Here is a 92121-nt window from a genome sequence, read left to right as displayed (position 1 = left end):
CGGTGGCCGTCGCGTCATAGGTGATCGCCGTGCCGGTGCTGGTCACGCTCGACTTGGCTGCGGTGCCGGTCGGGGCGGAGTAGGCAGCGGTGGTCGAGAGGGCCTTGCCGGTGCCGGTCTTGGTCAGATCAACTTCAACCGGGCTACCAACGGCGCCGCCGGAGACGGACAGCTTGCCGAGAGCAGGATCGTTCGGGTTGATCTTGTCGAGGGTCAGGGATTCGGTGTTGAACGACTTGTCCTGACGGGCCTGACGCAGGGTCGACTGCATCGATTCCAGGGTCTTGGTCATGGCCGACAGGCCATTGTCCGCAGCCTTCAGAGTCTGAATGCCGTTGGCCATGCCGTCGAGCAGGGCATTGAGATCGCCAGCGCGGTTGTTCAGGCCCTTGGCGGTGAACCAGTTGCTGGGATTGTCCAGAGCCGAGTTCACCTTGTTGCCGGTGGAGAGACGGTTCTGCGTCTCGGCCATCATGTTGGCAGTGCTCTTGAGCGAGCTGAGGTTGGCACGGACGGCTTTGGAGAGCGAGATGTCAGCCATTTGTAGAGATCCTTTTCTAGGAATACGCAAACTACGAGGCCTCGTCCTGAGGCATCCCGAATGTCATCCGTCAGGCTCTAAGGAAGGGTTAAATGGCGCGGCGAAAAGTGGATCAATTCTTCGGCGGCATTTATAAGTTCAGGCACAAAAAAACCCGGAAATCCGGGGTTTCTGTGAATGGTCGCAGGTTGGGCCAGGCACCAATCATTAACTGTCCAGACGAAGGCTGCCAAATTAATGTGCAGCCAAGCGGGTGCTCCGTCAGGCCAGAAGATCCTTCAGCCGGGCCTGGGACTCCTCGGGAATGGTGCTTGAGCCGATGCGCATGATCAGCTCTTCCATGCTTTGAGGCGTTGGGGGCAGGGCGCCGGAGATGACGGCCGCAGCGAACATGGAGGAGTTGTCCTTGTGCGGTTCTGCGGCGCCCTGCTGCGGAGCACCCTGGCCGGGCTGACTATTGTTGTTGTCGGCGCGCGAAGCGCGTGGCGTTGAGGCCACGCTTTCAGGCAGCATGGTGCGAACGCCCGCTGCACTGCGGTCGCGCAAGTCGCTGAGATGGGATGCGCCGGAATAGGCTGCAAAAGGCACTATTGGTGTGATCATGACGCGGTCCTTCCGTCAACGGAATGCCATATTGCAGCATTGGAACGCGTCTATTGCCTTTCGGTGTGGGCGGATCACATAGTTTTATTCAAATTCTATTGGTTCAGAGCGCCCGGTTTACTGCAATGCCGCGTGCGGAATTGCTGGGATCGCTGGCAACGGTGCCCGAGCGGCCATAGGCCTGGGCGCGGTTCTGCTGGCCGACAATGCGGGCGACGTCGGTCAGCAAGTCTTCCGTCACGTTGCGGGCGGTGGCGAGCACACGCAGGTTTTCCGCCATCTGGGTGGCTAGGCGTTCATGGCCGAGGCGCAGGCGCTCGACGGCCTGGGGCGCCTGTTGGGCCAGCCGGGCGCCCTGGCGCTGCACGGAGCGGGCAAAGCCGACATAGTCCTGCGCCAGCCGGGCCTTCTCCGGCGTCAGCGTGCTGGCCTGGCGCAGATGGCCGGCGCGCAGCAGCGTGGTCTCCTGGTTCATCACGTCGACCAGGGCGGCCAGAGTGGCCTCGGCCATTTCGCACAGCTCCTTGGCCGGCAGGCTGTCGAGGGCGGCGAGGCGGGCTGCTGCGGTCATTTATAGGCTCCGAAAGTCATCTGGATCTTGTTCTGGTTGTTGGCGGCTTCCTGCAGGGCCAGCATGTCGGGCAGCATCTGCTCGGCTATGCCCAGGCCGCCGTTCTCGGCCATGGTATTGGCCAGGGTTTCGGCCTGCATGGAGCGCCAGGTCTCCTCGCCAAAGCCGCCGCCCATCGAGGCGGAGTCTGTCTTGAGGCTGGAGAACATCTGCTTGGTGAGGGTATTGAGAAAGACGCCCTCGAAATCCTCGGCCTGTTTCTGCACCCGGGCGATCTGTGCCGGGGTGAGGCTGGAGCCGGGTTTGGTGTCCTGTGTCGGGTTGAGCTGCATCACAGCACCTCGATTTCGGCCTGGAGGGCGCCAGTGGCCTTGATGGCCTGGAGAATGGCGATCAGATCGCGCGGTGAGATGCCCAGGGCATTGAGGCCATCGACCAGCTGCTGCAGCGTCACGGACTCCTGCACCACGGCGAGGGCGCTTGAGGACAGATTGGCGTTGAGCGCGGTACTGGGCTGCACGGCCGTCTCGCCATTGCTGAGCGGGGCCGGCTGCACCACGGTGGGATTTTCAGCGATGGTCACCGTCAGATTGGACTGGGCGACGGCCACGCTGGAGACCCGCACATCCTTGCCCATGACGATGATGCCGGAGTTTTCGTCGATGACGATCTTGGCCGTCTGGTCGGTTTCGATCATCAGCTGTTCGATGTCGGTCAGCAGATCGACGATATTGCCGTTGAAGCCTGCCGGTAGCGTGAGGCGGACGGTGGCGGGATCTTCCGGCGTTGCCGTGGGGGCGCCGATGAAGTCATTGACCGCCAGGGCAATGCGCCGTGCGGTGGTGAGATCGGGATTGCGCAGGGCCAGGCGTAGCGAGGTCTGCGAGCCCAGGTGGAAGTCGATCTCGCGTTCGATCAGTGCGCCCGAGGAGATGCGGCCGGTGGTGGGGACGCCGGAGATGATGGTGGCGGCGTCGCCTTCGGCCTTGAAGCCATTAATAGAGACGGGGCCCTGGGCGATGGCATAGACTTCGCCATCGGCGCCGAGCAGCGGGGTGACGAGCAGCGTGCCGCCCTGGAGGCTGTCGCTGTCGCCGAGCGCAGCGACCGAAACGTCCATGCGCGAGCCCTGGGTGGCAAAGGGGGGCAGGTTGGCGGTGACCATGACGGCCGCGACATTGGCAGTGCGCACATTCTCGCCGGCGGTATTAACGCCCAGCCGCTCGAGCATGGATTGCAGCGACTGCTTGGTGAAGGGCGAGTTGTTGAGGCTATCGCCCGTGCCGTTGAGGCCGACCACAAGGCCATAGCCGACCAGCTGGTTTTCGCGAACACCTTCGAAGTCGACAATATCCTTGATGCGGGCCGCCGCGGCAAAGGCGTCGCCCACGGGCGCCAGCACCAGGGTGGCTCCCAGGGTCATCGCCAACAGCTGTCGCAACAATGGTCTGATCATGTTCGTCCCCGAATTCAGGCCGCACCATCCCCATGGCGCGACGTTCGGGCACTACATTGCGAAAAGCGTGCCAGTTCGCTCACGGCGCCTTATGAATTTGAATCTAATGGATTATTTCGCTGGTCAGGCCGGCTGAGCAGGTTTGGGTGGTGGGTGGTGAGCAATTCTTGCCGGGCGCATTAAGGCTTCGTTAACGGCTCTCGGCAGATTTTGCCCATAGGTCAAACCTGCGATTTGAGTCCCCCATTGCGCATAGACACGACCAAACGGACGTCGGGTGTCGGCAAGGCCAGTTCCACTGGTCGCGCAGGGTCAGGCGTGGCCTTTATTCCGGCCGGAGCCGAGGAGCCGGCGCGCGTTGCGCATGCGGCACCCGTGGCCGGGGCAACCGGCATTGATGCGATCCTGGCGCTGCAGAGTGTCGATGGTCCCCTCGAACGCAAGAAGCGGGCGGTGCGGCGGGGTCGCTCGCTGCTCGATACGCTCGACGAGATCAAGGCGGACCTGTTGGTCGGGCAGGTCAGTGCCGAGCGTCTCGATCGTCTGGCGGCCATGCTGGACGAAGTGCGCGAACAGGCGACAGAAGAGCTCGATGCCGTGCTCGATGACATCGATCTGCGGGTGCAGGTCGAGCTGGCCAAGTTTGGCAGATTTCCCAAGCGCTAGGCGGGTTTCATCAAACTGTTGCGGAGCCCGGTCTATGGCTGGGGTGCCGGTCCGCACATGCGTTAATCAGGAGTTACATGTGTGCTTGCGGGGGTGCGCTTAGGCGCATATATAACCGGCCGTAGGGGCGCATTGGAGTTGAGTCTGCTGATGTCTTCGGGTGCAGAAGTAATTGAATACCGGCCCAGTGACGACGAGCCGTTCATGAACCCGCGCCAGCGGGACTATTTCCGGGCCAAGCTGAACGCGTGGAAGGAGGATATCCTCCGCGAGAGCCGCGAGACCCTCGACAACCTTCAAGAAGAAAACCAGAACCATCCGGACATGGCCGACCGGGCCAGTTCCGAAAGCGATCGCTCGCTGGAGCTGCGGACCCGCGACCGCCAACGCAAGCTGATCGCCAAGATCGATGCAGCGCTCAAGCGCATCGAGGATGGCAGCTACGGCTATTGCGAAGAAACCGGCGATCCCATCGGTATCGCGCGGCTCGATGCCCGGCCGATCGCCACGCTCAGCCTGGAAGCCCAGGAACTGCATGAGCGCCGCGAGAAGGTCTATCGCGACGAATAGTCTGATTGACGATTTGCCGAACCAAAAAGGCCCGCAGCGATGCGGGCCTACGTTTTTTCTGGACCTGGGTATTGGCGATCAGAAGCCGAAGACGGTGGTGACGCTGGACTGGTTGTTGCCGAACTGGGTGCAGCTGCCATTGGTGTTTTCGCCGAACTGGAACAGGCCGCAATTGTTGTTGTTGCCATGCTGTTCGACCGTGCCCCGGTGGCCATTGCCTTCCTGGACGATCAGGCCGTGATTGCGCGAGCCGGACTGGTTGAAACCGGCAGCGTTGAAATGGCCGTTCTGGGAAACATTGGCGCCGGTGCTGGACAGGCCCTTGAAGATCGAGACCATCTGCAGGCCCATGCCGAGCGCCTGCTGCTGGTCGGGGTCAGCGGGAGAGAAGCTGAACGAGATCTGGCCGCCGGCCATGGCGGGGCTGGTCAGGCTTGCGGCGCCGATGACGAGGGCAGCAAGGGCGGCAGCGGCAGTCTTGGTGAACTTGGTGGTCATGGCGTCTCTCCTGTTGGGTTCTGTGGGGTGCTGAGGTGTTTCAGCCGATGACCAGAGACTAGAGGAGCGGTGCTGAACCGATCTGGAGCGCGGCATTCAGACTCCGTTCAGCCAGAAATTTCTTCGGCAAGGTTCAAGTCAGGCGGCGCCGGAACGGCAAGAAGGCCCCGTTGCGGCGGGGCCTGGTTGCGGGTGCTGTGGTGCGATCAGCGGATGATGGGCAGGGTGTCTGCGCAATAATGGGTCTTGCCATCCAGGGAGATGCTGAAGTCGGTCGTGTAGCGGGCGCCGGCATTGATACTGACGCTTCCGACGGTGGCGATCTTGTTGGCCTCGACGGTGAAATTGCCGCCCTGGCTGAGGTTGGTAGAGCCCCCGTTGCTGCGCGCCTGTACCGCCAGGCTGTAGTTGCCGGTCACGGCCTTGGGGCTCAGCACCTGGGCTTCGAGCGTCATCATGCCGTGGCTGGTATTGGTGATGACGCCGCACTGCAGGCCCTGGGCTGGGCTATTGGCCATGCCGCTGGTGGCGGCGAAGGCCGTGATGCCGATGCCGAGCAGCACGGGCAGGACAAGGGCGCTGGTGCGTATCAAAGGAATGGTCATCGTGGCCTCCTGAAACTGGGTGAGTGGTCTGACCGGCCGGGATTGAACCCGGCCCGGCCTGATGGGGACTGGCCAAAAGATCAGGGGCAGGCCTGAACGAAGGCAGTGATATTGCCCGAGCCGCCCTGGACGACATTGGCATTGCAGCCATTGCCCACCTGCACGCCGGCAGCGATGTTGCCATTGCCATCCTGAGTGATGATGGTGGTGTGGTTGTTGCCGAACTGGCCGACGCCGGCGGCATTGTTCCAGCCCTGCTGCCAGGTGTCGGCATAGTTGGCATTGCCCTGCTGGCCGATGGCGCCGACATTGTTGCCGCCCGACTGATGGCCCTTGGCGGTGTTCCAGTTGCCAGTCTGATGCACACCCAGCTTGTGGCCCCAGCCGGACTGGTTGCCGCCGGCGGCATTGCCGAAACCGAACTGGTGCACGAAGACGTCGTTGGCCATGGTCGGGGCGGCCGACAGTGCGATGATGGCGGCAATGGCGGTGGTGATGATGGTGCGCTTCATTTTGTCTCTCCTGTTGCGGGCGGCGCTCCCTCCGAGCGCTTGCTGCCGATGACATGAGAGATAGACCCCGCTGCCGGAACGGCGACTGAACCCAGAGTTCAGACTCCGTTCATCCGCTCGCCGGCCGCTCTGGGCCCAGTTCGATGCGCCGGGTGATGCCGATGGCGGCGAGAAAATCGGCGTCGTGGCTGACCACCAGCAGGGCGCCGTCGTAGCCGCGCAGGCCGGCCTCGACCTGCTCGATGGCGTGGATATCGAGGTGGTTGGTGGGCTCGTCCAGAATGAGCAGCTGCGGCGGGTGTTCGCCGCCAATGGTGCAGGCGAGGCCGGCGCGCAGCATTTCCCCGCCGCTCAGCGTGCCAACAATTTGCAACGCCGCATCGGCGCGGAACATGAAGCGGGCGAGGGCGGAGCGGCCGGTGGTCGCGCCGGCATCCGGATTGAGGCGGCGGAAATTGTCGTGAATGCTCTGGGTGGGATCGAGCAGGCTGACGGTCTGGTCGAGCATGGCATAAGGCACAAGGATGCGGGGCGTGCCGGCCATGGCAGGCAGAGCGCCGGTCAGCAGGCGCAGCAGCGTCGTCTTGCCCGAGCCATTGGGGCCGGTGATGGCGACGCGTTCGGGGCCCGTGATCAGCAGGGATAGATCGCGGATCACCGGCGCAGCGGGATCGGGGCCACCGATGAGGCTGTCGGCCTGGAGCACAGTGCGGCCGGCGGGCAGGCCTGTCGGGGTGAGGGCGACCGAGAGGGGCGTGAGGATTTCGACCTGGGCGCGGGCTTCGGCGGCGGCATTAGCGGCCTGGCGCAGACGGGTGGCGGTGCGGGCGGCTTCGCCACTGGTGTTTTCGGCATTTTCCTTGAGGCCGCCGAGCATGATCTTGGGCGTGCCGCCCTTGGCGCCCTTGCGCTTGCCGGCACCGTCCTTGCGGGCCTTTTTTTCGGTGACCGCCTGGATCTTGCGGTCGATCTCGGCGACGCGGCGTTCGCTGCTCGCCAGGGTCTGTTCGGCGGCGGCCAGTTCGAGCGCTTTCTGCTCGGCATAATGATCCCAATTGCCGCCATAGGTCTTGGCGCCCAGGGTGGTGAGCTCGACGATGGCATCCATTTCGCGCAGCAACGCGCGATCATGGCTCACGACGATGGCGGCGCCGCGCCAGTGATGCAGCAGGTCGACCACCGCCTGACGCCCTTCGGCGTCGAGATTGTTGGTCGGTTCATCGAGCAGGATGACGTCGGGCGCCGCCAGGATCAGCCGGGCGAGGCCAAGGCGGGTGCGCTGGCCGCCGCTGAGGGTTCCCAGCGGTCGATCCAGCGCCAGGGCCGGGAGGCCCACGGATTTGAGCGCGGACTCGATGCGGCCGGGCAGGGACCAGTCGGCGCTGCCGGCGTCATCGATACTGCCCAGGCCCTGATCGAGCCGGTCAAGGCGGGCCAGGTCATCGGCAATGCCGAGCTGGTCGGCGAGCGTTGTGTCGGACGAGACCTGCACGGATTGTTCCAGCATGCCAAGCGTTCCGGCCATGCTCACCGATCCGGCGGCAGGGGGGATAAGTCCGGCAATGACGCGCAGGAGGGTGGATTTGCCCGTGCCATTGCGCCCGATCAGCCCGGTGCGGCCGGGGCCGAAGGTCAGGTCGAGATCGGTGAAGAGCGGGTGGTTATCGGGCGTCGAACAGGTGAGCTGATGCAGTGTGACGGAGGCAGGCATGGACGGATTCCAGATGAGCGGTGCGGGTGAGGCAGGCGTTCATCTTGATTTCCATTGAGTACCGTCCGGTCTGTGCTGCGTATGCCCCGAAAATAGGCAAGGCGGCCGGGATGTCAAGTTAGGGGCCGGTAGCCACCCCCTCCCGCTGCGCAAGAGGGGGCGGCAGGGCCCGGATTACGCCAGATAGCGCTTCTTGAGATGGGCCTTGAAAAAGTCCGTGTTGAGCGGTTCGCCCGTGGCGCGGGTGATGAGGTCCGGGGTGGACCAGCGCGAGCCCTGGCTCCAGATATTGTCGGCGCGCCACTGGTTGACGCCGGTGAAATCGCCCTTGGCGATGTCGCTGCGCAGGCTGGGCTGGGCCTTCTCGAGCGTTGCCCATTGCTGGGCGGCGATCATGGCGCCCAGGGTGTAGCTGGGGAAATAGCCGAAGGCGCCGCCGGGCCAATGCACGTCCTGCATCGGGCCGTCCTTGGGATCGTTGATGGTGGAGATCCCCAGATATTCGGTCATCTTGGCGTCCCAGGCCTGGGGGATCTGGCTGGCCTCGAGCGTGCCGGCGACCAGATCCTGCTCCAGCTCGTAGCGCAGGATGACATGGAGCGGATAGGTGACCTCATCGGCATCGACGCGGATATAGCCGCGCTCGACGAAGTTCACCTCGTTGAGCACGTCGGCGACATCCCAGCCGGGGATGGCGTCGGCGCCCAGGTGCTGATGCACCAGGGGCAGGGCGAAGTGCCAGAACTCGGGGCTGCGGGCGAGCTGCATTTCGACGAACAGGCTCTGGCTCTCGTGAATGCCCATGCCGCGGGCCTTGCCGAGCGACCAATGCGACCAGTCCTTGGGCAGGCCCTGCTCATAGAGCGCGTGGCCGGTTTCGTGCAGCACGCCCATGAGGGAGGAGAGGAATTCGTCGGTGCGATAGCGCGTGGTCATGCGCACGTCGGTCGGCACGCCGCCGCAGAAGGGGTGATGCGAGACGGCGAGCGAGCCATGGGTGAAGTCAAAGCCGACGGCGCGCATGGCGGCGAGGCCGAGTTCGCGCTGCTTTTCAATCGGATAGGGGCCATTGAGGCTCTTGCGCGGGCGCTTGGCCAGCCGGGCCTCCTGCGCGGCCAGCGCCTCGGGCACGAAGCCCTTGAGGAAGCGCTTGAGGTCGGCAAAGACCGGATCGAGATCAGCGGTGCGGTTGCCGGGATCATATTGATCCATCAGCGCGTCATAGGGGGCGAGGCCCGTGGCGGCGGCGCGGAGCTGGGCTTCTTCGCGCACCAGGGCGACGACGCCTTCGAGGGCGGGCAGGAAGCTGTCCCAATCGCCCTTGGCGCGCAGTTCGCGCCAGAGCTGTTCGGAGCGCATGGTGGCCGCCGTCTTGCGCTCGACGAATTCGGTGGGCAGGCACGTGGCGCTGACATATTGCCGCTCGAATTCGGCCAGGGCCAGGCGCTGGTCCTCGGTTTCCGGCTTGGCCGCGGCGATCCAGTCGGCGATCTGCGGTGCGGTGGCCTGGGCGTGATACATGCCGGCCAGGTTGGACATGGCCTCGGCGCGCTTCTCGCCACCGCCAACGGCCATATGGGTGGCCTCGTCGGCGCCCAGGATGGACAGGGCATGTTCGAGCGCTTCGAGCTTGCGACCGAGATCGTCGAGTTTTTGGAAAGACACTGGCAGACTCCGCAAAGTGATGGCCCGAGATGTTCCACAGGCGGCGCCATGGGGCAAGCATGCGGATGCGCCGCCTGGGACGCGGTTCTCAGCAGATGGACGGACCCCGGGGCGGATTTCGCCTCTGGAGGGTTTGAATATGAGACGACAACCGCCCCGGGGTGCCGGTTTTTGGAGCCGAACGAGCGGCAGAGGTCGCTCGCCCCTACACTGGCAACTCGCCCGCAAACCTGTGCGGGAGGCAAAACCCACACCCGGCCCACCCCACCACTGTTCGCCTGCAGGCCGTCCACGCGGGGTGATGGGAGCCCGAATGTCTGGTCTCCGCCTCTACACAGCTCTGCCAGGGGCTCCGCTGGAGCGGGGATTGCCGCCCACAAAAAAGGGAGAGGCGCAGCCGGGGGGACTGCGCCTCGGGGGAGAGGTCGGATCTGTTCTGGAGCCGACCCGGGCCGATCTTCTGAGCGGCCGGGGAGCCACCGGGCACCATTGGGGGAATGTGCCCGGCGGAACGGGGAAGCCTAGAAGGGCAGGATGGCGTCGAGCACCTGCTGGCCGTAGCGCGGCTGCTGCACATCGGTGATCTGGCCGCGGCCACCGTAGGCAATGCGGGCCTCGGCGATCTTGGACGAGGGGATAGTGTTGTTGGCCTGGATATCGGAGGGGCGGACAATGCCGGCCACGACCAGGTCGCGCACTTCAAAGTTCACGCGCACTTCCTGATGGCCCTCGATGACCAGATTGCCATTGGGCAGCACCTGGGTGACGACGGCGGCCACCGAGGTCTGCAGGCTCTCCGAGCGGTTGACCGAACCCTTGCCGGTATTGGCCAGGCCCGACTTGAAGTCGACAGCCTCGCTGGCGTTGATGGCGCCGGCCGAGGCCGTGGTGACGGCGGCGCCCAGGATGCCGCCCATGCCGGCCGTATTGGTGGAGTTGCGGCTCGACTGCGTGTTGTTGGCGATCTTGGCGCTGTCGTTGACGGTGACGACCACGGTCAGGATATCGCCGATGCGATGGGCGCGCTCATCCTTGAAGAAGCCCTTGGCCGAGGTGCGGTAGAGCGAATTGGGCTGGTAGGTGTCGGCGATGGCCGCCGGCATGGGCATGTTGACGGGCTGGTAGCCGGCCGTGGTGGTGGGGTCGACAATCGGGCTTAGCGCGGGGGCTGAACCGACAGTGGCGAGGCGATCCATGGTGTTGCAACCAGCCAGGGTGGCGGTGAGCATCAGGAGGGTGGCAATCTTGGTGATATTCATAATCTTGGTTCCTGAAAGCTGTCAGAGGCCGGCGAGCGTGAGCGAATCCGGGGTCACTTCGACAGCACCGGGGGCAATGGCGGTGGCGCTGATGACCCGCCGGGACATGAGGTTGAGCACCTGGACCGGGGCGCCGATGGTGCCGCCGGTGACGGCCTGTCCCTTGACGGTGAGGGTCATGGGGCCGCTGCGGAAGTAGATGGTGACCAGATCATTCTTGGCCACGGTGTAGGGGATGGTGACATCGCTGGGCTTGAGCATCATGCCCTCGCGGCTCTGGCGGGTCAGCGCCTTGCCGATGATGTCGGAGAGCTGCGGCACGCCAGTGCTTTCGGCGTAGCGCAGGGGCACGGGGCGCAGCACCACGTCGGTGGCGGTGAGCACGGTGCCGGCGGGGAAATTGCCGGTGAGGTGGGGGGCATCGATCATCAGCTCGATGGTGCCCGAGACGTCGATGGGCAGATCCTGGCCGGCGATGGCGATGCGGGCGGAGAAGGCGCCGCTGCCGGGCAGGTAACGCAGGCTGGTGACGGCGGCGGGCTGTTCGACAGCCTCGGCATTGATGGGCCGGATGGGCGTGGTGAACATGGTGTTGGCACTCATGCCGGCGGTTATGATGCCGCGCTGCACCAGATCGGCATTGACCAGGCTGGCCAGCGCCGTCTCGTCGATGACGGTGGCGGCGCGGCGCACGCTGATGGCGTCCAGGCCCCGGGCGTCGAAATCGCTCAGGCCAATGCGGTTGGCCGCAGCGCGGATGTCCGACAGGCTCACCGTGCCGGCGGTACCGGGCTTGGGGGCGCGGAACAGGGCGTCCTCGGCGGCCAGGCCGGCATCATCGAACATGTCGCCAACGGTGACGACGGCGGCGTTGACGACGATGTCGCCCTTGAGCGCGGGCGCAGCGAAGGCCGTGGCGGTGAGGAAGAGGCCGGCGAGGGTGGCGATGGTGGACCGCAGGATCATTTAGGCTCTCCCTTAACGCAGCTGGCTGGTGGACTGCATCATCTGGTCGGCGCCGGAGATGACACGGGCGTTCATCTCGTAGGCGCGCTGCGCGGCAATCAGATCCGCGATTTCAGTGACCGAGTTGACGTTGGACATTTCCAGATAGCCCTGCAGCAGATTGCCGGTGCCATCGGTGTTGGGCACGCCGACCTGGGCGGGACCGCTGGCCGGGGTATCGATGAACATGTTGTCGCCCAGCGATTCCAGGCCCGCCTTGTTGACGAAGCGGGCGAGCTGGAGCTGGCCGATCTGGGTGGGCTGGGAGTCGGTGCCGATATTGGCCGAGACAATGCCGTCCTGCGAGATCGAGACCGAGTTGGCATCGCCGGGAATGGAGATGCCGGGGTTGATGGTGTAGCCGTTGGAATTGACCAGCATGCCGTCGGCCGAGCGCTGGAACGAACCGTCGCGGGTATAGGCGGTGCGGCCGTCGGGCAGCTGCACCATGAAGAAGCCTTCGCCGCGCACGGCGACGTCGAGCTCGCCATCGGTCATGTTGACGCTGCCCTGGCTCATCACGCGCGGGGTGGCCACGGTGCGCACGCCCGAGCCGATTTCCAGGCCTGCCGGAATATTGGTGCCCTGGGCCGAGCTCTGGGCGCCGGCGCGGGTGATCTGCTGATAGAGCAGGTCCTCGAACTCGGCGCGCTGGCGCTTGTAGCCCGTGGTGCGCATGTTGGCGATGTTGTTGGAAATGACTTCGACGTTGCGTTCCTGGGCGCTCATGCCGGTCGATGCGATGTAGAGAGCTTTCATGGCAGATCCTCAGGTCAGGCGTTGGCGTCGCCCAGACGCTGGATGGCCGATCGACGCAGATCGTCCTGGCGTTGGGTCATGGAGGCCATGGATTCATAGGCGCGGGTGACGCGGATCAGCTCGGTCACTTCCGAGACGCCGGACACGTTGGACTTCTCGATGAAGCCCTGCATGGCGCGGGTCTTGGTGGCGGTGACCGGGGTGCCGCCGGCGTAGAGATTGTTGCCCTCGCGGGTGAGGGCCTGCGGATTGGCGAATTCGACCATGCGCAGCCGGCCCTTGGCGCCAGCGCTGGAGCTGACCGAACCATCGGCGCCGATCAGGATGCCGGTTTCGCTGGGGCCGAAGGTGATCGGACCGCCCTGGCCCAGCACGGGATTGCCGTTGAGGTCGACCAGGGTGCCCGAGGCATTGAGCTGAAAGGCGCCGGACTTGGTGTAGCGCTCGCCAGCGGGGGTCTGAACGGCAAAGAAGCCGTCGCCATTGAGGGCGACGTCGAGCTCGCTGCCGGTCTGCACCACGGCGCCGCCGGTCATGTCGTGAATGGTGGCCCAATCCTGCACATAGGACAGGGGCTGGTCGGGGGTCTTGAAGTCGTTATCCCGGGCGACCGGCATGACATATTCTTCAAACAGGATGTTCTCAGCCTTGAAGCCCGTCGTGTTGATGTTGGCCATGTTATTGGCCACCACATCCATCTGGCGCTGCAGCGCGATCTGCCGGCTCAGGCTAATCAGTTGCGCATTTTCGATCATTGCTGATCCCCGGTGTTAACGTCCCCGAGACCGCCAGCTTCCCCAAGCGGTGGCCTCGCCGTTTACATTGCAGAAACCATGCCATGTCGAAAAATTGAATAAAATCAGACGGATAAACGTATGTGTGGGTGAATGTTGCCGGACCAGACTGTGCAGGGTCGGCAAAACTTACCCGGCAAATTGTGCCGCCTGACGGTGTTTTGTAACCAATCGTTAACCATCAGGCGCTTAGCTGGGTGAAGAGCCGGAATCGCCCGGAAACCTTGGGTTTGGCAGGTAGGCAATGGCCGCTCCAGCAGCAGCAACAGAAGCAGATGGCGAACACGGCGCGGAAGCCAAAAAGGGCATTCCGAAGCTGTTCATCATTATTGGCGCGGCAGCCATCGTGGTGCTGCTGGCCGGCGCAGGCCTGTTCTTCTTCATGTCGTCGGGCGCCAAGCCGGCCGATGCCGAACATGCCGCAGCAGCCGATGGTGAGCATGCCGCGACTGGCGAGCATGGCGGCACAGTGGAAGCCGCCCATACCTTTATCTTCAACCTGCCGCCGATGGTGATCAACCTCAACAATGAGGTCGATGGGCCGGCGTTCATGAAGCTGACCGTGGCGCTCGAAGTGGCCAATGAAGAGATGATGCTCGAGATCCAGCCGCGGCTGGTCAAGGTCATCGACGCCTTCCAGGTCTATCTGCGCGAGCTGCGCAAATCCGACCTCGAAGGTTCGGCCGGCATTTATCGCCTCAAGGAAGAACTGCTGCGGCGCGTGAACGTGGCGATCTATCCCTCGCAGGTGGAGTCGCTGCTGTTCAAGGAACTGCTGGTACAGTAATGGCGCAACCCACAGACCAGGACAAGCTGAGCGAAGACTGGGGGCTGGACGATTCCATCGTCCCGCTCGACACGGACGCGGAGCAGACCGAGGAAGAAAAGGCCGCTGAAGCCACCGCCGAGTGGGCGGCGATGCTGGAAGGCACCAGTGATGGTGCCGAGGGCGGCCCCGACCGCGTGCTGAACCAGGACGAGATCGACAGCCTGCTCGGCTTTGACGCCAGTGTGGGCAGCAATGTCGAGCTGACGGGTGTGCAGGCGCTGATCAATTCGGCGCTGGTGAGCTATGAACGCCTGCCGATGCTGGAAATCGTGTTCGACCGCCTGGTGCGGCTGACCACGACGAGCCTGCGCAATTTCACCAGCGACAATGTGGAAGTGACGCTGGACTCCATTTCGTCGGTGCGGTTCGGCGACTATGTCAATTCCATCCCGCTGCCGGCGATCCTGTCGGTGATCAAGGCGGAGGAATGGGAGAATTACGGCCTGCTGACGGTCGACTCCAGCCTGATCTATTCGATGATCGACGTGCTGCTGGGCGGGCGCCGCATCGGCGGCAATATCCGCGTCGAAGGCCGGCCCTATACCACGATCGAACTGGCGCTGGCGAGGCGGATGATCGAGGTGATCCTGGACGATACGCATCGGGCGTTCGAGCCGGTGACGCAGGTCAATTTCAAGCTCGAGCGCATGGAAACCAATCCGCGCTTTGCCGCCATTTCGCGGCCGGGCAATGCGGCCATCCTGATCGAATTGCGCATCGAGATGGATGATCGCGGCGGCAAGGTGGAGATCCTGCTGCCCTACGCCACGATCGAGCCGATCCGCGAACAGCTGCTGCAGATGTTCATGGGTGAAAAGTTCGGCCGTGACCCGATCTGGGAAGGCCATCTGGCGACCGAAATCTATGCCGCCGACGTGTCGGTGGAGGCCGTGCTGCATGAGCAGGACCTGCCGCTGTCGCGCATGCTGTCCATGAAGGCCGGTGACACGGTGATGTTCGAGCGTTCGCCCAGCGACCCGGTGCGGTTGCGCTGCGGCGGGGTCGAGCTGACCGAGGCCATCATGGGCCATATCGGCAACCACGTATCGGTGCGCATCACGCGCCACCTAAACCCGCCCAAGGTAACTATGGAAGCCTTCGAGGCCATTGATGAAGCAGCGGAAGGACGATGATGTTCGGTTTACCCCTGGGTCTTTTCGTGGAAAGTGCGGTCTCGGTGCTCCTGGCGCTGACGATCGGCTATTGCGTGGTGCTCAACCAGCGCCTGAAACGCCTGCATGCCGACAAGGATGAGCTGCGCCAGATGGTGGCAGACCTGGTGGGGGCCACCAATCTGGCCAATCAGGCCATCCGTGAGCTCAAGCAGACGGCGGTGGAAGCCGATCTGGCGCTCAATTCGCGGCTGGAAGAGGCCGAGCGCTTCGGCATCGAGCTGGCCAATCATGTGACTGCCGGCACCGTGCTGATGGAGCGCATTGCCAAGATCACCAGCGTGGCGCGCCACAGCCAGGCCATTGAGCCGGTGGAGCAGCCCAATAAAGTGCAGTCGGCGCTTGAGCAGCTGCAGACCCGGGTGCGTACCAGAGGGGCTGCTGCGTGAACAATATCCGCCTCCTGCCTGTCGTCGTTCTGGCGATTGCTGCGCTGCTGGTGTTCAAGACCATCGGTCTTGTCACCAATGGCGGCTATGTGCTGAGCGGCGTGCAGCAGGCGGTGGCGTCGGGCGCAGCGCCGGCCGGGGGCGGGGAGGGTGCCGCAGCCGAAGGTGGCGATTCCACCATGACCTTGCCGACCGAGCCGACCATCGAAGACACTACGCCGACCGTGGACGATCCGTCCCCGACGCTGAAGCCCGCAGCGGCCGAAGGCGGCGGGCATGGCGCCCCGACCGCAGCGGATCATTCGACCGAGCCGGCGGCGGCTGAAGGCGAAGCGCATGCTGCCCCTGCGGCTGGCGATGCAGGCATGGCGGCTGCAGCCACCGATGCGCTGCATGCGGCCAATTCCAATGGCGTCTATTGCGTGGAGTCCGACGCGACCATCAATGCCGATGGCACGGTGGTTCTGACCGGTGCCAGTGCTGAAGGCGAAGCCGGCGGCCATGGCGCAGCGCCGGCGGCCGAGGGCGAGGCGGCTGCTGCACCGGCGGAAGGCGAGGCTGCGGCTGCCGCCGAAGGCGAGCACGCGACCGAAGCCGCTGCGGGCGATCACGCGGCCGAGCCGGCTGCTGCGGGCAGCTTTGCCGCCTCGATGGCCGATTGTCTGCCCTCGGGCGATGCCGTGCCGGTGCAGATCGATGGCAAGGGTGGTACCATTCCGCTGGTGAGCATGGATGGTGCCTCCGCCACCGAAAAGGCGCTGCTGGAGCGGCTGGCGGCGCGCCGGCTTGAACTGGAGAAATATGAGGAAGACCTGGCCCTGCGCTCGCAGATCGTTGACGCTGCCGAAAAGCGCATCGAAGAGCGTAGCGCGACGCTGCAGGCGCTCGAGACGCAGATCTCCACGCTTGTGGACCAGCGCAAGGAGATGGAGTCGGGGCAATTTGCCGGCATCGTGGCCATGTATGAGACCATGAAGCCCAAGGACGCGGCCAATATCTTCAACAATCTGGACATGGAAGTGCTGCTGCGCGTGGCCAAGGCGATGAGCCCGCGCAAGATGGCGCCGATCCTGGCGGTAATGAGCACTGAGCGGGCGCAGGAGTTGACCGTCAAGATGGCCGACCTGGCCGATACACCAGTCGACCAGATGACGCCGGCCGACATGGCCGCCCTGCCGCAGATCGTTGGCCAATAAGGCCTTAGCGGTCGGAGTAAGGCGACGTTAAGCCAAATTCGCTTAGGGTGCACAGCAGTAGTGTTGTGTAACAAGTGCGTACCGCGGCCAGAACTGGCCCGTTGCTGCGCACTATGCGTCGGGCGGGCAGAAGCCGGTGAGGACTGCGAGACAAGCAGGCTGGGTCGGGGTGAGAAAGACCCTGGCGCTTTGGGCCGCGCTCCTGAGCCTGTGCCTGGCTGCCTGCGCGCTGGTGACGCCGGCCTATGCCGTGGAGCAGGGCCAGTTTGTTGCCACCCAGGAAAGCGGCTATGGCCGCATCATCCTGAGCTTTCCCGAGCGCGACAGCCTGCCCCCCTATGACATCAAGCTGGAAAACGGCGTGCTGTCGCTGGTGTTCCAGGATCAGATCTCGGTGCTGCTGCCCGATGTCGGCTCGACCATGCCGGACTATCTGTCGGCAGCGCGTGTGGATCCCGATGGCCGCGGGCTGCGCCTGGCGCTGCGCTCGGCCTTTACCTTCAACCGCATCGATGCGGGTGAGAAGCTCTATATCGACCTGCTGCCGCCGAGCTGGCAGGGCGAGCCGCCGGCCCTGCCGCAGGCCGTGATCGACGAGCTGGCCGAGCGGGCCCGCCTGGCAGCGATCCGCGCCGAGCAGGAGCGCAAGGCGGCCGGCGTGGCCGAGCTCAATCCCAAGGCCGACGTGCGCATCGGCCGCAATCCGACGTTCCTGCGCGTGCAGTTCGACTGGAACGTGCCCACCACCGCGGACTATGTGCAGCAGGATGACATGGGCATTATCGCCTTTGAGTGGCCCGTGGGCATCGACCTGCGCGACCTGGCGGTCGACCTGCCGCCCGAGCTGCTGAAGGTGGAGACCTCGGTGAACCCCGATGCGGCGCTGGTGACGCTCAAGCTGGCCAAGGGCATCAAGCCGCGGTTCTATGAGACGTCGCCGCGGCAATATGTGCTCGATGTCGACATCAAGGGCGAGGGCCTGCCCAGCTTTGACGCGGCGAGCCTGGCCGATGGGGTGGCCAAGACCGAAGAGGTCAGCCAGGGCAGCGAACCGCTGGTCGACATGCTGCGCCCCCAGCCGGCGAGCAAGACCATCACCCCCTTCATCAATGTGCTGGGCTCCACGGTGCGGGTGGTGTTTCCCTTCGAGCAGGATACGCCCGCGGCCGTGTTCCGTCGCGGCGACACGGTGTGGATGATGTTCGACACCGTCTCGGGCATTACCCCGCCCAAGCAGTCCAGCGAGCTCGACGCGGTGGCCAGCGAATTTGGCGTGGTCGCCTCAGGCGATACGCAGGTGGTGCGCGTGGAGCTGTCGCAGGACCGGCTGGCGACGCTGGGGTCGGAAGGCATGGCCTGGGTGCTGTCGTTGGGCGATATCATGCTGACCCCCACCGAGCCGATCAACCTGACCCGCCGGCGCGATATCGAGGGCAATCTCGAAATGGTGGCCAATGTGGCCCGGCCCGGGCGGGTGCATGATTTCCGCGACCCCAATGTGGGCGACATGCTCACCGTGGTGACCGCCTATCCGCCGGCGCGCGGGGTGATGCGCTCGCTGGATTATGTGGAATTCTCGGCGTTGCGCAGCGTGCATGGCCTGGTGATCCAGCCCAAGACCCCCGAGCTGACCGTGGCGCTGGAGGACGATCAGGCGCTGGTCACCATGCAGGGCGGCTTGACGGTTTCGGACTCCGACGGGCCGCGGCCGGCCAATGGCAATGGCGAGACCATGCGCGGCAGCTTCATCGACCTTGCCGCGCTCGAACAGCCCGACTTCGGCATCTTCGAGACCAAGAAAGAGGGCATGGAGGCTGAGGCCGCCGCCGCCGAGGGCAAGGCGCGCGACAAGGCGCGGCTGGACCTGGCGCAGTATTTTGTCGCCAATCACTTCGCGCAGGAGGCCATCGGGGTGCTCAAGGTGCTCGACACCGAGCTCAAGTCGCCCGACCTGACGCGGCAGGTGCGCATGACGCAGGCCATTGCCAGCACCATGGCGGCTCGCCCGAGCGATGCGCTCAAGATCCTCAACACCACGGCCATGGGGACCGAGATCGATGCGCTCGTGTGGCGCACGATTGCGCGGGCCGACGCCTATGACTTCAAGGGCGCCAAGGCCGATGCGCTGCAGGCGCAGTCGGTGATCGACAGCTATCCGGTTTGGGTGCGCAACAAGTTCAGCTTCGCGGCCATCCGGGCGGCGCTGGAGACCGACGACGCCAATATGGCCGAGAAACTGCTCGACCGGATCGACTTCGCCACGCTCAGCCTGGAGGACACCAGCTTCTATCATCTGTTCTCGGGCTGGGTGGACGAGCTCAACAAGCGCACCAGCGAGGCCATCGACACCTATGGGCAGGTGATCGCGTCCGATATCAGGCCGTCACGGGCCGAGGCCATCTACCGCACGCTGCGGCTCTTGGACGAAGAGGGCAAGCTCAACCTGGGCAAGGCGGCGGAGACGCTGTCGGCTGAATCGCTGCTGTGGCGCGGCAATCCGCTGGAAGCGGACATGCAGAAGCTGCTGGCGGAGCTCTATTTCCGCAATGGTGACTATCGGCCGGGCTTTGAGACCGTCAAGCAGGCGGTGGCCAATTACCCGGAGAGCCCGCCGATCAATGCGCTGCGCGACGAGGCCCAGGCCATGTTCAGCGAATTGTTCCTCAATGGCGTGGCGGATTCGCTGGGGCCGGTGGATGCGCTGGGGCTGTATTATGACTTCCGCCAGCTGACGCCGCCGGGGGCGCGCGGCGACGAAATGATCCGCAATCTGGCGCGCCGCCTGGTGCGGGTGGACCTGCTATCGCAGGCGGCGGAGCTTTTGAAATACCAGCTTGAGAACCGATTGCGCGGCGTGGCCAAGACGCAGATCGCGGCGGACCTGGCGGTGATCTATCTGGCGGACCGCAAGCCGCAGGAAGCGCTGCGCGTGCTTAATGCCACGCGGCTGCCCGATATTCCGGAATCCCTGGCGCGGCAGCGCAAGATCCTGGAGGCACGCGCGCTGATCGATGGCGGTCGCGATGCGCTGGCGCTGGACATGATCAAGGACATGGACGGGCGCGATGCGGACCTGTTGCGCATCGATGCGCATTGGAAGGCGCGGCGCTATACCGAGGCTGGCGAGATGATCGAGGCCATGCTGTCCGACCCCACTACGCCCCAGCCGCTCAGCCAGCCGTCGCGCATGCAGGTGATCCGGGCGGCGGTGGGCTATGTGCTGGCCAATGATACCATGAGCCTGGCGCGGCTGCGCGCCAAGTTTGGCGATGCCATGGTGACGGCGCCGGAATGGCCGATGTTCGACCTGGTGACGGGCAATATTGCGGTGACCAGCACCGAGTTCAAGACGGTGGCGGCGCAGGTATCGGGTATCGACGGGATCAGCGCCTTCCTGTCGTCCTATCGCGATACCTATGGTCCTGATGGCGCGCTGGCGCCGATGTCCGCCTCGGACGCCGCCGCCATCTAGCTGCTGACGAAACTGCGAACCAGTGAGCCGGCGACGAGATACCAGCCGTCGACCAGCACGAAGAAGATCAGCTTGAACGGCAGCGAGATCACCACCGGGGGCAGCATCATCATGCCCATGCTCATCAGCACCGAGGCCACGACCATGTCGATGACCACAAAGGGCAGAAAGAGCAGAAAGCCGATCTCGAAGGCCCTGCGCAGCTCGGAGATCATGAAGGCCGGTATGAGCAATTGCAGCGGAATGGCCTCGGGTTCGACGGGCGGCTCGGCGCCAGTGAGATCGTAGAACAGGCCCAGATCCTGCTCGCGCACATTGGCGCGCATGAACTCATGGAACGGGGCGCTGCCCAGCTCGAAGGCCTCGGTCATCTCGATATCGCCGGCCAGCAGCGGGGCAATGCCGGCATCATAGCTGGCCTGCAGGGTGGGCTGCATGACGAAGATGGTGAGAAACAGCGCCAGGGAGACCATCACCGAATTGGGCGGCGCGGTCTGTAGGCCAATGGCGGTACGCAGCAGGGAGAGCACCACCACGATGCGGGTGAAGCTGGTGACCATCACCAGGATGGAGGGCGCCAGCGACAGCAGCGTGATCAGACCGATGATCTGGACAGCGCGCTGGGTCAGCGTGGTGTCGTCGCCGAAATCGATCGAGACATCCTGGCCAAAGGCCAGGCTTGGGGTCAGGGCGAGGGCCAGCAGGGCCGCCAGCCCCAGCCAGGGCAGATAGCGGCGCGGACGCCGCGGGGGGGCGTCAGCTTCGATGGGCGTCCGTGTGGCCTGGGACAAGGTCTGTGCCTTCGATCTCGCGCTGTGCGCCGTCCTCTTTAGCTGAGTCGAGGGGCTGGCGAGCCGTGCCGGCGTCGTTTTCAGGGGAAACCGGCAATTCCATCTCGCTGACCGGACGGAGCAGGCCGGTGTGGCGCAGCGAGACATGGGCGCGCTGATTGGTGGGCAGGCCCTGCTTTTGCAGTTCGGCCAGCACGGTGCCGGGGGCGGCGGTGACCAGCGGCGGAGCCGCCACGACCGGGGTCGGCGCGGGGGCGGGCGCGGGCTGGGGAGCCACCGGCTTGGTGCCGGCGACCGGCTTGCGGCCGGGGACAGTGGGGATGGGGCGGCGGGTCGGCTGGGCAGCCGGCTGCTCGGCCAGGGCAATGCCGGTCTCGATCACGATATCGTGCGGGCCGCCGATCAGAATGAGATGTTCGACATCATCGCGGCGGATGATCAGCAGCTGGCGCTTGGGGTCGATGCTCATGGAGTCCACAATGGCCAGGCGCCGGTTGCGGCCGCGGCCGACCTTGCCCGAGGCATTGAACAGCAGCTTGAGCAGCCAGACGCCCAGCACGATGAGCACCAGAACGATGCCGAGGGCGAAGGCGGCCGAAATCCACGTATTGCCGGAACCGCTGATCAGGCCGGTGATGAACTGCATGTCTGCTCCAATTACGCTACTGGCCCGGAATCGGGCGGCACATTCTGCCTAGTAAGTCCCGCAATTGTGCAGAATGCGAGACCGATACCCACCTAGCGCCGCGCGGTTAACACTTGATTAACCATAGACCGGCAAGAATTGCCCATCGATACCCAGACTCGCGGGGCTTGGCCGATGGGCCTTCTGAACATGCCGGTGTTTACGGCGCTCGCAGACAAAATGCGCTGGCACCAGACTCGTCAAGGTCTGCTGGCGGAAAATGTCGCCAATGCCGAGACGCCGGGCTATCGCGGTCGCGACCTCAAGCAGTTCAACTTCGAAGAGGTGAACGGCGCGTTCTCCTCGGCGAGCGTCACCACCACGGCCACCCAGCCGATGCATTTCTCGGTGGGCGGGGAGGGCAGTTCGGCCTTCAATGCCCAGCGCATGGCCAATTTCGAGGTCACCCCGGAAGGCAATGGCGTGTCGCTCGAAGACGAGATGATGAAGGTGACCACCAATATGATGGACTATCAGGCGGCGACGAGCCTGTACCAGAAGTCCATCAAGATCCTCCGCACAGCGATGGGCAAGTCAGGCTAGGAGCCTAAACGGCAATGGACTTCAATTCTTCGCTTCGTATCGCTGCCACGGGCCTGCACGCGCAGACCGCGCGCATGCGCGTCATCGCCGAAAACCTGGCCAATGCCGATTCCGCCGGCAAGGCGCCGGGCGACGAGCCCTATCGCCGCCGCATCCCGACCTTTGAAACCAGCTTTGACGCCGAGGTCGGTGGCAAGGTGGTCGAGGTGGGCAAGCTGGCCTATGACATGAGCGCCTTCACCAGCCGCTATGAGCCGGGCCATCCGGCCGCCGATGCCAAGGGCTATGTGCAATATCCCAACGTCAACTCGCTGATCGAGACGATGGATATGCGCGAAGCCCAGCGCACTTATGAAGCCAATCTCAATGTCGTCACCGTCACGCGGCAGATGCTCGGGCGCACGCTCGACATTCTGCGCGGCTGATCGGGTCAGGAGCCAAAATGGCCATTAGCACACCCTTCAATGCCGCCGCGGCTGCCTATGGCAATGCCAGCAAGCTGATCAACCAGGCCGCTTCGCCCACCAAGGACCTGCTGGCCCAGGCCGGGCAGGGCGGCGGGCCGAATTTTGCCGACATGCTGGCCAAGCAGGTGCAGGGCGTGGTCGACACCGGCAAGACCAGCGACCAGATGTCGATCGACATGGTCAATGGCAAGGCCAATGTGGTGGACATGGTGACCGCGCTCAGCCAGACCGAAATCGCCATCGAAAGCATGGTCACTGTTCGGGATCGTGTGATCTCGGCCTATGAAGAGATCATGCGGATGCCGATCTAGGCGTAGAATGGTCGGGCGGCGATTCGTCCGCCTGCCACGGGAACTGACATGACCGGCGCCGAAGTCCTTGATATTGCCCGCGATGGCATCTGGGTGCTGATCGTGGTGTCAGCGCCCATGATGCTGGTGGGCCTGATCGTGGGCGTGATCATCGCGCTGTTCCAGGCGCTGACGCAGATCCAGGAACAGACCCTGGTGTTCGTGCCCAAGATCATCGCCATCTTCATCACCATGCTGCTGACGCTGCCGTTCCTGGGCGCCACCATGTCCGGCTTCATGACGCGGGTGATGGATATGATCGTGGTGGGTGGCTAGGCGTGACCTTCGCGCTGGACTGGCTGCCCAATACGGCCTTTGTCTATATCCTGCTGTTCGCGCGCATTGGCGCGATCCTGATGCTGATGCCGGCGCTGGGCGAGGACATGATCCCGGCGCGCATGCGGCTGAGCTTTGCGCTGGCCTTTACCCTGGTGGTCTATCCGCTGCTGTCGCCCGGCATTCCGCAGATGCCCGAAGACCTCATGGGCGTGATCGGCCTGGTGTTTCACGAGCTGGCCATTGGCATGATCCTGGGGGCCATCGCCCGGCTGACGGTGATGGCGACCCAGGTTGCCGGCGCGATCATCGCTTTCCAGGCAGGCCTGTCCAGCGCGATGACGGCCGATCCGACCCAGACGGGCGTCCAGGGGGCGGTGTTCGGCAGCTTCCTCAGTTTTCTGGGCATGGTGCTGATCTTTGCCACCGATTTGCACCACATGGCGCTGGCGGCGACCTATGACAGCTACATGGTGTTCCCGCTCGATGCGCCGCTGATGTTTGACGATGCAGCGCAGCTGGCGCTCAAGACGGTGGCCAGTGCCTTCACCATCGGGGTGCAGATGTCGGCGCCCTTCATCGTCTTCGGCCTGGTGTTCAACCTGGGCGCGGGCATTCTGGCCAAGCTGATGCCGGCCATGCAGGTGTTCTTCGTGCTGATGCCGGCCAATATCATGCTGGGGCTGGTGCTGTTCGCGCTGCTGCTGACCATGATGATGGGCTGGTATCTGACTGGCTTTGAGAACCATCTGGCGATGTGGAGGGGCTAGCCGATGTCTGACGACGCACCCGACCAGGAATCGAAAACAGAAGACCCTTCGCAAAAAAAGCTCGAGGACGCCCATTCAAAGGGCGATGTTGCCAAGAGCCCGGAGGTGGTGACCTGGTTCATGCTGGTGGGCTCGGCGGCAGTGTTTGCCCTGATGGCGCCCGGCGCTGCGGCGGGCCTTTCCACCTCCTTGCGTCTGCTGATGGCCAATGCCGACCAGTATGAACTGGGCGGGGCAGCCTTTGGCACATTCTTCAACAATCTGGCGCTGGCCCTGCTCGGCACGGTGATGCTGCCGCTGGTGGTGCTGACCTTCAGTGCCGTGGTTGGCAATCTGATGCAGCATCGGCCCCTGTTTTCGGGCGAGTCGCTAAAGCCGAAATTCTCCAAGATTTCACCGCTGGCCGGGGCCAAGCGCCTGTTCTCCTCGGAGTCGCTGGTCAACTTCATCAAGGGGATCGCCAAGATCCTGATCGTGGGCGTGGTGGTGGTCAGCACCGTCTGGCCCGAGCGCGACCGGCTCGACACCATGATGACGGCCGATCCGCTGATCATCCTGGCCGATTTCCAGGAGTTGGGCACCAAGATCTTCGTGGCGACGCTGATCGTGGTGACGCTGATCGCCTTTGCCGACTTCGTCTATGTCCGCCAGAAGTGGTGGAAGCGGCAGATGATGACGCTGCAGGAGACCAAGGACGAATACAAGCAGATGGAAGGCGACCCCCATATCAAGGGCAAGCTGCGCCAGCTGCGCCAGGAACGTTCGCGCAAGCGCATGATGGCGGCGGTGCCCGACGCCACCGTGGTGATCACCAACCCGACCCACTATGCGGTGGCGCTGAAATACGACAAGGCGATGGGCGCACCGCAATGCGTGGCCAAGGGTGCTGACGCGGTGGCGCTGCGCATCCGCGAAATGGCCAAGAAGCATGATGTGCCCATCGTGGAAAACCCGCCGCTGGCCCGTGCGCTGTTTGCCAGCGTCGAGGTCGACGAAACCATCCCCAATGAGCACTTCAAGGCCGTGGCCGAAGTCATCGGCTTCGTGATGCGCCTCAAGCGGGGCGCCGGCTGGAAGTCGAGCTAGGCCTGCGCCTCGGCCGGGATCGGAAAGATCCGGTCATAGGCCAGGTTAAAGACAAAGGCGTAGACCATGTAGAACAGGGCTACGGCGATATCCATGATCAGGGCCTGCCAGAGGCTGATGCCCAGATACCAGGCGATCAGCGGCATGAGCATGGCCACCAGGCCCAGCTCGAAGACAATGGCGTGGATGACGCGCTCGCGCATGGTTTTGGCGGTATTGCCGCGCAGGCGCAGCAACAGCCGGTCGAAGCCATAATTGTAGAGATAGTTCCAGCCCATGGCGACGAGTGAGCTGACCAGGCTGATGACGCCAATGTCATGCATGGGCATGGCAAAGACCAAGGCGCCCAGCGGCGTGATGAGGGCCAGGCCAATGATCTCGAAGGCGATGGTGTGACGAATGCGGTCGCGCGTGGTGCGCATGGAATGCTCCCGATGGTGAACCGGGACGTCCCGATGGTGCGATGCCCAAGCGTGGGGGAGGTCGTCCTCGCGCCCGCTTCCTATCGTTGAACTGGCCGGAAAAATCAAGCAGGGTGGTGGCGCCGGCGGGCAGGGCAGTCCGATCCGGGCTGTCCGAAACAGGGCGCGGAGGCGGCAGGATCATGCACCAGGGATCATGTTTGTGCGGGGCGGTGCGCTTCACCGTGCAAGGGGATCTGCCGGAGGCGTCGGCCTGCCATTGCAGCAAATGCCGCAAGCATACCGGCCATTACGAGGCCGGGGTGGATGTGCCGCGCAGCGCGGTGACGATCACGGGAGAAGAGGCCGTCACCTGGTATTTCTCCTCGGAAAAGGTGCGGCGCGGGTTCTGCTCGGTGTGTGGTTCGTCACTGTTCTTTGACCCGGTGCATCTCGATTGGATCGGGCTGATGCTGGGCAGCTTTGATACGCCGACGCAGACGCGCATTGGCCTCCATATCTTCGTGGCCGACAAGGGCGACTATTATGAGATCACCGATGGCATGCCGCAGAACCAGCAGTGAGAGCAAGCCATGACCGTCCGCCTGCGGCCGCACCATCTGCTGTGCATGCTGACCTATGTTGGCAAGGGCTATACGCCTGACTTCACGGCCAATTACGACGTGATCGTCGCGCGGCTGGGCGCGGGCGAAGATATCGAGATCGTGGCGGGGCCGGACGATATCTGCGCGCCGCTGCTGGCCGGGGCGGAGCATCACTGCCACAATGACAGCGTGGTGGAGCGCGACAGGCTGGCGGGCATCGACGTGGCCCAGGTGCTGGGGCTGGCCGAAGCGATCGGGCCGGGGGCGCGGCTGGTGATCGACAGCGCGCGGCTGGAGAGCATGCGGGGCGCCTTTGCCCGGGGCGCGACGCGCAGCGCCTGTGGCGGCTGCGAATGGTCCGACCTCTGCACCGGCGTCGCGGCGCAGGGTTTTGCCGCGGTGCGCCTGACGGTCTGAGCGAAGGGCGGGAAAGCCCCGTCGCGTGCGCGTGTTGAAAACGCTGTTCAGTCTCCCTTAGCCGGGGGGCATTTGCTAGACCTTGGTGCAGCGCCTGATTCGGCAGACAGATTGCTAGGGAGCAGACAGACAGATGGCACCGACGCCGCATGGCGAGACCAGCTACCCCGAGCCCATTGTGTCGAACAGCCGCGGCAGCGCCGGCCTGTGGCGCGTCGTCGCCCTGGGCCTGGTGCTGGTGGCCATCGCGGTGGGCTTTGCCCTGTTCAGCCAGGACATTCCGCTGGACCTGATCCTGACCTTTGTCGGCGTGCTGGCGGTGGTCGGCGTGTTCTGCCTGTTCGGGTTGGCGGCGGGGCTGTTCCGCTTTGCCAACGGCGAAGAGCGGCGCACGATTTCCAATGCCATGGTCGACAGCCTGCCCTTTGGCGCAGTTGTGGCGGATCGCGACGGCAAGATCTCCTATGTGAATGCGCAATATGGCAATTTCGCCGGGGCCATGACCAATGGCGTGCCGGTGGGCGTGCCGCGGCTGTTTGCCGGCCAGTCGGACGCCAGCGAGGCCATCTATCGGCTGTCGCGCGCCGGCAAGGACGGCCGGGCGGCCATCGAGGATATCCGTATCGTGGGCGGGCTGGGCGGCTCGCAGGCCGACAGCAACCGGGCCTTCTGGTATCGCGTGGGCGTGCGGCCGCTGCCGGAATCGGATGAGTCCAACAAGCCGCTGATGATGTGGTCAGTGGAAGACATCACCCGGGACCGCGACAATAATGAAAGCGCGTTCCGCGATTTGCAGCGCGCCATCGACTATCTCGACCATTCGCCGGCCGGCTTCTTTTCCGCCGATGCGCATGGCGCCATCCAATATCTCAATTCCACCCTGGCCGACTGGCTGGGCTATGACCTGGCCGAGTTCAACGCAGGGCAATTGCGCATGAGCGACATTGTGCGCGGCGACGGGGCGAGCCTGTTGATGCGCGGGCGCGGTGATGGCGAAATCCGCACCGAGATCATCGATATCGACCTGGTGCATCGCAATGGCACGAGCCTGCCGGTGCGGCTGCTGCATCGTGCGGCGCGGCTGGCCGATGGCGAATTGGGCGAAACGCGCACGCTGGTGCTCGACAAATCCAATGCGCCGGACACTGAGGAGGAGTTGCGCGCCGCCGAAGTGCGCTTCTCGCGCTTTTTCAACGACACGCCCTTTGCCATTGCCACGCTCGATGCAGCGGGGCGGATCATCCGCACCAATGCGCCATTCGGGCGGATCTTCCGCTGGTCAGGCGAAGCGCGCAGCATCGAGATGCAGCCGCTGAGCGATCTGATCGGCGAAGGCAGCCGCGAACGCTTCAGCCGGGCGCTGGCCGATGCGCTGGCGCACAAGTCGGAAGTCGATTCCGTCGATGCGCTGCTGAGCGCCGAGGGCGACCATGCGGTGCGCCTCTATCTCTCGAGCTCGGAAATGAGCGCCGGCTCGCCTGAGCAGGTCAATGTCTATGCGCTCGACATGACCGACCAGCGCAAGCTCGAAGCCCAGTTTGCCCAGAGCCAGAAGATGCAGGCCGTGGGCCAGCTGGCCGGCGGCGTGGCGCATGACTTCAACAATCTGCTCACGGCCATCATCGGCTTTTCGGACCTGCTGCTGCTCAAGCACAAGCCGGGCGACCCGTCGTTTGGCGAGCTGATGCAGATCAAGCAGAATGCCAATCGCGCGGCGGGCTTGACGCGTCAGCTGCTGGCCTTCTCGCGCCGCCAGACGTTGCGGCCGCAGGTGCTGGAGCTGCCGCTGATCGTGGACGATCTGACCGTGCTGCTCAAGCGCATGATCGGGGAGAAGAATTCGCTGACGGTGGAGCATGGCCGCAATATCTGGCCGGTGCGCGCCGATGTGGTGCAGCTCGAACAGGTGATCATCAATCTGGTGGTCAATGCGCGCGACGCCATGCCCAATGGCGGCTCGATCACGCTGCGCACCGCCAATGTCGAGCGCGCCGAGGCCGAGACCATGACCTTTGAGGGCATGGTGCCGGCCGATTATGTGCTGATCGAGGTGCAGGACACCGGCACGGGCATGAGCCCGGAGGTGATCGAGAAGATCTTCGAGCCCTTCTTCACCACCAAGGAGCTGGGCAAGGGCACCGGCCTGGGCCTGTCGACGGTCTATGGCATCGTCAAGCAGACCGAGGGCTATATCTACCCCGTCTCGATCGTGGGCGTCGGCACCACGTTCAAGATCTTCCTGCCCAAGCATGTGGCCAGCGCCGCCGAAGTGGCCGGCAAGGCCGCTGCCGCCGTGGCGCCGGTGCGCGACCTGACCGGGCATGAACGCATCCTCTTGGTGGAAGACGAGGAGAGTGTGCGCGCCTTCTCGGCCCAGGCGCTGCGCGCCACGGGCTATGAAGTGTTCGAGGCCGATGGCGGCGAAGAGGCGCTCGAGGTGCTCGAAGACCTCGACTACAAGATCGATTTGATGATCTCGGACGTGGTGATGCCGGAAATGGACGGGCCGAGCCTGCTCAAGCAGCTGCGCCAGACCATGCCGCATCTCAAGGTGATCTTTGTGTCCGGCTATGCCGAGGAAAGCGTGCGCCGCGACATCGAGGACGACCAGAGCGTGGATTTCCTGCCCAAGCCCTATTCGCTCGACCAGATCAATTCCAAGGTCAAGGAAGTGCTGCAGAAGCTGGGCAAGGACGAAACCGCGTGAACGAGCAAGGGCGGTTTCCCGGGCCGGGCGAAACCAATGTGCTCGGCGAGGCGCTGCAGCCCTGTTCGGACAATCCGCTGACCGGGTTTTTCCGCACCGGCTATTGCGCGGCGGGGCCGGACAGCGCGGCAGTGCATCTGGTGTGCATCCAGGCGAGCACGGAATTCCTGGCCTATTCCAAATCGGTCGGCAATGACCTCTCCACCCCGGCGCCGCAATTTGGCTTTCCGGGGCTGGTGGCGGGCGATCGCTGGTGCCTGGTCGCAGCGCGCTGGCTGCAGGCCTATCAGGCCGGCATGGCGCCGCGCGTCTATCTGCGGTCGACCAATGCGGCAGTGCTGGGCCTGGTGCCGCTGGGCGTGCTCAAGGGCTTTGCGCTGGACATGAACTAGCGGGTGCGCCTGCCGTCCCGTCGGACGGCGAACAATCCTAGCGGCGACCCTGGTGAATGATGCGGATCACGGCTGCCACGGCGCCCAGGATGGCTACCAGCAGGAAGGTCCATTGCACGACGGTCAGGAAGGTGCTCGGCGCCTCGGTGGCGCCGAAAAAGATCGTATAGCCCAGCCAGGCGGCCACCAGGGTGCAGATGAGCGCTGAGACGCGCGGATCGTTCATCGGTGGCTCCTTTGGGGTCGGCGGCTGGCGCTAGGCCGTGCCGCCAGGAATGGGCGTGCCGGGGGCAAGCAGGCCCTTGGCGGCGAGAGCGGTCCAGAGTTCGGCCGGAATGACATGATCCCACCAGGCCAGAATGCCGTCGAGCTCGGCGGGCGAGCGCGGGCCGGGCAGTACATTGCACACGGCCGGATGGGTCAGCGGGAACTGCAGGGCTGCGGCCGGCAGGGGCACGTTGAACTCGGCGCAGACGGCAGCGATGGCCTTGACCTTGTTGACGATGGCCTCGGGCGCCTTGGCATAGTTGAACTTGTCGCCGCCCACCAGAATGCCGGAATTGAACGGGCCGCCGACCACCACCGAGGCGCCGCGCTCAAGGCAGGTGGTCATGAAGGGGTCAAGCGAAGTCTGCTCGAGCAGGGTATAGCGCCCGGCGAGCAGGAACACGTCCCAATCGCCCAGGGCGAAGGCATCCATGAGCACTTCCCACTCGTTGACGCCCAGGCCGATGGCGCCAATGGTGCCCGCGTCTTTGAGCTCGCGCAGGGCCTTGTAGCCGCCGTTGGCCAGCTGGGCCCAGAGCGGCTTGTTGCCCTCGACGCCATGGGTGGCGGTGCCGATGTCGTGGACATAGAGAATATCGATGTGGCTGAGGCCGAGGCGCTGCAGGCTGTCCTCGAAGGAGCGCATCACGCCATCATAGGAATAGTCATAGCGCTGGTTGAAGGGCAGGGGATCGACCCAATTGCCCTTGTCCTGCTGGCTGGGATCAACGGGATCGAGCAGGCGCCCGACCTTGCTGGAGAGCAGGGCCTGGCTGCGGCGTTCGCGCAGCACATCGCCCACCAGATGCTCGGAACGGCCCAGGCCATATTGCGGGGCCGTATCGAGATAGGTGATGCCCTGATCGAGCGCATGGGCCACGGTGGCGCGGCCCTGCTCGGCGGGAACGGCCGAGAAAATGCCGGCCAGGGAGGCGGCACCCAGGCCCAGCGTGCTCACGGACAGGTCGGTCCGGCCGATCCGGCGGGTGGGGAAAGTTCGCGCAGTCATGTCAGGCCTCCAGGGTGCGGAATAACTGACATGTTAGTGCGCGAACTGCAAGCTCAGTAGAGATTGCCGATGATCAGCGGCTCTTCGCTGTCGATCTGCACCGGATTGCGCAGCGCGGCGCCGAACTGGGCTTCCTCAAGCTCGAAGATGTCGTCGGGCTGGGTGCTGATGCCATCGGCAAAGCTCAGCGTGGCCGTGCCGAAGCAATGGACATGCACATCGCCGGGGGTGCGGAACAGCTCATACTTGAAGTGGTGATATTCGAGGTTGTCGATGGTGTGGCTCATATTGTCCTCACCGGACAGGAACGGCTTTTCCCACAGCACCTTGCCGTCGCGATAGATGCGCGACATGCCTTCGATGTGGCGCGGCAGATCGCCCAGGCGCAGCTCTGGGCCAAAGGCACAGGCGCGCAGCTTGGAATGGGCGAGGTAGAGATAGTTCACCCGCTCGGTGACATGGTCGGAGAATTCATTGGCCAGGGCGAAGCCGAGCCGGCGCGGCTGGCCATTACCGTCGATGACATAGATGCCGGCGATTTCAGGCTCTTCGCCGGCGTCCAGGGCAAAGCCCGGGGAGGGAATGGGGTGGCCGGGGCGCACGACCGAATAGCCATTGCCCTTGTAGAACCACTCCGGCTGCACGCCCTTTTCGCCTGCGGCCGGCTTGCCGCCCTTGAGGCCCATCTGGAACATTTTCATGGAGTCCGTCAGGTCCGCATCGGTCTTGGTGCCATTGGACTTGTGCATGGCGTCGCGCGTGGCGGCGGAGCCAAGATGGGTCAGGCCCGTGCCGGTGACATAGAGATGGGCCGGATCGGGATGATCGATGGGCGAAAGCATGCGGCCTTCGGCCAGGATCGCCGCGCGATCAACCGTGGCGCCCAGGCCCTTGGCGGCGACGAGGGCAGAGAGGCCACCGTGACCGGTCATGGCCTCCAGCGCCAGGCCATAGACGCTGGCGGCATTGTTGACGGTGCGGGCGACGCCCGCCTCGACCGCTGCGACAGCGCGATCGCCATTGGCGTCAAAGAACTGGATCAGATTCATGGCGCGGCTCCTGCGCTGCACACCCCGGCGGGGCAAAATTGCACGCATAAAACGCAACCTGCCCCCGTGACGCAAGAGCAAAAATCATACTTATGCCGGAACAGCCGTCCTTGGCGGCGATTCTGTGTCCGGCCAGCGCCGATGACCGGCGATGTTCTCATTTTGTCCCTTGACAGGACTAGAACAAGATGAGAACAAATAGGGCACATTCTAGGCATGACCACCTGAGGCGATGGCGCGTTGCGCGCCCCCCAAGAGCGTGGAATAAGGAGACAACGAATGGCTAACGCGTCGCTTCGTGTTGTTGAAGGTGGATCGATGGATAAGGAAAAGGCTCTTGCTGCGGCGCTCAGCCAGATTGAGCGCAATTTCGGCAAGGGGTCGATCATGCGTCTGGGGGAGGCCTCCGCGATTGAAGTGGAGTCGATCTCCACCGGTTCGCTGGGCCTCGACATCGCGCTGGGCATCGGTGGCCTGCCCAAGGGCCGAATCGTCGAGATCTTCGGGCCGGAAAGCTCGGGCAAGACCACGCTGGCGCTGCATGTCATCGCCGAGGCCCAGAAGGCCGGCGGCATCTGCGCCTTTGTCGATGCCGAGCATGCGCTGGACCCGATCTATGCCCGCAAGCTGGGCGTCAATGTTGATGACCTGCTGATTTCGCAGCCCGATGCCGGCGAGCAGGCCCTCGAGATCACCGATACGCTGGTGCGCTCTGGCGCCATCGACGTGCTGGTGGTCGATTCGGTGGCGGCGCTGACGCCGCGGGCCGAGCTGGAAGGCGAGATGGGCGATGCGCTGCCGGGCCTGCAGGCCCGCCTGATGAGCCAGGCCATGCGCAAGCTGACCTCGTCGATCTCCAAGTCGAAGTGCCTGGTGATCTTCATCAACCAGATCCGCATGAAGATCGGCGTGATGTATGGTTCGCCCGAGACGACCACGGGCGGCAATGCGCTCAAGTTCTACGCCTCGGTCCGCCTGGACATCCGCCGCATTGGCGCGCTCAAGGATCGCGAAGAGATCGTGGGCAACCAGACCCGCGTGAAAGTGGTCAAGAACAAGCTGGCCCCGCCGTTCCGCCAGGTGGAATTCGACATCATGTATGGCGAAGGTATTTCCAAGACGGGCGAATTGCTCGACCTGGGCGTCAAGGCCGGTGTCGTCGAAAAGGCTGGTGCCTGGTTCTCTTGGGACAGCCAGCGGCTCGGCCAGGGGCGTGAGAATGCCCGCCAGTACCTCAAGGACAATCCGGCGGCAGCCAATGCCATCGAGCAGAGCGTACGCGAGAGCTCGGGCCTGTTGGGCGAAGTGCTGCTGGTGGCCGGCGGCGACGACGCGGTGGCCGACGACGAGTAAGTTCATTCTCCCATGCAAGGGTTACTGGGGCATCGCGCAAGCGGTGCCCTTTTTGCTGCGTGGTGCTGGTTGAGCCGGGTGGTCAGCTGGGCTGTGGTGCGGCGTGGGACTGGCCTCCGCCGGCCCTGCGTCGGGGGGCCGTGATCAGAAGGCGCCAGGCCGGGCGCCGCAGTGTCGCCGCAATGCTGGACATTGCGACTGGCCCCGCGATAGAAAGCCAGCCGACCTCTGCTGCGGTGCAGCGCACTGCGATCCGAATGAAAGTCCTGACATGACCAGCGTAAACGACCTGCGTTCGAGTTTTACCCAGTATTTTGTGCGCAATGGTCATGAGGCCGTGGCCTCCAGTCCGCTGGTGCCGCGCAATGATCCGACGCTGATGTTCACCAATGCGGGCATGGTGCAGTTCAAGAACACCTTCACGGGTCTGGAAAAGCGCCCCTATTCGACCGCCACGACGGCGCAGAAATGCGTGCGCGCCGGCGGCAAGCACAACGATTTGGACAATGTAGGCTTCACCGCCCGCCACCACACCTTCTTTGAAATGCTGGGGAATTTCTCGTTCGGCGATTATTTCAAGGATCAGGCGATCGAGCTGGCCTGGAACCTTTTGACCAAGGAATGGGGCCTGCCCAAGGAAAAGCTCATGGTCACCGTCTATCAGGACGATGACGAGGCCATGGCGCTGTGGAAGAAGATTGCCGGGCTGACCGAGGATCGCATCGTGCGGCTCGGCGCCAAGTCCAATTTCTGGCAGATGGGCGATACCGGCCCCTGCGGCCCGTGCTCGGAAATCTTCTACGACCATGGCGAGCATGTCTGGGGTGGCCCGCCGGGCTCGCCGGAAGAGGATGGCGATCGCTGGATCGAAATCTGGAACCTGGTGTTCATGCAGTTCGAGCAGCATGCCGATGGCAAGCGCGACAGCCTGCCGCGCCCCTCGATCGACACCGGCATGGGCATCGAGCGCATCGCTGCGGTGATGCAGGGCGTGCACGACAACTATGACATCGACCTGTTCAAGGCGCTGATCGGCGCGGCGGCGCAGGCCACCGGTGCCGATCCGGCTGGCGAGGGCAATCGCAGCCTGCGCGTGATCGCCGATCATTTGCGCTCGATGAGCTTTCTGATCGCCGAAGGCGTGCTGCCGTCCAATGAAGGCCGCGGCTATGTGCTGCGCCGCATCATGCGCCGCGCCATGCGCCATGCGACTCTTTTGGGCAGCAATGAGCCGGTGATCTTCAAGCTGGTCCCCACGCTGGTGCGCGAAATGGGCCAGGCCTATCCCGAACTGCGCAGCGGCGAGGCGATGATCGCCGAGACGGTGCGCCTGGAAGAAGGCCGGTTCCTCAAGACGCTGGGGCGCGGTCTGCAGATCCTGGCCGACGAGACCAAGGACATGGGCGAGGGCGCCGTGCTCAATGGCGGCGCTGCCTTCAAACTCTATGACACCTATGGCTTCCCGCTCGACCTGACCGAGGATGCGCTGCGCCTGCGCGGCATCACCGTGGACCAGCCCGGCTTTGATGCGGCCATGGCCGCCCAGAAGGCCGAGGCCCGCAAGAGCTGGTCGGGCTCGGGCGGCGCGGCGACGGACGCGGTGTGGTTCGGCCTCGCCGACAAGCTCGGGCCGACCGAATTCCTCGGCTACGAGACCGAGAGTGCCGAAGGCGAGATCAAGGCGCTGATCAAGGACGGCGTCGAGGTGGCGAGCCTGGGCCTGGGCGAGACCGGCTTTGTGGTGGTCAACCAGACCCCGTTCTATGGCGAAAGCGGCGGCCAGGTCGGCGACTATGGCCGGCTGAGCGGCGACGGCGTTGCTGCCGATGTCAACGATACGCAAAAGCACCATGGTGTGTTTGCCCACCAGGTCAGCGTCACCGAGGGCACGCTCAAGGTGGGGCAGGCGCTCAGCCTCGTGGTGGACCATGGCCGGCGTTCGGCCATCCGTTCGAACCATTCGGCGACCCATCTGCTGCATGAGGCGCTGCGCATCGTGTTGGGTGACCATGTGGCGCAGAAGGGCTCGATGGTCTCGGCCGAGCGGCTGCGCTTTGACTTTGTCCACACCAAGCCGGTGACCGAGCAGGAGCTGGCGCAGGTCGAAGACATTGCCAATGCCATCGTTTTGCAGAACACCGCGGTCGAGACGCGCCTGATGGGCGTGGACGAGGCCAAGGAATCCGGTGCCCGCGCGCTGTTCGGCGAGAAATACGGCGAGGAAGTGCGCGTGGTGGCCATGGGCGAGCCGGTGGGCAATGGCCTGGGCTGGTCGGTGGAGCTGTGCGGCGGCACGCATGTGCGGCGCACCGGCGATATCGGGCTGATCTCGATCGTGGCCGAGACGGCGGTGGGCGCGGGCGTGCGGCGCGTGGAAGCGCTGACCGGCACGGCGGCGCGGCATCGCGGCAATACCAATGTGGCCATCGTCAATGCGGCAGCTGGCCTGCTGCGCGCCGGCAGCCATGAGGTGCTCGATCGCATCGGGGTGCTGCAGGAGCAGCTCAAGCGCGCCGAAAAGGCGCTGAGCGATGCCAAGCAGAAGCTGGCCATGGGCGGCGGCGGCGAAGGCGGCAGCGCCAGCGAAACGGTGAACGGCGTGACCTTTGTCGGCCGGGTGATCGAGGATGTCGCGGCCAAGGATATGAAGGCGGTCGTCGATGCGGAAAAGAAGCGCATTGGCTCTGGCGTGGTCGCCATGGTGCTCAAGGGCGAAGACGGCAAGGGCACCGTGGTGATCGGCGTGACTGATGATCTGACGGAGCGCTATGCTGCCGGCACGCTGATCAAGTCGGCAACGGCCGCGCTGGGCGGGCAGGGTGGCGGTGGCCGCCCCGATATGGCGCAGGGCGGCGGCCCCGATGGCAGCAAGGCGGCCGAAGCGGTCGCGGCGATCCGCGCGCTGCTCTAGGGCGAACGGCAGACAAATCAAAGGGCCCCGCACCAAACGTGCGGGGCCCTTTTTCATGCGCGGCACAGGGGCTTAGAGGCCTGTCCGGAAGAAGAAGAGGCGCGGCTTCCAGACGATCTTGAGCTTTTCGGTCATCACATTGGCCAGGCCCGAGGTGAGCACGATGAGAAGCCCCACAATGGCGATCCAGTCGGGATATTCGCCGAAGAACAGCGCGCCAAAGACGATGGCCCAGATCAGCTGGCTATATTGCACCGGGGCGACCAGGTTGGCCGGCGTACGGCGGGCGGCGGCGATCAGCAGCAGACCGCCGGTGCCCCCCACCAGGCCAATTCCCAGGAACAGCAGCAGCTGATGCAGGCTGGGCATGACGAAGCCGGGCAGCATGAGCACGCCGTTGAAAATGGCCGAGTAGAGCACCTGGAGGCCCACCAGGCTCACCCGGCGCTCATGCGGGGCGACGTGGCGCAGGATGATTGTGGTCACGCCGCCAAAGAAAACGCTGCACAGAATGGCGAGATGGCCGAGCTGCAGGTCGCGCACCCCGGGGCGGATGACCAGCACCACGCCCAGAAAGCTGATGATGAGCAGCAGCCAGCGATGGATGGCGACATGCTCCTTGAGCAGCAGCACGCCCAGGATGGTGACGACCACCGGGGTCAGAAAGCCGATGGCATAGACATCGGCAAAGGGGATGTGGGTAAAGGCATACATGACGCAGGCGGTGCCGCCGATGGCGGTGGCGCAGCGGATATGCACCAGCCAGGGGTGGCGGAGCTTATAGAGGTCGCGCCAGCGCTCGTCGCGCGTGGTCAGGACGGCCGGAATAATCGAGAGGGTAATGGTGAAAAAGCCGATCTCGAACACCGACAGGGCCGGGCCGGTCGCCTTGATCAGGGCGTCGCCGACCGAGAAACTGGCATAGGCGAGAAAGGCAAAGATGACGCCGATCGGCATCGCAATATCCAATGCGCAGGGACGGACTCGGGGGGAATGGTCCTACCATACAAGCGCCAGCCCTTGGCGTCGATGTCCCTGCGGGCGGTGGCGGGGCTAAATCTCGGGGCCCTGCACTTCGGAGATATTGGTCGGCGAACCGCTGCGGCGGGCGCGGTATTCGGCAAAGCGGCCGGCGATACGGGCGCGGGCGCCGTCGATGAGCACATTGACCAGGCCCGAGGCCACGACAACGGCAATGCCGACATAGGCCAGCACGTCCGGATACTCGAAATAGAAGAAGGCGCCCAGGCCGATGGCCCAGACGATCTGGATATATTGGATGGGCGCCACCTGGCTGGCGGCGGCATTGCGGGTGGCGGCGATCAGCAGCAGATGGCCGATGCCGACGAAGCTGCCGCCAATGGCCAGGAGGGCGAACTGGGTGGGCGTGGGCATGATGAAGCTGGGCAGCATCAGGGCGGCATTGACCACCACGATATAGAGCGCGGGCAGGGCGATCAGGCTCACGCGCTTTTCCTGCGGGGCAATGACGCGCAGGATGGTGGTGGTGGCGGCGCCGAAAAAGGCGCAGGCGAGCGCGGCGAGATGGCCGAGCTGCAGCTCCCGGAAACCGGGGCGCACCACCAGCATGACGCCGACAAAGCCCAGGGCCAGCATGGCCCAGCGCAGGGGATCGACCTTTTCGCGCAGCACCAGCACCGACATGATGGTGATGAACAGCGGCATCATGAAGACCAGCGAATAGGTCTCGGCAAAGGGGATGGTGACAAAGGCATAGGTCACCAGGGCCGAGGAGGCGACGCCGGTGAAGGAGCGCAGGTGTACGAGGGCCGGATGGGTGAGGCGGAAGCTGTCGCGCCAGAGCTCGCCCTTGGGCTTCACGAAGAGCGCGGGAATGAGCGAGAAAATGGCGATGAAAAAGCCGATCTCGAACACCGACAGGCTCTGACCGAAGCCCTTGATGACCGCATCGCCGCAGGAATAGACCGAATAGGCGACAACAGCATAAAACACGCCGACCGGCATGGCACATCCACGATTGCTGGGGTGAGACTGGCCGGACACTAGAGGGCGGCTGCGGCGCCGTCGATGGGCAATGTGCGGGCTGCGGCGTTATACCCGTGGCGCGTCCGGATTTTTTCGCGCCGTGGCAGCACGATGGGGCGCAGGGGCATGAAAAAGGGCCGCGGGGCGAGTGCCCGGCGGCCCGATGGGGTGCAGTGGTCGGCGTGGGGCTAGAACGAGCCCTTGATGCCGCCGCTGACGGCCAGGACATAGCCGGTGTTCCAGCGCTCGCCCAGGGCATTGGAGCCCGAGGCCAGGGTGCTGGCCGAAATGCCGCCGGTGATCTGCACATTGGAGGAGGCATTGTAGATGCCGCCCAGCGACAGGCCAAAACGATCGGTCTGGGTGCCGGCGGTGAGCACGCCACCGGCGCCAGGGGTCGAGGTGCCCTGATCCCAGGTGGCCATGGCCACCAGGCTCAGCTGGTCGGTCAGGGCATGGCCGATACCGCCCGAAATGGTCCAGCTGTCGCGATAGTTGAAGGTGGAAACCACGGGGGCGCCGATGGTGGTGACGGTCAGCTTCTGCAGCACCGACCAATTGGTCCATTTGACCGAGCCCAGGGCCAGCCAGCCGGGTGCGATGCCGGTCTGGCCGCGCACTTCGATCGATTGCGGCGCGGTGACCGCCGAGGAGGCCGCGCCACCATAGGCGGTGCCGTTCAGCGTGTAGTTGATCGGCGCATTGTAGATGGCGCTGACGCGCAGGGCATATTCGGGGATTTCATAGGCGGCGCCGGCGCGCCAGCCCAGGCCCCAGCCATTGAGCGAGAGCGGGGTGTTGGTGGCCAGGCCCGTGGGGATGGCCGCCTGATAGTCGAGGTTCTGTGCGGAGATGCCGCCGATCAGGCTGACGACGCCAGGGCCGGCGGGCAGGCCGACGGCACAGGTGAGGCCGGTGTCGGTGGAGCGGATGGATTCGCTGACCGCCTGCTTGGTCATGGCGGCATAGGCATTGGTGCGCGCCGTGTCCGAACCGAAGGGGTTCTGTACGGAAATCAGGCAGCTGGCCATGTCGAAGATGTCGGCCTTGACGCCGACATTGTAGTGGACGCGCGAGGGCGTGGTGGCGATCACGCCGGGCGTGACGCCCGGGTTGGTCACGTCCTTGTTGACATAGACGTAGGTGGCGGTGGCCTTGCTGGCATAGGTGGCCGGATCGAACAGCAGATCCCAGTCATAGCCATTGGCGTCGAGCCCGCCGGCGAGAGCGGTGCCGGCCAGCGGCAGGCTCAGGGCGAGACCAGCCATGGCCCCGATCAGTCGAATAGATGTGCGCAAGTGACCCTCCAATCACAAAAAATCATTCTCTGACAGCGCGTTGGCTGTCGCGGCCCCGTTACGGCAAAGGTGCTGACCTATACGTCAGTCTTTCCTCTCTCCGGCCATACGGTTGACCATTACGTCAACTAGTGAGTGATTTCGGCGCTGCCGTCAACATGGTTGTCGCGGTGGAAGAAAATGCGGCGCTTTGGACGGATTGGGCCGCACTGGGGCGTTGGCGTCTGACGGGACGAGGATGGCGGGGGCGCCCAGGACAGGGCGAGCTACGGCAATACTGCCGCTCTAGATTTGCGGGCAATTGCAGATCAACTTTATCGGGAATTGATCGGACCTGGGTTCATACTGGTGTCACCAGTGCCGTGATTTCCATTGCGTCAGCAAAGGGAGCTGCCATTATTGCAGCCCTGCATCGGGGAGGACGGCGCATGGCGGGCTGGAACTTGGGATTGGGTTGGCGCAGTCTGGCTCTGGGCATGGTGGCCGCCCTCGGCCTGGCCCTGCCAGTGGTCGCGGCGGATCGGGCGATCATCGTGCTGGACGGGTCGGGCTCGATGTGGGCGCAGATCGACGGCAAGGCGCGCATCACCATTGCGCGCGAGACGCTGGCCTCGGTGCTCACCGATCTGCCCGATGATCTCGAGCTGGGCCTGATGAGCTATGGCCACCGCGAGAAGGGCAATTGCGACGATATCGAAATGCTGGTCGAGCCCGGGCCGGGCACCGGACCGGCCATTGTGGCAGCGGCCGAGGCGATCAATCCCAAGGGCAAGACGCCGATCTCCGAAGCGGTGCGTCGCGCGGCCGAGACGCTGCAGTTCACCGAGGACAAGGCCACGGTGATCCTGATCACCGATGGGCTGGAGACCTGTGATGTCGATCCCTGCGCGCTGGCCGCAGACCTTGAAAATCGCGGCGTCGACTTCACCACCCATGTGCTGGGCTTCGGGCTGTCTGACGAAGAGGGGCAGCAGGTGGCGTGCCTGGCCGAGAACACCGGCGGGCAATATCTGTCGGCACAGGACGGCGACGCTCTGGTCGATGCGCTGAGCACCACGGTGGCGCAGGTGACCCAGGCCGAGACCGCACCGGTCCCCGAACCGGAGCCCAAGCCTGAGCCGGTGGCTGAGTTCAATCTGGTGCCGACCATCGCGCTGGCCGAAGGCAGCCCGGATATCACCAATGACGACTATGACGTCGTCTGGGAGTGGTTCACCCCCAAGGCCGATGGCACGCCCGGCGAGCAGCTGGACACCGACTATTACGCCGACTTCAAGGGCAATCTGGAGCCGGGCGACTATATCATGAAGGGGTCGGTCGAGCGCGCCAGTGTCGAGCAGACGGTGACCATCGAGGCCGGCAAGGTGGCCACCCCGCATTTCGTGGTCAATGGCACCATCGTCAAGCTGCGGCCCCTGCCCAGCGAGGGCGCGGCTGTGGACGACCAGGCGACGGTGGAAATCCGCAGCAATGGCGAATACCTGACCACCGAATATGGCCCCATCGACATGGTGCTGCCGGCCGGACCGACCGAGATCGACTTTACCATCGGCACGGCCAAGGTGACGCGCAGCTATGACCTCAAGGCCGGCGAGACGGTGGACGAGGATGTGGTGATCGGCGTCGGCACAGCCAAGCTCAGCGCCGCCTATGTGGCCGGCATGGCCGTGGAGGCCGATATCTTCTTTGAGATCCTGGAGGCCAAGAAGGCCATCGATGGCAGCCGCACATCGGTGGTCTATGGCTATGGCGGCGAGCAGAGCTTTGAGCTGCCGCCGGGCGACTATGTGGTGGCCTATCGGCTCGGCGGCGCGGCGGGCGAGGTGCCGTTCTCGGTCAAGACGGCGGAGCTGACAGAGGTGCCGGTGGTGCTGGGCGCCGGCATTCTGGCGGTGGCTACGCCGGCGGATGAGTATGTCGAGGCTTTCGGCGCCGCCAAGACCATTGAGGGCAATCGGCAATCGTTCGGCTATGGCTATGGCCCGGCGTTCGAGACCACGCTGCCGGCGGGCGACTATGTGGTGCTGACCCGCAAGGATGACGCCCAAAGCGAAACGCCGGTGACCATCACGGCCGGCGAACGCTTCGAACTGACCGTGACGCCCAAGGCGGGCAAGACGAAGTAGGGGGGCGTCTTCGACCAACCTCCGCCTCAAGCGGGAGGGCGATCGCGTTCGTCCTCAATCCCGCCCCAACCACCTGACGGCACCTCCCCCTTGATGGGGGAGGCCGGGAGGGGGTGCTAAAGCCCCGATATCGGGGGCAATCACCCCCGCCCTTGATTCCTCCCCTTTCGGGGGAGGGTGTCGACTGAGATTGTCGCGCGCCGGCACCATCCCCCAAAGAAAAACGGCGCCCAGGGGCGCCGTTTTGGTGTGGTCTGAAGCAAGGGGGGCCGATCAGGCGGCCGACATGGCCTTCTGCAGGTTCTGGTCGATGGCGTCGAGGAAGCCGATGGTCGAGAGCCAGGGCTGATCGGGGCCGACGAGCAGGGACAGGTCCTTGGTCATCTTGCCTTCTTCGATGGTGTCGACGGTGACCTTTTCCAGGGTCAGCGCGAACTTGGCCAGCGCCTCGTTGTCATCGAGCTTGGCGCGGTGGGCGAGGCCACGGGTCCAGGCGAAGATGGAGGCGGTGGAATTGGTCGAGGTTTCCTTGCCCTGCTGGTGCTGGCGGTAGTGACGGGTCACGGTGCCATGGGCGGCTTCGGCTTCCACGATCTTGCCATCGGGCGTGGCCAGAACCGAGGTCATCAGGCCCAGCGAGCCAAAGCCCTGGGCCACGATGTCGGACTGCACGTCGCCGTCGTAGTTCTTGCAGGCCCAGACATAGCCGCCGCTCCACTTGAGGGCGGAGGCGACCATGTCGTCGATCAGGCGGTGTTCGTACCAGATCTTCTTGGCTTCGAACTGCTCCTTGAACTCGGCCTCGTAGATCTCCTGGAAGATATCCTTGAAGCGCCCGTCATAGGCCTTGAGGATGGTGTTCTTGGTGGAGAGATAGCAGGGGACGCCGCGGGCCAGCGCATAGTTGAAGCTGGAATAGGCGAAATCGCGGATCGAATCGTCGAGGTTGTACATGGCCATCGCCACGCCGGCGCCGGGGGCCTGATAGACCTCGTGCTCGATGACCTTGCCATCTTCGCCGGTGAACTTGATGGTCAGCGTGCCCTTGCCGGGGAAGCGGAAATCGGTGGCGCGGTACTGATCGCCAAAGGCATGGCGGCCCACGATGATGGGCTGGGTCCAGCCGGGCACCAGGCGCGGCACGTTCTTGCAGATGATGGGCTCGCGGAAGATTACGCCGCCCAGGATGTTGCGGATGGTGCCGTTGGGCGACTTCCACATCTTCTTGAGCTTGAATTCCTCGACGCGCTGCTCATCGGGGGTGATGGTGGCGCATTTGATGCCAACGCCATGCTTCTGGATGGCATGGGCGGCGTCGACGGTGATCTGGTCGCTGGTGGCGTCGCGGCTTTCCACGCTCAGGTCATAATATTCGATCGGCAGATCGAGGTAGGGGTGGATGAGCTTGTCCTTGATCGCCTGCCAGATGATCCGGGTCATCTCATCGCCGTCGAGATCGACCACGGGGTTGGCGACTTTGATTTTGCTCATCGGAAACATCTCCCTGAAATCCACATGTGGGCCTGTCGGCCTTGTTCGCAGCCCGTATAGCACTGGCTTTGGAGGGGTGCAAAGGCGGCATGGGCAAGGGGGCATGCCAGTTGACACCGTGCATATGCACGACTACCTGTGCCCGCATGCAGGATGATTTCGACCAATGTCTGGTGCTGAACGCACGCATGGCCTCGCGGGCCGTGACGCGTTTGGCCGATCGCAAGCTGCGCAGCTTCGGCATCACGGCGGCGCAGTTCAGCATCCTGGGCTCGCTGCTCAAGCATCCGGGTCGCTCGGTGACGCAGATGGCGGCGGCCATTGCCATGGATCGCTCAACATTGTCGCGCAATCTGGCGCTGCTCGAGCGGCGGGGCCTGGTGGCCTGGGCCGATGGTGAGCGCGGCAATAGCCGCATTGCCCGGTTGACGCCGCAGGGCGCCGAGACGGTCGATATCGTGCGACCTGCCTGGGAGCAGAACCAGGCGGCCTTGCGGGCGGCGCTCGAAGCCCCCGGTTTTTCCACCGTCATCGCCGCGCTGCGGCAGGTGGCGCGCCTCTAATTGTCCCGGTGGCCGGGACGCGCCACGTCAAAACGCCTTTTCTTCAGGAGACAGAACATGCTCAAGCCAGACCCGTCCGATCCGATCGTTGTTACCGGCATGGGCGTTGTCTGCCCGCTGGGCGTGGGCGTGCCCACCATGTGGGAGCGGCTGACGGCCGGCCGCAGCGGCATCGTGCAGAACGACCGTTTCGACACCACCGGCTTTGGCGCCAGCATTGCCGGGCTGGTGCCGGCCAAGGCCAATGATCCGCAGGGGTTCGATCCCATCGATTTCATCGATGGCAAGGACGTCAAGAAGATGGATCTATTCATCCAATATGCCATTGGCGCGGCCACCGAAGCGCTGAACCAGGCCAATTGGCACCCCACCTCGCCGGAAGATCAGGCGGCTACGGCCACAATCATCGGCTCGGGGGTGGGCGGCTCGCCGGTGATGGCGCGGGCGGTGGAAACCATCAACACCAAGGGCGCGCGGCGGCTGTCGCCGTTCACCGTGCCGTCGTTCCTGGCCAATCTGGCCGCCGGCTGGCTCTCGATCCTGCACGGATTCCGCGGGCCGATTGGCACGCCGGTGACCGCCTGCGCCGCCTCGGCCCAGGCCATTGGCGATGGCATGCGCCTGATCATGACCGGCGAGGCCGAAGTGGCCGTGGTCGGTGGTGCCGAAGGCTCGGTGGACCCCATTTCGGTGGGTGGCTTTGCCGCTTCCCGTGCGCTGGCGACAACGTTCAACGACCGGCCGCAGGAGGCTTCGCGCCCCTTCGACAAGGGTCATGATGGCTTCGTGCTGGCCGAAGGCGCTGCCGTGCTGGTGATCGAAAAGCTCAGCCATGCCAAGGCGCGCGGCGCAACGCCGCTGGCAATCCTGGCGGGCTATGGCACCTCCGCTGATGCCTATCACCTGACTTCGGGTTCGCCCGATGGCGCCGGGGCGCAGGTGGCGATGCGCAATGCGCTCACCATGGCTGGCGTCGACCCGTCGCAGATCGGCTATGTCAATGCGCATGCCACCTCGACTGCGGTGGGCGATGCGGCCGAGATCGCCGGCATTTCAGCGGTGTTTGAGGGCCGCGGCAAGGATCTGGCCGTGTCCTCGACCAAATCGGCGACCGGGCACATGCTGGGCGCCGCCGGTGCGTTCGAGGCCGTGGTGACGGTGCAGGCGCTGCGCGAAGGCGTGCTGCCGCCCACGATCAACCTCAATGACCCCGAAGAGGTCGCCGACAAGTTCAACCTGGTGCCCAATGTGGCGCAGAAGGCGCAGGTCGATTATGCGCTGTCGAACTCGTTCGGCTTCGGCGGCGTCAATGCCGCGCTGGTGTTCGGCCGCATCTGAACCCGACCCTTTGCCGATCCCGCGCTGCGGGGTCGGCTATTTCGGCGGCAGGGTGCGCACAAAGCCCAGGGCCAGATCGAGCCAGCCTGCCAGGGCCTCGTCGTCTTCCAGTGCGTCGCCCGAAACCTGCACATAGCCCGACATGGTGCGGCCGGTCATGCTCATGACGCCGGCGCCGGGGCGGGCGAGGGCTTCGGCCTGGGCATCCTTGCCGGTGCGCACCAGCAGGGCGCCATCCTTCATCGGGGCGACCAGCATATTGCCATCGAGCATGAAGGCGACGGCGCCGAACATCTTCTGTTCGCGCAGCACCAGATGGGCCAACTGGGCGCGAATGCGCTCGCTGAGTTCGTCAGAGGCCAGGCTCATGGTGTCGAGTCCCGATAGCGTTGGTGCCGGGCGATATGGTCGCCCACCAGATCCCAGGCCTGCTGGCTGCGGGCGAAGATGAGCTGGCGTGGGGCGAACCAATCGGTCTGGCCCGCGAAAAAGCCGACGGCCAGCATGCGCAGATCGGGGGCGCGGCTCGATTGCCCATAGAGCGGCGTGCCGCAAACGCCGCAGAAGTGGCGCGTGAAGGTCGCCCCGGAATCGGCTGTTCTGGATACAGATTTCGGCGTGCCGGTGACGGTGAGTGCAGCGTTGGGGACGAGGGCCACGGTGGAATGGCCGCTGCCGGTGGCGCGCTGGCAATCCAGGCACGCGCACAGCAGCATGGAGACCACCTGGCCAGAAACGGCAAGGCCTATGGCGCCGCAGGCGCAGCGGGCGGCAATGTCAATGTGCGGGCGGGCGTCGGAACTCATGGCGCACAGGCTGCCACGGGCGCTGGAGCGCGGCAAGGGCAGGTGGCTTGCGTTTGCCCGCGAGTGTGGCAAGAGTGCCCGGTCCGGAGGGGGACGGGATGGCGCGTTATCCAGACTATCCAGTTTTGACGCAGCGACTGCGGTTGCGCCCCTTCACACGGGGTGATGTCGACGCGGTGTTTGCCTATCGCCGGCTTGAGGCCGTGGCGCGCTATCTGTTCGACGGGCCGCTGAGCCGGGACGAATGCGCCATGGCCGTGCAGCAGCGCACCGGCCAGGTGGCGCTGGAGGCCGAGGGCGACAAGATCGTGCTGGCGGTGGAGCTGGCGGACAGCAATAGCCTGATTGGGGAGATGTCGCTGATCTGGCGCAATGTGGAGGCGCGGCAGGGCGAACTGGGCTGGATCTTTGATCCGGCGCACCAGCGGCAGGGCCTTGCCACCGAGGCGGCCAATGCCATGCTCGATCTGGCCTTCGGGCCCTGTGACATGCACCGGGTGTCGGCGCGCTGCCACACGGCCAATGCGCCGAGCTGGCGGCTGATGGAGCGGCTGGGCATGCGGCGGGAAGCGCATTTCCGCGAGCATGCGGCGTTCAAGGGCGGCTGGGACGAGGAATTCGTCTATGCCATGCTGTGGCCGGAATGGAAGGCCATGCGGCTGCAGGGCGCGGCGGAGTAGCGCGACCGGCATTTGCCAGGGCGACGCAAAACACGGTATGTGCGCCCAACCAAGAGAGCAGGCGCCATGGCCGGAACAGATTCATCGATCCAAATCGACTTCAAGCCGACCCCGGTGGTGATCCTGTGTGAACCGCAGCTGGGCGAGAATATCGGCACGGCGGCGCGGGCCATGGCCAATTTCGGGCTGTGGGACCTGCGCCTGGTGCGTCCGCGTGATGGCTGGCCCAATGAAAAGGCGGTGGCGACCGCCTCGCGCGCCGACCATGTGATCAACCGGGTCACGGTGTTTGAGACGCTGGAAGCGGCCATTGCCGATCTGACGCTGGTCTATGCCACCACGGCGCGGGCGCGCGGCATCCAGAAGGATGTGATCGGCCCCGATGAGGCGGCCAAGCGCATGGTGGCCCATATCGGGGGCGGGCAGAAGGCCGGGCTGCTGTTCGGGCGGGAGAAATGGGGCCTGCTCAATGAAGAGGTGGCGCTGGCCGACATGATCGTCACGCTGCCGGTGGAGCCGGCTTTTGCCTCGCTCAATATCGCCCAGGCCGTGCTGATCCTGGCCTATGAGTGGCGGCGCCAATCGGGTCAGGCCGAGGTGCTGCCCATTGCACCGAGCCTGCAGGATGTGGCGCCGCGCAGCGAGTTGGTCGGGCTGTTCGAGCATCTCGAAGGGGTGCTGGACCAGTCCGGCTTCTTCACCTCGGCCGAAAAGCGTCCGGGCATGGTGGACAATCTGCGCACGGCGTTGACGCGCGGGCATTTCTCCAGCCAGGAAATCCGCACGCTGCGCGGGGTGATTTCCTCGATCGACCGGCGCCATGAGCGGCCCAATCCCAATCGGCAGAAGCCGGCGCCCAAGGACGAGTAGCGGCGCAGCCCGGACGGGTCGCAAGAAAGCGGCATTTCTGAACGCTTTGACTGCATTTCGCCTTTGACGGCGGACGAGCGCCGTGCACATTCCCCGCCATGAGCACGCACACCCCCGCCGACCCGTCCCGTATTGCCTTTTCCTATATTGGCTTCCGATTTTTCTGGCTGACCACGCTATTGGTCAGCTTTGCGGTGCAGATCATGTCGGTGTCGATCGCCTGGCAGATCTATGACGTCACCGGCAATGTGTTTCTGCTCGGGCTGGTGGGCCTATGCCTGTTCCTGCCGGCGCTGGTGCTGATCCTGGTGACCGGGCTGGCGGCAGACCGCTTCAACCGCCGAGCCATCATGGCGATTTGCCTCACCGTCGAAATGGCCTGTGCGCTGGGCTTTCTGGTGTTCGTCAATGCCGAAGCGCATGAGGTCTGGCCGATCTTCGGCATTCTGATCGTGCTGGGCACCGCTCGGGCCTTCTGGGGCCCGGCAGCGCAGTCGCTGGCGCCCAATCTGGTGCCGCCTGAAGCGCTGAGCAATGCCATCACCGTCAATGCCTCGGCCTGGCAGTTTGCCTCGATCATGGGGCCGGCGGCTGGCGGGCTGCTCTATGGCATCGCGCCCACGGTGGCCTTTGGCACCGGCGCCGTGCTGCTGCTGATCGGCATGATCAGCGTGCTGCTGATTCCCAAGCCGGCGCAGAAGAGCGCGGGGCAGGCGACCAGCCTTGAAACCATGTTTGGCGGCTTCCGCTATATTTTCTCCAACAAGGTGGTGCTGGGCGCCATTTCGCTGGACATGTTCGCCGTGCTGATGGGCGGGGCGGTGGCGCTGCTGCCGGTCTATACCAAGGACATATTGCATGCCGGCCCGCAGGAGCTGGGTCTGTTGCGCGCGGCGCCGGGCATTGGCGCCATCGTGATGGCGCTTGTGCTGACGCGATTCCCGGTGCGCGACCATGCGGGCAAGCTGTTGTTCCTGTTTGTCGGGCTATTCGGCTTTTTCACCTTCATCTTCGGGCTCTCCACCACGGTGTGGATCTCCATTCCGGCGTTGGCGCTGGTGGGGGCGGCCGATATGGTCAGCGTCACCATCCGCGAGACCATCATGCAGCTGTGGACCCCCGAGGAAGTGCGCGGGCGCGTCAATGCGGTGAACTCGGTGTTCATCGGCGCCTCCAACGAATTGGGCGAGTTCCGCGCCGGAACGGTGGCCCATTTCATCGGCCCGGTGGCGGCCGTGGCGGTGGGTGGAATCGGGGCCATTGCGGTGGCCGTGATCTGGAGCATCATCTTCCCCGGCCTGCGCAATCAGCGCAGCTTGGACAAGAAGATGGTGGCCGATGGCAGCAGCGATCCCGAGGCCGCTTGACGAAACCGTCGCAATTGCCTATCACGCGGCCACCTATTGGGGCCAATGGCCCATAGGCGCACCCGGGATCTCCTGAATTTTTGGGGTCTGTCGGTCATCCCTCGGGATGGCAGAGGAGGGCGCGATCCATTCACCTGTTAGAAGGATACGCGATGTCGAAGCGTCATTCAGTCAAGTACAAGATCGATCGCCGTCTTGGCGAAAACATCTGGGGCCGTCCGAAGTCCCCGCTCAACGCCCGTGCCTATGGCCCCGGCCAGCATGGCCAGCGCCGCAAGGGCAAGCTGAGCGACTACGGTCTGCAGCTGCGCGCCAAGCAGAAGCTCAAGGGCTACTACGGTTCGGTCACTGAGAAGGCGTTCAAGCGCCTCTACACCGAAGCTGCCCGCGTCAAGGGCGACACCGGCGAGAACCTGATCGGCCTGCTCGAGAGCCGCCTGGACGCCGTGGTGTACCGCGCAAAGTTCGTGGCGACCGTGTTCGCTGCCCGCCAGTTCGTCAGCCACGGCCATATCCTGGTCAATGGCAAGCGCGTAAACATCCCGTCCTACCAGGTCAAGGTTGGCGACAAGATCGAAGTGCGCGAGCGCTCCAAGCAGCTCACCGTGCTGATCGAAGCCACCCAGCTGGCCGAGCGCGATGTGCCGGACTATGTGGAAGTCGACCACAACAAGATGACCGCCGTCTTCGCCCGCGTCCCGGGCCTGTCGGACGTGCCGTACCCGGTCCAGATGGAACCGAACCTGGTCGTGGAATTCTATTCGCGCTAATCTCCAGCGCCAGACTATTGCGAAAGGCCGCCCTCTGGGCGGCCTTTTTTATTTCGCCATTGCGTAGCGCCGCTGTTCGTCTAGTATTTTGCTATTGAAGAGCAAGAATATTGCCGAAACCGGGGGCATCATGCTGCCTGCCAGTGCCGTTCAGGCCGATAGTCTGCCCATCGTCTTGTCGCCTCGGGTCACCGAGAGCATGGATCGTGTGTTGACCTCGATCCGCTCGCATCTGCGGATGGACGTGGCATTCATCACCGAGTTCCTTGGCTCGAGCCGCATCTTCCGCGGCGTCGACCTTAGCCATCCGCTGGATGGCATCGCCACCGGCCAGGTGATCCCTATTGGGTCGGGGTACTGCCAGCATGTGACGGCCGGGCGCCTGCCGCAGCTGATCGCCGATACATCCATGGTGCCGCTGGCGCTGAGCATTCCCGAAACGCTGGCGCTGCCGATCGGGGCGCATTTGAGCGTGCCGATCCAGGTGGACCATGGGCGGGTCTTTGGCACGTTCTGCTGCTTCAGCCACCGCGCCATGCCGGAGCTGGGGCCGCCCGAGCTGGAGCTGATGCACACGTTTGGCCGCATGATCGCACTGGAGCTGATCCAGGAGGTGCAGCGCGACGAGACGCAGCGCAGCCGAATCGAGCGGGTGCATGCGGCGCTGTGGAGCGGGGACCCCGCTATGGTGTTCCAGCCGGTGATCCGGCTGGAGGATCAGAAGGTGGTGGCGGTGGAGGCGCTGGCGCGCTTTGCCCATCAGCCGGTGCAACCGCCGGACCGCTGGTTTGCCGATGCGGCGGCGGTGGGCATGGGCGTCACGCTGGAACTGCTGGCCATCCGCCGCGCCATCGCCTCCTGTCGCGCGCTACCAGCGGATATAGCGCTCAATATCAATGTGTCGCCGCAGACGCTGCTGGGGGAGAACCTGCTGCTGGCGCTGCATGGCTTTGATCCCCGGCGCGTGACGGTGGAGTTGACCGAGCACGAGCCGGTGGCCGACTATACGCCGTTGCTCAAGGCCATTCGGCCGCTGCGCGAGGTGGGGATGAAGCTGGCCATCGATGACGCCGGCGCGGGCTATTCCAGCATGCGGCATGTGCTGACGCTGCAGCCCGACATCGTCAAGCTCGACGTCAGCCTGACCCGGGATATCGACAAGGACCCAGTGCGTGAGGCCATGGCGGCGGCGCTGGGCGAATTTGCCCGGCGGACCAATACGGTGGTGGTGGCCGAGGGCGTGGAGACTACGGCGGAACTGGAGACGCTGCGCCATGTGGGGATTGCCGAGGTGCAGGGCTATCTGACCGGGCGCCCGATGCCGATGCCGGCGCTGCTGGATTATCTCAAGCGGACATGACAAGGGCCGCCCAATGGGCGGCCCTTGAGCGTTTGGTGCGCGCCTAGAGCGTGGCGGCAGCGCTGACCGATTCCTTGATCGGTTGCTGATCGCGCGGAATGAAGGCCTCGAAGCGGTGCAGGCGCAGGTAGATCGACTGCAGCTCGACGATGGTGGTCCAGGCGCGCGCGAAGAACTGGAAGGAGCTCGCCACCTGGCCAAAGGCCTGCTGCACCTGCTGGTAGATGCCCAGGGTGATCGTGCCGGCCAGGATCGAGGGCGACAGCGTCAACAGGGGCACGTAGCCGGCCACCTGGAGGTAGGCGTACCGGGCCAGGTTGAAGTAGGTGTAGTGGAAGTAGAGCCGGTAGTAGTTCTTCTGCACATTGGCGAAGAGCTCGCGGAAGCTGGCCGGCGTGGCGCGGTCGGGATCATCCTCGCCATAGACCAGTTCCTTGCGCAATGCGGCTTCAACCTTCTGGTTCTCGAAATTGAGGCCGGGCAGGCGGATGCCGACAATCCAGAGCAGGGCGGTGCCGAAGGCGGCAACGACCAGGGCGATCCAGACCAGACTGCCCGGGATGGCGCCGAAGAACGGCAGTTCGGTGATGTGGGTGGACAGGCCCCACAGGATGGGCAGGAACACCACCAGGGTCAGCAGGGAATCGAGGAAACTGGTGCCCAGATCTTCCACGATCGAGGCGAAGCGCATGGTGTCTTCCTGCACACGCTGGGCAGCGCCTTCGGTGGTGCGGACGGCCTGCCAGGACTGCATGTAGTAGGACGTCATCGCCTTGCGCCAGCGGAAGACATAGTGGGAATTGAAGAACGCCAGCAGCACCAGGAAGATGATGTTGGGCAGCAGCACGGCGAATAGGGTGATAACATAGGGGTAGAATTCGGCCGGCGAAACCGAACCGGGCTCGCCGAGCGCGCGCTGGAGAACGTCGAAGAAATTGCCCTGCCAGTCGTTGATGAAGGCGCTGAGCTGCACCTGGCTATAGGTGGCGAGATAGAGCGCGGCACTGCCGACGACGGACCACCAGTACCATTCGTTGCGCTTGTAGAAATACCAGAAGACGCAGAACAGCACGGTGGACAGGAAAATGTACCAATATTCCCAGATGCGGCCGCCATTGAGGAAGCTGGTGTCCTCGGCGACGCAATTGGCGACGGTGGTGGCGGCCGCAGCGGCAGGCGCTGCGCTCTCGGTGCTGGCCGGGGCATTGGGGTTGGTTGTGGCGGCGCCGGCGGCGGGCGTGGGCAGCGCATCATCGGCCACCGTGGCCTGATCGGCGGGCACATCGGCGGGGGCGCAGATGGCGGGGGCCAGGAAGCGATCAATGCTGATCACCGCGCGGACGGGGTCGCCGGCGAATTGATACAGCAGCGTGGTCAGCAGCATCCAGAGGACTGCCGAGCCGAAGAAAATCTTGGGAATAGGGAAAAAGGAACGAAACACCACGCGACTCCTGGGTGCCGAGGGAAGAGCTTCATCTAGCTGTCGTATTTGGACTAAAGCAAGTTGGAGAACTTAATCTTTCGTAAGGTTCGCGGGGCGCGGTTTTCCTTCCCCTCGTGGCTCTGGGGCGCTATCAGCAACGGGACTGAAGGAAAGTGAGTTTCGCCATGAGCGAGGTGATGGAAAACGCCACCCAGGGCGGTGACGAGACCGAGACCGGCGGGCCTCCGATTTATGCGCAGGCGCCGCGTTCGGGCGAGTTCAACAAGCTGCGCAAGCGGCTGATCCGGCAGACGCGCGAGGCGCTGGACAAGTTCGATATGGTGCGGCCGGGCGAGAAATGGCTGGTGGCGCTGAGCGGTGGCAAGGACAGCTATTCCATGCTGGCGCTGCTGCTGGATCTGCAGTGGCGCGGCATGCTGCCGGTGGAGCTGGTGGCCTGCAATCTCGACCAGGGCCAGCCCAATTTTCCCAAGCATGTTCTGCCCGAATATCTGAGCGGGATCGGCGTGCCGCATCGCATCGAATACAAGGACACCTATTCGATCGTCACCGAGAAGCTGCCGGCGGGGGCAACCTATTGCTCGCTGTGCAGCCGGCTGCGGCGCGGCAATCTCTACCGCATCGCGCGGGAGGAGGGCTGCACGGCGCTGGTGCTGGGCCATCACCGCGACGATAGCCTGGAAACCTTCTTTATGAACCTGTTTCATGGCGGCAAGCTCGCGGCCATGCCGCCGCGGCTGCTCAATGACGAGGGCGACATCGAGGTGCTGCGGCCACTGATCTATTGCGGCGAGGAAGATCTGCAGCGCTTCTCCGATGCCATGGCGTTTCCGATCATCCCCTGTGACCTGTGCGGCAGCCAGGATGGGCTGGAGCGCAATGCCATGAAGGCGATGCTCAGCGACATCGAACGGCGCATGCCCGGTCGCAAGGACGTCATGATCCGCGCGCTAGGGAACATCAACGCCAGCCATATGCTGGATACCAAGCTGTTTGATTTCAATGCGCTGTTCGAGAAGAGGACCCAGAGTTGAGCTTTGACGTGATGGAACTGGCCACCATTCTGCGCGATGCTGCGCGGGCCGAAGCGCTGCCGCGCTTCCGCCGGCTCGATGCCAGCATGGTGCACACCAAGACTTCGGCCATCGATCTGGTGACCGAGGCCGATGTGGCCACCGAAGAGGCGATCAAGGCGGCGCTGGCGCGGGTGATGCCCGAGGCGCTGTTTGTGGGCGAGGAATCGGTGGCGGCCGATCCGGCGCTGCTGGGCCGGCTGGCCGATGCCGATTTCGCCGTCGTGGTGGACCCCATCGATGGTACGGCGAACTACGCCGCCGGGCTGCCGCTGTTTGCCACCATGGCGGCCGTGGTCTCCAAGGGCGAGACGATTGCCGGCATTATCTATGACCCGATGGGCGACGACTGGATGATGGCCGAAAAGGGCGCAGGCGCGTGGCTGCGCCGGCCCAATGGCGAGGCGGTGCGCATGCAGGTGGCGGCGCCGCTGCCGCTGGCCGAAATGGTGGGCTGTGTCTCGGTGTCCTATCTGCCGGCCGACCGGCGCGCCGAGGTGCTGGGCAATCTGGACAAGGTGCGCGTGGTGTCCAATTTCCGCTGTGCGGGGCATGAATATCGCACGCTGGTGTCCGGCCATGCCCAGTTCGGCTGCTGGAACAAGCTGATGCCCTGGGACCATCTGGGCGGCGCGCTGATGAGCCAGGAAGCCGGCGCCTTTGCCGCCCGGCTCGATGGCCAGCCCTATCTGCCCAGTCATGTCGACGGCGGCCTGCTGGTGGCCGTGGACAAGGACAGCTGGGACGCGCTGCGGCGGAACGTTTTTACGTTCTGAAGCACAAGAGGCGCCACGCGCTGGGTCGTCACCCTCGGGCTTGACCCGAGGGCGTTGCACTTGAGCTCTTTCGGCAATCGCGAGTGACTTGAGACGTATAGAGCCCTCGGGTCCAGCCCGAGGGTGACGCGCTGTGGATTGGGCCCTCAGGGCCGAGCGAAAGCCCCAGCCGCCGCTTCGACCGCACCGGGGCCGTGGGGAATGCCCAGCGCGTGCAGGCCCGCTTCCATGGTGGCCAATACGCCCAGCGTCATGTGGGCGTTGACGTGGCCCATGTGGCCGACGCGCAGGAAATCCTGATAGGCGGGTTCGCTGGGGGCCGCCATGCCTAGGCCAATGCCCAGGGTGACGCCGGCTTGCTCCTCGAGCCAGCGGCGCAGGGCGCCGGCGCCGCCGTCGGGAATGGTGGCGGCGGTGACCGACCAGCCGCGTGACGCGGGGTCGGCGACGTTCAGCGCAATGGCGCTGCCCTGGCCCCAGGCGTCAAAGGCGGCCCAGACGGCGCGGGCGAGGCGCTGGTGGCGGGCCCAGACCTGGGGCAGGCCTTCTTCATCCAGGATCATGGTCAGGGCTTCGCGCAGGCCATAGAGATGGTGCGTCGGGGCGGTGCCGCCGAAGAATTGCCAGAACTCGGTGCCGAGGCCGCGCGGCTTCCAGTCCCAATAGGGGGTGACGAGGTCGGCCGTGCGGCTGACCTCGAGCGCCTTGTCGGAGAACCAGACAAAGCCCAGGCCGGGCGGCAGCATCAGCCCCTTCTGGCTGGCGCCGACCAGCACGTCGACGCCCCAGGCATCCATGCGCAGCTCGTCGCAGCCGAGCGAGGCGATGGCGTCGACGGCCAGGAGGGCGGGGTGGCCGGTGCTGTCGATGGCGGCGCGGATGGCCGCGAGGTCATTGCGGGCGCTCGAGGCGGTGTCGACATGGGTGACCAGCACGGCCTTGATGGCCTGGGCCGTGTCGGCGGCCAGGGCATCGGCAATGGCCTGCGGATCGGCGGGGCGCGACTTGCCGAAATCGATGATCTCGACATCCACGCCCATGCGCTTGAGCGACTCGGCCCAGCCATGGCCGAAGCGGCCGGTGGCGGCCAGCAGCGCCTTGTCGCCACGCGAGAACATGTTGCAATTGGCCGCCTCCCAGGCGCCATGGCCATTGGCGATATAGATGGCCACATGCTGGCTGGTTTCGGCCACACGCCTGAGATCGGGGATGATGGTGTGGGTCAGATCAACAATCTCGCCCTCATAGATATTGGGGGCGCTGCGGTGCATGGCCGACAGCACGCGCTCGGGCGAGACGGACGGCCCCGGAATGGCAAGATAGGGGCGGCCGGTGGTGATGGGCATGGGCGGGCTCGATGTTGAGCGGGGAAGGGCTTTGGCCATCAGACGGGAGTTAGGGGCGGGGATCAAGACACTTGGATGAATGGGTTCCATCATCAAAATTGATGGGACGGGACAGGGGCGCAAAGGCCATTGCCACGACTCATAAGTCTGTGCTTATGTGAAGCCATGAGCGAGACAGATATCTTCAAGGTGCTGGCCGATCCGACGCGCCGCGCGGTGCTGGAAAAGCTGGCTGCGGCGGAAATGACGGCGACGGAACTGCGCGAGGGCTTTGCCATCAGCCAGCCGGCGATGAGCCAGCATCTGGCGGTGCTGCGCGGGGCAGGGCTGATCAGCGAGCGGCGCGAGGGGCGCTATGCGCATTACCGCGTGGCGCCCGAGGGCCTGGCGCCGCTGCACGCTTGGCTGGCCAAATACGAGGCCTTCTGGCCGGCGCGCATCGACAACCTGCGGGATCTGCTCAGGGAGATGGATCAATGATGCCGACAGATGCGCTGGTGTTTGAATGTGCGCTCGACGCGCCGCCCGAAAAAGTGTGGCGGGCGCTGACGATCCCCGAATATCTCAAGCGCTGGCTACGGCCGACCGAGGAGCTGGACCTCTCGGTGGTGACAGCGGAGGAAAACCGCAGCCTCACCTATCGCTGGCGCGAAAGCGGCGCCGGGGCGGTGGTGGGGGCCGAGGAGAGCCTTGTCACCTTCGAGCTGACGCCGACCAGCGATGGCGGCACCTGGTTTCGCCTGACCCATGCGCCGCTGGCGCTGCCGGTGGCGGCCAATAGCAATGGCGCCCCGGCGCTGATGCTGGCCGCCTAAAACCTGAATCACTTCAATGCTGAACGGAGGTTCGCCGATGCGCGACATGATGCAACTCGTCCCTATGGTGGTGGAACAGTCGAGCCGCGGCGAGCGCTCATTCGACATCTATTCGCGGCTGCTGCGCGAGCGGATCATCTTCGTGAATGGGGAGATCGAGGACACTATGGCGGCGCTGGTTTGTGCGCAGCTGCTGTTCCTCGAGGCGGAAAATCCCAGCAAGGAAATCTCGCTCTACATCAACTCGCCCGGTGGCGTGGTGACGGCAGCGCTGGCCATGTATGACACCATGCAGTTCATCAAGGCGCCTGTGGGCACGCTGTGCATGGGCATGGCGATGTCGGCGGGATCATTCCTGTTGATGGCCGGGGCGCCGGGCATGCGGGTGTGCCTGCCCAATGCTTCGATCATGCTGCACCAGCCCAGCGGCGGCTATCAGGGCAAGGTCACCGACATCATGATCCATGCGCAGGAGAGCGAGCGGCTGAAGCGGCGCATGCATACGCTTTATGCCAAGCATTGCGGGCGCAGCTATGAGGAAGTGGAGGCGGCGCTGGAGCGGGATAATTTCATGACGCCCGAACAGGCCCGGACCTGGGGCCTGGTCGACCATGTGTATCGCGACCGCGGGGAGATCGAGGCGCTGGCGCGCCCCGACTCTGATTAGTGCGCGGCGGGGGCGGATTCGGTGTGGACGTATTTCTCGCCCACGCCGAACAGGCGCCCATTCTCGGCGATCAGGATGAAGATCAGCGAGAGCAGGCCCATGGTGAAATAGCCCGCCGCAGCCGGCACGGTGGTGCCATTGAACTGCTGGCCGATGAAGCCGCCGATGACGGCGCCGCCCACGGTCTGGATAAAGCCGAAGACCGCCGAGGCGGTGCCGGCCACGGCGCCCAGGGGCTCCATGGACAGCGAGTTCATGTTGGAGGCCGCCCAGCCGAAGCTGAACATGATCATGGCCAGCAGCGGGAAGAACAGCCACAGCGGCAGGAAGCCACTGAGGGCAAAGGCCAGCCAGACGCCGCTGACCAAGGTGAAGGACAGCATGGCGCCATGGGACAGGCGGCGCATGCCGAAGCGGCGCACGATCACCGAATTGGTGAAGGATGACACCGCCATCAGCGCGGCCATGGCGGCAAAGGCCACGGGGAAATAGACGCCCAGGCCATAGATATCGACATAGATCTGCTGGGACGAGCTGATGAAGCCGAACAGCGCGCCGAACAGGAAGGTGCCGGCCAGGCCATAGGAGAAGGCCACCCGATTGGTGCAGACGATGACGAAGCCATCAAACACGCCCTTGAAGGTGAGCGGGCGGCGCTTGTCGAGCGGCAGGCTCTCGGGCAGGCGGATGAAGGTCCACAGCCAGAAGGCCGAAGCCAGGAGCGCCATGAAGACGAAGATCGCCTGCCAGGGGCCGGTGAGCAGCAGGATCTGGCCGATGCCGGGCGCAATGATCGGAATGGCCATGAAGACCATGAAGGTCAGCGACATGACCTCGGCCATTTCGCGGCCGGAGTAGTTGTCGCGCACGGCCGAGGTGGCGATGACGCGCACGCTGGCGGCGCCCATGCCCTGGATGACGCGCAGGACCAGCAGAATGGCAAAGCTGGGGGCGAAGATAGCGGCAAAGGCGGCAATAACATAAAGGCCCATGCCGGCGAGCAGGGGCGCGCGGCGGCCGAAGCGGTCGGTGAGCGGGCCAAAGACCAGCTGGGCGGTGCCCATGCCGATCATATAGGCCGAAATGACATATTGGCGCTCGTTCTCGCTGGCGATGCCCAGGGCTTCGCCCATGTAGGGCAGGGCGGGCAGCATGACGTCGATGGCCAGGGCATTGAGGGCCATCAGAGCCGCCATCAAGGCAATGAACTCAGTGCGCGAGAGAACGCGCGTGAAATGATTGGACATGAATGAATCTCAGTAGGAGCCGCGGCAAGGCGCAGGCGCTGGAAAGGCGAGGCGGACCATGAACCCATGATCCGCCTTTGGCAAGGCTCTATCGGCAAAAAGCGATGGTCAGAAGCGGCCTGGTGGGTCAGGCCGGCTTGAGGGCGAAGTTGGGCGCCGAACGCTCATTGATGGGCAGGTGCAGCGCCGCTGAGCCGAGGCCCAGCATGATGCCGAGATACCAGACCAGGCTATAGGACCCGGTGAGATCATAGACGAAACCGCCCAGCCAGACGCCGGTGAATGAGCCAAGCTGGTGGCTGAAAAAGGCAATGCCATAGAGCATGCCCATATAGCGGGCGCCAAAGAACATGGCCACGAGCCCCGCCGTCAGCGGCACGGTGGAAAGCCAGAGCAGGCCCATGGCGGCGGCAAAGGTATAGGCGGTGAGTTCGCTGACCGGGATAAGCAGGAACAGGCCAATCGCCACCGCGCGCAGGAAGTAGATGGTGGCCAGGAGAATCTGCTTGGGCAGGCGGCCGCCCAGATAGCCCGAGAGCAGCGAGCCGACGATGTTGAACAGGCCAATCACGGCAATGGTCCAGCTGCCCACTTCCGGAGAAAGCCCGCATTGCACCAGATAGGCGGGCATGTGGACATTGATGAAGGCCAGGTGGAAGCCGCAGACGAAAAAGCCGATGACCAGCAGGCGATAGGAGCCATAGCCCCAGGCGCGGGCCAGGGCCTGCATGAAGGGCATATCGGCCTGGCCGGTGGTGTTTTCGCTGCGGCCGCGCAGGGCATAGCTGAGCGGGATGATCAGCAGCAGCGCCATGGCCAGATAGACCAGGGCTGACTGCCAGCCGAAGGCATTGATGAAGCCCTGGGTGATCGGGGCAAAGGCGAACTGGCCGAAGGACGAGGCGGCGGTGGCGACGCCGAAGATCAGCGAGCGCTTTTCGGGCGGCACGGCGCGGCCGAACGCGGCCATGACCACGCTGAACGAGCAGATGGCAATGCCCACGCCAGTGATGACGCCGGCGGTCAACGCCATGACGCTGGCATTGGGCGAGATGACCATCAGCAGCAGGCCCAGCGCATAGATGGCGGCGCCCAGGGCCACGGTGCGGCCGGTGCCGACGCGATCGGCAAAGGCGCCGGCAAAGGGCTGGGCAATGCCCCAGGCCAGGTTCTGGATGGCCATGGCCATGCCCCAACCTTCGCGGCTGAGGCCGAGATCGGTGCTCAGCGGCAGGGTGAACAGGCCAAAGCTGGTGCGGATACCATTGCCGATGGCGGCGATGACGCAGCCGGCGATGATCAGGACAAGCAGCGGCACCGCGGGGCGAACGACGGACTGGGGCATGGCGCAGAATCCAGAATGAGGCCGACGATACTTACGCCTGCGACATCATCACGCAAAGCGACAAAGCAGAATGAGGGTCATCAACGCCGCTGATGGGGTGGCGATCTCTGCGCGCGCTGGCCGGTGCTGGTGCCAAACAAAACGCCGGGCACAGGGCCCGGCGTAATTTCTTGCATCAAGCTGCGCGCGATCAGGCGGTCTGCTTGACCTCGATACCGGCGCTCTGCAGATGGGCCTGCAGCTCGCCGGCCTGGAACATCTCGCGCACGATATCGGCGCCGCCGACGAACTCACCCTTGACGTAGAGCTGGGGAATGGTCGGCCAGTTGGTATAGGCCTTGATGCCGTCGCGCAGCTCGGCGCTTTCCAGCACATTGGCGCTGCCATAGTCGACGCCCAGATAGTTCAGGATCTGCACGACCTGACCGGAAAAGCCGCACTGCGGAAAATCCGGCGAGCCTTTCATGAACAGGAAGATGTCGTTGTTCTTCACCTTGTCGTCGATGAAGGCGTTGATGTCGGTCATGGGTCAAACCTCTTGCTAGCCGGGTTCAAGGGCCGGGGTACGGTGCGCCTTAGATAGGGCAGGACAAGGGCGCTGTCGAGATCGGCAGCGCGCGATGATGTCATGCGCGGGCGTAGCAGCGGGTGCCTTCGAGCTTTTCCACCTTGCCGCTGGCAAAGTCATAGACCCGTTGTTCGGCCAGCGCTGCGGCCATGCCCATGGCAGTGATGGCGTCATATTCGGGGCACAGCTTGGCCGAGGCGGGCGTGTCGAGCACCTCAAAGAAATAGGCGCCGGAGCTGTCGACAAAGACATCCTCGGCCGCAGCCCGCAGCAGTTCGGCGCCGCTGTCGAGATCATGGATCACCATGTCCGAGCCGGAATCGCCCTCTTCGCCCAGCACCAGGAAATGCTCGGAGAGGCCGAGGAAATCGACGGCGGTGTCGGGGACGGTCAGGTTGATGGGCGCCGCGACGGCGGCGCTGCAATCAATGCGCGCATTGGGGTTGGCGCGCTTGCCAGCGAGGACGCGGGTTTCCAGCGTGTCCTCGCTGGGCGCGATCAGCACGACATAATGGGTGTCGCTGCCGTGGCAGGCGATCTGGTCGGCATGGGCGGGCAGGGCAGTGGCGGCCAGCATCAGCATGGCGGGCAGGATCAGGCGTTGCAGCATGGGCGTCTCCTCAAGAAAGCGTATGGAACAGCCTGGTCTGGCGCGGCTGAACCGGCGCTGAATGGTCTAGCCGAGTCGCGCCGCGATCCAGGGATGGCTGGTGCAATCCTCTAGCGTGTCGAACAGCACCGCCTCCCAGCCGGCGGCCCGGGCGCCGTCGATCACCTTGGGCGTATCGTCAAAGAACAGCGGTGGTTCAGCCTGCGAGCCGATGCGGTCGGCAATGAAGGCGAAATAGGCCGGGTCGGGCTTGCGCACGCCGACGCGGGCCGAATGGAACATGTCGTCGAACAGCTGCGACAGGCCGAGATGGGACCACAGCCAGCTGGCGCGCAGATGCTCCTGATTGGTGGCGATGTAGAGCTTGATGTCGCCGCGCGCGCGCAGGCGGGCGATCACGTCGAGCAGGGGCTGGTTGAGCACGCTGTCATGCTCGAGCCAATAGTGGTGGAAGGCCATGGGCGAGCCGCGATAGCCTAGCGACGGCAGCCGCTTTTCCAGCGCCTCGATCACCGACATCTGGCCGGTGACGACCTTTTTGACGAAGATGTCGAAGATGAATTCCTGGGTGAAGCGCTGGGGATCGACCCCCATGTCGGCTTGCAGGTTGTCATCCCAGCGCCGCGTCCGTTCTGCGCGCGCGTGATAGCCATGGATCAGCACGCCATCGACATCGAAGAAGACGGACCGGGTCACGACCGGGGCTTTCCCGACATTGCGCCAAGCCCCACAAGGACTTGGGGCGGAATATTGAGCGCCTGAATCACGTCGGTGTGACGGCGGAAACCGACCAGTTCGCGCTGGACGAAATATTCCCATACCACCTTGCGCGCCGTGGCGAGGGCAAGGTCGGCATCGCCGCCTGGGGCGGTCAGCGCGGCGATGGCCGCGATGACGCGCTTTTCGGCGGCACCGAGGGAAGAGGCGCGTTCGGCTGCGATCTCGTGGTCAAGGGCGGTGGTGCCCGCTTCGGGTTTGACCAGCCTGATCAGGTCCAGCGAGTCGCGTAGCGACATGGGTCAGTCCGGCACGACGGTCTGCAGCGCCAGGGCATGCAGCGCGCCGCCCATATCGCCCTGCAGCGATTCATAGACCAGCTTGTGCTGCTGCACGCGGGTCTTGCCGCGGAACTGCTCGGATTTGACGGTGGCGGCCCAATGGTCGCCGTCACCGGCCAGGTCGCGAATCTCGATATCGGCGTCCGGCAGGGCCGCCTTGATCCGGCGTTCGATCTCGCTGGCATCCATGGGCATGGCTCATCTCCTTGTCGCCGCCGGCCAAGTGCCAGCATGGCTCATGATATGGCATGCGGGGGACAGGGCTTCAATATCGCGGGGCGCTATTGCGCCGGGGCGACGGGCTCGGCGTCCTGCTGGGTGGAGAAATTGGCCAGCACGTAATCCACGATCGGGCGGGCATTGGCGGCCGCCTCGGTGGCATAGATGCAGTCGAGCGTATAGCCATTGCCCTCGGCCACGGTCTCGGTGTGGACCACGGTCAGCGGCACGCCCTGGGGCGAATCGGTGCTGGTGCCCTCGTACATCAGGGCCGGATTGCTCTGATAGGCGGTGACGGCCTTGTTGGTCAGCGCGAAGCCCGGAAGCGTGGCCGACCAGCCCTGCGTGACGGCGGCATCGTCGAGCGCGGCCAGGGCGCCCTCGGCAGTCCAGCCTGCATCATCGGCGGGCACCACGGTCAGGATGCACTGCAGCGGAATATCGGGGTGGTTGATGGTCAGCGGACCACCGGCCTCGGCGGTCGCCATCATGGGGGTGGGATAGATCAGCGTATAGGGCTGATCGGGCAGGGGCGAGCCGGTGATATTGACCGTCTGCTCCTGAGCTGCCACCGGCATGCAAAACAGAGTGATGGCTGCCAGGCAGCCGATTGCCGGTTTCAGGTTCATTGTCGTCTCCAGTCGATTGCCGCTCCCGGAATGAGAACACTCCAAAGAGCGGCAGAGATAAGGCGGAAGCTGAACTATGCCGCCGCACCATCCATGTAGGTGGGGAACCAGCCCTCATGGGCGGCCTTGAGGTCGGCGACCGGGACAGCGCGGCTGCCGCCGAGCACCAGATCGGTGCCGCCGGTCGAGCCGATCCAGGCGCAGGCAATGCCCTTGTCGCGGGCTTCGTCCCACAGTGCCTTGATGGCGTCGCCCTGCGGGTCGAGGTTGACGGTGAGCAGATAGCGGCCCTGGTCCTCGCCGAAGAATTCCAGCACCGGATCGTGGCCGGCAATGCCGGTGACGGCAGCGCCGATGCCCGAGGCAATGGCCATTTCCGCCAGGCCGACGCCCAGGCCACCATCGGAGAGATCGTGGCAGGCAGTGACGACGCCCGAGCGGATGAGGCCGCGGACGAAATCGCCGGCCTTGCGCTCGGCGGCGAGGTCAACATGCGGCGCCGAACCGTCACGGCGGCCGAAGAGGTCGCGCAAATAAATCGACTGCCCCAGATGCGTGCCGCGTTCGGCCGGGCCGCCGATCAGCAGGATGGGCTGGTTGGCAGCGGCAAAGCCGATGCGGGCCATCTGGCTCCAGTCGGGCAGCAGGCCCACGCCACCAATGGTGGGGGTGGGCAGGATGCCGCGGCCGTTGGTCTCGTTGTAGAGGCTGACATTGCCCGAGACGATGGGGAAATCGAGTGCCTTGCAGGCCTCGCCGATGCCCTTGATGGCATGGACGAGCTGGCTCATGATTTCGGGGCGTTCGGGATTGCCGAAGTTGAGATTGTCGGTGGCGGCCAGCGGCTCGGCGCCGGTGGCGGTCAGGTTGCGCCAGGCTTCGGCCACGGCCTGCTTGCCGCCCTCGAAGGGATCGGCCTCGCAATAGCGCGGGTTGACGTCCGAGGTGAAGGCCAGGCCCTTGGTGGGGTGGCCATCGACGCGGATGACGCCGGCATCGCCGCCGGGGCGCTGCATGGAATTGCCCTGGATCAGGGTATCGTACTGCTCATAGACCCAGCGGCGCGAGCTCACCTGGTGGCTGCCCATCAGGGCGAGCAGGGCATCGGCCACGTCCATCTGCGGCACGTCGCCAGCGGCCAGGGGCGCGGCGGGGACGGAGGGCGTCCAGGGGCGATCATATTCGGGGGCTTCGTCGCCCAGTTCCTTGATCGGCAGATTGGCGACTTCATCGCCCTGGAACAGCACGCGGAAGCGCAGATCGTCCGTGGTCTTGCCCACGGTGGCGAAGTCGAGTTCCCATTTGACGAAAACGGCGCGGGCCTCGGCTTCCTTTGCGGGATGCAGCACCATGAGCATGCGCTCCTGGGATTCGCTGAGCATCATCTCATAGGGGGTCATGTGGGTTTCGCGCACCGGCACCTTGTCGAGGTCGAGCTCGATGCCCAGGTCACCCTTGGCGCCCATTTCGACGGCCGAGCAGGTCAGGCCCGCCGCGCCCATGTCCTGGATGGCGATGACGGCGCCGGTGGCCATCAGTTCGAGGCACGCTTCGAGCAGGCGCTTTTCGGTGAAGGGGTCGCCGACCTGCACGGTGGGGCGCTTTTCTTCGATGTCGTCGCCGAATTCGGCCGAGGCCATGGTGGCGCCGCCGACGCCGTCGCGGCCGGTCTTGGCGCCCAGATAGACCACCGGCAGGCCGACGCCTTCGGCCTTGGAGTAGAAGATCTTGTCGGTATCGGCCAGGCCCGCCGCAAAGGCATTGACCAGGATATTGCCGTTGTAGCGCTCGTCGAACTCGACTTCGCCGCCCACGGTGGGCACGCCAAAGGCATTGCCATAGCCGCCGATGCCGGCGACGACGCCGGACACGAGATGGCGGGTCTTTTCATGGTCGGGCGAACCAAAGCGCAGCGCGTTCATGGCCGCAACGGGACGGGCGCCCATGGTGAACACATCGCGCAGGATGCCGCCCATGCCGGTGCCGGCGCCCTGGTAGGGCTCGATGAAGCTGGGGTGGTTGTGCGATTCCATCTTGAAGACGATCGCCTGGCCATCACCGATGTCGACCACGCCGGCGTTTTCGCCGGGGCCCTGGATGACGCGCGGCCCGCTGGTGGGTAGGGTCTTGAGCCATTTCTTGGACGATTTGTAGGAGCAGTGCTCGTTCCACATCGCCGAGAAGATGCCCAGCTCGGTATAGGTGGGTTCACGCCCGATCAGATCGAGGATCTTCTGGTATTCCTCCGGCTTGAGGCCATGATCGGCGATGAGCTGGGGCGTAATCACGATGTCATTGGGGATGGTCATCAAACAGGGTTTCCGTAGGGCGGCTCTGGAAAATATTCCATTTGCGTCTGGGTCGAGCGGGCCATGTCCTGGCCGAAGAGGTGGCCCACGAGCCACAGGGACATGTCGATGCCGGCAGAGACGCCGGCTGAGGTGACGACGTTGCCGTCGTGCACGAAGCGCTGGTTGAGAATATAGGTGTGCGGCGCATGGGCGCGCAGGAAATCGAGCGCCCCATGGTGGGTGGTGGCCTGGCGGCCTTCGAGGAAGCCGGCGCGGGCCAAAAGGGTCGAGCCGGTGCAGACCGAGGTCTGCCATTTGGCACTGGCCAGATAGGGGCGAATTTCGGCGTTGAAGGCGTCATCCTGGGCCAGCGCGCGGGTGCCGCGTCCGCCGGGGATCAGCACGATGTCGGCCTCGGGCCGGTCGGCAAAGGCGAGGTCGGCGGTGATATGCAGGCCCTTGGCGCAGGTGATGGCGCGCTCGCGCCAGCCGACGGTATAGACATCGACGGGGGCGCCCAGCGAGCGGGCCATGGTGAAGACTTCCCAGGGGCCGACGAAATCGAGTTCTTCCACCCCTTCGAACACCAGGATGGCCAGGGTCAAGCGATGCTCAGTCATGGGCACTCCCTTGCTGCCGCCCCATGGTCTGGTCCAGCCCGATCACCAGGGCAAGCAATGCTGCCAGTGCCAGCGTCATGCCGGCGGCGTTGAACAGGACACCAGCATAGCCCAGCTTGAGCGCGTTGAGGATGGGATAGGGATATTCCTGCACCCAGACGCCGCGGGCCATGACATAGACGAAATAGACCAGCGTCGGCGCAACCATCATGGGCAGGTCGGTCCAGCGCAATTGGCCATGACGCACGCCCGCCAGCCACCACATCAGGTACAGCAGTGGGCAGACATAGTGCAGCAGATTGTCGGCGACCAGGAACAGGCCATCGAGCGCGGTCAGGTGGCGCAGCACAAGATAGACATAGAGGCCGACCAGCGTGATGCAGGCGGCCATCATGCCGCGAACCTGGGGCGTGCGGAACGGGCTGAGCCAACGTGCGCCCAGGATTTCGGACAGGTAGATCAGCACCAGCACGATATTGGTGAGGATGGTGTAATAGGCAAAGAAGGTCCCCAGAGCCCCGGGCACATCGCGGCCGGCGGCCAGATAGGCGGGGATTGACAGGCAGAACTGCAGCACCAGCCCGCCAGCGCCACACAGCAGTCCCAAATGGGTGAGCAGGCGGCGCGGGTTCATCTCAGGCTGCTGCGCCCAGCAGCCCCGAGAACAGCGCTCGCCCGTCGTCACCGCCATGCGCGGCCTCGATGAGGTTTTCCGGATGCGGCATCAGGCCGAGCACGTTCTTGGCTTCGTTGAAGATGCCGGCGATATCGTTGATCGAGCCATTGGGATTGGTGCCTTCGGCATAGCGGAAGGCGACGCGGCCATCGCCTTCGAGGCGGGCAAGCGTGTCGGCATCGGCAAAGTAATTGCCGTCGTGATGGGCGACGGGGCAGCGGATGATCTGGCCCTGGGTATAGCCGCGGGTGAAGGCTGTGTCCGCATTGGTCACCTCGAGCTTGACCTCGCGGCAGACGAATTTGAGCGAGGTATTGCGCATCAGCGCGCCGGGGAGGAGACCGGCCTCGATCAGGATCTGGAAGCCGTTGCAGACGCCCAGCACCTTGACGCCGGATGCGGCGCGGGCGCGGACGATGTCCATGATGGGCGAGCGGGCGGCAATGGCGCCGCAGCGCAGATAATCGCCATAGGAGAAGCCGCCGGGGATGACGATGAGGTCCACATCGGGGATCTCGGCATCCTGATGCCAGACAATGGCGGGGGCGGTGCCGGACACCTTGGTCAGGGCCGCGATCATGTCGCGGTCACGGTTGAGTCCGGGGAACACGATGACGGCGGATTTCATCGGCTTGTCCTCGCTGATGTCGGGTGTTGCGAGGCTCTTTTGGTGAGTCTTGGCGCAAAAGGCAAGGGCCGAGATCGCCCTTTCCCGGCCTTGGCTGGCCGGAAGCGGCCTACTCGGCGGCCGAGGGCGCCGCAGCGTTGCGCGGGCGGCTGGTGCCGGGCAGATGTGCCCAGGCCGGCCGCTCGAACAGGAAGCCGCCCAGGCCGGTGCGCAGCACCAGCCAATAGAGCACCAGCGGGGCGATGATGGCGATGGCCATGATGGCAAAGGTCAGCACGGTCGGCTCGATCAGGCCCAGCTTGATCAGCAACGTGCGGGCAATGCCCATGGGCAGCACGAAGGCGACATAGATGACCAGCGACTTGCTGCCCAGCCAGCGCAGCCAATCCATGGCGGGCAGGCGGGTGAGCAGCGCCGCAAGGGTGCAGAGCGCCGCCGTGCCGACTATGGCGAGCAGCAAATGCAGGCCGGGCAGGCCGCCAAAGCCCATCTGCGGGTGAATGGGGTGCATGGCAAAGCCGGGCGAGAAGACCAGCGCCGCATTGATGGCGGCCCAGACGGCAATGCCGGCGACCGCCGCGACGGCATGGTCGAGTGCCCAGTCGGCGAGGCGGAACAGCAGCGGGGCCAGCACATAGCCGGCATAGAAGAAGACGAAATAGGCGGCGAACTGGTCGACCAGATAGCTGCCGGTGTGGACAGCGGACATCTGCAGGATCGCGCCCACGCCAAACACCGCCCAGACCGGGGCCTTGAGGCTGTGCATCAGCTTGGTGACGGCGCCGACCACGGCCAGCAGATAGATGAACCACAGCACGCCATAGGGCTGGATCACGGCCCAGGCCAGTTGCTCGATGGCGCCCAATGGATCGGCGGCGAGCAGGCCGACCTTGAACACGATGTGGATCACGGCCCAGAGGGCGTAGAAATAAAGGTAATGCACCACGCGGCGATCGGCGAAGAGCGGCCAGGGCCGATCGATGACGCGGGCGAGGAACAGGCCCGAGATCATGAAGAACTCGGGCATGCGGAAGGGGGTGGCAAAGGCAATGGCCCAATGGAAGGCGCCGACGCCGCCGGTGTCCTCGCCCACGCTGGAGGCGGCATACATCATGACCACCAGAAAAATGGATAGGCCCTTGGCCATATCCACCCAGGCCATCCGCTCGGTCTGCTCACCCATGGTTCTGCACTCCCTGCATTTGGGGCGCAGCCTAGGCCGGCTTGCCTGCCATCTGGCTAACGCGAGGCCGCGGGAACGGGCTGATCTGCGGCTATGGTAAGCGCTCGGCTAATGGGGGGCTGCGGTTTGGATCAGTCGATCCGATAGGCGGAGAGGGGGCCGTCATCGGCAATGACAGTGCTGGCCAGCCGGGAGGGGTGGAGCCCGGCAGTCATGATCACCGACAGGGCACGCGCGCACTTGCCGCACACCAGCCAATAGGGCCTGGGCGTGGTGGTCAGCACCGGATCGACGGCATACTCGGTGCGCCTGCGCCAGTCGACGGGGCCGAGACGCTCGCCATTGTTACCGCTGATGTATGTGATGCCATGGATGGCGGCTGCCGTGGACAGGTTGAAATCCTGCCAGGCGATGAGCTGGCGGGATGGGTCAAAGCTCGGCCCGGCATCGGCGGCGATCACTGCGTAGAGGTCGGGCTTGCTCCAGATCGGATCGCCTAGCCGAACGGCGGACACGACAGTGCCGGCCACCACTTGGGGCAACAGCAAGACCACCAGCACCCAGCGTCGGGCGGCAGGCCCTGCGAAGAGGAAAGCCATGACGGCCAGCATCATCATGAACGCCGAATGCCAGGGCGATTGGCCATAGACCACGGCGGAGCCGACGGCGAAAACGGTGGTGAGAGCGAGCAGGGAAATCAGGGTAAACTTGTCGCGCCACAGGCCGTAGCAGAGCAGGGCGACCGTCAGCACGGCGGCGGGCCAGAGGCGCAAATCTGGCCAGGTCATGGGCCAGGCCAGGTTGTAGGCGATCAACTTGAACACGCCGGTGCTTGCGGGGACGCCTTCAGGATTACCCATGCCCGAGACGAGGGCACTGACGCCAAACAGCATGCCGAGGAGGGCCGGACCCACAAGGGCACTGAGCCGCGTGCCGCGATGGAGCTGGTGGAGCAGCCAGAAGCCGAACAGGAAGCCGGCAAAGAAGTGCAGTCCGCAGGACAATGCCATCACCCATGTGGCCGCTATCGGGCGACCTTGGCGCTGCAGCAGCATGGCTCCCAGCACGGCGGTGAGCACCAGGCCATAGGGACGGAAGTTGTGGCCCCAGGATTGCGCCACAACATGGGAGAACAGCAGCACGATCAGCAGCAGCAGTTCGCCACGGAGCAGGCGGGCGAGCAGAATGGCATTGCCGATGGCAACAAGCGTTGAGAAATAGCGGGCGTGGTTGAAGTCGGTGACCAGCGAAAGCCCGCGCAGCAGCCAGTACCAGAGCGGGGGATGCCCCTCACCGGGAATGGCGAAGAATTCCATGGGCGTAGCCAATGACTGCGCCCAGAGCCAGGCCTGGGCCTCGTCGCGCCAGGGGTCATGGGCGACCGCCAGGGCAATCTGCAGGACGATATAGGCCAGCACCACCACGATGGTGAGGATGCGGTCCGGGATGCTGATCCTGGCTGGCGTCGCCGCAGGGCTGGCCTCAGGCGATGCGACGGGGGACAAGGCGTTCCTCGATCTTGTCCGCACCCGCCGCCCCGCCCTCGTGGTAGTCGGCGTCCTCGTTGACACCCCAGACGTCAAAGGCCTTGCGCCCGGCCATAATATTGCGGGCCGTCAGCATGCCGGTCATCATGGCATGGTCCTGATTGTTATATTTGTGCATGCCGTTGCGGCCGGCCAGATGCAAATTGGTGAAGCGCGATTCGAGGCCTTCGGTGATGGTGTCGACATTGATCTTGTAGGTGTCGTCATAGACCGGATAGGCCTTGGGCTGGCGCACCACCGCGCCATCGACAATGTCCTCGGGGCTGGCGAGGCCGAGCTGGCCGATCTCGCGCTTGGCGCGGGCGATCAGGTCCGCATCGCTCATGTCCCAGGTTTCGTCACCGGCATTGCAGAAATATTCCATGCCATAGCAGGCGGTGTCCGGATCGGGCACCATATCGGGCGACCAGGACTTGAAGTTCTGGATGCGGCCAACTTTGACGCTGGGGTCGTGGATATAGATCCAGTTGTCGTCAAAGCTCTCCTTGCCGCGCAGGATCAGCCCGACGATGAGGAAATCGCGATAGCGCAGACCGGCGCTGGCGGCGGCCACGGCCGGTTCGTCATCGACGCCCAGCATGCGCACCAGTTCATTGATGGCGGCGGTCGAGACCAGATGGTCGGCGGTGACCTTGGTTTCCTTGCCCTCTGCGTCAGTGACAATGGCCACCCATTTGCCGGTTTCGGCATGCTGGCTGATGGCAGTGATGGACGAGCCCATCATCACCTGACCGCCCTGGGCGAGGATCTTGTCGCGGGCGCGTTCCCACATCAGGCCGGGGCCGAGGCGGGGGTAGCGGAAGCTGTTGATCAGCGTTTTGATGACGCCTTCGCCCTCGGCCGGCGTCTTGCCCAGGCCCAGGCTCTGGATGATGGCGGTATAGAGATCGAGCCCCTTGATGCGCTGTGCGGCCCAATCGGCTGAAATATCAGCGCAATCCATGCCCCAGACCTTCTCGGTATAGGTCTTGAAGAAGATCTCGAACAGGCGCCGGCCGAACTTGTTGACCACCCATTGCTCGAAGCTGACGACGTTCTGATAGGGGCGGATGCGGGCCCAGCCATAGGACAGCACACAGCGCAGCGCCTCGACCGGCCCCAGCTTGGTCAGCGCATCGGCGGCGCGCAGCGGATAGTCGAACAGCTTGCCATTGTAATAGATGCGGCTCGACCGCGGGCGGACCAGCAGTTCGTCGCCCATGATCTCGGTCCACCAGGCCTCGACCTCGGCGCTCTTGGAGAAGAAGCGGTGGCCGCCGATGTCGAAGCGATAGCCCTTGTAGTTCACCGTGCGGGAAATGCCGCCCACATAGACCGGGTCGCGCTCGACGATGGCCACGGACCGGCCGGCCTTGGTCAGTTCATAGGCCGTGGTGAGGCCGGCCGGGCCGGCACCGATGATCAGGGTCTGGACATTCATGGGCGCACAACTGCCTTGCTGGAAAGAAGCGCCCTGACGCCGCCGGCAAAGGAGACGTGCTTGTGCGCGAAAAACGAATAGAGGGTCACCACGACCACGGCGCCCAGATGGGCGAAGCGCTCGGGGGCGGCGTCGATGGGGAGATTGCTGAGCCAGCCGAAGAGGGGCAGGGCGAAGAGCTGAATCAGCGCAAAGGCCAGGACCAGGCGCAGCAGCAGCGTGCTCAGAGAGACCAGCACGAAGCTCAGCAGCTGGCGATGGGCGGCGCGGCTGTCGGCAGCAAAGACGAATCGGCGGGAGAGCAGAAAGTTGACGGCCATGCCGGCCAAGGCGCCCAGCACGATGATGCCGGCGTAGGCGAGCGGGTTGCTGGCCAGGCTGATGGCAAGCAGCAGCTGGACCAGCCCCACATCCACCACGGTGGCTGCGCCGGCCGACACCAGGTAACGTCCGAATGCGACCACAGACAAAGCCAGCACCAACCTGAACTCAAGATGGTTGGACGCTAGCCAATCGAAGTTAACAAAGGATCATTCCGCTGGCGGTACAGCGTTTTTTTGAATGCAATCGCGCGCTTGCGCGTCAGACCGGGACCGAGGCATAGGCCGCGAACAGCAGGCCGAGCGAAGCGATGAACATCACAGACAGAGAAATGATTTTAAGCATCGTCAGGGGATCCAGCACCACGTCTTGGCGCGTCGTGAGTTGTCGCATTTAAGCGTTAATTTGAGATTTCGATCGCGTAGTTTTCGATCACGGTATTGGCCAGCAGCTTGTCGCACATGGCAGTCAGCTGGGCGCGGGCGGCGGCAACATCATTGCCGTCCAGCACCAGGTCAAACACCTTGCCCTGGCGCACCGATTGCACGCCGGGAAAGCCCAGGCCGCGCAGCGATCCTTCGATCGCCTGGCCCTGGGGGTCGAGAACGCCGGCCTTGAGGGTCACGGTGACACGGGCTTTCATGGACATCTGCTCCGAAAGACTACTGAACGAGACGCGGACCGGTGGTCAGCGCATTTTCGGTTTCCACCAGAATGCCCAGGCGCTGGGCGACTTCGCGGTAGTTTTCGATCAGGCCGCCGAGGTTTTCGCGGAAGCGGTCCTTGTCCATCTTGTTGCGGGTCTTGACGTCCCACAGACGGCAGCTGTCGGGGCTGATCTCGTCGGCCAGCACGATGCGCATCAGGTCGCCCTCATAGAGGCGCCCGCATTCGATCTTGAAGTCGACCAGCTGGATGCCCACGCCCATGAAGAGGCCCGTGAGGAAATCATTGACGCGGATGGCCAGGCTCATGATGTCGTCGAGCTCAGCCGGGGTGGCCCAGCCAAAGGCGGTGATGTGCTCTTCGCTGACCATGGGATCATGCAGCGCATCATCCTTGTAGCAGAATTCGATGATCGAGCGGGGCAGCTGGGTGCCGGGCTCGAGGCCCAGGCGCTTGACCAGCGAGCCGGCAGCAAAATTGCGCACGATGATCTCGAGCGGGATGATCTCGACTTCCTTGATCAGCTGCTCGCGCATGTTGATGCGGCGAATAAAGTGAGTCGGGATGCCCAGGCCGTTCAGCTTGGTGAACACGAATTCGGAAATCCGGTTGTTCAGCACGCCCTTGCCGTCGATGATTTCATGACGCGCGCCGTCGCCGGCGGTGGTGTCGTCCTTGAAATACTGAACCAGAGTGCCGGGCTCAGGACCTTCGAACAAGATCTTGGCCTTGCCCTCGTAGATTTTGCGTCGACGGTTCATTGCAAATCCGGAACGTTGGGGGTGGGGAATTTGGCCGCTTCATGCGCCAGAACCATGCAAAAAGGCAAGCGGTTTCGCATTTGCTCTGGGGATCATCGGCGCAGGACGGGCAGGCCCGTGCATAAGGTCGCATGCTGCGGGAGCCCGTTGATTTGGCCAACTGAACCGCCTATGTCGATGCATTAGGGCCGCACAGGCGGCCGCGAGAGCCAAGCGGGAGAGTTGCATGAGCCAGTTTGAAGATCGCCAGAAGGGGCAAGAGGCCAAGTTCGCCTTCGACGCTGAGACCCGCTTCAAGGCAGAAGCCCGCCGCAACAAGCTGCTGGGCATCTGGGCGGCCGAGCTGATGAGTCTGTCGGGCGACGAGGCCAAGGCCTATGCCGCCGAAGTGGTGGCGGCCGATTTCGAGGAAGCCGGCGACGAGGACGTGTTCCGCAAGGTGTCGGGCGACCTCAAGGCCAAGGGCCTGAGCATTGGCGACGATGTGATTCGCACCAAGATGGCGCAGCTGGCCGTGGTGGCCAATGAGCAGATCGCCAAAGAGGGCTGAGCCCCCCAAAGCGCAAGAGTTGAGGGAGCAGGCATGGCCTGCTCCCTTTTTTTGTTTCTGCCCGACCCTGCGGCTGCGCCAAGGGTCTGGATTATTTTGTTTATTCCCAGACATTTGACCTAGCGCAAAGTTCTGGCCGTGCGGGCGTGCAGAATGGGGGCCTCTCAAGGAGGCCTATCATGACCATCATGACCGAACACAATTCTGCCAATCCCGCCAAGTCGCCGACCCGGCTGGGCATTCCGGTGCTGGGCACTTTTTATGACCGCTTTGCCGAGCCCTTTGCCTGGGTCGCCTTGCGCCTGGCTGTCGGGGCCGTGCTGGCCTATGAGGGCTGGGTTAAAATGGGCAATCCCATGGCCATGGCCGGGTTCGTCGAGAGCCTGCATTTCTATCCCGGCTGGTTCTGGTCGCCGGCTCTGGCTGTGGTCAATCTGGTGGGCGGGCTGTGCATCATGGCGGGCCTTTTGACCCGCCCATGGGCCTTGGCCAATGTGGTGATGCTGGCCGTCACCCTGTGGTTCCACTACACCCACCCCTATGGCCCGAGCTTTTTGACCGAGGCGGGGATGGCGCTGCTGGCCTCGCCCGAGGGCGCGCAGTATTTTACGGCCGATGCGCTGCGCCGGCTGGCCGATGGCGGCACCGGCTTTCTGGCCCAGGTGCAGGACAAGGCGATCTTTGCCTCGCTGTTCTGGACGGGTGCGGTGGGGCTCTTTGCGGCCTTTGGTGGCGGTGCGTGGTCGGTCGACCGCCGGCTCGGCTGGGAACTCTAGCCGCAGAGATGGTCCGGCCAATCGGCCGCGCCGCGCGGCGATGGCCGCAAGAACCGAGACGGGAGTCGGCGCGAGGCGCCGGCTCCCTTTTTGCTGGGGGTTAGCCCAGGGTGACGCTGGTGGCGTCGAGCTTGGCGCCGTTCTGCTGCCAGTGCACGGTGACCTTGGCACCCACCTTGATGCCCGGGTCCTTGAAGGTGGCGGGCAGGGTGTAGCTCTTGCCATCGGCCAGGGTCAGCGTGAGGGCCTTGGCGTCGAACGCCTTGACCACGCCGGAGTCCGTCATCTGGGCCGACGCGGTGGCGGCCGGCTTGGCAGCAGGGGCGGGAGTCGCCGAAGCCGCGAAGGCGCCGACGGGGGCAGCAACCAGAAGAGTGACGAGAGCGGATGCAACAAGTTTGCGCATGATGAGAGTCCATTAGACGAAAGGGCAGAGTGCCCGTCTGGTGCTGGTTTTCAGGCTCCGTCGCGTCGCAGGTCCCATGTGTCCTGCCGGCGTTTCCAAACCAGCCAGGAGAGGATTAGACCCGGGGCAGCGCCATCTCAACTTACTTAAATGTAAGCCAGGACACCGAAAAACAGCCATATTTGCGGCCTGTGCGGCGGCATTTTGGCTGGGATCTGGCGGCGGTGAGATGGGGCCGCAGGCCCCCCGGAATCAGGTGGGGCGCTTGACCCGCATGGCCATGCCGATCGAGGCCGGCATCACCGGGGCAAAGCCATATTTGGCGTAGAGGTGGCGCGCATCGCCATCGGCGATCAGGCTGACATAGGCGCCTTCGGGCGCATGGGCGCTGAGGTAGTCCATCAGCGCGGTCATGATGGCCTTGCCCAGGCCCTTGCCGTGGTGGGCGGGCTCCAGGGCGATATCGACGATCTGAAAGGCCGTGCCACCGTCGCCGATGATGCGGCCCATGCCGATGACCCGCCCCTCGTGCAGCACGCGCACGCCATGCCAGGTGTTGGGCAGGCCGGCGCTGGCCTGTTCGACCGTCTTGGGGCTCAGGCCCGCGGCGATGCGCAGGCGCAGGTAATCCTCGAGCGCCGGTGCGCCCGCCGCAATGGTGTAACCGTCCATCACAGCCGCTGCATCAGCCGGGTGAACATCAGCAAGCCCTCGGGCCAGGGCCCATGGCCAGAGGCCACGTTGATATGGCCGGCATCGCCCGCCTGGTGGAAGTCGGAGCCCCAGGCGCCGGCGAAGTCGGCGGCGCTTTCGAGGGCGCAATAGGGGTCGGTGTCCGAGATCACCAGCAGCGAGGGGAAGGGCAGCGGCTCGCGCGGCACGGTGCCGAAGGCCTTGGCCTCGGCCGGCGCATTTGGATTGCCTTCGATATCGGGCGGGGACACCAGCAGCGCGCCCTTGACCTTGCCGGCGTCAAAGCGCGGCGCCGCCTGCACCAGGGCGATGCAGGCCAGCGAATGGGCCACCAACACCACGTTGCGCTCGGCCAGCTCCACCGCCTTGACGATGGTGTCGGTCCAGTCGTCCGGATCGGGCTCGTCCCATTCGGCCTGCTCGACAATGGCCGCCGTGCGCATGCGCTCGGCCCAGCGCAATTGCCAATGGCCGGGGCCGGAATTGCCCAGGCCGGGCAGAATGAGGATATCGGCGTCAGCCAGCTTCATGAACGATCGGTCCTTGGACGCATGAAGGCAGCCATAGGCTCCACCATGCCAATGTGGCGATAAAAGCCCTCGGCGTTCGGCTTGGACAGCAGCACGATGCTGACCTTTGGCCCCAAGAGCGCGGTGGCCGTGTCGAGCAGGGTCTGGCCGATGTGCTTGCCCTGCTGCCCTTCGACGACCGCCAGGTCGATACAATAGCAGACCCAGTGCCAGTCGGTCACGGCGCGGAAGAGGCCCAGCAGGCTGCCATCCGCGTCGCGGGCGGTGACGACCAGGTCGGCATTGTCGAGCATGGCCTGGATGCGGTCAGTATTGGCCAGGGGGCGGCCCTGGCCAAGGGAGGTTGCGCCTACGCAGGCAATGTAGTCGGCAGCGGTCAGGCCGTCTTCGCGGGCGTAGGTGATCATGCTTCAGGCGCCGAACACCCGGCGGAAGATGGTGTCGACATGCTTGAGGTGATAGGCGTCATCGAACATGTCGTCGATTTGCGCATCGCTCAGAGTCACTTGCGGGTCTTCTTTAAGGTTCTTGGCGAACTGGCCGGCGCGGTCGCCCTGCATGGCCCAGACCTTCATGGCGTTGCGCTGCACGGCGGCATAGCTGTCCTCGCGGGAATAGCCGGCCTGGGTGAGGGCCAGCAGTACGCGCTGGGAATTGTGCAGGCCGCCGAGCAGGTCGAGATTCCGGCGCATGTTCTCGGGATAGACCACCAGCTTGTCGATGACGCCGGTGAGGCGGGCGAGGGCGAAATCGAGGGTGACGGTGGCGTCGGGCCCGATCATGCGCTCGACCGAGGAGTGCGAGATGTCGCGCTCATGCCAGAGGGCGACGTTTTCCAGCGCCGGGGTCACCATGCCGCGCACCAGGCGGGCAAGGCCGGTGAGGTTTTCGGTCAGCACGGGGTTGCGCTTGTGCGGCATGGCCGAAGACCCCTTCTGGCCGGGGGAGAAGAATTCCTCGGCTTCGAGCACTTCGGTGCGCTGCAGATGGCGGATCTCGATGGCAACGCGTTCGATGGAGCTGGCGACAACGCCCAGCGTGGCAAAGAACATGGCGTGGCGGTCGCGCGGAATCACCTGGGTGGAGACCGGCTCGATGCTCAGGCCCAGCTTTTCGGCGACATATTCCTCGACCTGCGGGTCGATATTGGCGAACGAGCCAATGGCGCCCGAGATGGCGGCGGTGGCGATTTCGGCCCGGGCGGCGACAAGGCGCGCGCGGTTGCGGCTGAACTCGGCATAGGCCTCGGCCAGCTTGACGCCAAAGGTGGTCGGCTCGGCATGGATGCCGTGGCTGCGACCGATGGTGATGGTGTCCTTGTGCTCATAGGCGCGGCGCTTGAGCGCTGCCAGCAGGGCATCGCAATCGGCGATCAGCAGGTCCGCGGCGCGGGCGAGCTGCACCGAGAGGGTGGTGTCCAGAATATCCGAACTGGTCATGCCCTGGTGCACGAAGCGGGCGTCGGGGCCGACGATTTCGCTCAGGTGCGTCAGGAAGGCGATGACGTCATGCTTGGTGGTGCGCTCGATCTCGTCGATGCGGGCGACGTCAAAGCCATAGTCGCCATACTCGGCCTTCCTGGCATTCATGACGTCCCAGATGTTCTGGGCTGACTCCTTGGGCACCACGCCCAGCTCGGCCAGCTTGGTGGTGGCATGCGCCTCGATCTCGAACCAGATGGCGAACCTTGTCTCGGCCGACCAGATGGAGACCATTTCGGGGCGGGAGTAGCGCGGGATCATGGGGTCAGGCTTTCCGGTTCAGAAGGGGGCTTAGGCGGTGCGGCTGGTGGCGGCGGCGCGGATGGCGGCGATGCGCGGGGCATAGGTGGTCGGATCATTGCCGCCATAGACGGACGAGCCGGCAACAAAGACATTGGCGCCGGCATCGGCGACGGCGCGGGCATTGTCGGGCGTGATGCCGCCATCGACTTCGAGGTCGATGGGGCGGTTGCCGATCAGCGCATGGGCCTGGCGCAGCTTATTGAGACTCTCGGGAATGAAGCTCTGGCCGCCAAAGCCGGGATTGACCGACATGACCAGCACCAGATCGACATCGGCGATGACGTGTTCGAGCACCGAGACGGGCGTGGCCGGATTGATGGCGACGCCGGCCTTCTTGCCCTCGGCCTTGATGAGCTGGAGCGAGCGATGCAGATGCGGGCCGGCTTCGGCATGCACGGTGATGATGTCGGCGCCCGCCTTGGCAAAGCCGGGGATATAGGGATCGGCCGGGGCGATCATCAGGTGCACGTCAAAGGGCAGGGTGGTCAGCTTGCGCACCGAGGCCATGACCTGGGCGCCAAAGGTGATGTTGGGCACGAAATGGCCGTCCATGATGTCGACATGGATATAGTCGGCGCCGCCCTGGACGATGGCGTCGACCTCGGCGCCCAGGCGCGAAAAGTCGGCCGAGAGGATCGAGGGGGCAATGCGGATGGGACGGGACGTCATGGACTGGCACCTCAGCCGGGAGGGGTATGGCTGCTATAGGGCGGGACGGGGCATGAGGGCAAGGGCAGTTGGCCGCGCCATTGGTCGTGTTCCCCGCCGGCGTAAACCATAGGGGGCGGTGATGCGGGACATCAGCGACAGGATGCGTTAACACTTCGTCAACCATTGGCGGGGATTGGCATGCGTGTTCCATCGATCGGCGTGACACTCGAAGAGCGGCGTTTCATTCGCGAGATCGTGCGCGAGGGCTATGCGGTTGCCGAGCGCATGATGGCTCGCTACCAGGACCCGGCGCCAGGCGCGCTGACCCAGCTCGCCGGCTGGTGCCAGAAGGGCTGGAGCCGCGTGCGCGATGTCGCCGGGGCCTCAGCGCGCAGCTGATCGGCGAATCGGCCCGCCGGACCGCGGACCTGCCCTCACAAGTCTGCGATAGGCGTTCGGCCGCATTGCTTTGGCGCCATTGTGCGCTAGAACAGCCCGGCAATTGGAGCGCACGGGTTTGGAATTCTCACTGCCATTGGTGTTCGGCGCGGGCGTGCTGAGCTTTCTCAGTCCCTGCGTGCTGCCTTTGGTGCCGCCCTATCTCACCTATATGAGCGGGGCGAGCTTTGACCAGCTGCGCGACGAGGGCACCACGGCTGGCGCGCTGCAGCGCCGCGTCGCCTTCACCTCGCTGTTCTTCATCCTCGGCTTTACCGTGGTGTTCGTGGCGCTGGGCGCGACGGCGACCGCCTTTGGCCAGGCGTTCCGCCAGGCGCTGCCGATTCTGACGCCGATTGCGGGCCTGCTCATCATCGCCATGGGCCTGCACTTCATCGGCGTCTATCGCATTGCCCTGCTCGACCGGCAGATCCGGCACCAGGGGCCGGGCATGGCCAGCGGGCCGCTGGGTGGGTTCCTGTTGGGCCTGGCCTTTGCCATCGGCTGGACGCCCTGCATCGGGCCGGTGCTGGCGGCGGTGCTGTCGGTGGCGGCCAGCAAAGGCACGGCCTGGGAGGGCGCGGGCCTGTTGGGCCTTTATTCCCTCGGGCTGGGCGTACCGTTCTTTCTGGCCGGCATTGCCATCGGCCCGTTCCTGGCCTTCTTCCAGGGCTTCAAGAAGCATCTGCACACTGTCGAGCGGGTGATGGGCGTGCTGCTGGTGATCACGGGTCTGCTGTTCCTGACCGGCAATTTCACCCGCCTATCGTACTGGTTCCTCGAGACCTTTCCGGCTCTGGCCAATTTCGGCTAGGGCGGTAAGACCCGCTTAACCCTTGTGGGCAAAGCAAAACCCGTCACATTCTCGTGTTCAGCTCTGGTTTACAGGTGGCGGTCATAGTGCCTGCGACCGAGGATAGCATGCAGATCGCACTGAACCAGAAATCGCCCGACGATACCCGGGATGCCGTGGCCTTGGCGGCCGCGTCTGCCGTGGGCACGGGCGTGGTGGTTGAGGTCAGCGAGCGCATCGAGGATGTCGAGGCCGTGTGGCGGCGCCTGACCGCCGGCACCATCGAATCGCCTGGCCAAAGCTATGATTTCATTGCCGCCTGGGTGCGGGACCGCAAGGTGCCCAATAGCCAGCAGCGCTATGTGGTGGGCCTGGTCGACAATGTGCCGGTGGCCCTGCTGCCGCTGCATCGCAAGCGCGTCTATGGCTTGCCGATCTTCACCTGGTTTCCCGGCGCCCATGCGGGCTGCTATGCGCCGGTGGCCGACTATGAGCGCCTGATCGCGCTGGGGCCGGACGGTCGCCGGGCGCTGTGGAGCGCCATGACCGGCGCGCTGAGCGGCGGCGACGTGGTCTATCTGCGCTCCATTCCCACCGAAGTGGGCGGCCATCAGGGCCTGTTTGACGAATTGGGCACCACGCTGGCGGTGGAAACGCTCTATCGCTCGCATTATGCCAGCTGGGAAGACTGTGACCGGCTGCAGCGCAACAAGTCGCGCCGCAAGCATGACCGGCAGCAGGGCGACCGGCTCTCCGCCATGGGTGACGTCAGCTTCGCGGAAATCCGCACCGGCGGCGACACCGAGGCAGCCATTGCCACCATGTTCATGCAGCGCTCGGCGCGCTTCAAGGCCATGGGCATCCGCGACACCTTTGTGCTCGACGGGTTGATCGGCTTCTACCAGGATCTGGCGCGGGCCGGCTCGGGCGCCGATGTGCGCCTGCATGTGCTGCGGCTCAACGGCGCCATTGTTGCGGTGCGCTACAATATCGTGCATGGCGACCGGATGTTCTGCCTGATCTCCTCGATGAGCGATGATCCGGCCATCCAGAATGGTTCGCCCGGCAAGCAATGCCTGCTGCGGGTGATGCAGACCGTGTTTGACGAAGGCATCACCGTGTTCGACATGGGCAGCGGCTATACCGACGAGAAGCGCCACTGGTGCAATGAGCAGCTGCCGCTGCGCCAGCACTATGTCGGCCTGACCCCGCAGGGACAGCTGATCGTGGCGGCGCACCAGGCCTTCCAGCGCACGCGGGCGCGCATTAAAGCCAATCCGCAGCTCAAATCGGCCATCCGTGCGACGCGCCAGCTGATCGACCGGTTGACCCGCCGCGGCGCCGCTGCTGCCGCGCCGGCGCCGAGCGAAGACTAAGCCTCAGATCAGCTTGAGGGCGCGCAGCGAGGTGTGCCCGGATTTGCCGATGATGATGTGGTCATGCAGGGTTATGCCCAGCGGCTTGGCTACGTCGGCGATTTCCTTGGTCATGCGCACATCGGCCGAGGAGGGGGCAGGGTCACCCGAAGGGTGATTGTGCACCAGGATCAGCGCCGTGGCCGAGAGCTCGAGCGTGCGGCGGATCACCTCGCGCGGATAGACCGGGGTATGGTCCACCGTGCCGGTCTGCTGCACCTCGTCGGCGATCAGCCGGTTCTTCTTGTCGAGGAAGAGAATGCGGAACTGCTCGATGGACTGATAGGCCATCTGGCTGTTGCAATAGTCGATCAGCTGGCTCCAGGACGACAGGATCGGCTGCTGGGAATCGATGCGGTCGCGGCCGAAGCGGGCGGCCACCGCCTGGATCACCTTGAGATGGGCGATGGTGGTTTCGCCCAGGCCCTTGACCTGGCTCAGCCGCGCCTGGCTGGCGTTGAATACGCCGGAGAAGGAGCCGAATTCGCGCAGCAGCGTCTTGGCCAGCGCCTTGGTGTCCTTGCGCGGGATGATGAGCTGCAGCGCCAGCTCGAGCAGTTCATAATCTTCCAGCGCGTCGCCGCCGACCTTGAGGAAGCGGTCGCGCACGCGTTTGCGATGGCCGGCATGGTCGTCGGCCGCAGCGGGTGCGGGGAGAAATCCGGCCTCGTCGAACGCGTCGGGCCGGTCTGCCATCAGTCTGCCTGGGGTGCCATGGGGTTGAAGATGCCGCCCGGGGAGAGAGTAAAGATCTCGCAGCCGGTCTCGGTGATGCCGATGGAGTGTTCGCACTGTGCCGAGAGCGTGCGGTCGCGGGTGACCGCGGTCCAGCCATCGGAGAGGATTTTCACATCCGGCCGGCCCAAATTGATCATGGGTTCGATGGTGAAGATCATGCCGGGCTTGAGCGGCACGCCGGTGCCGGGGCGGCCGAAATGCAGGATATTGGGCTCGTCGTGGAAGAGCTTGCCCACGCCATGGCCGACAAAGTCGCGCACCACGCTCATGCGCTCGGCCTCGGCCAGGGTCTGGATGGCGGCGCCGATGTCGCCGGTGGTATTGCCCGGCTTGGCGGCGGCGAGACCCGCTGCGAGGCTGGCATAAGTCACCTCGATCAGCCGCTCGGCCTTGCGGGAGATTTCGCCCACCGGATACATGCGGCTGGAATCGCCATGCCAGCCATCGACCACCAGGGTCAGGTCGATATTGACGATATCGCCCTCGCGCAGCGCGCGATCATCGGGAATGCCGTGGCAGACCACATGGTTGATCGAGGTGCACAGCGAATGCTTGAAGCCCTTGTAAAAGATCGTCGCCGGCACGGCGCCGTGGTCGCGGGCAAATTCATAGGCGATTTTGTCCAGCGTAATGGTGGGCACGCCCGGCTCGACATATTCGGTCAGGATATCGAGCGCCTGGGCTGTCAGGGCGCCGGCCTTGCGCATGCCGGCAAAGCCGTCCTCGCCATGCAGCGGGATGACGCCGGCGGTGCGGCGCGCTTTGGCAGGGGCCTCGACAAAGGTAATCATCAGTCACTCCAGTTCTGCCGGCGAAAATAGGCCGGTCGCCGCCCGATTGGAAGGGCAGGCGATGTGCTTGACGCGCTTATCGCACAGGGGCATGTCTCTGGGCCTCTCCAGCCACGGAAAATCGACATGTCCAGCGCCCCGTCCGTCACTGCCGCCCTGATCGTGATCGGCGACGAAATCCTCTCCGGCCGCACCAAGGACGTCAATATCGGCGCCACCGCCGATTTCTGCACGGACCTCGGCATCGAACTCAAGGAAGTGCGCGTGGTCAGCGACGAGACCGACGACATCGTTGCCGCCATCAATGCCGTGCGGGCACGCTACACCTATGTGTTCACCACAGGCGGCATCGGGCCGACGCATGATGACATCACCGCCGATGCCGTGGCGAAGGCCTTTGGCGTGGCCCTGCCGATCAATGCGCAAGCCCGCGCCATGCTCGAAGCGCGCTGGCGCGAGACCGGCACCGAAGTCAACGAGGCCCGGCTGCGCATGGCCCGCATTCCCGAGGGCGCTGACCTCATCGTCAATTCGGTGAGCGCAGCGCCGGGCTTTCGCATCGGCAATGTGCATGTGATGGCCGGCGTGCCGATCATCATGCGCGCCATGCTGGAAGCCATTGCCCCCACCCTTCAGGGCGGCAAGAAGGTCATGTCTGTCACCGTCAAGGCGGCGGTGGGCGAGGGGACGATCGGTGGCCCCTTGGGCGCGCTGCAGGCGCTCTATCCCGACGTCAAGATGGGCAGCTATCCGCAGATGGGCAAGCATCGGGTGATGACCGAGCTGGTGCTGCGCTCGGCCGATCCCGTGCGGCTTGAGGAAGCCGCCGGCAAGGTGCGCGCCATGGTTGCCGAGGCCCATCGCGCCGCCAATATCGAACTGTCCGAAGACGAGGCCTATTGAGCGCAGGCCATCTCAGCAAAATGCGTGATGCCAATTGGCGTGGCGCCTGCGCTTTGCTAAACAACGGCCTTCCAAATTCAACCGGGCGCCAGGCGCCGGTGCAGGAGAAGTGTTTTGAGCGATCCCAACCAGAAGTCGTTCCCGGTGACCTGGGACCAGTTCCATCGCGACAGCCGTGCGCTGGCCTGGCGCCTGGCGAGCCTGGGGCCGTTCGACGCCGTGGTGGCCATTGCCCGCGGCGGCCTGGTCCCCGCCGCCATCGTGGCGCGCGAGCTCAATATCCGCACCGTCGAGACCGTGGCGGTCAAGAGCTATGACCACCAGAACCAGGGCGGCATCAAGGTGCTCAAGGAGATCAGCCCGTCCGTGCTCGATCTGGCCAAGAATGGCGCCAAGGTGCTGATCGTGGACGATCTGGTCGACACCGGCTCCACCGCCCGCGTCGTCCGCGACATGCTCCCCGGCGCCCATTTTGCCACGGTCTACGCCAAGCCCAAGGGCCGCGAGATGGTCGACACCTTCATCACTGAAGTCAGCCAAGACACCTGGATCTTCTTCCCCTGGGATCTGGACGTGGCTTATGTCGCGCCGATCTCGGGCGGGACGGACTGAACTGATACGTTTGCTCCGACATACTTCGAACATTGAGAGCTAGCGTACCAGACGTACATCCTGGCACACTTCGGCTGCCTTCAATCAAGACCCTCGGTCTTGCAGGTACTAGCGCTCCGTCATTCAGCCTCATACTCTCTCGTAGAATGATACGGGGGGGAGATGCTGAGTGACGCTTGAAGAAATAATCAAGTACATGGAAGTGAACAGCGTTCATTTCCGTCACTTCACTGACGGGAAAAACATCTCGTCAATTGTCCAACATGGTCTGCTTTCGATGAGCGAGCTTCGCCGCCGAGGTCTGGTAACTGTGCCTGGCGGGAATGATCATAGCCTTGAGGCCGATGCGATGTTTGGAATGGATCAATATGTCCATCTCTGCTTCAGAAACTCGCACCCTATGGCCTACAAGGCGGAAATAATCGACAAGCGGATACAGAATGTACGATGGCTGAAAGTCTCCGCCACTGTTCTGGCTGAGCCCGGTGTTCTCATCTGTGATGGAGTATCAAATAAATCTGGTGCTCAGCCTCTGCCGCCAGCGGAAATTATAAACAAGCTTGATTGGGAAATTCTCTATGGTGGGCGCCTTAAGTGGAAAGAGCCACAGAATTACGAGCGTCTCAAGATCGCGGAAAAATATGAGGTGCTCGTACCAGTGCAAGTCGCCCACAAGTTCATTAAGAACCTAAATGGCTGAGAGGCCGGTCTTTATCCCGCACAGATCGGGGGATGTTTTCGTTGAGACTGTGGTGGTTGACTTCGTTTGGCATGCAGGAATGTCGCCTGCCCAGAAACGAAAGAACGTGGTTGAGCTACACAAGGCAGCAGCAGGTCGAGGTATAGCGCCGCTACTTGAGACTTCCAGCAAATCCCCTAGGGAAGCGGGTCGTAGGCTAAGCGCATTTCACCTCCCCTTCGATTTAGGTCATTCAATTTCTACAGTAGAGTCCGTCTTTCAAGGCAGTAAGGTTTTTGAGAATGGCGGCCCATACGTTGATTTGTATAAGACACCTAGTCGCGAGGCAAAGCTGGATGGTCGACTGAAAACGTCTGGCAATTTAGTAGCATTTGAGTTTGATGGCAGAAGATATCCACTATCTCCGCCAACTGCGTTCTATGACTGGTTGTACATTCGAGCGTTGTTTCCTCATCGAAAATGGCTGGAACGGTTGTCAGGCTATCAGGGGTTCACGGACATAGAGTTCAACCCGGCGAGGTCCATCAATTGCCAAGCCAGGGCGTGCGCGCTCTTTGTGGCTCTTACAGCGCGTGGGTACTTGGAGTTGGCAGTCTCATCATTCGACGAGCTTGTCGAAGCTGAAGTAGCGGCTGGGCTCTAGGCTTCAGTGCTCTCGCCTCTGGACTAGGCGGTCGGACGTCTTTGAAGTCCGCTCGGCTCTGTGGAGCCGCTGCTTTGAGTCACGATCGAGTCCTCCAAGCGTATCCCAAATGGAGCGAGCACGCCGGGCCAGTTGTTCTGGCTACACTCCGCGTCGCCCCGACTTTGGCGGTATTGACTTAGCCATTCGATTTATATGGAGCAGATCAGGGCGCGCAGATCATCGCTCGCAATTGTGTGTGCCTGACAAAAAATCGAAATTTCACCAGAATTTTCTTGAATGTCAGTGTTATTTTGTCATTTTTTATTCAGTAAGTTATTATCTGTGGAGTCGTTCTAAATGTTGTTGTCTATTGATTGAACTATTGAATTAACATGAGCCGAGATATTTCCTGTATGCCTATTGGCTTGGATCCATATAGGCGTCCAGCCGTTTGCTAATATATGGCTTTGCAGCACTTGAACTGTTGCTCCATACGTGCGGCATGCGCAGATCATGAGGTCGCAGTTGTTCTGCATGAAAAATTTGAGGTTGTCGGTGACCATTTGGCCGGTATCTCCGCCGGTCGCGATTCCCGCTTGAAAAGATGCTGGTGATTTTACAAGTGTTTTGGCGACAGTGAAATCGCCTGATTGCATAATATTGAAATTGTAGCGCGCCGCAAAGGCGCGAATTGATGTGCTCTTTTGCGTATTTGCTACGCCTTGGACGATTATTATCTTTGTCATGAATTCTCTATCAATTTGATGGAATATTATTTCCCAATATTGGCCTTCCATGCGCCGTAGTGGAATAATTTATACACGTTGTTGCAGATTTCAACTGTCCGGATTTGCCAGGTGATTTTCCTTATTCCGGTGTTAGGCCTAGCAATGCGGGGAGTATTTCTAGCCATGCCCGCTCAGAGTTTAGGGCCGTAGAGTCATGCCTCTTTGTCCCTCAATCCATCTTGTCCCCACTCCCAAATCCCGTGTCACACTCGCCCTATCCCCACCATGCACGCGACCCCAACGCAGGGTTGGGTGGGGAACGTGGGGGATGGGGGCGCCTGTCCAGCAGAGGCATAGTGGGTAGCTGCGCACGGAAGCTGCGCAATGGGCCTGACCCTGGGAAAACCACCGCGTGGCGGGCGGTTCTTGGGTCGTTCAATATATGAGCATGTTGCCCAATGGCCGCCCGTCACCGTGTCCCCGCGCCGCCAAGGGCCGTGCGGCGTGTTCTGCTGTCCATGCGCTGGCAATGCCGTTGGCACCGGGGCGGGGCCATGCTACCTGCCAAGTCACTGCGGGCGTGGTGGAATGGTAGACACACCGGACTTAAAATCCGGAGGGGGTATCCCCGTGCGGGTTCGAGTCCCGCCGCCCGCACCAGAGCGAAAGGCATGCCATGATCGAAGCCATTGAGACCGGAATTGCGCCGTCGTCGGCGCCCATCAGCGATGCGGTGCGCGCTGGCCAGCAGGTGTGGCTGGTGACCATTGCCGAGGATCCGGTGAGTGGCGAAATCGTTGACGGCGGCATCGAGGCCCAGACGCGGCGGTGTCTCGACAATCTCGATATTGCCATCCGCGCGGCCGGCGGCACGCTGGCGAACCTGGTCATGCTGCAGATCTTTCTCATCGACGCCGCCGATGCGCCGGGGATGAATGCGGTCTATCGCGAGTATTTCACCGCCAAGCCCTATCCGGTGCGCGCCACCGTGGTGGTCAAGCAATTGCTGGTCGAGGGGCTGCGCATCGAAATCACGGCGCAGGGAGTGCTCGGCTGATGCTGCTCAAGCTCGACTTGCTCGAACAGATCAAGGCCGGACAGGTTGATCTGGTGTTCCGCCGCTGGAGCCGGCCCAGCGTCAAGGCGGGCGGCGCGCTCAAGACCAAGCTGGGCGTGATGGCCATTGGCGCCATTGATGACATGGACCCGGCCGATGTCACCGAGGCCGATGCGCGGCGCGCAGGTTTCAAGGATGTGGCGGCGTTTCGAAAATGGCTCGATACCATGAAGCCGGGGCATCTGTTCCAGCGCATCGAAGTCAGCTTTCCGCCCGAGAGCGACTGAGCGCCATCAGAACGGCGTGGGCGCCACGAAGGTCATGAACGCGCCCGTCGTGGGGTGGGTGAAGCCCAGTTCGGCGGCGTGCAATTGCAGCCGGTCGGCGGCGGCCAGCGTTTCGGCATCGCCATAAAACACATCGCCCAGAATCACATGGCCGATGGCCTTCATGTGAACCCTTAATTGGTGCGTGCGGCCGGTGAGCGGGTGGAGGCGGACGCGGGTGGCATTGGCCTCGCGCTCCAGCACGGTCCACTCGGTCTGCGAGGGGCGGCCATTTTCATAGTCGACGCGCTGGCGCGGCTTGTTCTCCCAGTCGGTGGCCAGTGGTAGATCGATGAGGCCGGAGTCCTCGGCGATGACGCCGGCGACGCGGGCGATATAGGATTTGGTGGTCTGGCGGTGTTCGAACTGGCTGCCGATGCGGCCATGGGCGCGCTTGTTGAGCGCCATGACCAGTACGCCCGAGGTGTCCTTGTCGAGCCGATGGCACATGCCGGCCGTCGGCCAGGTCTGGCGAGCGCGATATTCCAGGCAATCCCACAGCGAGGGATCTTTGCCCGGGACGCTCAGGAGCCCGCTCTGCTTGTCGAGCACCAGAATGTCGTCGTCCTGAAAGAGGACGGACAGATAGGGCTCTTGGGGGGGCTGGTAATTGGCCAGCGTGGGCATGGGACCGGGCATGGGCATGGCTCTAGCAGAGCCGGCGGGCGTTCAGCAACAGCGCTGCGGCAGGACTGTAGAGGCCCGCGCCTCATTGCGGTCGTGTTCTGCGTGTCTGTTGGGATCAACGGCAGGGCCGCGCGGTTCCGCGCAGCTGTGTCAGGTTCCCGGTCGGCTGGTGTGGCGGTTCGCGTTGCAGGAGCGCGACCGGCGGACAAAACGACAACCAAAGGAGACTCGCATGCACAAGGACGAAGCCAAAGGCGTAGCCAAGCAGGTTGAAGGCGCTCTCAAGGATGGTATCGGTGGCCTGACCGGCAACAACAAGCTGCAGGCTGAAGGCAAGGTCGACAAGGCTGTGGGCAAGACCCAGCAGAAGGTCGGCGAAGCCAAGGACGCGGTGCGCGACGCGCTCAAGAAGTAAGCGCCGCAGGCCTCCTGCGACCCATTCACAGGGCCGTCCCTCGGGGCGGCCCTTTTGTTTGCCCGATGGCAGGCTGGTACGGCACGCCGGAGCCACTTATGCTCGGGCCATGGAAACCATGATATTTGACACGGCACTGGGCGCATTTGGCATCGGCTGGACCGAGGCGGGGGTCGCCAGGCTGCAATTGCCGGGTCTGGCGCCGGACGCGCTGGTTGCCCGCATCAACCGCGACGGCGCGGCGCCGGGGGACCCCAGCCGCGCCATTGCGGCGGTGATCGACCGCATCGAGGACTATGCCGAGGGCGAAAGAGTGGATTTTGCCGATGTGCCGCTGGACCTGGGCGCCGTGTCGGACTTCAACCGTCGCTGCTATGCCCTTTTGCTGGAGATCGGCTGGGGCGCCACCACCAGCTATGGCGCGCTGGCGCGGCAATTGGGCGATGTCGGGCTGTCGCGGGCGGTGGGCGCAGCCATGGGGGCCAATCCGGTGCCGCTGATCATTCCCTGCCACCGCGTGCTGGCCAGCGATGGCAAGGCGGGCGGGTTTTCGGCGCCGGGCGGGGCTGAGTCCAAGCGGCGCATGCTGGCGCTGGAGGGCGTGGAGCCGGGTGTGCCGGCGGGTCAATTGGGGTTCGGGTTTTAGGCATGGGTATCGAGATCGAGCGCAAGTTCCTGGTGCTGTCGGACAGCTGGCAGGCGGCCGTGACGGGCAGCGCACTGCTGCGGCAGGGCTATTTGTCCTCCAATGCCAAGGCGACCGTGCGGGTGCGCACCAAGGATGACGCCAGCGCCGTCATCACGCTCAAGGGACAGGTGAAGGGCCTGGTGCGGGCGGAATATGAATACGGCATTCCCATCGCTGACGCGCGCGAAATGCTGGCCATGGCCGCGCCGCATGTGATCGAGAAGCGGCGCCACCTGGTGCCCTATGGCGGGCTGGTGTGGGAGATCGATGTGTTCGAGGGGCGTCTGGCCGGGCTGGTGCTGGCCGAGGTGGAGCTGGACAGCGCGAGCCAGAGCGTGACGCTGCCCGACTGGGTGGGCACCGAGGTGAGCCTCGATAGCCGCTACAACAATGCCAGCCTGGCGCGCGACGGGGTGCCGAACGCCGCGCTTTGAGTATGTTCGCGGGCAGAAAGTAAAAAAATTTTACCGGAATTTCCAGATTTGCCATGGCATTGGCTCTCTGCGCTTCCCATGTAAGGGAGACAAGCAAAGGAGACGAAAATGGCCAAGGATTTTGACGGCAAAGTCGCATTTGTAACCGGTGCAGCATCGGGCATCGGCGAGGCGATCGCCGTCCAGCTCGCGGCGCGTGGCGCCAAGGTGGTGGTGGCGGACCTCAAGCTTGAGGCGGCCGAAGGCGTGGTCAAGGCCATCAAGGCGGCCGGCGGCCAGGCGGCTGCTGTGGCGGTCGACGTGGGCAAGATCGAGCAGGTGGAAAAGGCCGTGCAGTTTGCGGTCGATACCTATGGCAAGCTCGATGTGGCGGTAAACAATGCCGGCATCGGCGGCAGGGCGGCGCCGATTGGCGACTACACCTTCGAAGACTGGCACAAGGTCATCGACGTCAATCTCAACAGCGTCTTTTATTCGCTCAAATATGAAATCGCGGCCATGCTCAAGACCGGTGGTGGCGCCATCGTCAACATGGCGTCCATCCTGGGTTCGGTCGCCTTCCCCAATGCGCCGGCCTATGTCACGGCCAAGCATGGCGTGGTCGGCATGACCAAGGCGGCGGCGCTGGACTATGCCAAGAAGGGCATTCGCGTCACTGCGGTCGGCCCCGGCTTCATCGAAACGCCGCTCCTGGCGGCGCTGCCCAGTGAGGCCCATGAGGGGCTCAAGGCCGTGCATCCGATCGGTCGGCTGGGCACCTCCGACGAGGTTGCAGCGCTGACGCTGTTCCTGCTGTCGGACGCGGCAAGCAATATCACCGGCTCCTATCACGTGGTCGATGGCGGCTATACCGCGCAGTAAGCCGGAGGCGTCAGAGACATTTGGGGCGGCCTTCGGGCCGCCTTTTTCGTCGCTACTGCCAGCGCTTGAAGCTGCGCAGATGGTCGAGCGATTTGAGCACGGTGCGGGTGATGGTTTCGACGCTGTCGGTAACCGGCACGGGTAGCACATTCTCGGTCTGCGGATCGGGGACTTCGAGCGTGGCGAACTGGCTGTCGAGCAGGCTCGTCGGCATATATTCGTGCTGTCGCCGCGCCATGCGCTCGCCGATCACCTCACGCGTGCCATCGAGATAGACGAAGAGGATCGGCTCGCCGGCCTTTTCGGTGAGATAGTCGCGATAGACCCGGCGCAGCGCCGAACAGGCGCCGACAGACGAGCCCTTGCGCTCGGCGGCCTCATGCAGCGCCTGGGCGAGTTTTTCGAGCCAGGGCCAGCGGTCTTCATCGGTCAGCGGCGTGCCGGCGCGCATCTTCTCGACATTGGCGGGCGGGTGATAGCCGTCGCCATCCAGGAACGGCACATGCAGCCGGCGGGCGATGGATTGGCCAACGGTGGATTTGCCGGATGAGCTGACGCCCATGGCGATGATGATGCGGGCAGGGGATAGCGGCATGGGTCAGACCGTGGCGGTGAAGGCGCCATCCACATAAAGGATGTGGCCATTGACGAAGGCAGCGGCGGGCGAAGCGAGAAAGACCACGGCGCCGCCCAGTTCCTCGGGCTGGCCCCAGCGGCCCATGGGGGTGCGCGTCTCGATCCAGGCGTTGAACTTGTCATCCCTCAGCAGGGCTTCATTGAGCTCGGTGGCGAAATAGCCCGGCGCGATGCCGTTGACGTTCAGGCCATGGCGGGCCCAGTCGACCGCCATGCCGCGCGTGAGATTGGCGACGGCGGCCTTGCTGGCGGCATAGGGGGCCACCGAGGGGCGCGACATGTCCGACAGCAGCGAACAGATATTGATGATGCGGCCGGCGCCGCGGGCGATCATGTAGCGGGCGACGGGCTGGCTGACATTGAACACCGAGGTCAGATTGGTGGCGATGACCTGATCGAATTTTTCGGGCGGGAAGGCCTCAAGGCTCGAACGGAACTGCATGCCGGCATTGTTGACCAGGATGTCGATGGGGCCGATCTCGTCCTCGATATGAGTGATGGCCTCGTTGATGCTGTCGCGGCTGGTGACGTCAAAGGCCACGGCATGGACAGTGGCGCCCGCCTCGGCGAGATCCTTGGCGGCGGCGCCCAGGGCGACGGTGTCGCGGGCATTGAGCACCACGGCAGCGCCGGCTTCGGCCAGGGCGCGGGCCATGGCCAGGCCCAGGCCGCGGCTGGAGCCGGTGACCAGGGCGCGCTTGCCGGTCAGATCGAAGGGGGATGGCATGGGGCGTCTCCGATTTGGCGGGTCTGGGATCTGCGGGATTGACCTAGCAAGAAAAACTACCATACAAGACGGCGAATTTGGGCCAAAAATGCGTGAAAGCGGCTTCCGTCCGCCGCCGTATTGTGGTCAGGTTCGCCGCCGCGCGCAGCGTCGTGTGCGCATGATAGACGAAAATCCTCGGAAGGACTGCTGGTATGTCGACAGCTGATATTGGCCTGATCGGCCTTGCTGTGATGGGCTCGAACCTGGCCCTCAACATCGCCGAAAAAGGCTACACCG

At 64.2% G+C, this 92121-nt stretch carries 104 protein-coding genes, 1 tRNA gene and 1 pseudogene (1 of these 106 only partly in view); 48 read left to right on the top strand and 58 right to left on the bottom strand.

The window, feature by feature from the left end; all coding sequences use genetic code 11:
- The 5 genes and pseudogenes from E8M79_RS18480 to E8M79_RS13590 form a co-directional block, all read right to left on the bottom strand.
- Positions 1 to 541, bottom strand: a pseudogene (locus tag E8M79_RS18480) (flagellin); the annotation flags it as partial.
- A gap of 261 nt (positions 542 to 802) precedes the next feature.
- Positions 803 to 1144, bottom strand: a complete 342-nt coding sequence (locus tag E8M79_RS13605) for a hypothetical protein (RefSeq protein WP_137152421.1) — start codon at positions 1142 to 1144, stop codon at positions 803 to 805.
- A gap of 103 nt (positions 1145 to 1247) precedes the next feature.
- The gene (locus E8M79_RS13600) at positions 1248 to 1715 is read right to left on the bottom strand and encodes a hypothetical protein (protein ID WP_137152420.1); all 468 of its coding nucleotides are present in this window, start codon (positions 1713 to 1715) and stop codon (positions 1248 to 1250) included.
- Positions 1712 to 2047 (bottom strand): rod-binding protein, encoded by a 336-nt coding sequence (locus tag E8M79_RS13595; protein ID WP_137152419.1) that lies wholly within the window; start codon positions 2045 to 2047, stop codon positions 1712 to 1714. The genes E8M79_RS13600 and E8M79_RS13595 overlap by 4 nt, the downstream gene beginning before the upstream one ends.
- The gene (locus E8M79_RS13590; RefSeq protein WP_137153374.1) at positions 2047 to 3138 is read right to left on the bottom strand and encodes a flagellar basal body P-ring protein FlgI; all 1092 of its coding nucleotides are present in this window, start codon (positions 3136 to 3138) and stop codon (positions 2047 to 2049) included. Before E8M79_RS13590 ends, E8M79_RS13595 begins: the two co-directional genes overlap by 1 nt.
- A 243-nt stretch (positions 3139 to 3381) precedes the next feature.
- Here E8M79_RS13590 and E8M79_RS13585 point away from each other — a divergent pair, with 243 nt between their 5' ends.
- Both E8M79_RS13585 and dksA read left to right on the top strand, forming a co-directional pair.
- A complete protein-coding gene (locus E8M79_RS13585) occupies positions 3382 to 3837 on the top strand; it encodes a flagellar assembly protein FliX (RefSeq protein ID WP_349236043.1) in 456 nt (151 codons plus the stop codon).
- A 150-nt stretch (positions 3838 to 3987) separates the two neighbouring features.
- Positions 3988 to 4407: an RNA polymerase-binding protein DksA gene (gene dksA / locus E8M79_RS13580; RefSeq protein ID WP_137152417.1), complete on the top strand. Its 420-nt coding sequence runs from the start codon at positions 3988 to 3990 to the stop codon at positions 4405 to 4407.
- 78 nt (positions 4408 to 4485) lie between these two features.
- Here the strand turns inward: dksA and E8M79_RS13575 are convergent, their stop codons facing one another.
- From E8M79_RS13575 to flgF, 9 genes are all read right to left on the bottom strand, one after another.
- Positions 4486 to 4905, bottom strand: coding sequence for a curlin (locus E8M79_RS13575; RefSeq protein WP_137152416.1), 420 nt, complete (start codon positions 4903 to 4905; stop codon positions 4486 to 4488).
- A 206-nt stretch (positions 4906 to 5111) separates the two neighbouring features.
- On the bottom strand, positions 5112 to 5510 hold the full coding sequence (gene csgH / locus E8M79_RS13570) for a curli-like amyloid fiber formation chaperone CsgH (RefSeq protein ID WP_137152415.1): 399 nt from the start codon (positions 5508 to 5510) through the stop codon (positions 5112 to 5114).
- 80 nt (positions 5511 to 5590) lie between these two features.
- Positions 5591 to 6022, bottom strand: a complete 432-nt coding sequence (locus E8M79_RS13565) for a curlin (RefSeq protein WP_137152414.1) — start codon at positions 6020 to 6022, stop codon at positions 5591 to 5593.
- Between the two features lie 109 nt (positions 6023 to 6131).
- Complete coding sequence (locus E8M79_RS13560; protein WP_137152413.1) at positions 6132 to 7733, bottom strand: ABC-F family ATP-binding cassette domain-containing protein; 1602 nt, start codon at positions 7731 to 7733, stop codon at positions 6132 to 6134.
- Positions 7734 to 7907: 174 nt separating this feature from the next.
- The gene (locus E8M79_RS13555) at positions 7908 to 9398 is read right to left on the bottom strand and encodes a carboxypeptidase M32 (RefSeq protein WP_137152412.1); all 1491 of its coding nucleotides are present in this window, start codon (positions 9396 to 9398) and stop codon (positions 7908 to 7910) included.
- 521 nt (positions 9399 to 9919) lie between these two features.
- Positions 9920 to 10657, bottom strand: coding sequence for a flagellar basal body L-ring protein FlgH (gene flgH, locus E8M79_RS13550; RefSeq protein WP_137152411.1), 738 nt, complete (start codon positions 10655 to 10657; stop codon positions 9920 to 9922).
- Between the two features lie 21 nt (positions 10658 to 10678).
- Positions 10679 to 11623 carry a flagellar basal body P-ring formation chaperone FlgA gene (gene flgA / locus E8M79_RS13545; protein ID WP_137152410.1) on the bottom strand — a complete coding sequence of 315 codons (945 nt, stop codon included), beginning with the start codon at positions 11621 to 11623 and terminating at the stop codon, positions 10679 to 10681.
- 12 nt (positions 11624 to 11635) lie between these two features.
- Positions 11636 to 12421, bottom strand: a complete 786-nt coding sequence (gene flgG, locus E8M79_RS13540; RefSeq protein ID WP_137152409.1) for a flagellar basal-body rod protein FlgG — start codon at positions 12419 to 12421, stop codon at positions 11636 to 11638.
- Between the two features lie 14 nt (positions 12422 to 12435).
- On the bottom strand, positions 12436 to 13173 hold the full coding sequence (flgF, locus tag E8M79_RS13535; RefSeq protein ID WP_137153373.1) for a flagellar basal-body rod protein FlgF: 738 nt from the start codon (positions 13171 to 13173) through the stop codon (positions 12436 to 12438).
- Between the two features lie 286 nt (positions 13174 to 13459).
- Between flgF and E8M79_RS13530 the strand changes: the two genes are divergently transcribed.
- The 5 genes from E8M79_RS13530 (at position 13460) to E8M79_RS13510 (ending at position 20273) form a co-directional block, all read left to right on the top strand.
- Positions 13460 to 14002, top strand: coding sequence for a flagellar basal body-associated FliL family protein (locus E8M79_RS13530; RefSeq protein ID WP_137152408.1), 543 nt, complete (start codon positions 13460 to 13462; stop codon positions 14000 to 14002).
- On the top strand, positions 14002 to 15177 hold the full coding sequence (fliM, locus tag E8M79_RS13525; protein ID WP_137152407.1) for a flagellar motor switch protein FliM: 1176 nt from the start codon (positions 14002 to 14004) through the stop codon (positions 15175 to 15177). The genes E8M79_RS13530 and fliM overlap by 1 nt, the downstream gene beginning before the upstream one ends.
- The gene (locus tag E8M79_RS13520) at positions 15177 to 15605 is read left to right on the top strand and encodes a DUF6468 domain-containing protein (RefSeq protein WP_137152406.1); all 429 of its coding nucleotides are present in this window, start codon (positions 15177 to 15179) and stop codon (positions 15603 to 15605) included. The genes fliM and E8M79_RS13520 overlap by 1 nt, the downstream gene beginning before the upstream one ends.
- Entirely contained in the window at positions 15602 to 16801 is a 1200-nt protein-coding gene (locus E8M79_RS13515) for a MotE family protein (protein WP_137152405.1), read from the top strand. Before E8M79_RS13520 ends, E8M79_RS13515 begins: the two co-directional genes overlap by 4 nt.
- Positions 16802 to 16970: 169 nt before the next feature.
- Entirely contained in the window at positions 16971 to 20273 is a 3303-nt protein-coding gene (locus E8M79_RS13510; protein ID WP_137152404.1) for a tetratricopeptide repeat protein, read from the top strand.
- On the opposite strand, the gene fliP is transcribed toward E8M79_RS13510, so the two are convergent.
- Both fliP and E8M79_RS18605 read right to left on the bottom strand, forming a co-directional pair.
- Positions 20270 to 20992, bottom strand: a complete 723-nt coding sequence (gene fliP / locus E8M79_RS13505; protein WP_349236047.1) for a flagellar type III secretion system pore protein FliP — start codon at positions 20990 to 20992, stop codon at positions 20270 to 20272. The two genes, E8M79_RS13510 and fliP, sit on opposite strands and share 4 nt — an antisense overlap.
- 37 nt (positions 20993 to 21029) lie before the next feature.
- Entirely contained in the window at positions 21030 to 21710 is a 681-nt protein-coding gene (locus E8M79_RS18605; protein ID WP_137152402.1) for a flagellar biosynthetic protein FliO, read from the bottom strand.
- 174 nt (positions 21711 to 21884) lie between these two features.
- Between E8M79_RS18605 and flgB the strand changes: the two genes are divergently transcribed.
- The 6 genes from flgB to flhB are packed head-to-tail and all read left to right on the top strand — an operon-like array spanning position 21885 to position 25241.
- The gene (gene flgB, locus E8M79_RS13495) at positions 21885 to 22292 is read left to right on the top strand and encodes a flagellar basal body rod protein FlgB (protein ID WP_137152401.1); all 408 of its coding nucleotides are present in this window, start codon (positions 21885 to 21887) and stop codon (positions 22290 to 22292) included.
- 14 nt (positions 22293 to 22306) lie between these two features.
- A complete protein-coding gene (gene flgC, locus E8M79_RS13490) occupies positions 22307 to 22717 on the top strand; it encodes a flagellar basal body rod protein FlgC (protein ID WP_137152400.1) in 411 nt (136 codons plus the stop codon).
- 17 nt (positions 22718 to 22734) lie between these two features.
- Positions 22735 to 23070, top strand: coding sequence for a flagellar hook-basal body complex protein FliE (locus tag E8M79_RS13485; protein ID WP_137152399.1), 336 nt, complete (start codon positions 22735 to 22737; stop codon positions 23068 to 23070).
- 48 nt (positions 23071 to 23118) lie between these two features.
- Complete coding sequence (gene fliQ, locus E8M79_RS13480) at positions 23119 to 23385, top strand: flagellar biosynthesis protein FliQ (protein ID WP_137152398.1); 267 nt, start codon at positions 23119 to 23121, stop codon at positions 23383 to 23385.
- Positions 23386 to 23387: 2 nt separating this feature from the next.
- Positions 23388 to 24155, top strand: coding sequence for a flagellar biosynthetic protein FliR (gene fliR / locus E8M79_RS13475; RefSeq protein ID WP_137152397.1), 768 nt, complete (start codon positions 23388 to 23390; stop codon positions 24153 to 24155).
- A 3-nt stretch (positions 24156 to 24158) separates the two neighbouring features.
- Positions 24159 to 25241, top strand: coding sequence for a flagellar biosynthesis protein FlhB (gene flhB / locus E8M79_RS13470; RefSeq protein ID WP_137152396.1), 1083 nt, complete (start codon positions 24159 to 24161; stop codon positions 25239 to 25241).
- Here the strand turns inward: flhB and E8M79_RS13465 are convergent.
- Positions 25238 to 25663, bottom strand: coding sequence for a PACE efflux transporter (locus E8M79_RS13465; protein WP_137152395.1), 426 nt, complete (start codon positions 25661 to 25663; stop codon positions 25238 to 25240). The genes flhB and E8M79_RS13465 overlap by 4 nt on opposite strands.
- A gap of 182 nt (positions 25664 to 25845) precedes the next feature.
- Here E8M79_RS13465 and E8M79_RS13460 point away from each other — a divergent pair, with 182 nt between their 5' ends.
- The 4 genes from E8M79_RS13460 to E8M79_RS13445 all read left to right on the top strand — a co-directional run bounded on the left by E8M79_RS13460 (position 25846) and on the right by E8M79_RS13445 (position 29763).
- Entirely contained in the window at positions 25846 to 26226 is a 381-nt protein-coding gene (locus E8M79_RS13460; protein WP_137152394.1) for a GFA family protein, read from the top strand.
- A 9-nt stretch (positions 26227 to 26235) separates the two neighbouring features.
- Positions 26236 to 26664, top strand: coding sequence for a DUF1284 domain-containing protein (locus E8M79_RS13455; RefSeq protein WP_137152393.1), 429 nt, complete (start codon positions 26236 to 26238; stop codon positions 26662 to 26664).
- A 133-nt stretch (positions 26665 to 26797) separates the two neighbouring features.
- Positions 26798 to 29371 (top strand): cell cycle histidine kinase CckA, encoded by a 2574-nt coding sequence (locus tag E8M79_RS13450; RefSeq protein WP_137152392.1) that lies wholly within the window; start codon positions 26798 to 26800, stop codon positions 29369 to 29371.
- Positions 29368 to 29763 (top strand): DUF2237 domain-containing protein, encoded by a 396-nt coding sequence (locus E8M79_RS13445; RefSeq protein WP_137152391.1) that lies wholly within the window; start codon positions 29368 to 29370, stop codon positions 29761 to 29763. The genes E8M79_RS13450 and E8M79_RS13445 overlap by 4 nt, the downstream gene beginning before the upstream one ends.
- 37 nt (positions 29764 to 29800) lie before the next feature.
- Here the strand turns inward: E8M79_RS13445 and E8M79_RS13440 are convergent, their stop codons facing one another.
- From E8M79_RS13440 to araD1, 3 genes are read right to left on the bottom strand one after another with little or no spacing between them, the layout of a single operon-like run.
- A complete protein-coding gene (locus tag E8M79_RS13440) occupies positions 29801 to 29989 on the bottom strand; it encodes a hypothetical protein (protein ID WP_137152390.1) in 189 nt (62 codons plus the stop codon).
- Positions 29990 to 30019: 30 nt separating this feature from the next.
- Complete coding sequence (locus tag E8M79_RS13435; protein ID WP_137152389.1) at positions 30020 to 31039, bottom strand: aldo/keto reductase; 1020 nt, start codon at positions 31037 to 31039, stop codon at positions 30020 to 30022.
- A gap of 53 nt (positions 31040 to 31092) precedes the next feature.
- The gene (gene araD1 / locus E8M79_RS13430; RefSeq protein WP_137152388.1) at positions 31093 to 32088 is read right to left on the bottom strand and encodes an AraD1 family protein; all 996 of its coding nucleotides are present in this window, start codon (positions 32086 to 32088) and stop codon (positions 31093 to 31095) included.
- Positions 32089 to 32367: 279 nt separating this feature from the next.
- Here araD1 and recA point away from each other — a divergent pair, with 279 nt between their 5' ends.
- Together recA and alaS are read left to right on the top strand one after the other, a co-directional pair.
- Positions 32368 to 33441, top strand: a complete 1074-nt coding sequence (gene recA, locus E8M79_RS13425) for a recombinase RecA (RefSeq protein WP_137152387.1) — start codon at positions 32368 to 32370, stop codon at positions 33439 to 33441.
- 271 nt (positions 33442 to 33712) lie between these two features.
- Positions 33713 to 36352, top strand: coding sequence for an alanine--tRNA ligase (gene alaS / locus E8M79_RS13420; protein WP_137152386.1), 2640 nt, complete (start codon positions 33713 to 33715; stop codon positions 36350 to 36352).
- Positions 36353 to 36424: 72 nt separating this feature from the next.
- Here the strand turns inward: alaS and E8M79_RS13415 are convergent, their stop codons facing one another.
- From E8M79_RS13415 to E8M79_RS13405, 3 genes are all read right to left on the bottom strand, one after another.
- A complete protein-coding gene (locus E8M79_RS13415; RefSeq protein WP_137152385.1) occupies positions 36425 to 37309 on the bottom strand; it encodes a DMT family transporter in 885 nt (294 codons plus the stop codon).
- Positions 37310 to 37405: 96 nt separating this feature from the next.
- Entirely contained in the window at positions 37406 to 38338 is a 933-nt protein-coding gene (locus E8M79_RS13410; RefSeq protein WP_137152384.1) for a DMT family transporter, read from the bottom strand.
- Positions 38339 to 38547: 209 nt separating this feature from the next.
- Positions 38548 to 39627, bottom strand: coding sequence for an outer membrane protein transport protein (locus E8M79_RS13405; RefSeq protein ID WP_137152383.1), 1080 nt, complete (start codon positions 39625 to 39627; stop codon positions 38548 to 38550).
- Positions 39628 to 40106: 479 nt separating this feature from the next.
- Here E8M79_RS13405 and E8M79_RS13400 point away from each other — a divergent pair, with 479 nt between their 5' ends.
- Positions 40107 to 41783 carry a VWA domain-containing protein gene (locus E8M79_RS13400; protein ID WP_248304990.1) on the top strand — a complete coding sequence of 559 codons (1677 nt, stop codon included), beginning with the start codon at positions 40107 to 40109 and terminating at the stop codon, positions 41781 to 41783.
- Between the two features lie 273 nt (positions 41784 to 42056).
- On the opposite strand, the gene E8M79_RS13395 is transcribed toward E8M79_RS13400, so the two are convergent.
- Complete coding sequence (locus tag E8M79_RS13395) at positions 42057 to 43274, bottom strand: NADP-dependent isocitrate dehydrogenase (RefSeq protein ID WP_137152381.1); 1218 nt, start codon at positions 43272 to 43274, stop codon at positions 42057 to 42059.
- 188 nt (positions 43275 to 43462) lie between these two features.
- On the opposite strand from E8M79_RS13395, the gene E8M79_RS13390 reads away from it, so the two are divergent.
- Together E8M79_RS13390 and fabF are read left to right on the top strand one after the other, a co-directional pair.
- A complete protein-coding gene (locus E8M79_RS13390; RefSeq protein WP_171015852.1) occupies positions 43463 to 43837 on the top strand; it encodes a MarR family transcriptional regulator in 375 nt (124 codons plus the stop codon).
- A 57-nt stretch (positions 43838 to 43894) separates the two neighbouring features.
- Positions 43895 to 45175 (top strand): beta-ketoacyl-ACP synthase II, encoded by a 1281-nt coding sequence (gene fabF / locus E8M79_RS13385; protein WP_137152379.1) that lies wholly within the window; start codon positions 43895 to 43897, stop codon positions 45173 to 45175.
- A 36-nt stretch (positions 45176 to 45211) separates the two neighbouring features.
- Here the strand turns inward: fabF and E8M79_RS13380 are convergent, their stop codons facing one another.
- A complete protein-coding gene (locus E8M79_RS13380; protein WP_248304989.1) occupies positions 45212 to 45544 on the bottom strand; it encodes a TfoX/Sxy family protein in 333 nt (110 codons plus the stop codon).
- Complete coding sequence (locus tag E8M79_RS13375) at positions 45541 to 45981, bottom strand: GFA family protein (protein ID WP_137152378.1); 441 nt, start codon at positions 45979 to 45981, stop codon at positions 45541 to 45543. Before E8M79_RS13375 ends, E8M79_RS13380 begins: the two co-directional genes overlap by 4 nt.
- Before the next feature lie 98 nt (positions 45982 to 46079).
- Between E8M79_RS13375 and E8M79_RS13370 the strand changes: the two genes are divergently transcribed.
- The 5 genes from E8M79_RS13370 to E8M79_RS13350 all read left to right on the top strand — a co-directional run bounded on the left by E8M79_RS13370 (position 46080) and on the right by E8M79_RS13350 (position 51028).
- Entirely contained in the window at positions 46080 to 46661 is a 582-nt protein-coding gene (locus E8M79_RS13370) for a GNAT family protein (protein ID WP_137152377.1), read from the top strand.
- A 66-nt stretch (positions 46662 to 46727) separates the two neighbouring features.
- Positions 46728 to 47531, top strand: coding sequence for an RNA methyltransferase (locus E8M79_RS13365; protein ID WP_137152376.1), 804 nt, complete (start codon positions 46728 to 46730; stop codon positions 47529 to 47531).
- A 98-nt stretch (positions 47532 to 47629) separates the two neighbouring features.
- The gene (locus E8M79_RS13360; protein ID WP_137152375.1) at positions 47630 to 48898 is read left to right on the top strand and encodes an MFS transporter; all 1269 of its coding nucleotides are present in this window, start codon (positions 47630 to 47632) and stop codon (positions 48896 to 48898) included.
- Between the two features lie 152 nt (positions 48899 to 49050).
- Entirely contained in the window at positions 49051 to 49668 is a 618-nt protein-coding gene (gene rpsD, locus E8M79_RS13355; protein WP_137152374.1) for a 30S ribosomal protein S4, read from the top strand.
- A 94-nt stretch (positions 49669 to 49762) separates the two neighbouring features.
- Positions 49763 to 51028 (top strand): EAL domain-containing protein, encoded by a 1266-nt coding sequence (locus E8M79_RS13350; RefSeq protein ID WP_137152373.1) that lies wholly within the window; start codon positions 49763 to 49765, stop codon positions 51026 to 51028.
- A gap of 43 nt (positions 51029 to 51071) precedes the next feature.
- On the opposite strand, the gene E8M79_RS13345 is transcribed toward E8M79_RS13350, so the two are convergent.
- Entirely contained in the window at positions 51072 to 52469 is a 1398-nt protein-coding gene (locus E8M79_RS13345) for an SbmA/BacA-like family transporter (RefSeq protein ID WP_137152372.1), read from the bottom strand.
- Positions 52470 to 52636: 167 nt separating this feature from the next.
- Here E8M79_RS13345 and ttcA point away from each other — a divergent pair, with 167 nt between their 5' ends.
- A complete protein-coding gene (gene ttcA, locus E8M79_RS13340; protein ID WP_137152371.1) occupies positions 52637 to 53506 on the top strand; it encodes a tRNA 2-thiocytidine(32) synthetase TtcA in 870 nt (289 codons plus the stop codon).
- Positions 53507 to 53517: 11 nt separating this feature from the next.
- On the top strand, positions 53518 to 54321 hold the full coding sequence (locus E8M79_RS13335; protein WP_137153371.1) for an inositol monophosphatase family protein: 804 nt from the start codon (positions 53518 to 53520) through the stop codon (positions 54319 to 54321).
- Between the two features lie 146 nt (positions 54322 to 54467).
- Here the strand turns inward: E8M79_RS13335 and E8M79_RS13330 are convergent, their stop codons facing one another.
- The gene (locus E8M79_RS13330) at positions 54468 to 55667 is read right to left on the bottom strand and encodes an aminotransferase class V-fold PLP-dependent enzyme (RefSeq protein ID WP_137152370.1); all 1200 of its coding nucleotides are present in this window, start codon (positions 55665 to 55667) and stop codon (positions 54468 to 54470) included.
- 147 nt (positions 55668 to 55814) lie between these two features.
- Between E8M79_RS13330 and E8M79_RS13325 the strand changes: the two genes are divergently transcribed.
- The 3 genes from E8M79_RS13325 to E8M79_RS13315 are packed head-to-tail and all read left to right on the top strand — an operon-like array spanning position 55815 to position 57149.
- Positions 55815 to 56147 (top strand): metalloregulator ArsR/SmtB family transcription factor, encoded by a 333-nt coding sequence (locus E8M79_RS13325; RefSeq protein WP_205747949.1) that lies wholly within the window; start codon positions 55815 to 55817, stop codon positions 56145 to 56147.
- A complete protein-coding gene (locus E8M79_RS13320; protein WP_137152368.1) occupies positions 56144 to 56482 on the top strand; it encodes an SRPBCC domain-containing protein in 339 nt (112 codons plus the stop codon). Before E8M79_RS13325 ends, E8M79_RS13320 begins: the two co-directional genes overlap by 4 nt.
- Before the next feature lie 37 nt (positions 56483 to 56519).
- Positions 56520 to 57149: an ATP-dependent Clp protease proteolytic subunit gene (locus E8M79_RS13315; protein ID WP_137152367.1), complete on the top strand. Its 630-nt coding sequence runs from the start codon at positions 56520 to 56522 to the stop codon at positions 57147 to 57149.
- Here E8M79_RS13315 and E8M79_RS13310 read toward each other — a convergent pair.
- The 18 genes from E8M79_RS13310 to purC form a co-directional block, all read right to left on the bottom strand.
- Positions 57146 to 58396, bottom strand: coding sequence for a multidrug effflux MFS transporter (locus E8M79_RS13310; protein WP_137152366.1), 1251 nt, complete (start codon positions 58394 to 58396; stop codon positions 57146 to 57148). The two genes, E8M79_RS13315 and E8M79_RS13310, sit on opposite strands and share 4 nt — an antisense overlap.
- 127 nt (positions 58397 to 58523) lie before the next feature.
- Complete coding sequence (locus E8M79_RS13305; RefSeq protein ID WP_137152365.1) at positions 58524 to 59741, bottom strand: MFS transporter; 1218 nt, start codon at positions 59739 to 59741, stop codon at positions 58524 to 58526.
- Positions 59742 to 59931: 190 nt separating this feature from the next.
- On the bottom strand, positions 59932 to 60267 hold the full coding sequence (grxD, locus tag E8M79_RS13300; protein ID WP_137152364.1) for a Grx4 family monothiol glutaredoxin: 336 nt from the start codon (positions 60265 to 60267) through the stop codon (positions 59932 to 59934).
- A 100-nt stretch (positions 60268 to 60367) separates the two neighbouring features.
- Positions 60368 to 60919, bottom strand: a complete 552-nt coding sequence (locus tag E8M79_RS13295) for a hypothetical protein (protein ID WP_137152363.1) — start codon at positions 60917 to 60919, stop codon at positions 60368 to 60370.
- 66 nt (positions 60920 to 60985) lie between these two features.
- The gene (locus E8M79_RS13290; protein ID WP_171015851.1) at positions 60986 to 61615 is read right to left on the bottom strand and encodes an HAD-IA family hydrolase; all 630 of its coding nucleotides are present in this window, start codon (positions 61613 to 61615) and stop codon (positions 60986 to 60988) included.
- Complete coding sequence (locus E8M79_RS13285; RefSeq protein WP_137152361.1) at positions 61612 to 61935, bottom strand: DUF6665 family protein; 324 nt, start codon at positions 61933 to 61935, stop codon at positions 61612 to 61614. Before E8M79_RS13285 ends, E8M79_RS13290 begins: the two co-directional genes overlap by 4 nt.
- A 3-nt stretch (positions 61936 to 61938) precedes the next feature.
- Positions 61939 to 62172 carry a BolA family transcriptional regulator gene (locus E8M79_RS13280; protein WP_137152360.1) on the bottom strand — a complete coding sequence of 78 codons (234 nt, stop codon included), beginning with the start codon at positions 62170 to 62172 and terminating at the stop codon, positions 61939 to 61941.
- Positions 62173 to 62258: 86 nt separating this feature from the next.
- Entirely contained in the window at positions 62259 to 62825 is a 567-nt protein-coding gene (locus E8M79_RS13275) for a hypothetical protein (RefSeq protein ID WP_137152359.1), read from the bottom strand.
- A gap of 74 nt (positions 62826 to 62899) precedes the next feature.
- Positions 62900 to 65134: a phosphoribosylformylglycinamidine synthase subunit PurL gene (gene purL / locus E8M79_RS13270; protein ID WP_137152358.1), complete on the bottom strand. Its 2235-nt coding sequence runs from the start codon at positions 65132 to 65134 to the stop codon at positions 62900 to 62902.
- Positions 65134 to 65736 carry a DJ-1/PfpI family protein gene (locus tag E8M79_RS13265; protein WP_205747911.1) on the bottom strand — a complete coding sequence of 201 codons (603 nt, stop codon included), beginning with the start codon at positions 65734 to 65736 and terminating at the stop codon, positions 65134 to 65136. Before E8M79_RS13265 ends, purL begins: the two co-directional genes overlap by 1 nt.
- Entirely contained in the window at positions 65729 to 66370 is a 642-nt protein-coding gene (locus E8M79_RS13260; protein WP_137152357.1) for a Pr6Pr family membrane protein, read from the bottom strand. Before E8M79_RS13260 ends, E8M79_RS13265 begins: the two co-directional genes overlap by 8 nt.
- A gap of 1 nt (position 66371) precedes the next feature.
- The gene (gene purQ / locus E8M79_RS13255) at positions 66372 to 67040 is read right to left on the bottom strand and encodes a phosphoribosylformylglycinamidine synthase subunit PurQ (protein WP_137152356.1); all 669 of its coding nucleotides are present in this window, start codon (positions 67038 to 67040) and stop codon (positions 66372 to 66374) included.
- 109 nt (positions 67041 to 67149) lie between these two features.
- A complete protein-coding gene (locus tag E8M79_RS13250; RefSeq protein ID WP_137152355.1) occupies positions 67150 to 68223 on the bottom strand; it encodes an acyltransferase family protein in 1074 nt (357 codons plus the stop codon).
- 131 nt (positions 68224 to 68354) lie between these two features.
- Positions 68355 to 69728, bottom strand: coding sequence for a hypothetical protein (locus tag E8M79_RS13245; RefSeq protein ID WP_137152354.1), 1374 nt, complete (start codon positions 69726 to 69728; stop codon positions 68355 to 68357).
- Positions 69706 to 71190, bottom strand: a complete 1485-nt coding sequence (locus E8M79_RS13240) for an NAD(P)/FAD-dependent oxidoreductase (protein ID WP_137152353.1) — start codon at positions 71188 to 71190, stop codon at positions 69706 to 69708. The genes E8M79_RS13245 and E8M79_RS13240 overlap by 23 nt, the downstream gene beginning before the upstream one ends.
- A complete protein-coding gene (locus tag E8M79_RS13235; protein ID WP_171015850.1) occupies positions 71187 to 71669 on the bottom strand; it encodes a GtrA family protein in 483 nt (160 codons plus the stop codon). The genes E8M79_RS13240 and E8M79_RS13235 overlap by 4 nt, the downstream gene beginning before the upstream one ends.
- 242 nt (positions 71670 to 71911) lie before the next feature.
- Entirely contained in the window at positions 71912 to 72154 is a 243-nt protein-coding gene (gene purS / locus E8M79_RS13230) for a phosphoribosylformylglycinamidine synthase subunit PurS (RefSeq protein WP_137152351.1), read from the bottom strand.
- 19 nt (positions 72155 to 72173) lie between these two features.
- Positions 72174 to 72938: a phosphoribosylaminoimidazolesuccinocarboxamide synthase gene (gene purC, locus E8M79_RS13225; protein ID WP_137152350.1), complete on the bottom strand. Its 765-nt coding sequence runs from the start codon at positions 72936 to 72938 to the stop codon at positions 72174 to 72176.
- Between the two features lie 226 nt (positions 72939 to 73164).
- Between purC and E8M79_RS13220 the strand changes: the two genes are divergently transcribed.
- On the top strand, positions 73165 to 73488 hold the full coding sequence (locus tag E8M79_RS13220; protein WP_137152349.1) for a DUF1476 domain-containing protein: 324 nt from the start codon (positions 73165 to 73167) through the stop codon (positions 73486 to 73488).
- 179 nt (positions 73489 to 73667) lie between these two features.
- Positions 73668 to 74264 carry a DoxX family protein gene (locus E8M79_RS13215; protein WP_137152348.1) on the top strand — a complete coding sequence of 199 codons (597 nt, stop codon included), beginning with the start codon at positions 73668 to 73670 and terminating at the stop codon, positions 74262 to 74264.
- 100 nt (positions 74265 to 74364) lie between these two features.
- Here the strand turns inward: E8M79_RS13215 and E8M79_RS13210 are convergent, their stop codons facing one another.
- The 6 genes from E8M79_RS13210 to rpe all read right to left on the bottom strand — a co-directional run bounded on the left by E8M79_RS13210 (position 74365) and on the right by rpe (position 78346).
- Entirely contained in the window at positions 74365 to 74670 is a 306-nt protein-coding gene (locus E8M79_RS13210; RefSeq protein ID WP_137152347.1) for a DUF1344 domain-containing protein, read from the bottom strand.
- A gap of 252 nt (positions 74671 to 74922) precedes the next feature.
- Complete coding sequence (locus tag E8M79_RS13205; RefSeq protein ID WP_137152346.1) at positions 74923 to 75342, bottom strand: GNAT family N-acetyltransferase; 420 nt, start codon at positions 75340 to 75342, stop codon at positions 74923 to 74925.
- Positions 75342 to 75893, bottom strand: a complete 552-nt coding sequence (locus tag E8M79_RS13200; RefSeq protein ID WP_137152345.1) for an alpha/beta hydrolase — start codon at positions 75891 to 75893, stop codon at positions 75342 to 75344. Before E8M79_RS13200 ends, E8M79_RS13205 begins: the two co-directional genes overlap by 1 nt.
- A complete protein-coding gene (locus E8M79_RS13195) occupies positions 75890 to 76300 on the bottom strand; it encodes a GNAT family N-acetyltransferase (RefSeq protein ID WP_137152344.1) in 411 nt (136 codons plus the stop codon). Before E8M79_RS13195 ends, E8M79_RS13200 begins: the two co-directional genes overlap by 4 nt.
- A gap of 3 nt (positions 76301 to 76303) precedes the next feature.
- Complete coding sequence (purB, locus tag E8M79_RS13190; RefSeq protein WP_137152343.1) at positions 76304 to 77635, bottom strand: adenylosuccinate lyase; 1332 nt, start codon at positions 77633 to 77635, stop codon at positions 76304 to 76306.
- A 30-nt stretch (positions 77636 to 77665) separates the two neighbouring features.
- The gene (rpe, locus tag E8M79_RS13185; RefSeq protein ID WP_137152342.1) at positions 77666 to 78346 is read right to left on the bottom strand and encodes a ribulose-phosphate 3-epimerase; all 681 of its coding nucleotides are present in this window, start codon (positions 78344 to 78346) and stop codon (positions 77666 to 77668) included.
- A 180-nt stretch (positions 78347 to 78526) separates the two neighbouring features.
- On the opposite strand from rpe, the gene E8M79_RS13180 reads away from it, so the two are divergent.
- The 3 genes from E8M79_RS13180 to E8M79_RS13170 all read left to right on the top strand — a co-directional run bounded on the left by E8M79_RS13180 (position 78527) and on the right by E8M79_RS13170 (position 80935).
- Entirely contained in the window at positions 78527 to 78727 is a 201-nt protein-coding gene (locus E8M79_RS13180; protein WP_137152341.1) for a hypothetical protein, read from the top strand.
- A gap of 118 nt (positions 78728 to 78845) precedes the next feature.
- The gene (locus tag E8M79_RS13175; RefSeq protein WP_137152340.1) at positions 78846 to 79580 is read left to right on the top strand and encodes a cytochrome c biogenesis protein CcdA; all 735 of its coding nucleotides are present in this window, start codon (positions 78846 to 78848) and stop codon (positions 79578 to 79580) included.
- 107 nt (positions 79581 to 79687) lie between these two features.
- Positions 79688 to 80935, top strand: coding sequence for a GNAT family N-acetyltransferase (locus E8M79_RS13170; RefSeq protein ID WP_137152339.1), 1248 nt, complete (start codon positions 79688 to 79690; stop codon positions 80933 to 80935).
- Between the two features lie 3 nt (positions 80936 to 80938).
- Here the strand turns inward: E8M79_RS13170 and radC are convergent, their stop codons facing one another.
- Both radC and map read right to left on the bottom strand, forming a co-directional pair.
- Positions 80939 to 81670, bottom strand: a complete 732-nt coding sequence (gene radC / locus E8M79_RS13165; RefSeq protein ID WP_137152338.1) for a DNA repair protein RadC — start codon at positions 81668 to 81670, stop codon at positions 80939 to 80941.
- Positions 81670 to 82503, bottom strand: a complete 834-nt coding sequence (gene map / locus E8M79_RS13160; RefSeq protein ID WP_137152337.1) for a type I methionyl aminopeptidase — start codon at positions 82501 to 82503, stop codon at positions 81670 to 81672. The genes radC and map overlap by 1 nt, the downstream gene beginning before the upstream one ends.
- 126 nt (positions 82504 to 82629) lie before the next feature.
- On the opposite strand from map, the gene E8M79_RS13155 reads away from it, so the two are divergent.
- The 3 genes from E8M79_RS13155 to E8M79_RS13145 all read left to right on the top strand — a co-directional run bounded on the left by E8M79_RS13155 (position 82630) and on the right by E8M79_RS13145 (position 84718).
- Positions 82630 to 83406, top strand: a complete 777-nt coding sequence (locus E8M79_RS13155; protein ID WP_137152336.1) for a molybdopterin-binding protein — start codon at positions 82630 to 82632, stop codon at positions 83404 to 83406.
- 114 nt (positions 83407 to 83520) lie between these two features.
- Positions 83521 to 84018, top strand: a complete 498-nt coding sequence (gene gpt, locus E8M79_RS13150; RefSeq protein WP_137152335.1) for a xanthine phosphoribosyltransferase — start codon at positions 83521 to 83523, stop codon at positions 84016 to 84018.
- Positions 84019 to 84187: 169 nt separating this feature from the next.
- Entirely contained in the window at positions 84188 to 84718 is a 531-nt protein-coding gene (locus E8M79_RS13145; RefSeq protein WP_137152334.1) for a DarT ssDNA thymidine ADP-ribosyltransferase family protein, read from the top strand.
- 978 nt (positions 84719 to 85696) lie between these two features.
- Here the strand turns inward: E8M79_RS13145 and E8M79_RS13135 are convergent.
- A complete protein-coding gene (locus tag E8M79_RS13135; protein ID WP_137152332.1) occupies positions 85697 to 86089 on the bottom strand; it encodes a hypothetical protein in 393 nt (130 codons plus the stop codon).
- 556 nt (positions 86090 to 86645) lie between these two features.
- Between E8M79_RS13135 and E8M79_RS13130 the strand changes: the two genes are divergently transcribed.
- From E8M79_RS13130 to E8M79_RS13120, 3 genes are all read left to right on the top strand, one after another.
- Positions 86646 to 86731: transfer RNA gene (locus E8M79_RS13130), tRNA-Leu, on the top strand.
- A gap of 16 nt (positions 86732 to 86747) precedes the next feature.
- Positions 86748 to 87128, top strand: coding sequence for a RidA family protein (locus E8M79_RS13125; RefSeq protein WP_137152331.1), 381 nt, complete (start codon positions 86748 to 86750; stop codon positions 87126 to 87128).
- Positions 87128 to 87415, top strand: a complete 288-nt coding sequence (locus E8M79_RS13120; RefSeq protein WP_137152330.1) for a hypothetical protein — start codon at positions 87128 to 87130, stop codon at positions 87413 to 87415. The genes E8M79_RS13125 and E8M79_RS13120 overlap by 1 nt, the downstream gene beginning before the upstream one ends.
- Before the next feature lie 6 nt (positions 87416 to 87421).
- Here E8M79_RS13120 and E8M79_RS13115 read toward each other — a convergent pair whose 3' ends face one another.
- Complete coding sequence (locus E8M79_RS13115) at positions 87422 to 88093, bottom strand: RluA family pseudouridine synthase (RefSeq protein WP_137152329.1); 672 nt, start codon at positions 88091 to 88093, stop codon at positions 87422 to 87424.
- A gap of 220 nt (positions 88094 to 88313) precedes the next feature.
- Here E8M79_RS13115 and E8M79_RS13110 point away from each other — a divergent pair, with 220 nt between their 5' ends.
- From E8M79_RS13110 to E8M79_RS13095, 4 genes are all read left to right on the top strand, one after another.
- Positions 88314 to 88496, top strand: coding sequence for a CsbD family protein (locus tag E8M79_RS13110; RefSeq protein WP_137152328.1), 183 nt, complete (start codon positions 88314 to 88316; stop codon positions 88494 to 88496).
- 109 nt (positions 88497 to 88605) lie between these two features.
- On the top strand, positions 88606 to 89142 hold the full coding sequence (locus E8M79_RS13105) for a methylated-DNA--[protein]-cysteine S-methyltransferase (RefSeq protein ID WP_137152327.1): 537 nt from the start codon (positions 88606 to 88608) through the stop codon (positions 89140 to 89142).
- Between the two features lie 2 nt (positions 89143 to 89144).
- On the top strand, positions 89145 to 89618 hold the full coding sequence (locus E8M79_RS13100) for a CYTH domain-containing protein (protein WP_137152326.1): 474 nt from the start codon (positions 89145 to 89147) through the stop codon (positions 89616 to 89618).
- Positions 89619 to 89726: 108 nt separating this feature from the next.
- Positions 89727 to 90479, top strand: coding sequence for a glucose 1-dehydrogenase (locus tag E8M79_RS13095; protein ID WP_137152325.1), 753 nt, complete (start codon positions 89727 to 89729; stop codon positions 90477 to 90479).
- Between the two features lie 52 nt (positions 90480 to 90531).
- On the opposite strand, the gene E8M79_RS13090 is transcribed toward E8M79_RS13095, so the two are convergent.
- Both E8M79_RS13090 and E8M79_RS13085 read right to left on the bottom strand, forming a co-directional pair.
- Positions 90532 to 91074 (bottom strand): gluconokinase, encoded by a 543-nt coding sequence (locus E8M79_RS13090; RefSeq protein WP_248304988.1) that lies wholly within the window; start codon positions 91072 to 91074, stop codon positions 90532 to 90534.
- 3 nt (positions 91075 to 91077) lie between these two features.
- On the bottom strand, positions 91078 to 91842 hold the full coding sequence (locus tag E8M79_RS13085; protein WP_137152324.1) for a glucose 1-dehydrogenase: 765 nt from the start codon (positions 91840 to 91842) through the stop codon (positions 91078 to 91080).
- Positions 91843 to 92036: 194 nt separating this feature from the next.
- On the opposite strand from E8M79_RS13085, the gene gndA reads away from it, so the two are divergent.
- Positions 92037 to 92121, top strand: the beginning of a protein-coding gene (gndA, locus tag E8M79_RS13080; RefSeq protein ID WP_137152323.1) for an NADP-dependent phosphogluconate dehydrogenase. 1334 nt of this gene lie beyond the right edge of the window; the window shows 85 of its 1419 coding nt (coding positions 1–85); its start codon is at positions 92037 to 92039; the stop codon falls past the right edge of the window.

The sequence above is a fragment of the Devosia sp. FKR38 genome, from assembly GCF_005222805.1.
In the GTDB taxonomy this organism is placed as follows: Bacteria; Pseudomonadota; Alphaproteobacteria; order Rhizobiales; family Devosiaceae; genus Devosia.
Note: the sequence above shows the minus strand (reverse complement) of the source record. Positions and strands in the feature narration are given on the sequence as shown.

Bases quoted from the DNA above. Each gene is read 5' to 3' on its own strand.
- E8M79_RS13605 (WP_137152421.1), bottom strand. From the start codon at position 1,144: ATGATCACACCAATAGTGCCTTTTGCAGCCTATTCCGGCGCATCCCAT.
- E8M79_RS13600 (WP_137152420.1), bottom strand. From the start codon at position 1,715: ATGACCGCAGCAGCCCGCCTCGCCGCCCTCGACAGCCTGCCGGCCAAG.
- E8M79_RS13595 (WP_137152419.1), bottom strand. From the start codon at position 2,047: ATGCAGCTCAACCCGACACAGGACACCAAACCCGGCTCCAGCCTCACC.
- E8M79_RS13590 (WP_137153374.1), bottom strand. From the start codon at position 3,138: ATGACCCTGGGAGCCACCCTGGTGCTGGCGCCCGTGGGCGACGCCTTT.
- dksA (WP_137152417.1), top strand. From the start codon at position 3,988: ATGTCTTCGGGTGCAGAAGTAATTGAATACCGGCCCAGTGACGACGAG.
- E8M79_RS13575 (WP_137152416.1), bottom strand. From the start codon at position 4,905: ATGACCACCAAGTTCACCAAGACTGCCGCTGCCGCCCTTGCTGCCCTC.
- csgH (WP_137152415.1), bottom strand. From the start codon at position 5,510: ATGACCATTCCTTTGATACGCACCAGCGCCCTTGTCCTGCCCGTGCTG.
- E8M79_RS13565 (WP_137152414.1), bottom strand. From the start codon at position 6,022: ATGAAGCGCACCATCATCACCACCGCCATTGCCGCCATCATCGCACTG.
- E8M79_RS13560 (WP_137152413.1), bottom strand. From the start codon at position 7,733: ATGCCTGCCTCCGTCACACTGCATCAGCTCACCTGTTCGACGCCCGAT.
- flgH (WP_137152411.1), bottom strand. From the start codon at position 10,657: ATGAATATCACCAAGATTGCCACCCTCCTGATGCTCACCGCCACCCTG.
- flgA (WP_137152410.1), bottom strand. From the start codon at position 11,623: ATGATCCTGCGGTCCACCATCGCCACCCTCGCCGGCCTCTTCCTCACC.
- flgG (WP_137152409.1), bottom strand. From the start codon at position 12,421: ATGAAAGCTCTCTACATCGCATCGACCGGCATGAGCGCCCAGGAACGC.
- E8M79_RS13530 (WP_137152408.1), top strand. From the start codon at position 13,460: ATGGCCGCTCCAGCAGCAGCAACAGAAGCAGATGGCGAACACGGCGCG.
- fliM (WP_137152407.1), top strand. From the start codon at position 14,002: ATGGCGCAACCCACAGACCAGGACAAGCTGAGCGAAGACTGGGGGCTG.
- E8M79_RS13520 (WP_137152406.1), top strand. From the start codon at position 15,177: ATGTTCGGTTTACCCCTGGGTCTTTTCGTGGAAAGTGCGGTCTCGGTG.
- E8M79_RS18605 (WP_137152402.1), bottom strand. From the start codon at position 21,710: ATGCAGTTCATCACCGGCCTGATCAGCGGTTCCGGCAATACGTGGATT.
- flgB (WP_137152401.1), top strand. From the start codon at position 21,885: ATGGGCCTTCTGAACATGCCGGTGTTTACGGCGCTCGCAGACAAAATG.
- flgC (WP_137152400.1), top strand. From the start codon at position 22,307: ATGGACTTCAATTCTTCGCTTCGTATCGCTGCCACGGGCCTGCACGCG.
- E8M79_RS13485 (WP_137152399.1), top strand. From the start codon at position 22,735: ATGGCCATTAGCACACCCTTCAATGCCGCCGCGGCTGCCTATGGCAAT.
- fliQ (WP_137152398.1), top strand. From the start codon at position 23,119: ATGACCGGCGCCGAAGTCCTTGATATTGCCCGCGATGGCATCTGGGTG.
- flhB (WP_137152396.1), top strand. From the start codon at position 24,159: ATGTCTGACGACGCACCCGACCAGGAATCGAAAACAGAAGACCCTTCG.
- E8M79_RS13465 (WP_137152395.1), bottom strand. From the start codon at position 25,663: ATGCGCACCACGCGCGACCGCATTCGTCACACCATCGCCTTCGAGATC.
- E8M79_RS13460 (WP_137152394.1), top strand. From the start codon at position 25,846: ATGCACCAGGGATCATGTTTGTGCGGGGCGGTGCGCTTCACCGTGCAA.
- E8M79_RS13455 (WP_137152393.1), top strand. From the start codon at position 26,236: ATGACCGTCCGCCTGCGGCCGCACCATCTGCTGTGCATGCTGACCTAT.
- E8M79_RS13450 (WP_137152392.1), top strand. From the start codon at position 26,798: ATGGCACCGACGCCGCATGGCGAGACCAGCTACCCCGAGCCCATTGTG.
- E8M79_RS13440 (WP_137152390.1), bottom strand. From the start codon at position 29,989: ATGAACGATCCGCGCGTCTCAGCGCTCATCTGCACCCTGGTGGCCGCC.
- E8M79_RS13435 (WP_137152389.1), bottom strand. From the start codon at position 31,039: ATGACTGCGCGAACTTTCCCCACCCGCCGGATCGGCCGGACCGACCTG.
- araD1 (WP_137152388.1), bottom strand. From the start codon at position 32,088: ATGAATCTGATCCAGTTCTTTGACGCCAATGGCGATCGCGCTGTCGCA.
- recA (WP_137152387.1), top strand. From the start codon at position 32,368: ATGGCTAACGCGTCGCTTCGTGTTGTTGAAGGTGGATCGATGGATAAG.
- alaS (WP_137152386.1), top strand. From the start codon at position 33,713: ATGACCAGCGTAAACGACCTGCGTTCGAGTTTTACCCAGTATTTTGTG.
- E8M79_RS13415 (WP_137152385.1), bottom strand. From the start codon at position 37,309: ATGCCGATCGGCGTCATCTTTGCCTTTCTCGCCTATGCCAGTTTCTCG.
- E8M79_RS13410 (WP_137152384.1), bottom strand. From the start codon at position 38,338: ATGCCGGTCGGCGTGTTTTATGCTGTTGTCGCCTATTCGGTCTATTCC.
- E8M79_RS13405 (WP_137152383.1), bottom strand. From the start codon at position 39,627: ATGGCTGGTCTCGCCCTGAGCCTGCCGCTGGCCGGCACCGCTCTCGCC.
- E8M79_RS13395 (WP_137152381.1), bottom strand. From the start codon at position 43,274: ATGAGCAAAATCAAAGTCGCCAACCCCGTGGTCGATCTCGACGGCGAT.
- E8M79_RS13390 (WP_171015852.1), top strand. From the start codon at position 43,463: ATGGCCTCGCGGGCCGTGACGCGTTTGGCCGATCGCAAGCTGCGCAGC.
- fabF (WP_137152379.1), top strand. From the start codon at position 43,895: ATGCTCAAGCCAGACCCGTCCGATCCGATCGTTGTTACCGGCATGGGC.
- E8M79_RS13380 (WP_248304989.1), bottom strand. From the start codon at position 45,544: ATGAGCCTGGCCTCTGACGAACTCAGCGAGCGCATTCGCGCCCAGTTG.
- E8M79_RS13375 (WP_137152378.1), bottom strand. From the start codon at position 45,981: ATGAGTTCCGACGCCCGCCCGCACATTGACATTGCCGCCCGCTGCGCC.
- E8M79_RS13370 (WP_137152377.1), top strand. From the start codon at position 46,080: ATGGCGCGTTATCCAGACTATCCAGTTTTGACGCAGCGACTGCGGTTG.
- E8M79_RS13365 (WP_137152376.1), top strand. From the start codon at position 46,728: ATGGCCGGAACAGATTCATCGATCCAAATCGACTTCAAGCCGACCCCG.
- E8M79_RS13360 (WP_137152375.1), top strand. From the start codon at position 47,630: ATGAGCACGCACACCCCCGCCGACCCGTCCCGTATTGCCTTTTCCTAT.
- rpsD (WP_137152374.1), top strand. From the start codon at position 49,051: ATGTCGAAGCGTCATTCAGTCAAGTACAAGATCGATCGCCGTCTTGGC.
- ttcA (WP_137152371.1), top strand. From the start codon at position 52,637: ATGAGCGAGGTGATGGAAAACGCCACCCAGGGCGGTGACGAGACCGAG.
- E8M79_RS13335 (WP_137153371.1), top strand. From the start codon at position 53,518: ATGGAACTGGCCACCATTCTGCGCGATGCTGCGCGGGCCGAAGCGCTG.
- E8M79_RS13330 (WP_137152370.1), bottom strand. From the start codon at position 55,667: ATGCCCATCACCACCGGCCGCCCCTATCTTGCCATTCCGGGGCCGTCC.
- E8M79_RS13320 (WP_137152368.1), top strand. From the start codon at position 56,144: ATGATGCCGACAGATGCGCTGGTGTTTGAATGTGCGCTCGACGCGCCG.
- E8M79_RS13315 (WP_137152367.1), top strand. From the start codon at position 56,520: ATGCGCGACATGATGCAACTCGTCCCTATGGTGGTGGAACAGTCGAGC.
- E8M79_RS13310 (WP_137152366.1), bottom strand. From the start codon at position 58,396: ATGTCCAATCATTTCACGCGCGTTCTCTCGCGCACTGAGTTCATTGCC.
- E8M79_RS13305 (WP_137152365.1), bottom strand. From the start codon at position 59,741: ATGCCCCAGTCCGTCGTTCGCCCCGCGGTGCCGCTGCTTGTCCTGATC.
- grxD (WP_137152364.1), bottom strand. From the start codon at position 60,267: ATGACCGACATCAACGCCTTCATCGACGACAAGGTGAAGAACAACGAC.
- E8M79_RS13295 (WP_137152363.1), bottom strand. From the start codon at position 60,919: ATGCTGCAACGCCTGATCCTGCCCGCCATGCTGATGCTGGCCGCCACT.
- E8M79_RS13285 (WP_137152361.1), bottom strand. From the start codon at position 61,935: ATGTCGCTACGCGACTCGCTGGACCTGATCAGGCTGGTCAAACCCGAA.
- E8M79_RS13280 (WP_137152360.1), bottom strand. From the start codon at position 62,172: ATGCCCATGGATGCCAGCGAGATCGAACGCCGGATCAAGGCGGCCCTG.
- E8M79_RS13275 (WP_137152359.1), bottom strand. From the start codon at position 62,825: ATGAACCTGAAACCGGCAATCGGCTGCCTGGCAGCCATCACTCTGTTT.
- purL (WP_137152358.1), bottom strand. From the start codon at position 65,134: ATGACCATCCCCAATGACATCGTGATTACGCCCCAGCTCATCGCCGAT.
- E8M79_RS13265 (WP_205747911.1), bottom strand. From the start codon at position 65,736: ATGACTGAGCATCGCTTGACCCTGGCCATCCTGGTGTTCGAAGGGGTG.
- E8M79_RS13260 (WP_137152357.1), bottom strand. From the start codon at position 66,370: ATGAACCCGCGCCGCCTGCTCACCCATTTGGGACTGCTGTGTGGCGCT.
- purQ (WP_137152356.1), bottom strand. From the start codon at position 67,040: ATGAAATCCGCCGTCATCGTGTTCCCCGGACTCAACCGTGACCGCGAC.
- E8M79_RS13250 (WP_137152355.1), bottom strand. From the start codon at position 68,223: ATGGGTGAGCAGACCGAGCGGATGGCCTGGGTGGATATGGCCAAGGGC.
- E8M79_RS13240 (WP_137152353.1), bottom strand. From the start codon at position 71,190: ATGAATGTCCAGACCCTGATCATCGGTGCCGGCCCGGCCGGCCTCACC.
- purS (WP_137152351.1), bottom strand. From the start codon at position 72,154: ATGAAAGCCCGTGTCACCGTGACCCTCAAGGCCGGCGTTCTCGACCCC.
- purC (WP_137152350.1), bottom strand. From the start codon at position 72,938: ATGAACCGTCGACGCAAAATCTACGAGGGCAAGGCCAAGATCTTGTTC.
- E8M79_RS13220 (WP_137152349.1), top strand. From the start codon at position 73,165: ATGAGCCAGTTTGAAGATCGCCAGAAGGGGCAAGAGGCCAAGTTCGCC.
- E8M79_RS13215 (WP_137152348.1), top strand. From the start codon at position 73,668: ATGACCATCATGACCGAACACAATTCTGCCAATCCCGCCAAGTCGCCG.
- E8M79_RS13210 (WP_137152347.1), bottom strand. From the start codon at position 74,670: ATGCGCAAACTTGTTGCATCCGCTCTCGTCACTCTTCTGGTTGCTGCC.
- E8M79_RS13205 (WP_137152346.1), bottom strand. From the start codon at position 75,342: ATGGACGGTTACACCATTGCGGCGGGCGCACCGGCGCTCGAGGATTAC.
- E8M79_RS13200 (WP_137152345.1), bottom strand. From the start codon at position 75,893: ATGAAGCTGGCTGACGCCGATATCCTCATTCTGCCCGGCCTGGGCAAT.
- E8M79_RS13195 (WP_137152344.1), bottom strand. From the start codon at position 76,300: ATGATCACCTACGCCCGCGAAGACGGCCTGACCGCTGCCGACTACATT.
- purB (WP_137152343.1), bottom strand. From the start codon at position 77,635: ATGATCCCGCGCTACTCCCGCCCCGAAATGGTCTCCATCTGGTCGGCC.
- rpe (WP_137152342.1), bottom strand. From the start codon at position 78,346: ATGACGTCCCGTCCCATCCGCATTGCCCCCTCGATCCTCTCGGCCGAC.
- E8M79_RS13180 (WP_137152341.1), top strand. From the start codon at position 78,527: ATGCGTGTTCCATCGATCGGCGTGACACTCGAAGAGCGGCGTTTCATT.
- E8M79_RS13170 (WP_137152339.1), top strand. From the start codon at position 79,688: ATGCAGATCGCACTGAACCAGAAATCGCCCGACGATACCCGGGATGCC.
- radC (WP_137152338.1), bottom strand. From the start codon at position 81,670: ATGGCAGACCGGCCCGACGCGTTCGACGAGGCCGGATTTCTCCCCGCA.
- map (WP_137152337.1), bottom strand. From the start codon at position 82,503: ATGATTACCTTTGTCGAGGCCCCTGCCAAAGCGCGCCGCACCGCCGGC.
- E8M79_RS13155 (WP_137152336.1), top strand. From the start codon at position 82,630: ATGTCCAGCGCCCCGTCCGTCACTGCCGCCCTGATCGTGATCGGCGAC.
- E8M79_RS13135 (WP_137152332.1), bottom strand. From the start codon at position 86,089: ATGACAAAGATAATAATCGTCCAAGGCGTAGCAAATACGCAAAAGAGC.
- E8M79_RS13125 (WP_137152331.1), top strand. From the start codon at position 86,748: ATGATCGAAGCCATTGAGACCGGAATTGCGCCGTCGTCGGCGCCCATC.
- E8M79_RS13120 (WP_137152330.1), top strand. From the start codon at position 87,128: ATGCTGCTCAAGCTCGACTTGCTCGAACAGATCAAGGCCGGACAGGTT.
- E8M79_RS13115 (WP_137152329.1), bottom strand. From the start codon at position 88,093: ATGCCCGGTCCCATGCCCACGCTGGCCAATTACCAGCCCCCCCAAGAG.
- E8M79_RS13110 (WP_137152328.1), top strand. From the start codon at position 88,314: ATGCACAAGGACGAAGCCAAAGGCGTAGCCAAGCAGGTTGAAGGCGCT.
- E8M79_RS13105 (WP_137152327.1), top strand. From the start codon at position 88,606: ATGGAAACCATGATATTTGACACGGCACTGGGCGCATTTGGCATCGGC.
- E8M79_RS13100 (WP_137152326.1), top strand. From the start codon at position 89,145: ATGGGTATCGAGATCGAGCGCAAGTTCCTGGTGCTGTCGGACAGCTGG.
- E8M79_RS13095 (WP_137152325.1), top strand. From the start codon at position 89,727: ATGGCCAAGGATTTTGACGGCAAAGTCGCATTTGTAACCGGTGCAGCA.
- E8M79_RS13090 (WP_248304988.1), bottom strand. From the start codon at position 91,074: ATGCCGCTATCCCCTGCCCGCATCATCATCGCCATGGGCGTCAGCTCA.
- E8M79_RS13085 (WP_137152324.1), bottom strand. From the start codon at position 91,842: ATGCCATCCCCCTTCGATCTGACCGGCAAGCGCGCCCTGGTCACCGGC.